Raw genomic sequence first — 110851 nt, 5'->3', positions numbered from 1 at the left:
GGCCGCACCAGAAAGGATATGGCAAAGGTCGCCAGCGCGAACAGCACCGCTTCGTCCGTGTCGCCGGGAAACAGGGCAGCGGAAATATAGGTCACGCCATAGGCATAGATGCCATAATCGAACCATTCGGTCGCATTGCCCATGGCCGATGCGGCGATGGCGCGGCGCAAGGCGGCGTCCTGTGCCGGGGGGGCAGGGGCCGGCGCGGCGGCAGCGGGTGCAATCGCATTCATCTCGTCTGTCCCTGGGTCACGTCGTCATTTGCGCGACCTGGCGCTATGGGCGCCCTTCATGCCGCCGCCGCTTCCATCAGCGGGCCGGATATCGGCCGGATCGCCTTTGGCTCGCCGCGCGCGGCGATGAACTCGGGGCGCGGCTTTTCCACGCCGAAGGGCGCGGCCAGCCGGTTGCTGACGGCATTATAGACCAGGAAGGCGTTGGCGCGGGGGAAGGGCGTGATGTTGCCGTTCGATCCATGCATGACGTTGCAGTCGAAGATCACGACCGATCCCGGCTTGCCGGTCGGCGCGACGATCCCGTGCCTGTGCGCGAGCTCGGCCAGGCTGTCCTCGTCCGGCACGCCATATTCCTGCTTCTTGAGGGAGATGCGATAATGATCCTCGGGCGTTTCGCCCACGCAGGTCAGGAAGGCGCGATGCGATCCGGGGATCAGCATCAGCGGTCCGTTATGCGGCGTATTTTCGGCCAGCAGGACCGACATGGACAATGCCCGCATCCGCGGCATCCCGTCCTCGACATGCCATGTCTCGAAATCGCTGTGCCAATAGAACTCCTTGCCCTGAAAACCGGGTTTGTAGTTGAGCCGCGACTGGTGGATGTACACCTCATCCCCCAGCAGGAAGCGGGCCGCTCCGGCGAGGCGCTCGTCGGCGGCCAGCCGCGCCAGCGCGCGGCTTTGCGCGTGGATCGCGAAGATGGACCGCACCTCCCGGCCGCCCGGCTCGGTGATGACGGTTTCTGCCTCCAGCGCGTCGGGATCGGCCAACAGCTTGCGCGCCTCGCCTTGCAGGAAGGCAACCTCCTCGTCCGGGAACATGTCCTCAAGCACCAGATAGCCGTCGCGGTCGAACTGCGCCGCCTGTCCGGCGCTCAGCGGCGCATCTTCGCTCCAGTTGCCGTGGACGACCGGATCGAGGCGCGGCAGGAACTCCGCCGCCAGGGCGCGGCGGGACGGGTAGACGTCTTTCATGGGACTTCCCCCTGCCTGTGTCTTAACTGGTGAGTTCGCCCTCGCGAACCATGTTCGCCGCGGCGGGATATGCGCCGCTTTCGTCATGCACTTCCCGGCCCGTGACCGGCGGATTGAACACGCAGGCGCATAATATGTCGGTGACGGGCCGCACGACATGCTTGTCATGGGCGTTGAGCGCATACATGACGCCGGGCGCCAGTTGGTGGGTGACGCCCGCGCCCAGATCCTCGATCGTGCCGGTGCCCTTGAGCACCAGCACCGCTTCCAGATGGTTCTGGTAGTGCATGTGCAGTTCCTCGCCCGCGTACATGGTCGTGACGTGGAAGGAAAAACCCATATTGTCGTCCTTCAGCAGCAGGCGGGCGCTGTCCCATTGCTTCGACTGGACATTGCGGTCCGATTTGCGGACCGCCTGGAGTTTGCGGACGATCATTGATGGTGTCTCCTTTTCCTTAAGCGATTACGGCGTTTACAAACCCTTGCGTGGAATGGGGGGGTGGTTTTCGGGCGTTGCAGCCTTCCCTCTTCCATCAGCGAAAGCTGGCATGCCTAAATGAGATTCCGGCTTTCGCTGGGATGACGGATATTGAATGGCGGAAAATGGCCGATAATCCCTTTCCTTATTCCGCGGCCACGCCATAGGCGAGCGGCAGCGCGGCGCGGATGCTCTCCTCAAGGATGTCGAGTCCCGCCGACAGCACGGCGTCGTGGATCACGAGGGGCGCGAGCACCTTGACGATCTCGTCATGGGCGCCGCTGGTTTCGATGATCAGTCCCTGCGCGAAGCAGGCGGCGGTGACGGCTTGGGCGATCTTGCCCGAACCTATGTCGATGCCGCGTATCATGCCCCGGCCGCGTGTTGACAGGCCATGCTCGGACGCCATGGCATCCAGCCGCCGCTCCAGCATCCGGCTCCTGCGGGCGATGTCCTGCTGGAATTGTCCGTCGCTCCAGAAATGGCGCAGCGCCGCGGCTGCCGTGACAAAGGCGTGGTTGTTGCCCCGGAAGGTGCCGTTATGCTCGCCGGGCGACCACTGATCCAGTTCGGGCCGGAACAGCGCCAGCGCGAAGGGCAGGCCCATGCCGGACAGCGACTTCGCCATGGTGACGATGTCGGGGGTAAAGCCCATGCCTTCGAAGCTGAAGAAGCTGCCCGCGCGGCCGCAGCCCGCCTGGATGTCATCGACGATCATCAGCGCGCCGTGGCGTTTGGCGATGGCCGCGATCTCGCGCAGCCATTCCGGCGATGCGGCGTTGAGTCCGCCTTCGCCCTGCACCGTCTCCACCAGGATGGCGGCCGGCGCATCCAGGCCGCTCGACGGATCGGCAAGGCGGCGCTCGAGTAATTCGGCCGTATCGATCTGCGGCCCGTGATAACCCTCGAAGGGTTCATGCGCGACGTGCGAGAGCGGAATGCCCGCGCCGCTGCGCTTGGCGGCATTGCCCGTGCAGGCGAGCGCTCCCAGCGTCATGCCATGAAAGCCGTTGGTGAAGGCGATCACAAGTTCCCGGCCCGTCACCTTGCGGGCCAGCTTGATCGCCGCTTCCACCGCATTGGTTCCGGTGGGTCCGGTGAACATCGCGCGATAGTCCAGGCCCCGGGGTTTGAGGATCACCTGTTCCAGCGCCGCCAGGAAATCGGCCTTGGCGTCCGTGTGCAGGTCGAGGCCATGGGTGATGCCGTTCCCGGCGATATAGTCCATCAGCGCGCTTTTCAGGACCGGATGGTTATGACCGTAATTCAGCGTGGAGCAGCCCGACAGGAAATCCAGATAACGGCCGCCCTGATTGTCGTGCATCCAGACGCCTTCCGCCCTGGCGAACTGCCGTGGCATCGATCGGGCATAGCTGCGCACGGCGGATTCCAGGCGCTCATAGATGGCGGTGTCCGGTTTGCGTTTCGTGGGTTGCGGAAGGGTGGTGATCATGTCGCCAATTCTCCTTGAGGATGGGGTGCGGTCAGCGCGGCAGCGGACCGATGCGCGCTTGCCATTCGGTGGCATGGGCGCCGGCAAAATGGGTTTCGCGCTCGAACAGCGCGCTTTTGGCCAGCGGGGCGTTCCACCGCCGCGCCAGCCCCTCGAACAGGGTCCAGGACGCGCGGTTGTCTTCCGTCACCGTGGTGATGAGGTGGGTGACGCCCGCCGCCGCCGGACGATCCAGCAGCGCCTCGACCATGCGTCCGGCCAGCCCGTGTCCCCGCGCGGCCGGTGAAACGGCGACCTGCCAGACGAAGAAGCTCTCCGGGTCGGACGGCGGGCGATAGCCCGAAACCCATCCGGCGATCCCGCCCTCGCCGCCATGCTCGGCAACGATGCAGCTCTCGGCGAAATGCGTGCATTGCAGCAGGTTGCAATAGGCCGAATTGGCATCCAGCGGCGGGCAATGCGCGATCAGCCTGGTGATCGAAGGCCCGTCGGTCGCCACGGGCGGGCGCAACTGAAACTCTTCTGGCCGCGCGCGCCGCGACGGGCACGCGGACTTCCGTGGCGGCGCCAGCGCCGCGTCGGACTTAGAATTGATGATTATTCATCTCCCGAAGTATATTCTATGGAGCCTGCCCGACCCCGTCATGTCTGTGGCGCCGTATATAACGGTTTAGACTCGATTTTCAACCTTAACGGCTTTCAAAGAGTCTTTCACTGAATGAATGAAGCGCAAACTCCTTCGATTCCCAAAGGATTTTCCATGGCGAAAAAACCCCGAACCTTCTATACTTCATTCATGGATTCAGAGATCGCCTCCCTGACGCTCCGCGCCCTGCGCCGCGTGCTGCGCGCCACCGAAATCGGCAGCCGCCGCCTTGCCAGCACGACCGGTCTCACCCCGTCGCAATGGCTCGTCCTGCGCGAAATCGACTCCCGCGATTCGGCAACCCCCGGAACGATCGCCAACGCCCTCCAGTTCAGCCAGGCGACGATCACCGCGATCGTCGACCGATTGCAGGAACTCGGCTTCGTGCAACGCCAGCGCAGCGAAAGGGACAAGCGCCAGTTCATTCTCTCCGCTCAGCCCGCGGGCAAAACCGCTCTCGCCGATGCTCCGGACCTGTTGCAGACGACCTTCACGCATCGTTTCGCGGATCTACCGCAATGGGAACAGGCGATGATCCTGGCCGCCGTCGAACGTTTGGCGATGCTCATGAATGCACAGCATATCGATGCCGCGCCTCTGCTCGATAGCGGACTCATCGATCGACCGGAACCCGCCTGAGGCTGCATTGCCGATTATGAGCGGGGCCATGGACCGGCATCACGATCAGGCGCTGAGCGGTCGCCCGAGCGTATGCTTCCGCTCCTTCATGCGTCTTGGCGGGCCGGCGCTGCTCGGCTTTTCAGTGATTCCCTGCGTCGCGCTGATGGCTGATCGATTGGGGCCAACACGCCTGTAGTTCTCTTTCCTGTTTATCCCTTTGACGCATGTGGGTGGTTTGAGCGCATTCGCACAACTGTCACCTTAAACAAGGGCGTCATCACTTTCCCCGCCAGCCATGGTTTGAAAAAAGCTCTCGGCACCGCGGATGATCTGTCGGCCGCAAACGGCGATACGATCCTTAACCGGAAGCAGGCGCTCGGCAAAGCGAACGAGTGGTTCGAGCAGCAAGAGTCCGGCGGCGCTGGGATTGACCCCAATATCGCCGTGAGGGATGCTATCGAGCTGACGTGCGAGGCTGGCAACGCCGCCTTGGCACGATGAAGGGATCGAGCAAGCAGCGTGTCCTCATCGAGTTGAAGGCCGCGCTCAACACTCCATTCGAGGGACACCAAAAGGCTTTGCCCAAGGATTTCGGAATCACGATCAAGTTCGGCCTGAAGCCTATGGCTAAAATGACCGGGACATTGCGACAACCGCGTCCCTGTACTTCCTGCCGGCACCCTCTTTGGCGCGGCGGCGATGGCTTCGTGCCGCCTCTTAAATTTGAAAATAATCTCTTGAACCCATCACGGTATTTCCTAATTCTGTTCCGCCGGGTGCCAATTCCGGGTCCGGCTGGACATAGAGGGCGCCGGCTCTCCATTCCCGGCGCTTCTCATGCCCAAATTGCTTCAGTTGGAGGATTTGGAGATGAGAACCAATTTTGATTTTGGGCCGTACAGGCGCTCGACGGTCGGTTTCGACCGGCTGTTCAACCTGCTCGAGGCAGGCGCGCGTGAAGATGACGGCTATCCGCCCTTCGACATCGTGAAGGATGGCGAGGACAGCTATCGCATCACGCTGGCGGTTGCCGGCTTCCGTCCCGAGGACATCGAGGTGGTCGCCCAGCAGAACCTGCTCACCGTCACCGGCAAGCGCGCGGAGGACGATGGCAAGGGCGAATATCTGCACCGGGGCATCGCCGCGCGCCCGTTCGAGCGGCGCTTCCAGCTCGCCGACTTCGTCGAAGCAGGCAATGCCAGCTTCGAGAACGGCCTGCTCAGCATCGCGCTCAAGCGGGTGGTGCCCGAGGCGATGAAGCCGCGCCGGATCGAGATCAGCGGCAGCGCGGCTGCCAATGATCGGATCGAGGCGCCGAAGGACAAGGCCCGCGAAGCGGCCTGATCCGACAACCGGTCTGCCGGCGCCGCTCCCTTGACGGGCCGGCAGGCCATGGCCCTTCCAGCCAGAAAAGGAGATGACCATCATGGCTTTTCGTGATCTCATTCCCTGGAGCCGGCAGGAAAACCGGCTTCCCGTTCCGGTCAGCGCGGCGCGTGACCGCGACACTGATTCCCATCCGTTGCTCTCGCTCCATCGCGAGGTGAATCGCCTGTTCGACGATGCCTTTCGTGGCTTCGGCGCGCCCACGCTCGCAGGCTTCGATCGCGCCGCCGGTTGGCCGCATGTTGAGCTTGGCGAAACCGATAAGGAACTGCGCGTCACAGCCGAACTGCCGGGCCTCGACGAGAAGGATGTCGAGATCAGCGTCGAGGAAGGCGCGCTCACGCTGCGCGGCGAGAAGCGCTCGGAGGTCGAGGACAAGGACCGCGGCTATTCCGAACGCAGCTATGGCCGTTTCGAGCGGCGCATCGGCCTGCCCAAAGGCGTCGATCGCGACCAGGCGAGCGCGAGCTTTAGGAACGGTGTGCTCACCGTTACCCTGCCGAAGACCGAGGCGGCGAACGAGGATGTCCGCCGTATCCCGATCAATGGCAAGGCGGCGTGACGACGTGGCCCGGAACTTCGGTTCCGGGTCGATCGCCAACGACAATCAGGCTCGCCCCCGCGCCGGAAACGCGCTTCCATCCGACGCCCATGCCGTGATCGAGCCATTGCCGCTCGCCGTCCATCAGGCCGGTCGAGCCCGGCGCGGGCAATGGCGGGTGCGTTTCGCGCCGCGCTGGCGCCCGATCGCCGATCCCCTGACAGGCTGGACCGGCGGCAGCGATCCGCTCGAGACGATCGAGTTGCGTTTCCCCGATCGCGATGTGGCGGTGGCTTATTGCCGGCGCGAGGGGCTGGGGTTCTCAGTCCGTGGACAGCCATCCGATCAACGATCGCTGGCCGTTCGCGCGCCGACGGAGCAATCCCCGGCCCGGCACTGGTGGCCGCCAGCACCGCAAGCGCGCCGTTGCGCGGCCTGTCAGGCTGGCGCAGCAGAGCAGGCCATCCAGGGTTCAGCATGACGGGATAGATTTCACCTTCTTATCAACCAGCAATGAAAGGACGATTGATGCGAAAGTCACCTCGGACAGCCGCCCTTGCCGGCGTAGCGGCGCTCGCCGTTGCCGGAACGGCTCTGGCGGCTGGGAATGACAGTCGGGTCATGACCGTCGACCTGCCCGACGGCTCGCTGGCCCGGATCGAATATAAGGGCGATGTCGCGCCAAGGGTTGTCGTAGAGCCCGGGACGCGGTTCATGCCGGTGGCATTCGCCGATCCGTCGATGATCGCCCCCTTCGCCCTGTTCGACCGGATCGCCGCCGACATGGACCGGCAGTCTGCCGCGATGTTGCGCCAGGTCCAGGCGCTTCAAGCGGGACTGCGCGACCACGGTGGGCAGCTTGACTTCGCGAAGTTCGGCAACCTGCCCGCCGGAACAGTCAGTTATCGCTTCGTCTCGATCGGTGACGGCAGCCGCGTCTGCTCTCATAGCTGGCGGCTGACATCGCAGGGCTCCGACCAGCAGCCGAAGCTGATCTCGGCCAGTTCGGGCGATTGCGCTGCCGATGGTAAGATGTCGACGCCTGTGGCGGGCGGCAGCGGGTCGGCCAGGACGATGTTGATCAACCATGCCGTCGTGACACCGCCCCCGGCTGCGCCCTCTACCATTTGAACCCGGAGAGCGGCCCTTGGTGCCGCTCTCCCATTCGCTTTTTCGTGGATTTGATTGGCGCGCGTAGCGCGCGCCGATCGTCTGCGATCCCGCTTGATATCATGCACGCTGCCCCATCGATTCTGTCGAGCTTCGTGACCCTCTTCGTCATGATCGGTCCGGTCGAGACGGCGGTGGTCTTCGCCAGCCTCACCGCGGGCGTGCATCGCGGCGATCGCCGCAGCCTCGCGCTGTGTTCGGTGATGATCGCCGGACTCGTCCTGCTCCTGTTCGCGATCGGCGGGGCGTTCGTGCTCTCATTGCTGGACATTTCGCTGCCGGCGTTTCGGGTAGCTGGAGGTCTGCTGCTGTTCCTCCAGGCGCTGACGCTTACCTTCTCCAGCCCGGGTCTTTCGTCGCTCAACGAAGGAGAGAAGCAGGATGCCGAGCGGCCGGGGGATATAGCGGTATTTCCGCTGGCCTTTCCGCTGATCGCGGGACCGGGCAGCCTCGCCGCGGCGGTGCTCGTCATGGGGCGAACGGCAGGCTGGATCGAAGCGGCGGGCTTCATCGCGATGATCCTTGTGTGCCTGCTCCTGACATTTGGCGCGATGCGGGCGGCCGAGCGCCTGATTGCGCTCCTGGGCTGAACAGGCGCGGACGTGGTGGGCAGGATATCGGGCTTTTGCTTGCCGGCCTCGCCGTGCAATTCATGTTCGACGGCTTGGCCGAGGCGCCGTTCCTACGATAACGCGCTCGCTTCCTGGGATCAGTCGGCGCGGTGGCGATGCGACGCGGCATCCAGCGCGGCGAGGACCCGATCGAGCATTGCCGCGTTGCTCGCGCCCTTGGGAAGCTCGCGGCGCGAGAAATGTTGCAGACGATCGACGTCGCGCTGCGGCAGGTTGAGTTCGATCGGCGTGGTGCCGAGCCGCTCGGGGCCGATCCCCTGCGCGGCCTTGCCCGAACGCAAGAAATGATCGAGCAGCCGTTTCCGATCGGCGAAGGTCCAGCCCAAAGCGTCGAGCGCGGCCGGCGACAATGCGAGCAAGACGAGCGCGAACTCCATGATGTCGTCGAAAGGAAGGACGAGGCGGACGTTACGTCCGCCTCGCTCGCGCCAGCGCCGAACCGGCCCGCGCTTCACTGGATCGAGATGACGCCATCGACGGCGCGCCACTCCGCCGGACGGATCAGCTGGTCATGCGCGATCCGCACGGAATGGAGCGCCGCTTCGATCTCGCGCCGCCAATGATCGAGAAAGTCGAACAGCACCGGAAAATCCGGCGCGAGATCATAGTCCTGCCAGACGAACAGTTGCAGGAGCGAGGGCGCATCGGGGCGATAGTAATGGACTTCCGCCGTCGTCAGCCCATAGCCTTGCAGTTGCGCGATGAAGGCGCGGTCGCTCATTGCAGCGGCGTCCCGCGACCCACGCCGTCGTCAAGCGTTCGCATCGCGGCGAAGATGTCGTCGACCGGAACGGCGCGCCCCGCGCCGGGCGGTTTGCGAAGCGAGGGATTGTCCCTGACCGCCGCGCGGTCGGAGGCCCAGGATGCGAGTATGGCGCGCTTGACCTCCGGCTCCAGGCTCGGATGGCGCGCGATGTCGAAGGGATGCAGAAAATGCGAATAGGGCTGCGACATGCCATATCTCCTTTCCTTGTGTCGCTGCTTCTCGTCTCGGCGGGCAAAGCCGCAGGATGACATTTTGGTGCGGATTTGAGGCGCGTCAAGCCTTTGAGATTGGCCGAATTGGCACTCCCGCGACATAACTGCCATTTTTTTCATGAACCCTCTTGAACAGAAAAATCGGCTTTCCTAGCTCGGCGGAACCTGTCGTTCCGGTGAACGACAGGACCAACACATCTTGTTTTGCAACTGGAGGTTCTGCCTATGCAATTCCGCCCCTTGCACGACCGTGTGGTCGTCCGCCGCATCGAAGCCGAGGAGAAGACCTCGGGCGGCATCATCATTCCCGACAACGCTAGGGAAAAGCCGCAGGAAGGCGAGATCGTCGCTGTCGGTCCGGGTGCTCGCGACGACAATGGCTCGCTCGTCGAACTGTCGGTCAAGGCTGGTGACCGGATCCTGTTCGGCAAATGGTCCGGCACCGAGGTCAAGATCGACGGCGAGGATCTGCTCATCATGAAGGAGAGCGACATCCTTGGCGTGATCGACAACGTCGTGCCGCTCAAGCAGGCGGCCTGACCGCATCATCCTCAAACATTTCAGGAAGGACATAGAAAGGAGACAGGCCACGATGGCTGCCAAGGAAGTCAAGTTCGCCTCGGACGCGCGCGATCGCATGCTGCGCGGCGTCGATACGCTGGCGAACGCCGTGAAGGTGACGCTCGGTCCCAAGGGCCGTAACGTCGTGATCGAGAAGAGCTTCGGCGCGCCGCGCATCACCAAGGACGGCGTCACCGTCGCCAAGGAAATCGAACTCGCCGACAAGTTCGAGAATATGGGCGCGCAGCTGCTGCGCGAGGTCGCCAACAAGCAGAACGACAAGGCCGGCGATGGCACGACGACCGCCACTGTGCTCGCGCAGGCGATCGTGCGCGAGGGCTCGAAGGCGGTTGCCGCCGGCATGAACCCGATGGACATCAAGCGCGGTATCGACCTTGCCGTGAACGCCGTGGTCAAGGATCTTGAAAGCCATGCCCGCAAGGTCAGTGCCAACAGCGAGATCGCGCAGGTCGCAACCATCTCCGCCAATGGCGATGAGGAGGTCGGCAAGATCCTCGCCGAGGCGATGGACAAGGTCGGCAATGAGGGCGTGATCACCGTTGAGGAGGCCAAGAGCCTCGCGACCGAGCTGGAAACGGTCGAAGGCATGCAGTTCGACCGCGGCTATCTCTCGCCTTATTTCATCACCAATGCCGAAAAGCTCAAGGTTGAGCTGGATGACCCCTATATCCTCATCCACGAGAAGAAGCTCTCGAACCTGCAGGCGCTGGTGCCGCTGCTCGAAAAGGTCGTCCAGTCGGGCCGACCACTGCTGATCATCGCCGAGGATGTGGAAGGCGAGGCGCTGGCCACGCTCGTCGTCAACAAGCTGCGCGGCGGGCTCAAGATCGCGGCGGTCAAGGCGCCGGGCTTCGGCGACCGCCGCAAGGCGATGCTCGAGGATATCGCCATTCTCACCGGTGGCAATGTCGTCTCCGAGGAGCTCGGCACCAAGCTTGAGAATGTGACGGTGTCGATGCTGGGCCGCGCGAAGAAGGTCACGATCGACAGGGACAACACAACGATCATCGATGGCGTCGGCACCAGGGCGGACATCGACGGACGCGTGGCGCAAATCCGCCAGCAGATCGAGACCACGACCAGCGACTATGACCGCGAGAAGCTGCAGGAGCGGCTCGCCAAGCTCGCGGGTGGCATCGCGGTGATCCGGGTCGGCGGCGCTACCGAGGTCGAGGTGAAGGAGAAGAAGGATCGCGTCGACGACGCGCTCCATGCCACCCGCGCCGCGGTCGAGGAAGGCATCCTGCCGGGCGGCGGCGTCCCGCTCCTGCGCGCGCTCAAGGCGCTCGATAGCCTCAAGGCGGCCAATGACGACCAGCAGTCCGGTATCGACATCGTGCGGCGCGCGCTGCGCGCGCCTGCGTGCCAGATCGCCGAGAATGCCGGCGAGGACGGCGCCTGGATCGTCGGCAAGTTGCTCGAAGCCGAGGACTATAATTGGGGCTTCAACGCCGCCACCGGCGAATATCAGGACCTGGTCAAGGCGGGCGTGATAGATCCAGCCAAGGTCGTGCGCACGGCGCTTCAGGACGCCGCCTCGGTCGCCTCATTGCTCATCACCACCGAGGCGCTCGTCGCAGAAGCGCCGAAGGAAGAGAAGACCACCGCAGCGGCCATGCCGGCGATGGATTATTGAGCGTGAAAGGGGCTGGCCGATGCGTCGGCCCCTTTTCATCCGGCTTCTGTCCGTGCCGCGCGAAGAGATATGTCGTATCTTTTCAAGTGCGGTATGTGCCGTGGATGATCACTTATACCGTAGCACCTCATCAAACACCCGAAATCGTCGATGGCATCGCGGATCTGCGAGGAACCCGTTGCCTGTGCTTCGGTGCGGCGGTGCCGTTTCTCGGCTTTGCATTCTGGCTGCCGGTGGCGGCGGCCGGGGCGCCCAACCGAAATCCAGGCAGCGATGGCCTCATCATGCTGCTGATCGCGATGGCGGTGGCGCTTGCCGCCGGGCTCGCAGTTAACCTCATCCGGCGGGGTCTGCACCCCGGCGCATGGTTCCAGGTGAGCGCCAGCGGGATTGGCTATGGTGATGGGCCGACCCGGCGCGAGCAACCGAGGTCGGGAATGCAAGGATGATCGCCTGGGAGCATGTCGTTCGCAATCCCGAGCGGGCCTATGACATCGGAACATCGTCCATGCGCTATCGCGCGCTCAATCCGCGCATGACGTTCTGGTACAGGATGCCAGAGGGCAGTCTGGTGGAACGCAGCCTGCCGTTGCAGTTGCGGGAAGACGTCCTGCGTTGCCTGCGCTTTCGCAATGCCCACGCCGTCAGGGTCGCCATGCTCCAGCACCTGGCCCGCCGTGAGGGCCTGCGCTTTCACCCGGATGTGTTTGTCGAGGCCGGGATTGACCCGGAGACCTGGCAAGCGATGAAGACGCCGCGTCGGATTCTCTGGCTCGCCGCAGCGGCCACCCTGGCGTGTTTGCTTGGCTTCGCCGCGCTTGTTTCGCAGAGTGTCTCCCCGGGCTTTCTGGCCCTCGGCGCGGTCGCCCTTCTGGTCCTGGCCTTCGGGATCACGTCGAAAGGCTGGCAGGCCGCCTATCCCCGTCTATCCGAGATCATCACCTTTCGACCCGGGTCATGACAGCCGGCTGGCCTCCGCTTCAGCCCGATGGCGGATGACGTTCAGCACGGTCCCGTGGAAGTCGTTCAGGAAGATCTGCCCCCACCAGGTGCAATAGGCGTTGATCGGGGTGGCGATGACGTAGCGCGTCGTCAGCGTGAGCCGTGTCCGGCCGCCCGGCAGCGGATCAAGGCGGTAGTCTCCGCCGGCCAGTTTCAGATAGTCGCTGTCGACGCTGATATGTCCTTCGACGGCTTCCGGAATGGATTTCGGCCCGAACCGGAAATCCCACGCCAGATAGCGGTCCTGCCGCCATCCGGTGACCACCTCCTCGAACGTGACGCCTCGCGTCCAGCGGAGGTGACGGACGGATCCCACGCCATGACCTGCCAAACGGGCGTCCACTGGCCTTGGAATACCGACGATATTGTGGCTGAAGGTCCACTTGAGCTCGCTTGGGCGAACCTCTGGAATTTCAACCGTACTCCGCCAGACCGTCTCGGGCGGTGCGTTGATGTCGATGATGGTCTGCACCTGGCGCTCGATCGCAGGCGCAGGGATGCCCGGCTCTAGGGGTAAGCCGACCAGCGGAAGGATGGCGACGCATGATACGACCGAGCGTGAACGCGAACGCAACTTGCGCAGCGCAAGGCTGGAGATCCACGACCCCAGCGCCGATCCCGCATAAAAGAAAGGCGCGGCCATCACGGCGCAAATGCCGGCCTCGCGCAGCAGGATGATCGCGAGCACGATGAACAGCGTTATGCAAATCCAGCCGATCTTGATGTGGCGCCATGTGCTCCCTTCTCCACGCGGGTCCGCCAGAATGGTGGCGACACTGGTGATCGCCATCGGGAAGAATAGGAGACCGGCGATGAAGGGCAGGGCGGGGGTCCGCGGGTTCCAGACCACGAAATATAATAATGTGCCGTAGATCAGGGCGGCAGGTAGCGCGAAGATCAGACGTTCGGAAATCGAGGGGCGCTTGGTGGCAGATGGGGCATCGGGCGACGTCAACCTGGATCCTCGCATTATGAACGATCGTGGAGTGCTTGAACGGCCTTGCCAGGCGCGCTGCGATCACGCGCCTGAAGGTCGTGCATTGCAGCGAGGAGGAAATCCGCGACCTTCGGCCCTGCGCGCGTCTCGGTCACAGGGCAGCCTCTATGTCCGTCATGGGAAAATCATTGCCCTTGAACAACAGGGGCTCGCCGTTCGCCTTCGCCAGCGCATAGGAAAAGCAGTCCCCGAAGTTCAGGCCGGCCTTGTGGCGGCCCTTGCCGAAGTCGAGAAACGCTTGCCGCGCCAGCTCGCCATGTTCGACCGTCACCGGCTCGATGGTGATGCCCGCACGCCGGAAGAAGGCTTCGGCCTGGCGCATCCCTTCCGGACCGAGTTGGGTTTCAACGACCATCGACAACTCGACATAGCTTGCGACGCTGATACGGCAAGCGTCGGCGTCGTGGATCGCCTGGACGAAAGATTCCGATTCGGGTTCGCGATAGAGGATGGCGACCAAGGCCGATGTGTCGAGGATCATTTGGGCAGGCCGTTTTCGTCGTAAAGCAGATCGGCATGGTTGGCATAGGGCCGCTTGACGTGCGCGGCGGCGCGGCCGGCGATCGCCAGCAGTTCCGCGACACTGGCCTTGCCCTTGCGGCGCTCGATCCGCGCATGACGCTCGCGCAGCGCCTCCGTCACCACGCGGGTCATGCTCTGGCCGGTTGCCTGGGCGATGGCTTGTGCGAGCCGGTGGGCCTCGGGGTCTTTGATGTTGAGGCTCATCATGCACCTTTCTAGAAAACTGTCATCCTTTCTACCATATCGTAGTTCGTGACGAAAGAGTATGATGAAAGGAGATCGAAATTCGGTGGTTTTTCGGTCAAAATTGGGCCTCGACTGTTAAGAGGCCGATCCGAAAAACATCGATCTCAAGGCCTTGTCGACAGCCTGCCTTGCAGTACCGTGTCAACGCCTCATTGCCTTCCCATAGCCCGCACAATAGACCTGCCGGATGACCCGTGCGTCGATACGAAACCGGTTTCATTGCATTGCGGCGTTTGCTGTCGCCTCCGCGATACCGGCGCCGGCATGGGCGAACCACTGGTTCATGGGAGAGCCTGTCAGGACAGGGGACTCCGTTCAACTGGCCGGCATCGATCGCGACTCGATCGGACGGGATGCCGATAACGTCCTGCACGTCACGCTCGTTTCCTTCGCAGGGTCGAAGAAGCGCAGCATCAAGACAATAGCGCAGCTTAACGTGGACTGCGCCAAGCGCGCGTTCCAGCAGACCCGATTGTCACTCGAGCGATCGGATGGCGAGCGGCGGACCATGCTCTCGAATGGGCCGGACTGGGAGGAGCCCAACGAGGCGCTTGGCGCTATGTTGATCGACGCGGCTTGCAAGCTGGACTTTTCGAGCCTGAACGATCTCCGCGACGAGAGCCCGGAGCGCTATGCATCCCGTTTTGCGCGCTTTAAGGTCTGGGGCCGCGGCTCGGGTCATCGCGAACCGTAATTCCCTGAGACTCCCCGCTCACAGATCAGCCTCGAGCTTCTCCGCTGCCGGAGAGCATTTGCAGGTCGCCTGCCTAGTGGCAGACAAATAGGCCCATGGGCAACGGACTTGGCATTGCTTGGCAATGGTCCGCAGTCCTGGGTTGCACGGCTCATTCGGACGCGAGCAGCCGAAGTGTCAAAGGATCGCGTGCGCCCTCGAACCAGCGGTCGATCGCGGCGGAGAACAGCGGATGGGGGTTTGCCGACTCGAAGAGGGTCAGCGAAGATCTCAGCTTCATCGCGTCGATCTCGCCCAATACAGTCACCGGGTCGCTGTCCGGCAGGCCCTGCAGCGTCTCGACACATTCCAGATAACGGGGACCGAGCACGGGATGTTCGAGATAGGCCCGCGCTTCTTCAGCCGTGCGGATCGCGAAGCTACAAGCTGGGCGACGAAGTGCTCAAGCTGCTGTCCTAGATCCGCACTGATCATCGCGATCTCCTTTCGCGTCGTGGCGGGATCGGCCGAACCGATTATCAGACCGCCATCTTGCACGAGTTCGGCCACGCGATTGGTTTCAACCATCGCACCGACGGCAACACCTGCCCATGCATCATGGCAGCATCTGTGCCTCGCGGAACGATCAAGCGCACGATATGCGCTGACGAGCGACAACGGATGGTGAGTGTATATGGCGCGCGCTAGAGAAATCATAGCGTTGGCTGTCGCCGCCGCCCTCGCGGCATGTGGGGGAGGGGGGCCGCGAAAGCGGTTCCCCTGCTCTGAAAGGCGGCGCCGTAAAGAAATATGGGACCATCGACCGCGAGGGCTTTGCTCATCCAAAAGTCCGGCGGCCGGAAGCGATCACGATAGACGGGTGCTGCACGATCGAGGCTACCTCGGCAAAGGTGATGGCGCTTCAGGGCGACGCGCAGCTTCGTGTTGTCGAAGGACCAGGCTATCGGGCCGAGATCAGCTTCGGTTTCGCGGAAGGCGACGGTGATTTCGCCGGGCGCTCGATAGCGCGAAAATCGATCGATGGAGTTGTGCTCCGCCGCCTCAGCGACACCGGAGAAAAACTCGGACCTGGGTGCCGAAGTTCCTGTGACCTCGCAGGCGGCTGCCCGCGGCCTTGTTAACCCCAAGCTGCGTATCAAGGGAGAATATGATTCTGAAGCTTCCTGCGGCAAGCTCGAAGAATTGATGGCCTCAATCCGCTTCTAGGCATCGATCCTTTCTATCAGGGTTTGCAGCCCCGTCAGAACCATTGCCCCCGAAGGATCGGGCCGAACTCAATCGCGACTGTGACGACGTCGGCGATCAGCGCGGCTAGCGCGAACAGCACGAGCCGCGCCGGGACGGGGTTCGGATTGGTATCCGGCATGTCGCGCCGACCGACGGAAACCGACAGTTGACCTGAGGGGGTGTTCGCATGGGTGGCAATATGGAGACGGCTTATGCGCAGAGGCGACAAGAGCAGCTATACCGATAAACAGAAACGCAAGACCGAGCATATCGAAAAAGGGTATGAAAAGCGCGGCACTCCCCGGAAGGAAGCGGAGAGTCGGGCCTGGGCGACGGTCAACAAGGAGTCCGGGGGCGGCAACAAGTCAGGATCTGGTCGCGGGAAGGAGGATACGTACGCCTCCTCCTCGCGTGGTGGTCGGGCTCACCGATCGGGTTCGGCCGAACAACGATCCGCCGCAGCGCGCAAGGGCTGGGAGACACGCCGGAAGAACGCGAACAGCAAGTGACAGCCGGCATAGGGAGATTGGAAAGCGCTTATCTTGCCGGCGCACCGTGGCGGCCCCATGACCGCTACGAAATCGCGACTTATCTTCGCGTTTGCGCGCGCACAATCGAAGCCAGGCCTTCGCGATACCTCGTGGCGCGGAAGTCCGGAAATCGTGCCTTGAACTTGTCCGAGACAAAAATGTTGTCCACCGCATATCTCGGCAGCAACTCCGCAGCATCTCGGATGGTGCTGTTGAAGAGACCAGCCACCAACTGCCAGCGCTTGAGTACCTGGTATCGAGGTTGGGCGCCCAATTGTTCCGCGGCCAGATGAATGAACCCGCGATAGGTCAGCCGGTCATCATCGCAGGGCAGATGCCAGGTCTGATCGTAAGCATCGGATGTGTTGCCTAGCATGGCCATCGCGCGGCTCGCGTCAGGCGTATAGATCAAGGTGCGCAAGGTGTCGTCGCGCAGGAATACCCTCGCGGTCTTACCTTGAACCAAGGGTTCGATGATCGCACTATTGGTGATGCTTTGTGTCTTCCCCGGGCCATAGAATTCGGGAGTCCGGCAATTCATCGCGCTCAGCCGGTTTCGATCGATCGCCGTAAGGAGTTCCTCGGCGATCGTCGCTCGCACGCGCCCTTTTGCGCCATAGGGCAGGAAGGGCGTGCTTTCCGTCTGAGCGTCGGCGGTCTGTGGATACATGTAAGTGTTGTCGAAGAATACCAGCTTTGCACCATGCACAGCGCAGGCGTCGATCACGTTTTCATGATCACCGGCCATTGCTCGACCCATAGCCTTGAATCCATCGGCAGGCCGGCGGTCAGATAGACAATCTCCGAACCTTCGACCGCCTGCTGTGTCTCCCCGGCATCCAGGAGGTCGGCACGATGTAGCTGGTCGCTCTCATTCACTTGTCGCGGGTTTCGGCTGACAAGTCGTCTTCGGTGAAATCGCGCCTGAGAGAGACGGCCAGTTCATGCCCGATTTGCCCGGAGGCGCCAAGAATCGTCTGCATATAGTGTTCTCACGTCGAGCGTTGCAGCGGGCCGGAGTTGTTCAGATCGGGCGAGCGCCGTCAGCCTTGCGTGAACGACAAGAGATCGGCGTTCAACTGTTCGGCGTGCGTCGTGGGAATGCCATGCGGCGCACCCTCATAGGTCTTGAGCGTGCCGTTCTGGACCAGTTCGGCCGATCGCGGCCCAGACGCCTTGTAGGGAACAACCTGATCGTCGTCGCCGTGGATGACAAGGACCGGGATCGAGATACCCTGAAGATCGGTGGTGAAGTCAGTCTGCGAGAAAGCCACTATGCCATCGTAGTGCGCCTTGGCGCTTCCCATCATGCCCTGTCGCCACCAGTTGAGGATGACCGGCTCCGATGCCTTCACCAAAAGGCGGTTGTAACCGTAGAACGGTCCCGAAGGGACGTCGTGATAGAATTTCGCCCGATTCGACGCGAGTTGCGCCTGGAAGTCGTCGAACACTTGCCTGGGCGTGCCATCGGGATTGGCTTCGGTCTTCACCATCAACGGCGGGACGGCGCTGACCAGCACTGCCTTGGCAACCCGGTTCTCTCCGTGCCGTGCGATGTAGCGGACGACCTCGCCGCCGCCCGTCGAATGACCAACGTGAACAGCGCCCTGGACGCCGAGTTGATCGACAACCGCAGCGACATCATCGGCATAATGATCCATGTCATGGCCGTCCCACACCTGTTCCGAGCGGCCGTGTCCGCGACGGTCGTGCGCCACAACGCGAAATCCCTGATTGACGAAGAACAGCATCTGCGCGTCCCAATCGTCGGAGCTGAGCGGCCAACCGTGATGGAAGAAGATCACAGGCGCGCCCTGCGGTCCCCAGTCCTTATAGAAAATTTCGACGCCGTCTTTCGTGCTGACGTAGGGCATAGATCTCTCCTTGGTGTTCGCGCTGAAACTGGATGACCCGGAGCAAGACCGCCGACTTGGCACCCTCTTGCTTGACCGAAACCCGACCATAACCTTAAAGTCCCATTGAAGGTCAACCGGGTTATGAAGACACGCATGAAGATTGGAGAACTGGCGAAACGCACCGGCCTCAACGCCTCCCGAATCCGCTTCTATGAAACAGAAGGGCTACTCGGCACCGTTGAGCGCGGAGCCAATGGCTACCGCCGCTATCCGCCGGAGGCCGTCGCGTTGCTGGGGATCGTCACCAGCGCGCAACGGGCCGGCTTCACGCTCGATCAAATTCGATATCTGATGCCCGCTGGCTCGCAAGGCTGGAAGCATGACGAACTGGCGGCGCGGCTGAGGGAGAAAGTCACGGAGATCGACGTCCTGCAGGAGCAATTGGCGCAGAATAAGGCCCAACTCCTCGCCGTCATCGACGGCATCGAGAACCGGCCAGATGGAATCGCCTGTTCGGACAACAAGCAGCGGATGTTCGATCTGCTGCGCCCTGAGGAAGGCAAGGCAGGCCAAGCCGATTGACATTAAAGTCAGGTTTAGGGTTACAAGGCTTGTCCGCCTCGATGGGCTGGCGTGCGAGGCCCCATCCGAAGACCGGAAAGGGCCGAAAGCATGAGTGAGCGTTGCGTCGAAGTCGAGTTCGGTCCGGAGCGCGTTCGGGTGCCTGAAGGCGGCTATTACGACCGCTTCCGAATGAACCCCGATCTCGATGAGGTGGCGCGCGACCCAGCGGCCGGTAATATCGATTTCTTCCGCAGGATTCCCAAGCAGCAGGTGGATTCGCGGGTGGGGCGGGTTTGGGCGCCCAACTTCTTCTATCGCATGTGCAGCGTCCAGCTCCTGTATCTGGCCCCGGCCGCCAGGCTGCGCGCGATGCTGCCGCAGCCGCTCGAGCCTTTGCGGGCGCTGCCCGGCCGAGGGTTGGTCGCGTTGACCTTCTTCTCCTATCTGGTCGCCGATAACGATCCCTATAACGAGGTTTCGATCGCCGTCGTCGTGCGCCGACCCGGCGCGCGCGGACCGAACATGCTGGAACTGATCAAGTCGATGCGCCGGCGCAACGTCTATGGGCATGTGCTGGCCCTGCCGGTCACGACCGAGATCGCGCGCGTGCGCGGTGTTCAGGGCTATCAGCTGCCCAAATGGCTGGCCAGGATCGATGTCAGCATGGAGGAAGGCGTCAGAGCGGACATCGCCGCCGCCGACGGAACGCCTGACCTGACACTGGAAGCCCTGCTACCGGCGTTGCGTGCGGTACCTTCACAGTCGCGGATCAATACGACGAACATGCTCAATCTGATCGACGGGAGGTGGCATCAGACCAAGGTCCAGACCAACATCTTGAACCATGCGGAGCAGATGCTTCCCAAGGGCGTCGAACTGACCAGGCATGGCGGGCCGATGAGCCAGCTTTTCGATGGTTTGGGCGTGGGCAAGATTGTCCGCATGGATGTGGTCAAGGACGGGCAGGCCGTCCTCAACATGCCGACGCCGCTCAGCGCGCTCGATCCCAAGGGACGGTAATATCCACGATGACCAAGCGCATCCTCCACGTCGTCACCAACGTTTCCCATTATGCCGATCCGCACGAGTCGACCGGGCTGTGGCTTTCGGAACTGACGCACGCCTACGATATCTTCGAAGCGAAAGGATATGAGCAGCGCATCGTCAGCCCTCAGGGAGGGCCGTCTCCGCTGGAGCCTCGCGCCTTGAAATGGCCTCTGATTGACGCCTCCGCCAAGGCGTGGCTGAACGATCCCGCGCGCATGGCGCTTCTGTCTCAGACGGCGCGGCCCGACGAGATCGATCCGGCGCAGTTCGACGCCATCTATTTCACCGGCGGCCATGCGGTGATGTGGGACTTTCCCGACGACACCGGCTTGCAGGAGCTAGCCCGCGCCATATGGGAACGGGGCGGTATCGTTTCTTCGGTTTGCCATGGCTATTGCGGCCTTCTCAACATCAAGCTCCGCAACGGAACCGCGCTGGTGGCAGGCAAGCGCGTCACTGGCTTTGCCTGGTCAGAAGAGGTGGTCGCAGATGTTGCCCGCAAGGTGCCATATAATGCCGAAAAAGAGATGAAGCGGAGAGATGCCCGCTACCAAAAAGGCGATTCTGCCGTTTATGCCCTATTCTGTGGCAGATGGACGCTTGATTACTGGACAAAATCCCTTCTCGGCCAAAGCCACTGCGAGGAAAATCGCCGCTATGTTGCAGGATCGATAGATAAAGGATCGATTGGTGATGAAAATGAAACTGATTTCCGCTGCTACACTTGCGCTCGTTGCTACGACCATGGCTGCTTGTCAAACAGACAAGAGCCGGCTCGCAGGCGATGCCGCTCCGGGGCTATGCCGGGCGGACGCGGCTGAGGCATTGGCGGGCATGGATCATTTGACCGATGAGCAGGCGATGCAAAAGACCGGCGCAACCATCGTTCGGCAGATCGCACCCGGCCAGGGCGTGACGATGGATTATCGTCAGGAACGGGTAACCATCGAAACCGACCCAGGAACCGGCAAGATCGTTCGCGCGGCCTGCGGTTAAGCGAGAATTGGTCGCTGGTTAGCTGGGTCCGGCGCGCTCGATTGTTCCGCGCAAACCGTTGGGCGCATCACAGCGGTCGTCCGCGGGCAAATTGCCGGTGAGCTCGGCGCTGGGAGAGATGTCGAACTGGTCCGCGTTCGTGGCCGGCGTGGCCGCGCACGGGGGGCGTTCCGGACATGTAGCCCAATGAGCTGTCCGCGTTGAAATTACCCCTTATTTTAGTTGCGGGCCTTTGGTCTGCGCGTCGATTGGCTGCATTTCGATCCGCGCGTAATAGTCCTGCCACTCTGATCCATCTGCTTCGGATGAGATCGACGCTGCGATGCCCTTCCTATATCCCAGCCAAATGGCGCAGCGGCTCCAGATTGGCGAGAGCGTCGGAAACCGCGTCGGGTTCGGTGAAGATGTCCTCTGATATGTCCATGTAGATCCTTTTTCTGCCCGTGACCTGGGCGCATTCGCTTCCAAGGCGCTCAGCGTCCGTCTCGACGAGTCTTCGAGAATCCGACCACAGCCAGCGCAACCGGAAATGTCCTCGCCGGGCACTAATTTCCTAACTCTCGGACCGGGCCTTAGCCACAGGGAGGCGCCGCCGCGCGATCTGGCAGATCATTGCGCCGGCCTCCGCTTGTCGCCGAGTTCGATCCATACCGGCGCGTGATCGCTGGTCTTTTCCCAGGCGCGCGGGCGCGTATTCATGACACGCCGAAGGTATGCAGCCCGGCAAAATGCGCCAAACGCGGCCGTTGGGCGCCGATTTTCGCGCATCTCATAGCGGACATCCGAAGAGGGCGTTACATGCCCGCGCGCAATTAACTCAGGAATTCGAGAAATGCTGGCGATGATTCAACCAAGCGCGAGGCTCAAGGATAATCTTCAGCAATTGTCGCCCGTCGATGGCGTGGAACGCATCGACCTCGTAGACGGGAAAGGGGCTGTGGTCGCCAGCATGGAAAATCGGCCGGCAAGCAAGGCTCGCTAGCCGTCTACCAATACCTGAAGCAATTCTTTGACACCTTGGATGCAAAAGCGGCCGAACATGGCTTGGCCATATTCGCCGAGCATACGGCGGATGCGCGCAACTGCCCGGGCGCGCATCCGAATGTCGACCGCCTACTTGCTATCGCCGCTGGCGGTACTCCGCTGAGTATCGAAGTCATCGCCGTCAGCCGCTGACCTAGCTGCTATGCGCTCAATCTCCCTCGTTTAAATTGGAAAATGCTGATTCCGTAACCGGCCATTCATTTGGTCGCTTCCCCGTTCTCTTGAATGCCAGAAATTGGTCAAGCCGGAAACAGGCGAGACTGCTCTGTGGCAAGCTGCCCCGCCAGCGAGGGTCAACTTGCAGCCTTGTCTAATGCCTGAGTCAAATCAGCCAGAATGTCCTCAATATGCTCAAGGCCGATAGAAAGTCTGACATAGCCTGGGGAAACGCCGGTTGCAGCTTGCTCGGCCTCGGATAGCTGGGAATGTGTGGTCGATGCAGGATGTATGGCAAGGCTGCGCGCGTCTCCAATGTTGGCAACATGATAGAAAAGCTGCAGAGCATCGATGAACCGTCGCCCCGCATCACGGCCCCCGGCCAGTTCGAAACCCAGCAGACCACCAAAACCACCGGGGAGATATTTCGACGCGCGTTCCGCCTGAATACCGGTCTGCACTGAAGGGTGGATCACGCGCATCACATCCGCCCGGCCCTGGAGAAAGGTCGCAACCTTCATCGCATTATCGCAGTGTCGCGGCATGCGCAGCGGCAAGGTTTCAAGGCCCTGTAGAAGCTGGAAGGCGTTGAATGGTGAAAGCGCAGCGCCAAGGTCGCGCAGAAGCACGGTGCGTGCGCGAAGGATGTAGGCGATCGGGCCGAGCGGCTTAGCTGCTACGCTCCATATCGCGCCATGATAGCTGGCATCTGGCGTATTGAGAGCGGGGTGACGTTGGGGGAACGCTTCCCAATCGAAATTGCCGCCATCCACGATCATGCCACCGATCGATGTGCCGTGGCCGCCGATATATTTGGTAGTCGAATAGACGATGATTGCTGCTCCGTGTTCAAACGGACGAGCGAGCAAAGGTGCTGCGGTATTGTCAACGATAAGCGGGATCCCAATCGGACGACCAAGGGCCGCGATCTCGGCAATCGGGCAGACCACCAGCTTGGGATTCGGTAGCGTCTCGACATACCAGGCGCGCGTGCGCTCATCGCTTGCACGCGCGAAGGCTGAGGGGTCTGAGGGATCGACGAATCGCGTCTCAATACCCTGATCCTTCAGTGTATTGGCGAACAGATTATAGGTGCCGCCGTAAAGGTCCGTGCCGCTTACGATATTGTCGCCGACACGCGCGAGATTCTGGACCGCATAAGCAGAGGCTGCCTGGCCCGATGCGACTGCCAATGCTGCAGCACCACCTTCCAGCGCTGCAATGCGCTGCTCAAGGATGTCTGTCGTCGGATTGCCGAGCCGGGTATAGATATTGCCAAGCTCTTCCAGAGCAAAAAGGCGTGCGGCATGGTCGGCATCGTGAAACTGATAGGATGTCGTTTGATATATAGGCGGCGCGACCGAGCCTGTTTGTGGATCCGCACGGTCGTGTCCCAGGAGGTGGTGTAGGAAGGTTTCCCTGAGAGGGTGGCCACCGTCGATCTTCTGGTAGGGTTCGGATGCGAACTCGAACCTGGAGAAGAAGACGATGACCGATGACAGAATGGCCCTTGTTGAGCTGATCGAGCAAGGGGCTGACAGCGATTTGGTGCGCGAGATGCTGGCTTTTGCCGCTGAGCGCATGATGGATCTGGAGATTGAGGCCAGAACCGGTGCGCCCGCCGGCAGTCGCAGCCAGTCGCGACTGAACCACCGCAACGGCTACCGCGAACGGGGATGGGACACCCGTGCCGGTCGGATCGATCTGGCGATCCCGAAGCTGCGCAAAGGCAGCTACTTTCCGAGCTTCCTGGAGCCGCGCCGCACCGCCGAGAAGGCCTTGGCAGCGGTGATCCAGGAGGCCTATGTGCACGGCGTCTCGACCCGTTCGGTCGACGATCTGGTTAAGGCGATGGGCGCCAGCGGCGTATCGAAGAGCCAGGTCAGCCGCCTGGTTGCCGAGATTGACGAGCGGGTGAACGCCTTCCTCACCCGCCCGATCGAGGGCGAGTGGCCCTATTTGTGGATCGACGCCACCTACCTCAAGGTGCGTGAGGGCGGACGGATCGTCTCGACGGCGACGATAATCGCCGTTGGCGTCAACACCGATGGCCGCCGTGAAGTTCTGGGCGTCGCCACCGGCCCTTCGGAGGCGGAGCCCTTCTGGAAAGCCTTCCTGCGTTCGCTGGCGGATCGCGGACTGCGCGGGGTGAAGCTGGTCATCGCCGATGATCACAAGGGACTGCGCGCTGCCGCCAGCAAGGTGTTTGCCGCGAGCCAGCAACGCTGCCGGGTGCACTGGATGCGCAACGCGCTGGCCCATGCCGCGCCCAAACAGCGGCCCGCCGTGATTGCCATGATCAAGACGATCTTCGCGCAGGAGACGACCGAAGCGGCGCACCAGCAGTGGGAGCAGGTCGCCGATGCCCTGCGCGAGAAGTTCCCGAAGCTGGCCGACATGATGGACGCATCGCGCGAGGATGTGCTTGCCTACATGGCGTTCCCGAAGGATCACTGGGCGCAGATCGCGTCCACCAACCCGCTGGAAAGGGTGAACAAGGAGATTAAGCGAAGGGCCGATGTCATCGGCATCTTTCCCAATGATGCCTCGGTCATACGCCTCGTCGGCGCGCTGATGCTGGAGCAGAATGATGAATGGGCGGTGTCACGCCGCTACATGACGCTGGAAACAATCGGCGCGGTGAGCCATAACCCCATTGTCAGCCTGCCAGCTCTGGCTGCCTGACCCGAACCCGATCCCGATCCTGCCGTGGATTGACGGTTCCTACACCACCTCCTGGGACACGACCATCCGCACGCCATCCGGCATGGAGGGCCAGGGTCTCGGGGTGTAATTTACGCTCGCTCATGGGATTCCTCAGACTTTGTTCGATCAAATCATATCGGGCTGCCCATTTTATGCACTGACATCAACAGCCACGCTGCCGGCGCTACACATTTTTCTGGTAGAACGCAGTATCACTGAGCTGCCGAGCCGAAATCGGTGGAGTCTCACGATCGGCCGCAAAATGAACGAATGTCTGGTTTCGAGAAGCAGGAAACCAGCCCTGAGTGGCTGATAATGGTGAAGGATTTCGGGCGCCGACAAACGACAGCTATCGCACGGCCGCCTTCTAGAACCCACCGGACCGGAGTCGGCCACTTTCCGGGTCATGCTGGGATGGGATGAGATTGGCGAGGCATGGGAGAAGCAATCCCGAAGCGATCCACCGCGCGATTATCTGCGCGTGCAGATCGACGATCCGCTTTGCCCGATCAACGCCCATTGTTCCCCGACCCCGAAGGACTCACCGCTGCCATGCTTTTGAAACAAGCTACGCGGGCGCCCGGTGCCGAGCAGGGGCGGGCGAATCGAGGTTTCATCCAACCCTCGGATACATACTTCCATGAGCGCGGAGGGAAGCCATGAAGCGGCGGCAGATACAGAATGACGTAGCGCGACCGCTCGAAAATCGCCCGTTTCAAACGATGCCGATCACCGTCCGCATCCCGCAAGCGGTCGCAATGCTTGGGATGAGCAGATCAGAGCTTTATCAGTTCATACAATCCGGAGAGATCGAGATTGTGAAGATCGGGCGCGCGACGCTAATTCCTGTCGAATGCCTCACTCGCTTTATCGCAGCGAGGCGTTCGCCGGAACGCCCGAGCGAATGACAACGATCGCACCGCGTTACTTATCGAAGAATTTGATTACCGGCATACACGGCTGTTCACCCGAGTCCATGGACGACGTATGGACGAAATGGGCCTTTAGGCACCATCGAAGTATCTCTAAGCGCTTGATTTTATTGGTGACCCCTACGGGAATCGAACCCGTGTTTCAGCCGTGAGAGGGCCGCGTCCTGACCGCTAGACGAAGGGGCCGCGATCACATCTGATGATCGGCAGGCGGTGGCAATTAAGCGCGCGCATGGTCCGCGTCAAGCAAAACTGCGGCAATCCCGTTCAGCATAAAAAAACCACCCCATGCGATTCGCACGGGGTGGCCAGGTTCAGGGAGGAGACGCCTCCAAAGGGGGAGGCGCCCATACGACGCACCCGAAAGGGGGGCAGGTGGCCGTATGTTCGAAAGATAGGGGACGTTGGCTTTCCTTTCAAGAGGAATGCAACATCCCCGCATTCAATAATTTACGATGCCGCCTTTAGACACGCTTCAGGCTTGCGCGGGCTGCGGCGCGTCGGCGCCGGCGATCGGCCCCTTGCCCTGCTGAACCTGCGCCTCGAAAATCTCGCGCATCAGTTGCAGCGAGAAAAGATGGGCGTGGATCAGGGGGAGCATCCCGCTCTGGTTGATCTTGCGAAGCTGATCGCCGCGCAGGTCGCGCAGCTTTTCCTCGTTCACCATGCGGAAGCCGCGATAGATGAAGGGCTGCTCGCTGCCGGGCACCTGAATGGCGACCTCGCCGTCCATGAGAAGGTCCAGTTCCTGCAATTCGCGGACGAACTGGCCGGTGCGGGCCGCTGCCTGTTCGAAGTCCTCGCAGAATTTCAGCACGCCCTGCGTCAGCTCCGTCGGCTTGCCGTCCTCGAACAGGGGCTGGCCTTCCTCGAACGTGCCGAGCGCTTCACTGGTGGGATCGAAGCAGAGCGAAAGTTCGTCGCTGTCCGGACGCAGCTTGGCGAGCATCCAGGGATAGCGGCGGACATAGGCAGGAACATAGGTGGGGCCGCGCAGCTTGCCTTCCTCGTCGAGGAAGATGTTGACCCCTTCGTTGAGGCCCATCAGCGCCAGCGGAACCGAATCCTCACCCGCCGAAAAGATGATGGGCAGGAAGCGCTGGGCGGCGACGAATTCGTCGACGGTCAGCGGAACCGCGTGCTGGTCCTTCAGGAACGGCGCCGCATCGAGCGCGCGATTGCGGTAATCGGCATGGTCCGCGCTGCTGAGCGGCAGGAGATCATTGTAGAAAATGGGAAGGCCGGTCGGTGCGCTTGCCATGATATGCGTTCCATTCCTTCAAAGGCGGCTATGTCTGGACAGGCCGCTGGCTGCAAGATTGGCCGAGGGCAGTAGAGCCGTTGGCCTTTTGAGGCAATTGCTTTGTCGATGCGGGGTATTCAGCCTTCGTCGCGGCGCGGGATGAGCTTGCCGGGGTTCATGATGCCCTTGGGATCGAATGCGGTCTTTATGGCCCGAAGCGCCGCGATCCGGGCAGGGGAGGCGAGACGGCCGAATTCGGCGCGCTTCATCTGGCCGATGCCATGTTCGGCCGAGATCGATCCACCCACGGCCGCCACGGCGTCATGGATGAAGGTGTTGATGGCCTGACCCTGCGCCGCGATCCAGGCCGGGCCGTCCATGGTCCCCTTGGGGGCACGCACATGGAAATGCACGTTACCATCGCCCAGATGGCCGAAGGAGGAGGCTGTCGTGCCGGGGAAAGCGCGTTCGGCGGCGTCCGCCGCATCCACCATGAAGGCAGGCATCCGCGCAACGGGCACGCTGATGTCATATTGCAGGGCCGGCCCTTGCGCCCGTTCAGCTTCCGAAAGGGACTCCCGGATGCGCCAGAATGCCTCCGCCTGCGCGTCATTGGCCGCGATCGCCGCATCCACCGCGATATTGCGTTCCAGCGCCTGCGCCAATGCGCTTTCCAGCCGTTGCGCGGGACCGGGTTCGCTCATGTCGGCATGATCGACTTCGATCAGCACATGCCAGGGCGTGCGGGTGCCGATGGGGCAGCGCGTGCCGGGAATATGGGAAAGGACATGGCCCAGGCCGTCATCGGCGATGATCTCGAACCCCTCCACGCTGTCGCCCAGGTGCGTTTCGGCAAGGCGCAACAGCGCCAGCGCATCGTCTGGCGACCGGACGCCGATCCAGCCTACCGCGCGCGCGGCGATCGCGGGGACCAGCCGCAGGGACGCGGCGGTCACGATCCCCAGCGTGCCTTCGGCGCCGATCAGCAACTGCTTGATGTCATAGCCGCGATTGTCCTTCTTCAGGGCGTCGAGACCCTCGAAAATGCTGCCGTCGGGCAATACCGCCTCGATGCCTTCCACCAGCGCGCGCATCGTTCCGTGACGCAGGACCTGCGTGCCGCCCGCATTGGTGGAAATGAGGCCGCCGATGGTCGCGGACCCCTTGGCGCCGAGGCTGAGCGGAAAGCGGCGGGCCACCGCCGCGGCCGCGTCATGCAGGCTCGAAAGGATGACGCCCGCCTCGCATATCGCCAGATTATCGTCGGGCGACAGTGCCCGGATATGGTTCATGCGGCGAAGCGAAAGGATCAGCGCGCTGCCGTCGGCGGGAGGAGTCGCGCCGCCCACCATCGACGTATTGCCGCCCTGCGGAACAAGCGGAATGCCCGTTTCCGACGCCAGGGCGACGGCCGCGGCGACCTCCTGCGTGTTGGCCGGAGCGAGGATGGCATCCGCCGCGCCATGATAGCGGCCGCGCCAGTCGGTCAGCCACGGGGCGATATCGTCCCTGTCCGTGATGACGCCTTTGGACCCCAGCAAGGATGAGAAACGATCGATGATGCTTTGTCCGGTCATGGAACTGTCCTATGCCCCGGAGTTCATCGATTGTTCAACCAGTGACCGATAGCTTGGCTTTCCCAAAAAGGGGTTCGGCTTGTTTCATTCCATTCTGCTGCTGCTGGTCGCGCCGGCCGATGCACCGACGCAATGGGCGCAGTTGACCATTGAGCGCCGCGTCATCATCCGCGTGCCGATGGCCGGCAAGGGAAGGGCGCCTGCGCCTCTCGCGCCTCAGGCGAAAGACGCTTCGCGGGAAAAGAAGGGGCCGCGCTGCATTGCGCTTCGTTCGATTCGATCCGCGAGCATCGTGGTAGCCAATGGCGTCGACCTGACACTGGCGGACAGCCATCGGTATCGGGCCCGGCTGGAGCGGGGGTGCAATGCGACGAGCTTTTATTCCGGTTTCTATGTCGAGCCGGATGAGGACGGATCGCTCTGCTCGGGCCGGGACGAGTTGCAGGCGCGTAGCGGCCTCAGCTGCGGGATTGACAGCTTCAAACGGCTGGTGGCGCAGGACCCGGATGAGTGAACATACACAAGGCGAGCGGCTGATTCCAGCGGCCGGCCATGCGCGATTTTCTTGACAAGACGACGATATTTACGCAAGGCGCGCCCGATTTGCGCTGCATTGTCGCGGCGCGGACTCTTCCTGCATCGGACCTTTGAATGACTTTTGCCGATCTCGGCCTTTCCGACGAATTGCTCAAGGCTGTTGCCGAGGCGGGCTACGATACGCCTACGCCCATTCAGGCGCAGGCGATTCCGTCCGTCCTGATGATGAGGGACATTATCGGCATCGCGCAGACCGGCACCGGGAAGACGGCGGGCTTCGTGCTGCCGATGATAGACATTCTGGCGCATGGGCGCGCCCGCGCCCTGATGCCGCGCAGCCTGATCCTGGAGCCGACGCGGGAACTGGCGGCGCAGGTGGCGGAAAATTTCGAGAAATACGGCAAATATCACAAGCTCTCGATGGCGCTGCTGATCGGCGGCGTGCAGATGGGCGATCAGGTCAAGGCGCTGGAAAAGGGCGTCGACGTGCTGATCGCGACGCCGGGCCGTTTGATGGACCTGTTCCAGCGGGGCAAGATCCTGCTCAACGGTTGTTCGATGCTGGTCATCGACGAGGCCGACCGGATGCTCGACATGGGTTTCATCCCGGACATCGAGGAAATCTGCACGAAGCTGCCGGCCCAGCGGCAGACGCTGCTTTTTTCGGCGACCATGCCAGCGCCGATCAAAAAGCTGTCCGACCGCTTCCTGTCCAATCCCAAATCGATCGAAGTGGCGCGGCCCGCGACCGCCTCCATCAACATCACGCAGCGCCTGGTGAAGGTCGATTCGCGCAAGAAGCGCGACGTGCTGCGCGCCATGCTGGCCGCCGACGATGTCGTGAGCGCGGTCATCTTCTGCAATCGCAAGACGACCGTGCGGGAACTCAACAAGAGCCTGCAACGGCATGGTTTCCGGTCCGGTGAAATCCATGGCGACATAGACCAGTCGGCGCGCATCGCCGAACTGGAACGCTTTCGCACCGGCGGGGTCAACATATTGGTCGCATCCGACGTCGCCGCCCGCGGTCTGGACATCAAGGGGGTAAGCCACGTCTTCAATTTCGACGCGCCCTGGCATCCCGATGACTATGTGCACCGTATCGGGCGCACCGGCCGCGCGGGAGCGAAGGGCGTCGCCTATACCTTCGTGACCTCCGAGGATGCGGAGGCGATCGACAATATCCAGAAGCTGATCGGCCAGAAGATAGAGGCGATCGGCGCGCCAGCGGTGGAAGCCGAGAAGGAAGATCGGCGCGAGGAAAAACCCCGTAAAAGGGATCAGCCGGTCAGTGAGGGGAAAGCTGCCCAGCGGGCCGAACCCCAGCCGGTTCCCACGCCTGCGCGCGGACGGCGGCGCGACATGGCGGACGAAGGTCCGGACGAGGGCTGGAACGGACCCGTCCCGGAATTTCTGTCGGTCGGCTTCGACTTCTGAGTTTTTGGCGGGCAGGATTTGCGCTTTTTCGGCAATCCTATAACAGCCCCTTGGCCCGCATGCTGCTATGCCCATGCGACCCGATGATGATGTGATCATGGACCGATATGTTGAGCCGCTTGCCGGCTTCGATGATCTGTCGCGTGACTTCTATATCCTGCCGGCTGGGTTCGGGCGATCCGCTGGGGTGATTATGGACCAGTATCAGCGCGGCTGATCCCAGGTCGATGGCCCGGCGGATCACTTCCCGCGTGTAGATGGCGGCCTGGTCGATGGAGCCGTCGCCCATATGTTCGTCGCGGATCAGCATGTTGCGGCTGTTGAGGTGCAGCACCCGCACGCGCTCCACGCCCAGATACGCCATATCCGCCCGCAGATAATCGAGCAGGGCCTGCCAACTTGCCAGAACGGGTTTTTCCGCCACCTCGTTACGCAATAGGCGCAGGAGCGTGGCATGGACGATCTTGATGGCGGCGATGCTGGTATCGCCCATGCCGGGCACGCGTGCGATGGCTTGCCAGTCCGCCGCCATCAACCCGCCGATCCCGTTGAATTCCCGCAGCAGCGCTTTCGCCAGAGGCTTTGTATCGCGGCGGGGAATCGCAAGGGCGAGCAGATATTCGATCAGTTCATGGTCATGCAGCGCATCCCCGCCGCTATCCGCCAGCTTCCGACGCAGCCGGGCGCGATGCCCCGCGCCGTCATGGCTGGCCTTGCCATCGCTATCCGCCAATCTTGCCCCCTGTATATGCGGGAAGACGCTATGCGTTGCGGATTTTGGGAGCAAGGATATTTACTCTAGGTGGGACGTTGTGCAGGCGTTACGGATAGAAATGCGGTTCGAGAGCCGGGGTTGACCAGACGGATGGAAGAAGATGACGGCGAAAAGAAGGTTCGCCGAAGCTGGTTGCGCTGGCTGGGCTTGGGCGTGGGATTGCTGGCGCTGGTGCTGGCCGCGCTATGGACGCAACGTGCCCCGATCGCCGAGAATTTCATCAGCCGCGAACTGAACCGGCGCGGCGTCCAGGCAAGCTATGACCTGACGCATATCGGCCTGCGCACCCAGCGGATCGAAAATATCGTGCTGGGTGACCCGGCCGATCCGGATTTCACTGCCCGGTGGCTGGAAGTCGACATCGCCTTTGCCGGCGTGACGCCGCAACTGGCGGCCGTCCGCGCGGACGGCGTGAGAATGCGCGCGTCGTTGCATGGCGGCGTCCTCGATCTGGGGGAACTGGATAAGTTCCGCGACCCGACCTCTGCCGAACCGTTCAGCCTGCCGGACCTCCTTCTGTCGCTGACCGATGCGCGGGTTCGGCTTGATACCGATGCCGGGGCCGTGGGTATGCGGATCGACGGGAAGGGTAATCTCCAGTCCGGATTTCGCGGCAAGCTCGCCGCCGTCATGCCCCGTGCGCGACTGTCCGGCTGCGGCCTTGCGGGCGGATCGGCCTGGCTCGATATCGCCATGAGCGCGGGACGGCCGCGCCTGTCGGGGCCGCTGCGGGGAGAGGCGCTGGCCTGCCGGGACGCGGCCACGGCCATGGCCCGCCCGGTCGCGAATATCGATCTGTCGCTCGGCAAGGCTTTGGATCGCTGGACCGGGACGGTCCAGATCGATGGCGAAGCGCTCAAATCCAATGGAATCGTGCTGGCTGCCCCGTCGGCGCGGATCGCTTTCGACGGCACGGCCAAAAGCACCGGCGGACGTGCGCGCATCGCCGCGCGCGCCTTTTCAGGAGCGGGGGCGCTCGCCGAACAGGTGGCGCTCAACGGGGTGTGGAACGTGGGAAGCCGCGGCGCGGATTTCCAGGGAGAAGCGTCGGCGCGGCATATTCATGCGTCGGCGGCGCGCGATCCTCTAGCCGCCATGCGCGAATCGGCCGCAGGATCGCCCGTCGGTCCCGTGGCCAGGCGGTTGGCCGATGCGTTGCAGCGCGCGGGCGAGGACAATCTTCTCCATACGCGCGTGGCGTTCGTCCAGCGCGAGAGGGCCGGCAGCCTTGTCCTGAACGACACGCATTTCACCGCGCGAAGCGGCGCGCGGGCCGATCTGTCGCGGGACGGTCGTTTCACGCTTGCCTGGCCGGGCCGGCAAGGGGCGGGCATGGACTGGGCGCTGGATGGAGCGCTGACGACCGAAGGCGGCGGCTTGCCGCGAGCGGCGTTGCGGCTTGCAAAGCGGCCGAGTGGCGGATTTGGCGGGCAGTTGTTTGTCGATCCCTATGCCGCCGAAGGCGCGACCTTGTCCCTGGAGCCGGTGCGATTTTCGGCCGGATCGGAAGGGCAGACCCGCTTTTCGACGGTCCTGCGACTCGACGGGCCTTTGCCCGACGGCAGGATAAGAGGGCTTTCGGTGCCGGTCGAAGGCGCGATGACGTCCCGTGGAGCGCTCGCCATCAACAGCCGATGCGTCCCTGTCTCCTTGACCGAAGCACGCTATGGGGGATTTGCGCTGGGCCGGATGCGGCAAACCGTCTGCCCGCTGCCCGGAGAGGCTATGCTGTCCACTGGCGCGGGCGGCTTGCGCGGCGGCATCTCGGTTCGGAAAGTTGCGCTTGACGGGCGCAGCGGGGCCAGCCCCATGCGTCTGTCGGCGGATGAGGCAAGAGTGAAGCTGGGCAAGACCGGTTTCCAGCTCGCCAATGTCGTCTTTGCGGTGGGGCCGCGGGACGCGCCCGTCCGATTGGCTGCGGTTAAGCTGGATGGCCGCATGGCCGATGGGGGCTTTGTCGGCCGGGTCGAGGATGCGGGGGGACGGATAGGCGCTGTCCCCCTCCTTGTGGAAAAAGTTCGGGGCGACTGGCGTTTCGCGGACGGCGTGCTGACGCTCAAAGCGGCCTTGTCGGTGCGGGACGCGGAGCAGAAAGCGCGGTTCAATCCGCTGGACGTGCCGGATTTCGCCCTGACGTTGAAAGGAGGACGCATCGCCGCGACGGGTAATCTGCGCGCGCCGCGAAACGATGCGTTGGTAGCCCGCGCGGACATTGTCCATGATCTCGACAGCGCGCGGGGCAGGGCGGACCTCGCCGTTCCCGGCATCCTGTTCGATTCACGCCTTCAGCCCGACGATCTGACCAGCCTGGCCCTGGGCGTGGTCGCCAACGTATCGGCCACCGTCAGCGGTGAAGGGCATATCCGGTGGAACGGTTCGGCCGTGACCAGCGACGGTCTTTTCCGCACGGACAATGCCGATCTGGCGGCCGCCTTCGGTCCCGTGCAGGGCCTTTCGGGCGAATTGCGGTTCACAGACCTGCTGGGACTGGTGAGCGCGCCGGGTCAGGAAGTACGGATCAAGTCGGTCAATCCCGGCGTCGAGGTGTATGACGGCGTCGTGCATTATCGCCTGGAACCCGATCAGCACGTGCATATCGAAGGGGGCGGGTGGCCCTTTGCCGGCGGGCAGTTGGTTCTGCTGCCCACCACCATGGATTTCAGCGCGGACGTCGACCGCTATATGACGTTCCGCGTTCTGGGGCTGGATGCGGGCGCATTCATTCAGGCGATGGAACTGGAAAATGTGTCGGCCACCGGAACGTTCGATGGAATCATGCCGCTCATCTTCAACGCGAATGGCGGGCGCATCGTCGGCGGCGTGCTGGTCGCCAGGCAGCAGGGGATGCCGCAATTGATGATGCCGGAAGGCGTGCTGCCCACCATCCCCTGCGATCCCACGCGCCAATCCGGCGTACTATCTTATGTGGGGCCGGTTTCGAACGAACAGCTTGGCGTCATGGGCAAGATGGCCTTCGACGCCCTCAAGAACCTGCAATATAAGTGCCTGACCATATTGATGGATGGCGCGCTGGATGGCGAAATGGTGACCAATGTGGTCTTCAACGGCGTCAATCGCGGGAAATTGAGCGATGCGCCCAGCGGCATCGCGCGGAATTTCATCGGCCTGCCGTTTATCTTCAACGTGCGGATTGCCGCGCCTTTCCGGGGATTGATGGGCACGGCCCAGTCGCTCGTCAATCCCAACAGCCTGATCCAGAACAGCATCGGCGATGAAGTGCAGCAGAAGATGCGCGAAGGGGTTGCGGTTCAGCCTGCGTCAAGCGACACTGCGCCAGACAGGGAGCGTAAATGAGAAAAGCGACTATCATGACGGCGAGCATCGCCAGCCTGGCCTTGGGGGGCTGTATTCAGGTGAAGGCACCCGACAAGCCTATCGAGATCAACCTCAATGTGAAGATCCAGCAGGAAGTTGTGGTGAAACTGCAACGCGACGCGCAGGATCTGATCCAGAACAATCCGGAGTTGTTCCCGCAATGACACGCATGATTGCAACGATCGCCGTCGGGGCCGTGATCGCATTGGCGACGGGCCTTGCCATGAATATGCCGGCGCAGGCGCAGTCCGGGGCCGTCGCCTCGGCCATCGCGGCGGGGACGGTCGGCGAACAGGCCGACGGTTATCTCGGCATCGCCGGATCGGTCGGCGCGGATGTGAAAGCCGAAGTCGAATCGATCAATATCAAGCGCCGGGCCGCCTATACCGGCTTGGCCAGCAAGCGGGGGGTGACGGTGCAGGACGTCGCGGCGGCCACCGGTTGCCAAACGCTCAGCAGCCGGGTGAAGCCGGGCCAGGCCTACCGGATCGGCGGCGGGGCCTGGCAAACCAAGGGCGCGGGCGCGATCGCGCTGCCTTCCTATTGCGCGACGGCGAATTGATCCGACCCATGCCGCGCGGCATTCCGTTGCGCGGCATGGGGAAAACCATCTCCATCCCATGCACGGTTGACTATCCCGAAACGCCTTTCTAAACGGGCCGCGCCTTGACGGGTGCAGCCGCACGCTTCATTGCCGCTCCAGCAAGTTCATCCGAACGGAGGGAGAGGCCATGGCTGCGGATACACCTGGGCAGGACCCGGCGGGGGAGGACGCGCGGATCACTTCGTTGGAGGAGCGGATCGCGCAGGCCGAACAAGCCGAAAAGGTCAGACAGGGGACGGTCGAGCAGCAGCCTGACGATGGCTCGCGGCTGGGCAACAGGGTCCTTGCGGAGCTGATTGGGGGTCTTGCCGGCGGCGCGTTGATCGGCTGGGTTCTCGACCGGCTGCTTGGCACGTCCCCATGGCTCCTGCTGGTTTTCCTCGGTCTTGGGATCGTGGTGGCTTTCAGGAATATCATCAGATTGACGACGAAGCGTCCCGATCAATAGAGGGACGCTTTTGTCTTAGTTCGAAGACAAGGCACGCAGGGGTCAAAGTGGCAGAATCCGGTAAAATCGATCCGATGCATCAGTTTGCGATCGAACCGCTGTTCGGGACCGATCACCTGTCCATCGGCGGTTTCAACATCGCCTTCACCAACAGCGCGCTCTATATGGTGGCCGCCGCTGTGGTGCTGTGGATTTTCGTCGTCGGCGGCATGAAGCGTGAACTGGTCCCCGGCCGCTGGCAGATGGCGGTCGAATATATGACCGGCTTCATCAAGAGCCTGTTGGTCGCCAATGTGGGCGAGGGCGGCAAGAAATATATTCCATACGTCTTCTCGCTGTTCATGTTCATCCTGTTGGCGAACCTGCTGGGCCTGCTGCCGCTGGGCCTGCTCGGCCTGCACCCCTTTACCTTCACCAGCCATTTCACCGCGACCGGCGTGCTGGCGATCCTGAGCTTCTCGATCGTGCTGATCGTCGGCTTCTGGAAGCATGGCCTGCACTTCTTCTCGCTGTTCGTGCCGCACGGTACGCCGCTGCCGATGATCCCGGTCATCTTTCCGATCGAGCTGGTCTCCTTTCTGGTCCGTCCGTTCAGCCTTGGCCTGCGATTGTTCGTGGCCATGACCGCCGGGCACGTCCTGCTCAAGGTGCTGGCGGGCTTCGTCATCAACAGTTCCAACGCGGGCCTCGGCTATGGCCTCACTGTCGGTTCGGCCAGCTTCCTCCTCATGATCGGCATCAGCGCGCTGGAAGTGCTGGTCGCTGTCATCCAGGCCTATGTGTTTGCGCTGTTGACCTCGGTCTACATCAACGACGCCGAGAACCTGCACTAAATTTTCCAAATTTGTTCAACGCTTAAAAGAGTTTAGAAAAGGAGTTTACAACATGGACGCAGAAGCCGCGAAGCTGCTCGGTGCTGGTCTGGCCGCCATCGGTGCGGGTCTGGCCTCGCTTGGGGTGGGCAATGTTTTCGCTTCGTTCCTCGAAGGTGCGCTGCGCAACCCTGGCGCCGCCGATGGCCAGCAGGGCCGCCTGTTCATCGGTTTCGCCGCTGCGGAACTGCTGGGTCTGCTGGCGTTCGTTATCGCCATGATCCTGGTGTTCGTGGCCTGACAACCGCTTGGGAAGCGGGCGGACGGCCAATGGCGCCGTTCGCCCGCTCCTTGAATTGACCGCGCCTGATCGGACGGATTCGAAATGCCTCAAATCGCGCAAATCGCCGAAACCTATTCATCCCAGATCTTCTGGTTGCTGTTGACGTTCGGCTTCGTGTTCTTCGTCATCGGCCTGGGCATGGTGCCAAAGGTGCAGGGGACGGCGGACGCGCGCGACGCGAAGATTTCCGGAGACCTCGACGCGGCGAAGGCCGCCTTTGCCCGCGCTGACGAGGTGGAGGCGGATTATCGTGCCCGCGAAGCCGAAAGCCGTGCCGCCGCTCAGGCGGTGCTGGCAAAGGCAAAGGCCGACGCCGCCAAGGATTCCGAACGGAAGCTTGCCGCCGCCGATGCGGAGGTCGCGAGCCTCATCAGCGCTGCGGAATCCCGCATCCAGGCCGCATCCAACGCGGCCATGGCACAGATTGAAACCGTCGCCGTCGACGCGGCGCGCGACATGGTGGCCCGTATTTCCGGCGTTGAAGCGACGGAAGCAGCGGCCCGTAACGCAGTAAAGGCAGCACTGGCCCATGGCTGAGGCAGCAGGACAAAGCCAAGCAGCGCCCAGTCTGGGCGAGGCGATCCACGCCGAAGGGATGGAGCCGGTCGGCACCGTCGCGCATGAAGGCATCTCACCTCATACCGATCCCAAGGCAGTGGGCATGGACGCTACAGGCTGGGTCAGCCTGGCGATGGCGGTGTTCATCGTGCTGCTGCTGGTTAAGAAAGTGCCCGGTCTCATCGGCGGCGCTCTCGACAACCGGATCGCCCAGATCAAGGCGCAGCTTGAGGAAGCCTCCAAGCTGCGCGCCGAAGCCGAGGCGTTGAAGGCGGAATATGAAGCGAAGCTGGCCGCCGCCGCTGGCGAGGCTGAAGCCATGCGCAAATCGGCGGAGCATGAAGCGGAGACGCTTCTGGAAGACGCCAAGGCCAATGCCGTCGCGCTCGTGGCGCGCCGACAGAAAATGGCCGAAGACAAGATCGGCGCCGCCGAGCGCTCTGCCGTCGCCGCCATTCGCGCCCGCGCGGTCAATGCCGCGACAAGCGCCGCGGCCACGCTGATCGCCGATGGCCATGATGCGAAAGCTGACAAGGCCCTGGTGGATGGCGCAATCAGGGATCTTGGCCCGGTAGCCTGACGGGCAAGAGATCGGTCAACGAAATCAGGGGCTGGCGCGGTTTCGTGCTGGCCCTTTTTCGATTAGGGAGCTTCAAAGTCGTGTGGCGAACGGATGTTTATGTTTCGGCAACGTCAGCTCCTGGCCGAAAATCGCCATCACTTGATCCTTGCCTGCCAACCGCATAACCTCCTTGTCTTGCCGGCTACGTAAATCCGCCGGCGGTGCCACGTCGCCATTGCGATCCGCGCGCCTCCCGCTATCTCAGCATCATGTCGCGTCCCCAATCTCCCGACCGCTTTCATGAAGACAAGGCCACCTTCACGGTAAGGGGCAGCCAACCCGACATCGATGCCGGCGTGGAGGCGATCCGCACGACGCTGAAGACATTGCCTTCGCGTCCCGGCGTCTATCGGATGCAGGATGCGCGTGGAGAGGTGCTGTATGTCGGCAAGGCGCGGGTCCTGAAAAACCGCGTTGCGAACTATACCCAGGTCGACCGGCTGCCCCGGCGGTTGCAGCGCATGGTCGCCCAGACCCGGTCGATGACGATCGTCACGACCAACAGCGAAGCGGAAGCACTGCTGCTCGAAGCGCAGCTCATCAAGCGCTTCCGTCCGCCTTATAATGTGCTGTTGCGGGACGACAAGAGCTTCCCCTTCATTCTGCTGCGCGAAGATCATGCGTTCCCCCGGGTGCAAAAGCATCGCGGGGCGAGGAAATATAAGGGGCGCTATTATGGGCCCTTTGCCAGCGCCGGGTCGGTGACGCGGACGATCAACGCCTTGCAGAAGCTGTTCCTGCTGCGGTCCTGCACCGACAGCTTCTTTGCCAACCGCTCGCGGCCTTGCCTGCTGTATCAGATCCGCCGCTGTTCGGCCCCCTGCGTCGGGAGGATCGACGAAGCGGGCTATTCCGAACTGGTGAAGGACGCCCAGGACTTTCTGGGCGGCAAGTCGACGGCGGTGCAGCGCAAGCTGGGGGAAGCGATGCAGACCGCGTCCGACGCCCTCGACTTCGAGCAGGCGGCCATGCTGAGGGACCGGCTCAAGGCGCTGACCTTCATTCAGGGCAGTCAGGCGATCAATGCCGAGGGGTTGGGGGATGCAGACATCTTCGCGCTGGCGGCAAAGGGTGGTGCGATGTGCATCCAGGCCTTCTTCATTCGCGGCGGACAGAATTGGGGGCATCGCAGCTTCTTCCCGGTCCACACCGCCGAAGTGGCGGAGGACGATGTGCTGGCGAGCTTCATGGCGCAATTTTATGAGGAAGTGCCGCCGCCCCGGCTGATCCTAGCCGACCGTGCGCCGGCGGACTGCGAGTTGATGACGCAGGCACTGGCGGAACGGGCCGGGGCAAAGGTGCGGATCGAAGTGCCGCAGCGGGGCACGCGGACCCGCCTGATCCGACAGGCGCAGCGCAATGCGGTGGAGGCGCTGGATCGGCGCCTGGCGGAAACGACGACGCAGGCGAAAATCCTTGGCGAGATGGTCGAGGCATTCGGCCTGGACGGCGTGCCCGACCGGATCGAGATATACGACAATAGCCATATCCAGGGCAGTCATGCGCTGGGCGCGATGGTGGTCGCCGGACCGGAGGGATTCCGCAAGAATGCCTATCGCAAGTTCAACATCAGGAATCCGGAAACCATGCCGGGCGACGATTTCGCGATGATGCGGGAGGTGTTCGAACGGCGCTTCGGCAAAGCCCAGCGGGAAGATCCTGATCGCGACGGCGGGGAATGGCCCGACCTGGTGCTCATCGACGGCGGCAAGGGGCAATTGTCGGCCGCCCGGACGATGCTGGAGGAAATGGGCATCGAGGATGTGTGTATGATCGGCATCGCCAAGGGGCCGCATCATGGCCGCGAAGGGCGGGAGGTGTTCCATTTGCCAGACGGGCGGGAGGTGACTTTCCCGCTCAATCATCCGGTGCTGTTCTACCTTCAGCGGCTGCGGGACGAGGCGCATCGCTTCGCCATCGGAGCACACCGGCAGAAACGCAGCAAGGCGATCACGACCAGTTCGCTCGATGACGTGCCGGGGATCGGTCCGGCGCGGAAGAAGGCGCTGTTGATGCATTTCGGCACGGCGCGCGCGGTGAAGGATGCGGCGCTGGAGGATTTGCAGCGCGCGCCAGGGGTTTCCAGGGCGGTGGCGCGGCAGGTGTATGATTATTTTCATCAATGATGCCGCGTTGCCGACATGGCGGACGTTAACGCGACCTCGCCGCAAATCCTTGCGCGCGGGCGCTGCGCCTTATAGCTATCGCCTATGTCCGATCTGTTCGCGAACCAGCCCGCATCTTCCTCCGGTTACGACGCCTCCACCATCGAAGTCCTCGAAGGGCTGGAGCCGGTCCGCCGTCGGCCCGGCATGTATATCGGCGGCACGGATGAGCGCGCCCTTCACCACCTCGCCTCCGAAGTGCTGGACAACAGCATGGACGAAGCCGTCGCAGGCCACGCCACCCGGATCGAGGTGACGCTGGAGCCGGGCAACCGCCTCACCATCACCGACAACGGGCGCGGCATCCCGGTCGACCTGCATCCCAAATTCCCCGGCAAATCCGCGCTGGAGGTGATCCTCACCACCCTTCATTCCGGCGGCAAGTTCACCGACAAGGCCTATGCCACGTCCGGCGGCCTGCACGGCGTGGGCATCAGCGTGGTGAACGCGCTTTCCATCGTCACCGTGGTCGAAGTCGCCCTCAACAAGCAGCTCTATCGCCAGAGCTTCTCGCAGGGCCTGCCCACCAGCGGCCTCGAAAAGGTCGGCGCGGCCCCCAACCGGCGCGGCACCTCCGTCACCTTCATCCCCGACAGCGAAATCTTCGGCGAACAGAAATTCAAGCCCGCCCGCCTCTACCGCCTCGCCCGGTCCAAGGCCTACCTGTTCGCGGGCGTCGAAATCCGCTGGAAATGCGCGCCGGACCTCATCACCGACGACACCCCTCCCGAAGCCGTGTTCCAGTTCCCCGGCGGCCTTGCCGATCATCTGAAGGAACAGGTCGGCGACCGCGAATGCGCCACCAGCCAGTTCTTTTCCGGCAATCAGGATTTCCCCGAAACCGCGGGCCGCGTCGAATGGGCCGTCGCCTGGCCGCTCTGGTCGGACGGCAGCTATAGCTGGTATTGCAACACCATCCCGACCCCCGATGGCGGCACCCATGAAGCGGGCCTGCGCGCCGCGCTGGTGAAGGGCATCCGCGCCTTCGCCGACCTTGTGGGGCAGAAGAAGGGCAAGGACATCACCGCCGACGACATCATGACGTCATCGGAAATCATGCTGTCCGTCTTCGTCCGCGATCCCCAGTTCCAGAGCCAGACCAAGGACCGCCTGACCTCTCCCGAAGCCGCGCGCCTTGTCGAAAACGCCGTGCGCGACCATTTCGACCATTTCCTGACGGACAATATGGAGCGCGGCAAGGCGCTGCTCGGCTACGTCCTCGACCGCATGGACGAGCGCCTCAAGCGCAAGCAGGAGAAGGAGGTCAAGCGAAAGACCGCGACCTCCGCCCGCAAACTCCGCCTCCCCGGCAAGCTCACCGATTGTTCCACCGACGATCCCGAAGGCACCGAAATCTTCCTGGTGGAAGGCGACAGCGCGGGCGGCTCCGCCAAGCAGGCCCGCGACCGCAAGACGCAGGCCATCCTCCCCCTGCGCGGCAAGATCCTGAACGTCGCATCGGCCAACACCGCCAAGATCCTCGCCAATCAGGAAATCGCCGACATGATCCTCGCGCTGGGCTGCGGCACGCGCAAGGATTGCAACCCCGACAATCTCCGCTACGATCGCATCGTCATCATGACCGACGCGGACGTGGACGGCGCGCATATCGCGACCCTGCTCATGACCTTCTTCTTTCAGGAGATGACGGAACTGGTGCGGCGCGGCCATCTCTACCTTGCCCAGCCGCCGCTCTACCGCATCGTCGCGGGCGGCAAGAGCCTCTACGCGAAGGACGACGCCCATCGCGAGGAACTGCTGGCGAAGGAATTCAAGGGCAAGAAGGTGGAAGTCAGCCGCTTCAAGGGCCTGGGTGAAATGAATCCCGGCCAGCTCCGCGAAACCACCATGGACCCCAAAACCCGCAGCCTCATCCGCATCACCCTGCCCGACGATTATGAGGACCGTCAGCAGGTTCGCGATCTGGTCGACCGCCTGATGGGCAACAACCCGGCGCACCGCTTCGCCTTCATTCAGGAAAACGCGGCGGCGGTGGATGAAGAGGCGATCGACGCATGAGGGCGCTGGGGGCGCTGGTCCTGTTCGCGCTGGCGCTGCTTCCGCTCGCCGCCCGCGCGCAGGTCGCGCCGACCTATCAGGCGCGCGCGCAGCAACTGGTGATGCTGCTCGCCACGGACGGAGCGGAACGGGACTTCTTTTCCACCCTCTTCCTCGATGCCGTCCCCGTGGACCAGTGGCGCAAGCTCACCGCCGATCTGCGCCGTCAATATGGCAAGCCGCTGTCCCTCGGCTCCGTCCGTCAGAACGGCCCGACCGCCGGCCAGGTGGAGGTGCGCTATGAACGCGCCACGGTCGGCTTCACCCTCGTCGTCGCGTCGCAACCGCCGGGCCGCGTGGTCGGCCTTCAGGTCGTCGGCGCGAAACAGGCTGATGACAGCCTTATCAAGGTCATCAACGACATTGATGCCCTTCCGGGGCGCAGCGCCTTCGCCATCGCCCGCCTGACCGATAGCGGCCCGCAATGGATCGCCTCCCGCGAACCGGACCGCCAGATGGCGATCGGCTCCTCCTTCAAGCTGTATGTGCTGGCTGAACTCGCCCGGGCCGTGGAGGCGGGCGAACGCCGCTGGAGCGACGTGATCCCGCTCGCGCGCAAGAGCTTCTCCGGCCGCCTTGCCGCCTATCCCGTCAATGCTCCCATGACGCACCACAGCCTTGCCGCCGCGATGATCGCGGAAAGCGACAACAGCGCCGCCGACACGCTGCTGCTCGCCCTGGGCCGCGGGAAGGTCGACGCCCTCCTTCTCCGCACCGGACACGCCAGCACCGACGCGGCTCTCCCGCTTCTCACCACCGCCGAAGCCTTTGCCCTGAAAATGCCTGCCAATGGCGATCTGCGACGCCGCTATGAAGCGGCCTCGCCCGATCAGCGCCGTGCGCTCCTTCGCGAAAACGCCGCGCGTCTTGACGCAAAGGCCGTGGATGTCGGCTCGGTCGCCGAAACGCCCGTCTATATCGACAGCCTCGAATGGTTTGCGTCGCCCAAGGATGAAGTCGCCCTGCTGGACTGGCTCCGCCGCCATGGCGGAGACGCTCTACCCATCATGGCCGTTAACCCCGGCATAGCTCCCGCCGACGCCGCCCGCTGGCGCTATCTGGGCTATAAGGGCGGCTCGGAGCCGGGCGTCATGGCCATGAACTTCCTCGCGCAGGCGAGCGACGGAAACTGGTATGCCGTCAGCGGATCATGGAACAATCCTACCACCCGCCTGGACGAACCGCGCTTCGTTGCGCTGATGACGCGAGCGCTCAATCTGCTGGCCCGTTGAATAGGCCGATTGAGCGCCCTGCCTCAACGCACGCGCGGGCCGCCGAAAGGCAGAGGCGGGGGCGGGCGGCGGGTGCCGCGCGGGAGTTGCGCCTGATAGGCGCGGCCGCAATGTTCCACGCAATAGGGAAAGCCGGGATTCACCGGCTCACCGCAGAAATGGAAGTCCGGCTCACCCGGATGGCCCAGCGGCCACTTGCAGATGCGCTCCGTCAGGTCGAGCAGAGACGTCTTGTCCGCGATTTCCGGGCTGGGCTTGGCGGGAACCAGACGGCGCGGGGGCGCGGGAGGAATCGGCGCCTGCTGATCGCCCGGACCCTGACGCAGGAAGCCGCCGGGACCGACGGAGATGATGCGCGGCTGCGGGGCGGCCGGCTGTTGCGGCGCGGCTGCTGCCGGGGCGGCAGGGGCAGGGGCAGGCGCCGGCGCTGCGGGAGCCGCTGCGCGCACGGGCGCGGGTTGCGGCACGGGCGCGGCGGCGCGGGGCGCCGGATCGAGCGCGGGCGCCGCAGCGGGTGCGGGCTTGCGCGAGACGGCGGGCTTCTTCGGCGCTTCGTTCGCCTTCACGGGGGAAGGCCGGGATTGCAGGCCCAGACGATGCGCCTTGCCGATCACCGCGTTGCGGCTGACGCCGCCCAACTCATCCGCGATCTGGCTGGCGGTCAGGCCCTTTTCCCACATAGCCTTGAGCTGGTCGATGCGCTCGTCGGTCCAGGACAATGAAAAACTCCTCACATTCCAAGAATTGCACCCTATATGGGGCGCGCCGGCGCGGGTTCAAATCCGCGCACAACATCCTTGCGGGTTATCCGCCCAGCCGATAGTCGATCCAGCCATGAACGACCAGTCCAAAATTGCAGCCTCCGTGTCCGAGATCCCGCCATTCCACGAGCCGGGTGAGATGGTCATTCGCAACGTCAACTGGGCTGGTGCGCGCGCGCTCTACGTCAAGGAAGTGCGCCGCTTCATGAAAGTGCAGCTCCAGACGATCTGGGCGCCCGCCGTCACCACGCTGATGTTCCTGGTGATCTTCACGGTCGCGCTGGGCGGGGCGGGGCGGCAGGTGCTGGGTGTGCCCTTCGCCGATTTCATCGCGCCGGGTCTCATGATCATGGGCATGATGAACAATGCCTTTGCGAACAGCAGCTTTTCCCTGCTGGCGGGCAAGATGCAGGGGACGTTGATCGATTATCTGATGCCGCCGCTGTCGAGCAGCGAACTGCTGCTGGCATTGGTGGGCGCGGCGGTGACGCGCGCCTTTGCCGTGGGCCTCGCATTGTGGGGCGCGATGGCGCTGTGGCCGGGCGTGCATGTGACTCCCGCGCATCCCTGGGCGATTCTTTGGTTTGGGCTGATGGGCGCGGGGCTGACGGCCTTCATCGGCGTGCTGACGTCGATCTGGGCGGAAAAGTTCGATCATGCCGCCGCGATCACCAATTTCGTGATCGGGCCGATGACGCTGCTGTCCGGCACTTTCTATTCGATCGACCGGCTGGCGCCGGCGTTTCGGACGATCAGTCACGCCAATCCGTTTTTCTATGCCATTTCGGGCTTCCGCTATGGCTTCGTTGCCGCGACCGACGGCGATGTGGTGGTGGGCAGCATCGTGCTGCTGGCGCTCAACATCGGTCTTGGGCTGCTGTGCTACGCGCTGCTCAAAAAGGGATGGAAGCTCAAGGCGTAAACGCCATCGTTACCTTTGTCTGCAAAGGGAGATGAAGCAGACAAAGGGATGATGATGAAGGTTGCGCTGGTTTTCGGGACTCGGCCCGAAGCGATCAAGCTGTTTCCGGTGATCCATGCGCTGAAAGCGCGGACTCATGTGGACACGCGCGTCATCGTGACGGCGCAGCACCGCGGACTGCTGGATCAGGTGCTGGAGATTGCCGGGATTGCGCCGGACGTCGATCTGGATGTGATGACTCCCAATCAGACATTGGATGCACTGACGGCGAAGCTGATCGTCGAGCTTGGCGCGGCTTTCGATGCGGAAAGGCCGGATCGGGTGGTCGTGCACGGCGACACGCTGACCACCATGGTGGCGAGCCTCGCAGCCTATTATCGCAAGATTCCGGTGGCCCATGTGGAAGCGGGGCTGCGGAGCGGGGACATTCATCATCCCTGGCCGGAAGAAGTGAACCGGCGCGTGGTCGCCTGCATCGCAGACATGAATTTCGCGCCGACCGACGCGGCCGCCGAAGCGTTGCGCAAGGAGAATCGCGATGCGAAGGGCATCCATGTCACCGGCAACACGGTGATCGACGCGCTGCTCGCCACGCGGGAGCGGGTGATGGCGGAGCCGTCTCTGGCGGCCGGGCTGGACGATCTGGCGGCGCGCTTTGCGGGCAAGCGGATTATCGCCGTCACCAGCCACAGGCGGGAAAATTTCGGTGGCGGGATGGAGGCGATCGCGCGTTCCATCGCCGATATCGCCGCGCGGCCCGATGTGGCGGTGATCTTCCCTGTGCATCCCAATCCCAATGTGCGCCCGGTTATGGACGCGATGCTGGGGGACAAGGCCAATGTCGCGATGATCGAGCCGCTGGATTATCCGCATTTCGTGCGGTTGCTGGATATGTGCCATCTGGTGCTGACGGACAGCGGTGGGGTGCAGGAGGAAGCGCCTTCGCTGGGCAAGCCGGTGCTGGTGATGCGCGAGACGACCGAACGGCCCGAAGGCGTGGCGGCTGGCACGGCGAAGCTGGTGGGGACGGACCGCGCGCGGATCGTGCGCGCAGTGCTGTCGCTGCTGGACGATGAAGCGGCCTATGGCGCTATGGCGCGGGCGCATAACCCTTTTGGCGACGGTAAGGCGGCGGCGCGGATCGCCAGCATCATCGCGACGGCAGCATGAAACTGCCCCCCGCCCGCAAGGGATGGGGCGAGGGGCATATCCCATCTTGCTGTCGGGCAGAAAGGACGCGCCGTCAGTGACATATGTGCAGCCGCAACGCATCCCCCAAAGGCTATTCGCCGGTTAATTATTTTTAATCAAAATCAATATCAGGTCCGCAGGCAAGCGGTCGTTACCGAAATCTTCAGCATTTCCCGGCAGAAACGAAAGCGAAATCACAGGCTTTTCAGGATCGTTTCATGCCCGTCGACACCAAGCAGAAGGTTTCCGTCATTGGTCTTGGCTATATCGGCCTGCCTACCGCCGCGTTGATCGCGCGTGGAGGCGCACAGGTCGTGGGCGTGGATGTGAGCGCGCATGTCGTGGAAACCGTCAATTCGGGCCGTGTGCATATTGAGGAGGTCGATCTCGACGGGCTGGTGCAGGGCGTAGTGTCGCGGGGTCATCTGCGCGCCAGTCTTGCAGTCGAGGCGAGCGACGTATTCATCATCGCGGTGCCCACGCCCGTGGCCGAAGACCGCGCGCCCGACATTTCCCATGTGCTCCAAGCGGCGCGGACGGTCGCGCCGGTATTGAAGGCGGGGGACGTGGTAATCCTCGAATCCACCTCTCCGGTAGGAACGACAGAGGCGATGCGCGACCTGTTCGCGCAGCTTCGGCCGGACCTCAAAATGCCCGGCCCCGGCGTTGCGGGCGACATCGCCATCGCCTATTGCCCCGAGCGGGTGTTGCCGGGCCGCATATTGGTGGAACTGATCGATAATGACCGCTGCATCGGCGGCATCACGCCCCGCTGCGCGCGCAAGGCGCTGGCCTTTTACCGCCAGTTTGTGCGCGGCCAGTGCATCACCACCACGGCGCGCGCGGCGGAAATGGTGAAGCTGGTCGAGAACAGCTTTCGCGACGTGAATATCGCCTTCGCCAATGAATTGTCGGTGATCGCCGAGCGGATGGACATCGACGTGTGGGAGGTGATCCGCCTCGCCAACCGGCATCCGCGCGTCAATATCCTGCAACCCGGACCCGGCGTCGGCGGCCATTGCATTGCGGTCGATCCGTGGTTCATCGTGCATGGCGACCCGGAAAATGCCCGGCTGATCCGAACCGCGCGCGAAGTGAACGACGGCAAGACGGACTATGTCGTCGCCAGGGCATCGGACCTGATCGACGAATTTCCGGGCGAAACGGTCGCCTGCCTGGGCCTCGCCTTCAAGCCGAATATCGACGACTTCCGCGAAAGCCCGGCGGTCAAGGTCGCGGCGCGGCTGGCCCGGCGTTATGGGCGCCGGATCAGGCTGGTCGAACCCTATGCCCAGGCATTGCCGATGGAGTTCGCAGGCACGGGCGCTGAGTTGATGGACCTCGATACGGCTCTGGAACAATGTGGCGTTTTCGTCATTCTTGTCGATCATGACATGTTCAAATCCGTCCCCGTGGACGAGCGCGCCGGCAAGGCGGTCTACGATACGCGCGGCATCTGGCCGGACCAGCCGCGCCGGATTCCCGACGCTCCGACCGGGAGGATCGCGGTCTGACGGACGCGCCGCCGGCCATCGCCAAGAGCGCGCGGCCCATCCAAGCGGCGGTTGCCATAGGGTCGACGCGCCGCTAACCCCCAAGCCCAGCCGCTTGCCTGACGGTGCGGCATTGGATCGAAAGGGGTGTCCGGACGGATGAAGCGGTCTTTCCACGGCAGGATAGGCGTATCGGCCTGTGCCGCGCTTTGCGCGGCTGTGGCGGGCTGCTCCACGGTGGAGGATGCGCCGCGCGGCAAGGAAGCCTACGCCGCCATTCCCGCGCCGCAGGCCGTCGGCATGGACTATCGCATCGCGCCGGACGACGTGCTGCGCGTCAGCATCTATCATGAGCCGGACCTGTCGCTGGAGGATGCGCGGGTGACGGCGGCGGGCATGGTGCGGATGCCGTTGATCGGGGATGTGTCGGTGGCTGGACTGTCCGCAAGCGAGGCGTCGGACGTGATCGCCGGCCGGCTGGGGCAGCGCTATCTGGTGTCGCCGCAGGTCACGGTCTTCGTGAAGCAGGCGGTGGGGCGGCGCATCACCATCGACGGCGAAGTGCGCGAGCCGGGGCTGTTTCCCTTTGACGGGCGGCTGACGCTCAGCCAGGCGGTGGCGATGGCGAAGGGGCCGACGCGGCTCGCCAGCCTCGGCCAGATCGTCGTCGTGCGGGAGGAAGAGGGGCAGCGCAAGGCGGCCATGTTCAACCTGTCGGAAATCCGCAAGGGCGATGCCGCCGATCCCGAAATCCTGCCGGGCGACATGGTGATCGTGGGCCTGTCTCGTGCCAAGGCGATAGTGGGCGGCGTTCTGCTGGCCGCGCCCGCTTTGACGACCGCCTTCATCGTGCTGGACGGCAAATGAGGGAGATACGCCGCATGATCCCCGAAGAGGACGCGATGCTCGCGCAGGAAGGGCGTCCGGCGCGCATGGTCGCGGCGGCGTGGCGGGGGTGGGCCATCGTCCGGCGGCATCGCGTGATCCTGTTCCTGACCATGGCGCTGTGCGTGCTGGCCGGTCTGCTCTTCATCCTGATGGCGACGCCGGATTATCGCGCGACCGCTTCGGTGGAGGTGGAGGACGTTCCCGCCGGCGCGGCGGGCGCTGGCGCGACGCAGCGGCCCAGCACGCCGGGCGACACCGAATCCCTGATGCAGACGCAGCTCGAAGTGCTCCGCAGCCGCGCCCTGGCCGAGGATGTGGCACGGGAACTGGCGCTGGTGGGCAGCCGGACCTTCTTCGACGGCATGGGCCACAAGCGGCCGGAGCAGGGCGCGGGTTCGCTCAGCCAGCGGCAGGTGGAGCAGGAAACCGCCCTCAAACTATTACAGGACAATCTGGATATCGACTTGCCGGGCAAATCGCGGGTTATCCTTATCAGCTTCACCAGCGCCAATCCGGTGCTGTCGGCGCGGGTCGCCAACAGCTATGCCGACAGCCTGATCAGGGCGGACCTGAAGCGCGGGTTCGAATCGGGCGTGCAGGCGCGGCGTTTCCTGCTGGGTGAGCTGGATGGGGCGCGGCAGGACCTGGAGCGGGCGGAGCGCGATATGGCGGTCTATGCCGCGCGGGTCGGCGGCGTTCCGGCGGATGCGAAGGACGATGGCGATGCCGCCGCGCCCACGCCGCAGGGATCGGTGGCGACGCGGCTGGCGCAACTCAACGCTTTTCGCGCGCAGGCGGCGGCGGAGCGGATCGCGGCGCAGAAGAAGTGGGAAAGCGCCCGCCTTTCCAGCGTCGATACCCTGCCCGAAGTGCTGAACAACGGCGCGATGCAGCAATTGATGACGCAAAGGGCCGAAGCGCGGGCCGAACTGGTCCGCCAACGCCAGTTCCGCAAGGACGATCATCCTGAAATGCGCGAGGCCCGTGCGCGGCTGGCGGCGCTGGAGGATCAGGCGAATGCGATGGCGAACACCATCCGCGCCTCGCTGAAAGAGCAATATGACGTAGCGATCCATGGCGAAAAGCAGATCGCGTCGGAAATCAAGGATCTGGAACGGCAGGCACAGGTGGAGCGCGGGCGCGACGTGCAGATCGGCATCATGGAACGGCAGGTCGATACGTTCCGGCTGCTGCACGACAGCCTGTTGCAGCGTTACCGCGACATGGCTTCGCAAGCCGGGTTCCAGGCAGGGCGCATCCAGCCGCTGGACCGGGCGGCGGTGCCTGCGCGGCCCTCTTCGCCCCATGTCGGCAGCACGATGCTGCTTGCCTCGCTGGGGGGGCTGTTCCTGGGGCTGTTGCTGGTGGGGCTGCGCCATATCTTCGACGATGCGGTGACGTCGGCCGAGACGCTGGGCGAGCGCGTAGGCCTGCCCATGCTGGGCGCGGTGCCGGTGACGGGCGACCGGGCGCAGCCGCAGGAGATATTCAGCCCCATCGCATCCTCGCTGCTGCTGGCATCGGTGGAGGGATTGCCGCGATCCATCCTCGTCACCAGCGCGCAGGAGGGCGAGGGCAAGTCGCTGACGCTCAATGCGTTGGCGCGGGCGCTGGCGGCGCTGGGAAAGAAGGTGCTGCTGGTCGATGCGGACATGCGCCGGCCGGTGCAGCATCGGCTTTTCGGACTGGTTCCCGCTATCGGCATCAGCGAGGTCATGACCGGGCAGGCGCGCGTGGAGGACGCCGTCATCGAAACGGGCGTGACGGGGCTGTCCGTCCTGCCCTGCGCCGCCGTTCCGCCCAATCCGGGCGAGTTGCTGGCGACGCCCGCGCTCGACGGGCTGATAGATCATGCGCGGGAGAGATTCGATACAGTGCTGATCGATGCGCCGCCGATCCTGGGGCTGGCCGATGCGCCGCTGCTGGCGGCCAAGGCGCAGGCGACGGTGCTGGTGGTGGAATGGGGGCGCAACCATCATGGCGGGCTGCGGGTCGCGGTCGAGCGGTTGCGGCGCGCGGGGGGAACCATCATCGGCGGCATCCTGACCAAGCAGCAGGGACGCGCCCATGATTATGACTATCATAGGGACGGATAGCGCCCCCGGCTGTCGGAAGAGGAATGTCGCCACGACGGAGAAATCGCCGGCCCGGTTGATTGACGACGATCGAGGAACCGGCCGATTGGCGGGGTGCGCTGTTGGCGCGGCCGCGCGCGCTGTTGAAGCAGGCCGATCCCGATATCGACGAGGATGGAATGGCGCTTCGCCTTTCGCCGGCATGGGGGAAATCGGCCAGTTTCCGCCGTCCAACCCTCCGTCGTCCCAGCGACGGAGGAAAGAGGACTCCGCACGTCCGCAATCCACCCAGAACCGCCAATAGCGGCAAGCCCAATCTTACGGAAGACGCGCCCTCAAGCGCGGGTCATCAGTCCTTCGACCAGCCCTTCGAACAGGCGGCGGCCATCGGTCTTGCCGTGGGCGGCTTCGATCACGCGTTCGGGATGGGGCATCATGCCCAGCACATTGCCCGTTTCGTTGAGGATGCCCGCGATATTGCGGGCCGAGCCGTTGACGCCCTCCGCATAGCGCAGCGCCACGCGGCCTTCACCTTCCAGCCGGTCGAGCGTTGCCGCGTCCGCGAAATAATTGCCGTCATGATGGGCGACGGGATAGGTCACCGTTTCGCCCGCATCATAGCGGCTGGTGAAGGCGCTCTGGGCGTTCTCGACGGTCAGCGCCACGTCGCGGCAGACGAAATGGCCGCCCGCATTGCGGAGCAGCGCGCCGGGGAGCAGGCCGCTTTCGGTGAGCACCTGAAAGCCGTTGCAGATGCCCAGCACATAGGCGCCGCGGTCCGCCGCCTTCGCCACCGCCTGCATGACCGGGGAGCGCGCGGCCATCGCGCCGGAGCGCAGATAGTCCCCATAGGAAAAGCCGCCGGGCACGCCGATCAGGTCGATGTCGGCGGGCAGGTCCGTGTCGCGGTGCCATATCATTGCGGGCTTCGCGCCCGTAACCGTCTCGAACGCCACGGCGAGGTCGCGGTCGCAGTTGCTGCCGGGGAAGACGATGACGGCGCTTCTCATGGCTCAGGCCACCTTTTCGATGCGGTAGTTTTCGATCACCGTGTTGGCGAGCAGCTTGCGGCACATGGCGTCGATATCTTCGTCGCTGGTGCCGTCGGCCAGGTCCAGCTCGATCAGCTTGCCGGCGCGCACGTCGTTGACGCCGCCAAAGCCTAAACCTTCGAGCGCATGATGGATCGCCTTGCCCTGCGGGTCGAGGACACCGCCCTTGAGGGTGACGAAGATGCGGGCTTTCATGAGGTGCGGAACTCCGTGGATGGCTTTTGCGATCCCCTAGGCGCGGCAGCCCGCGCAAGCAAGAGGATATGCCGTTTCGGTCCTGTGAGACTGGCCGCAAAAGGGGGTTTCAACCCGCTTGCCGACCTGCTTTAGCCGGTGCCATGGATTCCGCCCTGCTCTATTATGCCTGCGCCATCGTCGCCGTCGTCATTTCGGGACTCGCCAAGGGCGGATTCGCAGGCGTCGGGTCATTGGCGATGCCTGTCATGGCGCTGGCGATCGACCCGGTCCGGGCCGCCGCGATCCTGCTGCCGATCCTGATCTTGCAGGATGCGGTGAGCGTCTGGGCGTTCCGCCATAGCTGGGACCGGCATGTGCTGTGCGTGATGCTGCCGGGCATGGCGATGGGCGTGCTGCTGGGCTATCTGTTCGCGGCGGAGGTGCCCGAAACCGCCGTTCTGGGCGTGTTGGGCGCGATTTCCGTTCTGTTCGGGCTGCAAAGGCTGTGGGTCGAGCGGGGCAGGGCCATCGTGCTGCCGTCCAACTCTCCCGCCTGGGTGGGGGTGCTGTTCGGCGTGGCGACGGGCTTCACCAGCCAGATCGCGCATGCGGGCGCGCCGCCCTTTCAGATGTGGGTGCTGCCCAAGCGCCTGCCGCGCGATGTGCTGGTGGGGACGACCGCCATCGCCTTTGCCGTGATGAACTGGATGAAGGTGCCCGCCTATGCCGCGCTGGGCGAGTTCACGCGGGAGAATCTGACCGCGACGGCGATGCTGGCGCCGGTGGCGATCGCCGCGACGTTCGCCGGGGTGGTGCTGGTGCGGCGGGTCGATCCGGCGCGGTTCTACACGCTGATTTACGTGCTGATGGTGCTGTTGGGGATCAAGCTGATGGCGGACGCGATCACGGGGTGAAAGCGTCCGCCGGAAAGGTCAGTCCTTGCTGCGTTTCTTGCGGTGGGTGTCGAGGTCGAGCACGGTCGTGTCCGCGCCCTCGGGCAGCAGGCCCAGACGGCGGGCGACTTCCTGATAGGCTTCGACTTCGCCGCCCAGATCGCGGCGGAAACGGTCCTTGTCCAGCTTTTCGCCTGTCGCCATGTCCCACAGGCGGCAACCGTCCGGGCTGATCTCGTCGGCCAGGATGACGCGGCTGTAGTCGCCGTCCCACAGGCGGCCGAATTCCAGCTTGAAGTCGACCAGGCGGATGCCGATGGCGGCGAACAGGCCGCACATGAAGTCGTTGATGCGGATCGCCATGTCGGCGATGTCGTGCATCTCTTCCTGCGTGGCCCAGCCGAAGCAGGCGATATGCTCTTCGGAGATCATCGGATCGCCGAGCGCATCGTCCTTGTAGCAATATTCGATCAGGGTGCGGGGAAGCTGAGTCCCTTCCTCGATCCCCAGCTTCTTGCTGAGCGATCCGGCGGCGACGTTGCGGACGATCACCTCGATGGGCACGATTTCCACCTGCCGCACGAGCTGTTCGCGCATGTTGAGGCGGCGGATGAAGTGCGTGGGCACGCCGATCTGGCCGAGCAGGGTGAAGATATGCTCGGAAATGCGGTTGTTGAGCACGCCCTTGCCGGTGATCGTGCCCTTCTTCTGCGCGTTGAAGGCGGTCGCGTCATCCTTGAAATACTGGATGATCGTGCCCGGCTCCGGCCCTTCGTAAAGGATCTTGGCCTTGCCTTCGTAGATCTGGCGGCGACGAGCCATGCGCGCTCCTGTCTTCCTGAAAAAGAATGCGCCCCGGCAAACGCGAATCGAAGGGGATCAGCGGGTGCCGGGGCTGCTTGGCGCCGCCCATAGACCAAAGCGGGCAGGGGCGCAATCGGTGCGCTTTAGAGCACGTCGCCGAACATGAACCACAACAGCGCCATCCATGCGGCCAGGCCGACGATGCCCAGCAGGACAGAGGATCGGGCGCGCAGGCCGGCGATGAGGCCGGTGGGTTCGTCTTCCATTCAGCTCGCCGTTTCCGCTTCGGAAAGCTGGGTCTTGTCCTGCGCCGCCATCAGCCGGCTGGTGAAGGCTTCGCGCCACCAGCTTATGTCCTGCGTTTCCACGCTGTCCATCATCGCCCGCCAGCGTGCCTTTCGCTTTTCGAGCGGCATGTCGAGCGCGCGGCTGATCGCGTCGGACATCTCCTCCGGGCTGTAGGGATTGATGAGCAGCGCGTCCTTGAGCTGGATCGCGGCGCCGGCGAAGCGGGAGAGGATGAGCACGCCGGGATCGTCCGGGTCCTGCGCCGCCACATATTCCTTTGCGACAAGGTTCATGCCGTCGCGCAGCGGCGTCACCAGCCCGATCCGCGCCGCGCGGTAGATGCCGGCGAGCTGGTCGCGGGGATAGCCCTGATTCACATAGCGGATCGGGGTCCAGTCGACATCGCTATATTGCCCGTTGATGCGGCCTGCCAGCGCGTCCAGCGTGGCGCGGATCTGCTGGTAGCTTTCCACTTCGCCGCGGGAGGGCGGGGCGATCTGGGCCAGCACGACCTTGCGGTGATATTCGGGGTGATCCTTGAGGAAACGGGCATAGCCGTTGAAGCGCTCCTCCAGCCCCTTGCTGTAATCCAGCCGGTCGACGCCGACGATCAGGGCGCGGTCCTGGAGCGAGGCGCGGACCTGCCGGTGCATCTTCTGCGCGGTTTCGCTGGTGGCGGCCTGCGCGAAAGCCTGCGCGTTGATGCCGATGGGGCAGGCGATCGCCTGTATGGTGCGGTCGCCGAGCGTCACATAGTCGCCCTTCACCGTGCCGCCCATTTCCTTTTCGATATAGTGGCGGAAGGATTCGAGCCATTCCTCGGTATGAAATCCGACCACGTCATAGGCGAACAGGCTGCTCACCAGCTTGGTGTGGTGGGGAAGGGAGACGAGCAGGCGCGTGGGCGGCCAGGGGATGTGGAGGAAGAAGCCCATGCGGTTCTTGAGACCCCGGTCGCGGAACATCTGGCCCAGCGGGATCAGGTGATAATCCTGCACCCAGATGATGTCCTCCGGCTCGATCAGGGGGCTGGCGCAGTCGGCGAAGCGCTGGTTGACGCGGTTGTAGCCGCCTTCGAAGTCGCGCTCATATTCGGCCAGGTCGATGCGGAAATGGAAGAGCGGCCACAGCGTCTTGTTGGCGTAGCCGTTGTAATATTCGTCGACATCCTGCTCTTCCAGGTCGATGGTCGCGGTCTTGACGCCGTCGGCTTCCGCAAAGCCGATATGGCCGGTGAAATGATCCGTCACCTCGCCCGACCAGCCGACCCAGATGCCCCGGCTTTCCCGCAACGCCTGCGAGAGGGCGACGGCCAGGCCGCCCTGGTTGCTGGACTTGCCGGGGCGACTGACCCGGTTGGATATGACTATCAGGCGGCTCATCGCATCACGCTCCATGGTTTGCTCAGCAGCACGGCGCAGTTGATGATGCCGACCAATGAGTATGTTTGCGGATAATTGCCCCACAATTCTCCCGTCACCGGATCGATGTCTTCCGAAAGCAGCCCGGCGGCGGTGCGGCGGGACAGCATTTCCTCGAACAGGTCGCGGGCCTCTTCGCTGCGGCCGGTGCGGTGCAGCGCCTCGATCAGCCAGAAGGTGCAGACGTTGAAGGCCGTGACAGGCTCGCCGAAATCGTCGGGCGCGCTGTAGCGCAGCATGTTGTTGCCCCGGCGCAGGTCCGTTTCGAGCGCGGCCAGCGTGCCTATGAATTGCGGATCTTCCGCCTTGAGGAAGCGCAGGTCGAGCAGCTGGAGCAGCGACGCGTCGCGCGCATCATCCTCGAAATTGGCGGAGATGGCCTTGCTGTCGGGGCGCCATGCGCATTCGAGTATGCGCTGTTTCATGGCTTCCGCCCGGCTGTTCCAATGCGCGGCGCGCAGCGGCAGGTCGAGCGCGGAAGCGGCATGGGCCAGCCGGTCGCAGGCGGCCCAGCACATGACCGCGCTGTAGCTGTGGACATGGGCGCGGGTGCGCAGTTCCCACAGGCCCGCGTCCGGCTGGTCATAGACCTGCCAGGCGCGCTCGCCCACCGCCTCCAGCGACTCGAAATCCGCGTGGCCCGCCATGCGGAGCAGGCGCTGGTCGATGAATCCCTGCACCGAGGACAGCACGATCTGACCATAGGCGTCATGCTGGATCTGCGAATAGGCCGCGTTGCCCACGCGCACCGGTCCCATGCCGCGATAGCCGGGCAGGTTGGCGGCTTCCCATTCCTCCAGCGTGGCGTTGCCGCGCACGTCGTAGAGCGGCTGGATATGCCCGCCGCGCGCATTGTCCACGATGTTGCGAAGGTAGACGAGATAGCTTTCCAACACGTCGAGCGCGCCCAGCCGGTTGAGCGCCTCCACCGTATAATAGGCATCCCTGATCCAGCAGTAACGATAATCCCAGTTGCGGCCGCTGTCGGCATGTTCGGGGATGCTCGTGGTCAGCGCCGCGACGATGGCGCCCGTCTCCTCATGCTGGCAGAGTTTCAGCGTGATGGCGGAGCGGATGACCGCTTCCTGCCATTCGGGCGGAATGGCGAGGCTGCGCACCCAGGTCTGCCATTCATGCACCGTGTCGTCGAGCATCCGTTCGATGGCGGGGCGCAGGGCGTCGGAAAAGCTTTCGTCCGGCCCCATGAAGAAATGGATGTCATGTTCGAGGCGGAACCAGCTTTCCTGGCTGATGAGGCCGATGGGCGCGTTGGTCGATATCCGCATCGCCATGTAGGACAGCACGATGCGGATATGGTTGGAGCCGTAGCTGATCGGCACATGTTCCGAATGCCAGCTCGTCGTCGGGCGAAAGCGGACGCGGATACGGGGCGATCCCGCCACGGGCCGCACCACGCGGGCGAAGGCCACGGGGCGGTACATGCGCCCCTTGTGCCGGTAGCGCGGGCAGAAATCATAGGTTTCGACGGCATTGCCCTGCGCGTCGCTCTGCCGTGTGACCAGGACCGGCGTGTTGCGGACATAGCGCTGTTCGATCTGGACGCAGCCTTCCAGCTCTATCGCCCAGAAACCGCGCGCGTCCGGGCTGCGCCAGTCCTTGTTGTCCAGCAGCGCGGAAAAGACCGGGTCGCCGTCCACGCGCGGGACGCAGGCCCAGATCATGCGCCCGGCCCGGTCGATCAAGGCCGACGCCTGGCAGTTCCCGATGGGCCAGAGGTCGAGCGTCCGTCCGTTTCCGCCCATGAGAGTGTCGCTATGATCGACTATTGGTCTGCCCCCTTTTTTGTCCGGTTCCACACGAAAGGGGGCCGCCGGGTCAGGCCGACACCCCTTGTTGCAGATAATGCCTGACGGCCGCCACCTGTTCCAGGGAAAAGCCTGCCCGCGTTTCGCGGGGCGTTCCCACCAATATGCCGTTTCCGCCCAGTTCGGCGGCGGCGGCGAAACCTTCCTCATCGGTCACGTCGTCGCCGATGAAGAGGGGCGTGCCCGCCTTCATCGGCGCGCGGGACATGAGGGCATGGACCGCACTGCCCTTGTCCGCGCCGCCGGGGCGCAGTTCGAACAGCATCTTGCCCGGTTGCAGTTGAAGACCGTGCCGCGCGGCGAGATCGGCCGCAAGGCCGCCCGCTTCCTCGCCCCATTGCGGCGCACCCCGGAAATGCAGGCCGACGCTGATCGACTTGCGCTCGACCAGCAGGCCGGACTTGTCGTCGGCAAAGGCGTGGAAGGCGGCTTCCGCCGCATCCACGGCGGCGGGGCGGTCGGGCGCTTCGACCGGGCCGTCGGGGCGCGCGAACTCCAGCCCGTGCGTGCCGGCCAGCAGAAAGGGAGAAAAGCCAAGCTCCCTTAAGGTGGCGACCGAACGTCCGCTGACGATGGCGAGGCGGCCGTCCAGCCGCTCGCGCAACCGTTCGAGCAGGCGGAGGAGGTCCTGATCCACCGCCACGCCGTCGGGCGTGGCGGCGATCGGCGTCAGCGTCCCGTCGAAATCGAGGAAAAGCGACGCGCCGTCCAGCAACGCCTGTGGGGGCGGCGGAAGAGGGGGGAGGGAAAGGGGGGAATGGGTCACGCCCTAAAAGTGGAGCACTCGCCGGATTTCGCAACCCCTCATTTGCTGCAACTGCACAATTTCTTTGGGAGGCAGGGTTCATGCGGAAAAGCGTTCCCCATCGTCTTCCGGCTTGCTATTCGGCTGGCAATGACTGATTTCCGCGACCCGTTCGACGCCATCAAGGACCATCCTTTCGACGATGCGCTGTCGCAGCGCTATCTGGTCTATGCCCTTTCCACGATCACCGCGCGGTCGCTGCCGGATCTGCGCGACGGGTTGAAGCCGGTGCATCGGCGGCTGCTCTGGGCGATGCGGCTGCTCAAGATGGAGCCGGGGGGCGCCTCGCCCGAGGTGCTGATGGCCAATCCGGCGCGCAACACGACCGGATACAAGAAATGCGCCCGCGTCGTGGGCGACGTCATCGGCAAATATCACCCGCATGGCGACGCGTCGGTCTATGATGCGATGGTGCGTCTGGCGCAGGACTTTTCGCTCCGCACGCCGCTGGTCGACGGGCAGGGGAATTTCGGCAATATCGACGGCGATAATGCGGCGGCGATGCGCTATACCGAGGCGCGGCTGACACAGGCGGCCGCCGACCTGATGGCGGGCCTGGACGAAGGCACGGTCGAGTTCCGCCCAACCTATAATGGCGAGGATGAGGAGCCCGAGGTATTTCCCGGCCTGTTCCCCAACCTGCTCGCCAATGGAGCGAGCGGCATCGCGGTCGGCATGGCGACCAGCATCCCGCCGCATAATGTCGCGGAACTGATCGACGCCGCCACGCTCCTGATCGACAATCCGGAGGCCGATCACAACGCGCTGATGGAGATCGTGAAGGGACCGGACTTCCCGACCGGCGGCGTGCTGGTGGACAGCCCCTCCATCATCTCGGAAGCCTATGCGACCGGGCGCGGCGCATTCCGCACAAGGGCGCGCTGGCACAAGGAAGAGGGCGGACGCGGCACATGGGTCGCCATCGTCACGCAAATCCCTTTCCAGGTGCAGAAATCCAAGCTGATCGAGCAGATCGCGGCGCTCATCAACGACCGGAAACTGCCGATCCTGGCCGATGTGCGGGACGAGAGCGACACGGAAATCCGCATCGTCATCGAACCGCGCGCCCGCACGGTCGATCCCGATGTGCTGATGGACAGCCTGTTCCGGCTGACCGACCTGGAGAACCGTTTCAGCCTGAACCTCAACGTGCTGGATGCCAGCCGGACCCCGCGCGTCATGGGCCTGCGCGAGGTGATGGTCGAATGGCTGCGGCACCAGATCGACGTGCTGGTGAAGCGCGCGCAGCACCGGCTGGACAAGATCGCGGCGCGGCTGGAACTGCTGGACGGCTATATCATCGCCTATCTCAACCTCGACCGGGTGATCGAGATCATCCGCACCGAGGATGAACCGAAGGCGGTGATGATGGAGGAGTTCCAGCTTAACGACCGGCAGGCCGAGGCGATCCTCAACATGCGGCTGCGCTCCCTGCGGAAGCTGGAGGAGATGGAGCTTCGCCGCGAACATTCGGGCCTGTTGAAAGAGCGCGAGGAACTGACCAAGCTCGTCGAAAGTCCGGCCCGGCAACGGACACGGCTGAAAAAGGATCTGGCGGACCTGCGCAAACGCTATTCGCCCGACAGCGAAATCGGCCGGCGGCGCAGCCTGGTCGAGGAAGCCGCCCCGGCCCGCGAAATCCCGCTGGAGGCGATGATCGAGCGGGAGCCGATCACGGTGATCCTGTCCGAACGCGGATGGATCAGGGCGATGAGCGGGCATCGCGACCTGGCGTCGGCCGATACGCTCAAGTTCAAGGAAGGCGACGGTCCCCTGATCGCCTTCCACGCGCACACGACCGACAAGCTGCTGCTGGCAACGGAAACGGGCCGCATCTACACGCTGGGCGCGGACAAGCTGCCGGGCGGACGCGGTTTCGGCGATCCGGTGCGGATGATGGTGGACATGGACAATGAAGGCGGCATCGTCGCCCTGCTGCCCGCGCGGACCGGCGGCGAGTTGCTGCTGGCGGCATCGGACGGGCGCGGCTTCGTCGCGGCGATGGGGGATGTGATCGCGGAAACGCGCAAGGGCAAGCAGGTGGTGAATGTCCGCGCCGGCGCGAAGCTGACGGTCGTGCGTCCCATCGCGCAGGACGCGGACAGCGTTGCGGTCGTTGGCGAGAACCGCAAGCTGCTGGTCTATTCGTTGACCGAAATGCCGCGCATGGCGCGCGGGCAGGGCGTGCAGATGCAACGCTATCGCGACGGAGGATTGTCCGATGCCATCGCGTTCCGCTTCGCCGATGGGCTGAGCTGGACGATGGGCGGAGAAACCGGGCGGACCCGCACCGAAGCCGACATGACCCCCTGGCGCGTGGCCAGGGGAGCCGCCGGACGGATGCCGCCAACGGGGTTCCCTCGCGACAATCGCTTTTGATGTGAAAAGCCAATCACGTTTCCGGAAAATTTACCGTTTCGTTTTACCCCGGAAACCATGTCGGTTCGAAGCGGCCTTTCAGACAAGACCGGGGACGCGCCTGTGCGTGCGCACGATGCGTCGCGTGCCGAACCGATCATCGATACGGCCCAATGGCTGGCGGCTCTGGGCCAATATGCGGCCATTCTGACATATGCGGATGACCTGTTGATGGTCGTCGGCGCGAACGAAGCCTTTGCAAAAACCTTCCCCACCGCGACGCCCCGGGACGACGAAGGCCAGAAGGCGTTTGGCGAGTGGGCGAAGAAGATCCAGCATTTCATCGCATCGAAACGCGATCGGGACAGTTTCGAACTGAGGCGGGAAGGCCCGCTGGGTCCGGAACATTTCCTGTGCATGATCGGGCGCTTGCCGAACGGGAGCGACGGCGGGCAGCAATATCTTTTCACGGCGGTCGATTGCACACGCGAGCGCAGCGTCGAAAAAAGCCTGCGCCGCGAATTGCTGTCCGATGGATTGACGGCCCTGCCGAACCGGGCCGGTTTCGGCGAGGAAATCGACGATCGCATCTGTCATTCCACATGGCCTGAAACCGCACAGTTCGGCATCATCGCGATCGATCTCAGCCGGTTCAGCCGAGTCAATGAATCGCTGGGACCGATGGCGGGCGACGAATTGCTCATCACGGTGGCGAAGCGGTTCAAGTCCTGCCTGCGCCAGGGCGACGTGCTCGCGCGGATCGGCGGCAATGACTTCGCCGTTTTCGCACGCCTTAACAACGGATTATCGGACGCACTTCAGATTGCCCAGAGAATCAATGACGCACTGAGCGCACCCATCCGCCTTAGCGGACTGCATATCCGCGTGGATTGCGCGATCGGCTGCGCTCTTTCCGCGAATATCGGGGAAGATCCCGACGATGTGATCCGCAAGGCGCAGGCCGCGGTCAAGATCGCCAAGCGGAGCGGCAAGGTCGAAATCTACCGCAACGGCGTGCTCAAGGAAGCGCAGCGGCGCTTCACGCTGGAAAGCAAGCTGCGCGATGCTCTGGCGCAAGGCGGGCTGACGCTTGCGTTCCAGCCGCTCATCCATTTGCAAACGGGTGAAATAACGGGTTTCGAAGCGCTTGCGCGCTGGCACGATCCGGAACTGGGCCATGTTTCCCCCGCCGAATTCATCGCCGTGGCGGAAGAAAGCGGCCTGATCGCGCCGCTGGGGCGCTGGGCGACCTATGAGGCGACCCAGACGCTGAGCCGATGGGATGCCAAATTCGGCGAGCCTTTGCCGGTGGGCATGAACGTGAACCTTTCGCCGATCCAGATGGCGCGCGACGACGTGGCGTCCATGTTCGAGGAGGCGCTGCACTATTCCGGCATCGCGGGCAACCGGCTGACCGCCGAAATCACCGAGAGCGCGATCGTGGCGGACCCCGGCAAGGCGCGCAAGCTGCTGGTCGCGCTCAAGGATCTGCGGATGCATATCGCGATGGACGATTTCGGCACCGGCTATTCCAACCTCGCCAGTCTGCACAGCCTGCCGATCGACATATTGAAGATCGACCGCAGCTTCGTCTTTTCCATGCTGGAAGACCGGGACAAGGCGGTGATCGTCCGGACGATCCTGTCGCTCGCCGAATCGCTCAACCTGCGCGTGACGGCGGAGGGCATCGAAACGCAGGAACTGGCCTTGGAACTGCAACGCATGGGCTGCTGGCAGGGGCAGGGCTATTATTTCGCCAGGCCGATGAGCGAAGCGGACGCGTTCGATTATTGGCGCGCGCGCTGGAACTTCGAAACCGTCTGATCCGCTATCTCAGCGACGCGGGCGGCGTCGGGAAAGCCCTCCGCCACCCAGATTTCCTGCACTTCGCCAAGCGCTCTGGCCACGTCCGGTCCGGGCGCGAGGCCGCGTGCGATCAACGCGCCGCCGCCGATGGGCAGGCTGGGGGGCGTCCATCCTTCAAGCGTGGACAGACCGGACAACGGCGCGGAAAAATCGAGAAGGATGCGATCCGTCGCGCTTTCCACCCCGACGCGCCAGGCAAGCGCGCGCACGGGCAGATCGTGCGGCGTGGCGTCCAATGCGGCGGCAAGCCGCTTGCGGGCCTTGTTGGAGAGTTTGAGCCGCGCGCCCACGGCATCGGCCGCGCGGGCATCGGCGGGGAGCAGCGCGGCCAGCCGGCGCAGCGGCGCGGGATCGGTGGCCGAGGCTCGCTCTCGTTCGATAAGGGTCGCGAGCCGTTCCACCCCCGCTGCGTCGATTTCCGGCAGGACAGGGCGCAATATGCCGCCGTCCACCATCAGGCGCAGGGCATTTACGGGCGCCGCCACCGACAGCAGCTTCAGGATTTCATCGGCTATGCGTTCGCGCGACAGGGCCATCAGGCTGTTGGCCGCCGCCTTGCAGGCGCCATAGGCTTGCATGTCGGGAGCGTCCCGGCCGAAACGCGCGAGAAAACGGAAATAGCGCAGGATGCGAAGGTGATCCTCCGCGATGCGCGCGGCGGCATCGCCGATGAAACGCACGCGCCGGGCCTCCAGATCGGCGACGCCGCCGAAGAAATCGCTGATCTCGCCCGTCAGCGGATCGGCATAAAGGGCGTTGATGGTGAAATCCCGCCGGGCCGCATCCTCCCGCCAATCGTCGGTATAGGCGATGGTGGCGCGCCGGCCGTCCGTGCTGACGTCATGGCGCAGCGTCGTGATCTCGACCGGGCCGCCCGCTATGACGGCGGTGACGGTCCCATGATCGATGCCGGTCGGCACGGCCTTGATCCCCGCCGCTTTCAGCCGCTCCATGACCTGTTGCGGCGAGAGCGTGGTCGCGATGTCCAGATCGTTGACCGGCAGGCCCAGCAGGCTGTCGCGCACCGCGCCGCCGACGAAGCGCGCATGGCCGCGCTCCGCCTCCAGCGCGATGAGCAGACCATCGAAGCCCGGCCGGTGACGCCACGGGGCGTCAGGCAGCGATGCGGTCATATCCCAGCCTGCGCGAGAGGTTGGCGAGGATCGCGGCGGTCACGCCCCAGATGCGGCGCTCTTTCCAGAGTATCTCGTAATAATGCCGCTCAGCACCCTGAAATTCCATCACTCTCTTGATGCGGTTCGCGGGATCGAGCGCGAAGGCGAGCGGGAGTTCGAACCAGTCGTCAACCTCGCTTTGCTGGGGGACGAGCGGCAGGTCCGGTGGAACGACGCCCAATACCGGCACGATGTCGAAACCGGTGAAGGTATGATAGCGGTCTGACGTCCCGATGATCTGCACCTGGTCCGACGGCAGGCCGATCTCCTCCCGCGCTTCCCGCAGCGCGCCCGCGATTTCATCCGGATCGCTTTCATCCACCCGGCCGCCGGGGAAGGCGACCTGCCCCGCATGGGTGCGGAGCGAGGATGACCTTTGCGTAAGGATAAGGCCGGGGTCGGCGCGGTCGGTGATCGCTACCAGCACGGCGGCGGGCGCCAGCACCATCTCGCCATCGATCCGCGGATCGCGCGTGGCGGAGGGAAGGAGGATCGTCTCTTCCCTATGCCCCTCGATCAAGGCGGCGCGCAATCGTTCGGCCAGCGTCATGCCGCGCCGTCCAGCGGGAAGAATGCGCCGTTGCTCCACAGGCCGACCCGCTCGCCGCCTTCGTCAAGGGCAAGGTTCACCAGTTCATAATAGACGCTGCGCGCGACCAGCGCTTCCATGCCGCCCCGGACATACAGATAGGGATGGGGACCGTTCTCCCCCTCGCGCACGGTGAGCGCGTTGTCCGGTCCTGCCGCCACCAGATCGCCGGTGTTGAGGCGGAAGGCGAGGGCGCGATCCTTGCCCACGCCTTCGCTTTTCAACTCGACCGCGACAAAAGGGGCGTCCTCCACTTCGATGGAGAGCTTTTCGACCGGGGTGACGAGGACGTAGGAGCCGTCCGGCTCACGCCGCAGGATGGTGGAGAAAAGGCGCACCATGGCTTCGCGACCTATGGGCGATCCCTGGTGAAACCATGTGCCGTCGCGAGCGATCCGCATTTCGCTGTCGCCGCAATGCTCCGGGTTCCACTTGTCGACCGGCGGCAGGCGCTTTTCGGCAAGCAGGCGCGCGATATCGGTCAGGGACAGGCTGGCAAGATCGGGCGGCGGTTCCATCGGCATGGAGCCGAGATAGGGTGAGCCGCGCCCGAAGGCAAAAGGGAAATCAGGCCGCGACCGCAATTCGGGGGCCAAGCATCCCGCTGCCGCCGATCGGGCGTCCGTCGACCGACAGGGCCAGCAGCCGTCGCGGTTCGAACGGGCCGGGGGCATCCCATCCCTGGGTGCCTTCCGCGGAAAAGCCCCAGAATCGGCCATAATATTCCGGATCTCCGATCATCATCAGCGGCTCGGTCGCATGGGCGCGGGCAGCGGCGACCACCGCATCCATCATCATCCTTCCATGCCCGGTGCGCTGGAGCGAAGGTGCGACCGCCACCGGGCCTACCATGATGAGGGGCGTCTGCGCGCCATCCTCGCGGGTGAGGGCGACCGGCCAGCTTTGCAGGGAGCCGACCAGTGCGCCGTCTTCGGCCACCATGCCGAAGGACAAGGCGTTCAGCCACGGCATGTCGTTGCGAATCAGATAGGCGGTGCGCCCATGCCGGTCCATGCCGAATGCGTTGTCCAGCAAGCGCTCTATCGCGTCTTCCGGCACAAGATTCAGGGGCACTATCGATGACACGTCTTGCCGATCCGCCGTCAATGGCGCATGGACCGCGCCGGGAAGCGGCGGGCTTTAGCGCCTGCCGCATAAATTGAAAGTGTAAACTGGTCCGCGCGGGATGGCCCGGCGGCCCGATTATGGCGAGCTATGGACACTCCATTTGACGATTTTCTGACGCTGGAGGTCAACAACCTGCACGTCGACGTGCTGACCGGCATCTATTCGGAGGAAACGCATCTGCCTCAGCCGCTGCGGATATCCATCCGTGCGCAGCTCCGCATCGCGGATCATTATGAGCCGGATACGCCGCTGAATCAGTCCAAAAACTATATGGACCTGAAACATGCGGCGACGTCCGCTTTGCCCGAAGGCGGGCATTTCACGCTGATCGAGGCGGTGGCCGACCATATCATCGACACCATCTTCCTTCAGGACAGCAAGGTCAGCCACGTCCAGGTGAAGATCGTGAAACTGGCGCTCAGCGAGCGGGGCGAGGAGATCGGCATCACGCTTGGGCGCGGCCGGAAATAACTGATTCCGGCCAATAACGGACGTCGCACCGGCCCATTCCCAAATCCTTATTCCTTCGCGACCAGCCCGATCTCGACCAGCCGTTCGGTCAGATAGTCATGCGCGCTGATCGGCGGATCGCGGCGCGGATTCGCCGCGCTCACGCATTGCGGCAGGGCGTCGATGACGAAATCGGGCCGCAAATGCAGGAAGAAGGGCATGGAATAGCGCGAATATCCGCGCCGTTGCGGCGGCGGATTGACGACGCGATGGCTGGTCGAAGGCAGGACGTGGTTGGTCAGCCTTTGCAGCATGTCGCCTACATTGATGACCAGCGCGCCCGGCGGCGGGGTCACAGGCAGCCAATTGCCGCTCCGGTCCTTCAGCTCCAGCCCGCCTTCCTCCGCGCCGAGCAGCAGGGTGATGAGGTTGATGTCCTCATGCGCGCCCGCGCGGATGCCGGGCGCTTGTGGAGAGACGGGAGGATAGTGGAGCAGGCGCAGGATCGAATTGCCGTTGCGGATGGGATCGTCGAACCAGTCGGCCTCCAGCCCCAGGCACAGCGCGACGGCCGACAACAGCTCTGCGCCAACCTGATCGAACTGCCCGAAGAGGCGGGTGAAGACCGGGCGGAAATCCGGCAGCTCCTCCGGCCAGACATTTGGCGGCATGGTCTGCCCAAGCGAATCGCCGGCGGGCAGATCGCGCCCGATATGCCAGAATTCCTTGAGGTCGTTTTCGCGCGCGCCCTTTGCGATTTCCCGCCCGAACGCGGTGTAGCCGCGCTGCCCGCCATTGCCCAGCGCGTCGTGGCGGGATTTTACCTCATCGGGCAGCGCGAAGAAGGAGCGGGCCAGCGCCCAGCCCCTGTCGATCAGCGCCTGATCGATGCCGTGATCGCATATCATCGCGAAGCCGAACCGTCGGAAGGACGTACCCAAAGCCGCGGCAAAGGCCGCTTTGTCCATGTTTGCGAGGGACAGCAGCGGCATTTGATCCGGTCCGGATTGAGTCATGCCGTCACCTTCCTTTTCCCAATGCCCGCCTGGTCCTTGATCGCCCTTTGCCGCTCATGCAAGGAGGGGGCATGAACTATTGGCTGATGAAATCCGAGCCCGACGTCTTTTCCTATGACGACCTCGTCGAAAAGGGGAAGGCGGAATGGGATGGCGTGCGCAATCATACGGCGAAACTGCACATGATGGCGATGAAGAAGGGGGATCTCGCTCTTTTCTATCACAGCAATATCGGCGTCGAGGCGGTAGGCGTGATGGAAATCGTCGAGGAAGCCGCCCCCGACAGCACGGATGAAACGGGGAAATGGGTCGCCGTCCACGTCGCGCCGAAGGAAAAACTGGCAAATCCGGTGACGCTGAAAGCCATGAAGGCCGATTCGGCGCTGTCCGGCATGGTCATGCTGCGTCAGTCGCGCCTGTCCGTCTCGCCGCTCAGCGAGCAGGAGTTCCGGCATATCCTGGCCCTGTCGAAGAGGTGAGCCGCCATTGGCTATGGTTGCGCGGCGCGCAATCGCCGCGGCGAAGTTTGCGATTGCTGAGCGGTTGCACGCCGACGACATTGGTCCGGTAAGAACAAGAACGCAAAGAGGTGTTTGATCGGCATTCACAAGGAGAAACCCCATGCGAATGCTGTCCAAATTTGTTGTTTCCGGCGCGCTTGGCGCCCTTGCCGTCATCGCTCCCGCCCATGCTGAAGAAGCTGGCAAGCAGCGCTTCACACATGAAGGCTACACCTATGTGTATGAAGTGAAGGAAACCAAGACCGGCCGGATCATCAAGGGCCGTCGTTTCCCCGATGCCGTCGCCTTCAATCTGGCGGTAAAGAATGGCCGCGTTTCCGGTGTGACCGGCGGTCAGGCCGTAAGGTTCGACGTCGCCGACGCCAAGGGTGCGACCGCCCAATGAGCTGCCGCTGGCGGGCGTAAAGACAGGGGCGGCTCCCATCAGGAAGCCGCCCCTTTTATTGCGATAGGCCGGCCGTCAGCGGCAACGACGCTTGCTGTCGATCTCCTTGCCGAGCAGCGCGCCGCCCGCGGCCCCCAGGATCGTGCCGGTCGCGCGATCGCCTTCCGTATCGATGGTCCGGCCGAGCAGCGCCCCGCCCACGCCGCCGACGATCAGGCCGGTGGTGCCGTTGGACTTGCGGCAATAGGTGCGGCCGTCGCGACCGCGCCATTCCTTGTAACGGTAATGTTTGCGAGCCTGCGCGCCGTCCGTCGGGAAAGCCATGGAAACAGGCACGGCCAGCGACACCGCGGCCAGGGTTAGAATGGCTTTACGCATGATTATCTCCTCCGAAACTTTTGCCGGTTCAACCCGCCCAGTCCTAGCATGGCTGCATGAACGTGCGGCAACGGTGCAAATCATTGTTCCGGTGGGATTAAATTTTCCGATGAAAGGAAGAACGGATGCGATGAACGGAAGAGGGGGCGGCAGGCCGGGACTGATCGCAATTTTCGATCAGGCAGGATGGGAAGCAGTTTCATGGGGTCAGACGTAACGAATTGATATTACAAATATAATTGAAGTTATCCACATTCATCCACAGCTTTTGAATCGCGGGAGGCAAATATCGGTAAAATTCGCTTTGTTCGACTCGCCTCCCATGAGACGATTTCCTTGCCGAGATGGGAAGGTGCGGAGAAATCCTGACCGGCAAGGCCTGAGAAATCAGAGGCTTGCAAGTCATTTCGGAAGTTCGTCCTGAAGCGAGATCTGCAAGGATCGAGAAGAAGGCCGGGCGGCTTCCTTGAAGGAAATGCCGAGTGCGCGCGAAAGTGAACGCCGGGCATAGCCAACGGGAAGTTTAGCGAAGGAACAGGACGGCAGTCTGAAGCCAGCGCTATGCGGTGTGGATGTCTTTCAAAGGCGAACGCATCGGTCACGCCGAAGCCGACGATTGCATTTTTCGCCAGGAAAATGCGTATCATGCGCTCCGACGGAAGTGGGGACCGGCAGCGATGCCGGCCCCCATTTTGTTTGGGGATTGGGTAGTGGCAAATCCGCGTTCAATGGCGGATTGGGGTGGTTTTCGGAAGTTATGCACGTCCTCTTTCTTCCATCATCCCAACGAAAGCTGGGATGACGAAGTTGAATGCCCGCTTCTTGCCATAGACAGCCGTCTGAAAAATGCTTTAGCGGCGGGGATATGGCGGGACGCATATGACAGGGTTTGCCGAACGGGACGCGGCGCGGGACGTGGGGATGGACGCGGACCGGATCGATGCCCTGGTGGATCGTCTTGACCGGACCTATGTGGCGAGCGGGAAATTGCCGCACCTGCAACTACTCCTCTCGCGGGATGAGCGCACCGTCCTGTCGGTGAGCCTGGGGCAGGCGAGAGAGACTGGCGAAATGCTGCGGGATGATGCGCTGTTCCGCATCGCTTCCATGACGAAGCCGGTGACGGCGGTCGCCTTCATGATGCTGGTGGAGCAGGGGCTTGTCCGGCTGGACGATCCGGTGACGGACGTGATCCCCGAATTCGCCCGGTTGCGGGTGGGGCTGGAAGGGTGCGCCCTTAAAAGGCCGATGCGGATGATCGACCTGCTGCGCCATACATCCGGCCTTACCTACGGATTGCAGCGGCGGACGCCCATCGACGCGCGCTATCGGGCGCTGGGCCTGGATGAGTTCCAGCAGAAGCGAACGCCCGACGACTTCATCGCCGCGGTGGCGGATATCCCGCTGGAATTCTCGCCGGGGGAAAGCTGGAATTATTCGATTTCGACCGATGTGCTGGGCGTGGCGGTCGAGCGGCTGACGGGCATGGACCTGGAAAGCCTGTTTCATGCCCGGATATTCGATCCGCTGGGAATGCCGGACAGCTTTTTCACCGTGCCCGCCGATCGCGTGGATCGTCTGACCGATGCATGGCGATTTACGGAAGACGGTCTTGCGCTCAGCGATCGAGGGGCGCGGAGCAGTTGGAGCCGTCCGCTGCGCTTCCGGTCGGGCGGCGGCGGGCTGGTGTCCTCCACGGCGGATTATCATCGCTTTGCGCGGATGCTGCTGCGCGGCGGGGAACTGGACGGGGTCAGGCTGCTGCGAGCGGAGACGGTGAAGGCGATGCGGGCCAATCATTTGCCGGACGGCCGCGACCTTGCAAGCATGTCGACGGGCATGTTCAGCGAGGTGGACTATGCCGGAGTCGGCTTCGGCCTCGGTCTCGCCATGGGGTTGGAGACGCAGGACTATAGCTGGGGCGGAATTTTCTCGACCTGGTTCTTCGTCGATCCGGTCCTGCGGATGATCGGCATCCTCATGACCCAGCATCTGCCGTCCAGCACCTATCCGATCCGCGCCGAACTGCGCGCGGCGGCAAGAACGGCGGTGAAATGAAACAAGCCCCGCACGATGGCGGGGCTTGCAACATTGTCTTGCGATAGCCGGTCGATCAGAAGCGATAGCCGAGGATCAGCGCCGCCTGATGGCGTTCCGGCTTTACGCCCACGATATGCTCATAGCTCGAATAGCGATACTCGGCGCGCGCGGTGAAGCCGTTGTAGGTGGTTTCCACACCGGCACCCAGGCGATAGCCGTCCAGATTCTTGCTGAAGCGTGCAATGTCGACGCCATCGTCATAGGTCGCCTTGACGCGGGCGTTGGTGTAGCCGCCCTTCGCATAGAGCATGATGTTGTTGGCGACTTCGCCGCCGATGCGGACGCCTGCATAGAGATCGCGGCCGGTCTTCAGCGAAGCGCTGTCGCCGGGGATCAGGACGTTGGTCGCGCGATCCTTGGTGTTGGAATCGGCATATTCGCCCTCGATGCCGAACACGGCGCCGTTCAGGTTGATGTCATAGCCGACCACGCCGCCATAGAGCAGGCCGCTGTCATGGGTGCGGGCATCGAAATCGGTGTGGTCGAGGCCGACGACGGCGCCGATATAGGGTCCGGAGAAGGGCGTGGCGTCCTGCGCGAAGGCGGGAGCCGCAACACCGGCGGAAAGCAGTGCGACCGCTGCGATAAGTTTCTTCATTGTCTTCACCTCATTCATCGTTCCATGAAAGCGAGGTGCCCCTTAAGGGTAATAATGATGGCTCGTAAAGCGTCGGTGGCGCCATCACATGGATATTGATATTGACGATGTTGTAATTTTGCATCACGCCTTGAATTCAATGAATAGCTTTCCATGTTGCAGGAATGTTGCTCCATTAATCTGGCATTCATTTTCACTGAACTTAACAAGATGATCCGTTGCGGACGGATGGTATCGTAAGCGAAAGGCGACTGCGGCCGGCGGTGGGACGAGATGAAGCAACCGCTGGCGGGTGCATGGCATCGGAACAGGGGCTGTTGTAAACCTACCCGTCCGGGTCTCGCCGAATGCCGGGGAAATGGTAGCGGAGGAGGGACTTGAACCCCCGACACGCGGATTATGATTCCGCTGCTCTAACCAGCTGAGCTACTCCGCCCCATGGGCTTCGCGCGGCGTGTCGCCTCGCGGTGAGGGCGCGCTATACGCAGCGGGACCGGACGGGTCAACGGGGTTTGGAAGCGGCCCATGAAATTATCCGTCCTCCGGGAAAGCGGGGCGCTCTGTGAATTTCCGGGCGGAAGCAGCCCCTCACCGTCAGGGAGGCGCGAAACCGACGGGAAGGCGGCGTTCCTACGCATTTTTGTCTTGCAATCGCAGGCAAGCGTTGCATTAATGTTGCAATGCACAATTGGCCTTTGGCCGAGGGAGGATCGACGCTTTGCCCTTCCATGAAATGTTTGAGCCTGATGGTTCCGTTCGCGCCTGTTATGACGAAGTGCAGAAATGGGTGGAGCGAACCGGGATATCCGGGCTCAATCGTCGCATGGAGGAAGCCGAGGCGATCTTCCGCCGCATCGGCATCACCTTTGCCGTCTATGGCGAGGGCGGCGACCCGGAACGGCTGATCCCCTTCGACCTGCTCCCCCGCATCTTCACCGCGCAGGAATGGCGGGTGCTGGACCGGGGCATCAAGCAGCGGGCGCGGGCGCTCAACGCCTTCCTGCTCGACGTCTACCATCGGGGGGAGATCGTGAAGGCGGGGATCATTCCGCCCGACATCATCTATCGCAACAGCGCCTATCTAGCGGAAATGGTGGGCTTCACGCCGCCGGGCAAGGTTTATAGTCATATCGTCGGTATCGATATCGTGCGGACCGGCCCGGCGCGCTTCGAAGTGCTGGAGGATAATTGCCGCACGCCGTCGGGCGTCTCCTACATGCTGGAAAACCGGGAGATCATGACGCGCATGTTCCCCGAACTGTTCGGGCAAGGGCTGGTCGCGCCGGTCGACGATTATCCGGCCGAGCTTCTGAAAAGCCTCAAGGAGGTCGCGCCGCCCGCGTGCAAGGGCGACCCCGTGGTCGTCGTGCTGACGCCCGGCTCGCTCAACAGCGCCTATTATGAGCATAGTTTCCTGGCCGACCTGATGGGCGTGGAGCTGGTGGAGCCGGCGGACCTGTTCGTGGATGAAGGCCGGGTCTGGATGAAGACCACGCTGGGACCCAAGGCCGTGGACGTCATCTATCGCCGGATCGACGATGAATATATCGACCCGCTGACCTTCCGCCCCGACAGCCTGCTGGGCATCCCCGGCCTCTTCCACGTCTATCGTAGCGGCGGGGTGACGCTGGCTTCCGCGCCCGGAGCGGGGATTGCGGACGACAAGGCGGTCTATATCTACGTGCCGGAGATGATCCGCTTCTACCTTGGCGAGCAGCCGATCCTCGACAATATCCAGACATGGCAATGTTCGAAGCCCGACGAATGCGCCTATGTGCTGGAGCATCTGCACGAATTGGTGGCGAAGGAAGTCCATGGGTCGGGCGGCTATGGCATGTTGATCGGGCCGAAGGCGTCCACGGTGGAGATCGAAACCTATGCCGAACGGATCAGGGCCAATCCGGGCGAATTCATTGCCCAGCCGACGCTGGACCTGTCGACCGTGCCGACGCTCGGACCCGCCAGCGTGGTGGGGCGTCATGCCGATTTCCGTCCTTACTGTCTCGTCGGCAAGCAGATCCGGCTGGTGCCCGGCGGCCTGACCCGCGTGGCGCTGACCGAAGGGTCGCTGGTCGTGAACTCCAGCCAGGGCGGCGGGGTCAAGGATACATGGGTGCTACAGGATTGATGCGATGCTGAGCCGGACCGCTGAAAATCTCTTCTGGATGGCCCGCTACATGGAGCGGGCGGAAGCCACCGCGCGCCTGCTGACCATGGGGCAGCGCATGACCATCCTGCCGGGCGCGCATCACCGCGACGAATGGCGTTCGGTCGTCCGCGCGGCGGGATGCGAGGGGCAGTTCCCCGCAGGAACGCCCGTCACCGAAAGCGATGTCGTATCCTATCTGATGCTGGACCCGGACAATCCGTCCTCGATCCGGTCCTGCCTGCTCAAGGCCCGCGCCAATGCGAAGTCGGCGCGCACCATGCTGACGCAGGACATGTGGGAATCGCTCAACGAAGGCTGGCGCAAGCTCGACAGTTATGAACTGGCCGATGCGCGGCAGCAGCTTCCCGCGCTGATCGACTGGGTGAAGACGCGGGTGATGACTTTCCGGGGCGCGGCCGACGCCGGACAGCTCCGCAATGCCGGGCATGATTTCCTGCGCGCGGGCGGAGCGCTGGAACGGGCGCAGATGACGCTGCGGCTGCTGGACGTCAAATATTATGTGCTGCTCCCCGAAACCGAGGTGATCGGCGGCAATCGCGACCATTATCAATGGACGTCGGTGCTCTACGCGTTGTCTGGGGTGCGGGCTTATCACCATGTCTATGGCGGCACCTATACGCCGTGGCAGATCACCGATTTCCTGATGCTCAACCGACTGTTCCCGCGCAGCGTCGCCTTTTGCGCCGACCAACTGGCCTATCGACTCAACCGGCTGGCGGGATGGCATGATTCGCGGGGAGCCTGCCATGACACGATTCAGGAAATGATCGGCGTCGTGGAGGGACTGGACAGTGGGGAAATCTTTCGCCAGGGCCTGCATGAAACGGTGCAGATGGGCCTCAAGATGACCAACAGGCTGGGCTTCGAAATCGCCCAGACCTATTATTTCGGGTAGGAAAGGGGGGAGGAGCCGGCCATGAAACTGCTCATCCGTCACCAGACCGTCTATCGCTATGCCCAATCCGCGGGCCGGGTTGCCATGCGATTGAAGCTGATGCCCGTGGATACGCCGCAGCAGAAGGTGCTGGAATGGCGCGTCAGCGTGAATGACGAGCCGGTCGCGGCCTTCCACCCTAACGCCTATGGGGAAAAGGAAGCCGTCTGGATTCGCCATGGCCAGATCGACCATGCGACCGTCGTGGCGGAAGGGCTGGTGGAGACGGAGGAGACGCACGGCGTCCTGGGCTGGCCGACGGGACAGGTCGACTCCCGCTATTTCCTGCGCGACACGCCGCTGACCCGCGCTTCGGACGGGATAAGGGGGCTGGCGCTTTCGGTGGCGGAGCAGGGGTCGCCGCTGGACCAGCTTCACGCCCTGTCCGCCGCCATCAGGGAAGCGGTCAGCTATCGTTCCGGCGTGACATCGACGGACACCAGCGCCGCCGAAGCCTTCACGCTGGGGGCGGGCGTCTGCCAGGACCATGCCCAGATATTCATCGCCGGGGCGCGGGTGCTGGGGATGCCGGCGCGCTATGTGTCGGGCTATCTGCTGGCGGACGAGGGTGATGTGCTGCACGAAACCCATGGCTGGGCGGAGGCGCTCGTGCCCGATCTCGGCTGGGTGGGGTTCGATCCGTCCAATCAGGTCTGCGTCACCGAACGCTATCTGCGCCTGGCGTCCGGGCTGGATGCCGATGCCGCCGCGCCAATCCGGGGTTCCGTCACGCTGGCGGGCGATATGTGGATTGACGCGGACGTCCGGATCGCGCAGGCGGAGGAAGGGCTGGAGGAACGGCAGTTGCAGCAACAGCAGCAGCAATGCGCCCGGTTGATCTCCATCCCGGTGGGATAGGCAGGCATTCGGGAGCCGCGAGGCATGACATATTGTGTGGCGGTGCGCGTCGACCAGGGACTGGTCATGCTGTCCGACACCCGCACCAATGCGGGCATGGACAATATCGCCCGCTTCCGGAAGACCTTCACCTACTCCGTGCCGGGCGAACGCGCCATTGCCCTCCTGTGTTCGGGCAATCTATCGATCACGCAGGGGGTGAAGGCGATGCTGGGCCGCGCGATCAAGGATTCCGCGCTCGACCCGGACGTCGAAACCATCCTCAACTGTCCGACCATGCATCGCGTGGCGCAGATCGTGGGCGAAGCCATGTGCTCGATGCAGGGGCAGTATCGCAGCACGATCGAGATGCAGGGATCGGCCGCCGACGCCTCCATCCTGATCGCGGGGCAGCGCAAGGGCGGCAAGCCGCGCCTCTATCTGGTCTATTCCGCCGGAAACTTCATCGAAGCGACCGAGGACACGCCCTTCTTCCAGATTGGCGAGCATAAATATGGCAAGCCCATCCTCGATCGCATCATCCAGCGCGAAACCAGCCTGGAGGACGCCGTGAAGGCGGTGCTGGTGTCGATGGATTCGACCTTGCGCTCCAACCTGTCGGTGGGGATGCCGCTCGACCTCAACGTGATCGAGCGGGATGCCTTCGACTTCCGCGTCCGCACCCGGATAGAGGCGGATGACGAGCAGTTCGCCACGATCTCCCAAAGCTGGTCCGCCGCCCTGCGGAAGGGGTTCGAGGACTTGCCCAACGTGCTGAGCTGATTGCCCGCCTATCAGGGGCAGAGGGAAATCCATGCCCAACCGGTGCTTGCGCGAAGGCGGGCACGGCTTATTTCCTAGCCGATAACGAATCGCAGCCGAAAGAGTATCATGACCGCAACTCATTCCACCCGCATGCTCATCCTCGGTTCCGGCCCGGCCGGCCTCTCCGCCGCCATTTACGGCGCGCGCGCGGGGCTGGCGCCGATCGTGGTGCAGGGAATGCAGCCGGGCGGACAGCTTACCATCACGACGGATGTGGAGAATTATCCCGGCTTCAAGGATGTCATCCAAGGGCCGTGGCTGATGGAGCAGATGCAGGCGCAGGCCGAGCATGTCGGCGCGCAGATGGTCTATGACATGATCGTCGACGTCGACCTTTCGCAGCGGCCCTTCCGCCTGAAAGGCGATAGCGGCACGCTCTATGTTGCCGACAGTCTGGTGATCTGTACCGGCGCGCAGGCCAAATGGCTGGGCGCGGAGGGCGAGCAGCTTCTGCAAGGCAAGGGTGTGTCGGCCTGCGCCACCTGCGACGGCTTCTTCTATCGCGGCAAGAAGGTAGTGGTGATCGGCGGCGGCAACACGGCGGTTGAGGAAGCGCTTTACCTCACCAACCACAGCCATGACGTGACGCTGATCCATCGCCGCGATTCGTTCCGTGCGGAGAAAATCCTTCAGGAGCGTTTGTTCGCGCATCCCAACATCAAGGTCGTCTGGAACCAGACGGTCGAACGCTTCGTGGGCGGCGGCAATCCCGAAGGGCTGGTGGGCGTGGACCTGATCGACACGGTGACGGGCAAGACCAGCCATATCGAGGCGGACGGCGCCTTCGTCGCCATCGGGCACCAGCCCGCGACCGAATTGTTCGCGGGCAAGCTGCCGATGGACGAGGGTTATCTGCTGGTGGAAAAGGGCACGACCCGCACGGCAATCCCCGGCGTGTTCGCGGCGGGCGACGTCACCGACAAGATCTATCGGCAGGCGGTGACGGCGGCGGGCATGGGCTGCATGGCCGCGCTGGACGTGGAGAAATTCCTTGCCGAAGCCGATTTCGAGGCGCTGGCGGCGGAGTAGGGCCGCTTTTCGCGCCTCGCGGCAGCTCTAAGGGTGGCGTGGGGAAATGTCCGCTTCTGGCTGAAAGCAGGCAGCGCTAACCGCCGATCTTGCCCCGCGCGAAGGCGACCAGCGTGCCGAACGTCTCGAACGTGTCGCCGTCGATATCCTCGTCCTCGATCAGGATGTGGAAGCGGTCCTCCATTTCGGTGAGCAGGCCCGCGACGGCCATGGAATCCAGTTCCGGCAGCGCACCGAAAAGCGGCGTGTCCGCCTCGAAGGCGTCGACCCGCTCCTGAGACAGGCCCAACACGTCGCGCAGCAGCGCGCGCGTCAGGCCATCCACATCGTCCATCCGGTCGACCGGCTGAGAATCTTCTGCCCGCATGATGGGCGCGCCTTAGTCGTTCCCGGCCTATCCGACAAGCGCGGAAATCGCGATGCGCGCCGCCGGAATCCAGGTGGAGGCGAAACGGGGATTGAAACAGTCGACGCGATACAATGTCGCCCGCTCGTCCATCCAGTCCTTCTTATAGGCGTTGTCGCCCGTGCCATAATCGATCGTCCCGACTCGATCCGCGTCGATCGCATACGCGAACATGGCATGGCTGAGCAGCGTGCCGGGCGAGGCATGATCGAACGCCTGATCGTGGGACAGCTTGTGGATCAGCGCGACGCCATTCTCCACGGTCCAGAGCTGCGTGGCCACCGGCAGCCCTTCGCGCCGCGCAAAGCCGATTCGCAAATGGCCCGCCGCGCTTTCCCTTTCGGCCAGGTCGCGCAGGAAGGGCAGGGCCGGCTCCGCGTCCTTCCAGCTACGGGCTTGGACATGCCGATAATCATTCCATAGAGCGTCTGTCAGGCGGTCGGCTATCTCCATGGCGAAGGGATCGCCGCGCCCCTTGCGCCGGACCTGATTGCGCAGGCGGCCGGGGCGTTGCGCCCAATAGCGGGCGAAATCGCGCCCCTTGAGGTGCAGCAGATGCCGTCCGCCCATGGGGCGGCGCACCGCAAACCATCCCGCACGGCGAAATGCGGCAAGCATATGATCGGATCGGTCCTGCATCGGATAGAAATCGATCTGGGCATGGCCGTTCAGCAGATGGCGGGCGGCGGCTTCCAGCAATTCCGCCTGCAATGGGGGACGCGGCGCGCCGAGGAAGACGGGCCGCCAGGAAAAGCTATACCAGTTCGCAAGGGCCGAAAGACGACGCGAATCCGATGGAAGCAGGAACAGCCAGAGTTCCGCTTCATCTTCCTTCACCTGAAGGACAAAAGCGGGTTGTTCAGCAAAGCAATGGCCATGAAGCGATTCGAACCAGTCGATGCGGTCGAACAGGCAGGGCGTCGCGGCGCGGTCCAGCCGTCCGGCCAGCGCCGCGCGAACTTCCGCGAAGCTGCGATATTCCCTTGTGACCGCCAAACCACTATCTCCCCCGGCACGCTCCTCCCGGTCTAAAGGAAAAGTCTGGAGATGAAGTTAAGCGATCCCCTCCACGGGGAAGTGGAGTTGCTTCCCATCGACCATGTGCTGCTGCGTGGCGTTCCCGCGCGTCCGGCGCTGGACGGCCGGTCGGGCAGCTATGATTTCTCCGAACTGGAGAGGGCGCTGGCGCGTCTGGCGGGCTGGCTCGCCGGGTTCGGGCTGGAGCGCGGGGCGCGGGTCGCAAGCTGGATCGCCAAAGGGCCGGTCGCGGCGTTGATGCCGCTCGCCGCGCCGCGCGCCGGGCTGGTGCATGTGCCGGTCAATCCGCAGCTCAAGCACGCGCAGGTCGCGCACATCCTGGCCGACAGCGGCGCGGCGCTTTTGATCGGCACGCCTGCCCGGCTCGACACGCTGGGCGAGGGCGATGCGCCGCCCGGCTGCCGCCTCCTGCGCGAGGATGACGCCGCAGCCGGGATGAGCGGGGGGGAAGGGATCGGCCCGTCCGAGGCCGCGCCGGACGACCTGGCCGCAATCCTCTATACCAGCGGTTCGACAGGACGGCCCAAGGGCGTGATGCTGAGCCACGCGAACCTGTGGCTGGGCGCGGTGGCGGTGGCGGACTATCTGCGCCTGTCGCCGCACGACCGAACGCTTTGCGTCCTGCCATTCAGTTTCGATTATGGGCAGAACCAGCTCCTTTCCACATGGTATGCGGGCGGCTGCGTCTATCCGCTTGACTATCTGACGCCGCGCGATGTCATGAAATCGGTGGATCGGCGCGACATCACGACGCTGGCGGGGGTGCCGCCGCTCTGGGTGCAGCTCACCGAACTGGACTGGCCCGCTGAGACGGCCGCGAAGCTACGGCGGCTCACCAACAGCGGCGGGGCTTTGACCCGTCCGCTGGTCGCGAAGCTGCGGGCGCTGTTTCCGCAGGCGGACCTCTATCCCATGTATGGGCTGACGGAAGCCTTCCGCTCCACCTATCTCCCGCCCGCTCTGGTGGAGAGCCGTCCCGACAGCATGGGTTCGGCCATCCCCTTCGCGGAGATACTGGTCGTCCGCCCCGACGGTAGCCTTACAGGTGACGAAGAGCCGGGCGAACTGGTCCATTGCGGTTCGCTGGTCGCGCAGGGCTATTGGCGCGACGACCGGCGCACGGCGGAGCGGTTCAAGCCCGCGCCGCCCATGTCCCGTTATGGCGGCATGGCCGTGTGGTCGGGAGATACCGTACGGCGGGACAAGGACGGGTTGCTCTTTTTCGTGGGGCGGGACGATGCGATGATAAAGTCGGCGGGCAACCGCATCAGCCCGACCGAGATCGAGGAAGCCGCCGTCGCGGTCGAGGGCGTGGCCGAAGCCGTCGCGCTGGGGGTGAAGGATGAAAGGCTGGGGCAGGCGGTGCTGCTGTTGTTGCGCGTGGGGAATGAGGGTGTAAAGGCGCAGGTGGAAGCGCAGCTCAAGGCCGAGCTTCCCAATTTCATGCAGCCGCGGGAGATTGTCGTGCTGGCCGAATTTCCGCGCAATCCCAATGGGAAGATCGACCGGGTGGCCCTGGCAAAGGATTATGCCGCATGAAACCCATGGGTCCGATACCGCCGCATTTTTCCGGCGAGGACGACATGCTGCTGATCGGCGGCTGCGGCGCGGCGAGTCTTGCCGACGAAGCGGGCGACACGCCGCTCTTCGTCTATGACATGGGCATTGTCGAGGCACAGGTCCGCTCCCTGCGCCAAGCGATGCCCGATGCGTTGGCGATTCATTATGCGATGAAGGCCAATCCGCATCCGCCGTTGCTGGCGCGCATGGCGGGCCTGGTGGATGGCTTCGATGTCGCGTCGGGGGGGGAGCTTGCGCTGGCGCTGGAGGCGGGGATGGACCCGGCGCACATCAGCTTCGCCGGCCCGGGCAAGCGCGACGATGAACTCACCGCCACCATTCATGCGGGCGCGACGCTCAATCTGGAGTCGGAGGGCGAGGCCCGCCGCGCGCTTGTCATAGGCAGGCGGCTTGGGATTGCCCCGAAACTCGCCATCCGGGTGAATCCGGACTTCGATCTCAAGGGTTCGGGGATGCGGATGGGCGGCGGGGCAAAGCCCTTCGGCGTGGACGCGGACCGCGCTGCCGCTCTTGCCCGGATGGTGATAGAGGCGGGCGCGGAATGGCGCGGCTGGCACATCTTCGCAGGCAGTCAGGCACTCGACCCGCACGCGATCATCGAGATGCAGGCGGCGACCATTGCCCTCGCCGCGCGCCTTTCGGAGGAAGTCGGAGCGGCCCCGCCGCTCGTCAATCTGGGCGGCGGCTTCGGCCTTGCCTATTTCCCCGGCGACCGGCGGCTCGATATCCGCCCCATCGGCACCGCGCTGGCAAGCGTGCTCGAAAGCCGAGCCGACATTCTGCGCGGCAGCAGCTTCGCCATTGAACTCGGCCGCTGGCTGGTGGGGGAGGCGGGTGTTTACCTGACCCGCGTGATCGACGTGAAGCAAAGCATGGGCGAAACTTTCGTCGTCGTGGATGGGGGGCTGCATCATCAACTCGCCGCCAGCGGTAATTTCGGCACCGTGGTCCGGCGCAACTATCCGATCGCCGTCGCGAATCGTTTCGGTATCGAACCGGCGCAGGAAGCCGTAACGGTCGTTGGATGCCTCTGCACCCCTATCGATCGTCTGGGGGACAAGGTCGCCCTGCCGCCCGTGGCGGAAGGCGACCTGATCGCGATCTTCCTCGCCGGAGCCTATGGCGCATCGGCCAGTCCCAACGCTTTTCTGGGCCATCCCCTCCCGCGCCAGCTTCTGATCGGCTGAATCCGGGATGATGTAAATCCTAACGGTATCTTTACCCTTTGCGGGCATGAGGGAGGCTGAAGCCATGTGCTGATCCGGCCTGCCTCACCTCTTAGGCGGCCACCGGCGCGTGACGCACAAAGAGGGTGAGATTATGGGTTTTCAGCGGATTTCCAGGCTCGTTATCGGCACATCCCTTTCGGCCATGGTGCTGTCTGGATGCGCGTCGGGCGCCAACGGCCCGCAACTGCCGCCCGCATCCTTCGTCGCCACGGAGGAAAAGCCGGGCGAGGAATATGTCATCGGGCCGCTCGATGAACTCACCATCTTCGTGTGGCGCAATCCTGAACTGGGCGCGAAGGTGCAGGTGCGGCCCGACGGGCGCATCACCACGCCGCTCATCACCGACCTGCCCGCCGTCGGCAAGACGCCCAAGATGCTGTCGGAAGACATCAAGCAGGCGCTGTCCAAATATATCGAAAATCCGCTGGTGTCGGTGATCGTCAACAATTTCTCCGGCACGTTCAGCCAGCAGGTGCGGATCGTCGGCGCGACCGAAAAGCCCGCCTCCATTCCCTATCGCGCCAATATGACGCTGCTGGACGCGATGATCGCGGTGGGCGGCCTTTCGGAATATGCGGCGGGCAACAAGGCCCGCCTGGTCCGCTTCAACAAGGATAGCGGCAAGCAGACCGAATATCAGGTCCGCATAAGCGACCTGCTGAAGCGCGGCGACAGCAAGGCGAATGTCATGCTGGCGCCCGGCGACGTCATCATCATTCCGGAAAGCATGTTCTGATATGGCGGGTCTATTCGACGAGCTTCTGGTCATCTTCCATGGCATATGGAACCGCCGCTGGATCGCGCTGGCGGTGGCGTGGGGCGTGTGCATGCTGGGCTGGCTGGGCGTGGCGCTTATCCCCAACAGCTATCAGTCCAAGGCGCGCGTCTATGTGAACACGCAATCGCTGCTGGAAGACAAGATCGGCATCACGCAGGTCCAGTCGCAGCAGGATCTCGACCGCTTGCGCCAGACTCTCGCCAGCGCGGAAAATCTGGAGAAAGTCGTGCGCGGCACCGACCTGTCGCAGGGCATTTCCGGCCCGCGCGACATGGCCGCGAAGATCAGCGCCCTGCGCGAGAACATCTCCATCATGGCCCAGGCCGATCCCAGCATGATCGACATCATCGCCGTGTCCGCCGATAGCAGCCTGTCGGATGGCGCCAATGCCCGCATCGCGCAGCAGGTGGCGCAGAAGATGATCGACATCTTCCAGGAAGCCAATCTGACGAGCGACCGCGCGGAAACCAAGCAGAGCCTCAGCTTCCTCGACCAGCAGATCGCCGAACGCGGCAAGCAGCTCGCCGCCGCCGAACAGCGCCGCGCGGAGTTCGAGCAGCGCTTCGTCGGCCTGCTCCCCGGCGCGGGGTCCATCGGTCAGCGCATGGATGCGGCCCGGCAGGAAATCAGCAATATCGACTCGCAACTCGTGCAGGCGCAAAGCGCGCTGAGCGCCATGAATGGCCAGCTCGCGGGCACGCCGCAGAGCTTGCCCGGCGTCGGCGCGTCGGGCGGTCCATCGGCCCTCGCGCAGGCGCAGGCGGAGCTTTCCTCCATGCGTTCGCGCGGCTGGACCAGCGACCATCCCGACGTGATCGCCATGCAGCGGCAGGTCGACGCACTCCGCCGGCAGGGCGGCGGCGGAAGCGGCACGGGCGCGGGCGGCACGCCCAATCCGGCCTATCTCTCGCTCAAATCCATGCAGGCCGATCGCGCGGCGACCGTGCAGGCGCTCAATGCCCGCAAGGCGCAGTTGCAATCGGACCTGAATGTCATGACCTCCAGGCAGACCGATGAGCCGGGCGTGGCGGCGGAGCAGGAAAAGCTCGCCCGCGACTATGACGTGCTCAAGACACAATATGACAAGCTGCTGTCCGACCGCGAGGAAATCCGCCTGCGCGGCGAGGTGAAGACCGAAACCGGATCCGTCCAGTTCCGCGTCATCCAGCCGCCCAGCGCGCCTACGGCGCCCGTCGCGCCCAATCGCCCGCTGCTGCTGATCGGCGTGCTGGTGCTGGGCATCGGCGCGGGCGTCGGCGTCGCCTTCGCCATCGATCAGCTCAAGGGCACCTTTCCGACAGCGGCCCGTCTGGAACGCGCGGCTGGCTTGCCGGTCATCGGCTCCATCAGCCAGGCGCTGAACGCGGGGCAGGTAGCCATCGAGCGGCAGAGGCTCAAATGGTTCGCCGGCGCCAGCGGCGGACTGGCGGCGGTGTGCCTGTTGCTGATCGCCGTCGAATTCATCCAGCGCGGCATGGCGTGAGGAGGCTTCATCCATGAACAAGCATAGCTCCCTATCGGCCACCGGTTCGCTGTTCGAGCGCGCGACGAAGATCTACGATTTCGACGCCGCCCTGAAAGGACGTGCCGCGCCCGCGGTGGAAACGCCCGTCGAAGCGCCGGTCCCCGCTGCCGAAATCGCGCCGGAATTTGCCGCTCCCGCTTTCGACGAACCGCAGTTCCGCGCTCCCGCCTGGACCGGCCCGACGCAGCATGTGGACCGCGAAAGATTAGCGGAGGCGGGCTATCTGCTCCCCGGCGGTCCCGTGACGACGATGAGCGAGGAGTTTCGCCTTTTGAAGCGCGACCTGCTCGCCCAGCTTCAGGACGATCCGCGCGGCAACCGCATCCTCGTCTGTTCGCCCCATAGCGGGGAGGGCAAGAGCTTCTGCGCGATCAACCTCGCGCTCAGCCTGGCGGCGGAAAAGGATCGCGAGATCCTGCTGGTCGATGCCGATTTCGGCAAGCCGGGCATTCCCGATGCGCTGGGGCTTGTCCCCGGACCGGGCCTGATGGACGCGCTCAGCGATCCCGCCATCGCCATCGAGGATTGCGTGCTGCGGACGGACATCCCCTCGCTATCGGTGCTTCCCGCCGGCCAGCCCAGCAACAACGACACCGAATATCTATCCTCCGCCCGCACCGACGCGCTGCTGAAGCGTCTGAGCGAAGGGCGGCCCGATCGTATCATCCTGTTCGATTCGCCGCCCCTGCTGGCGGCGTCGGCGGCGGCCGTCCTGGCCGGGCATGCCGCGATCTCCCTGCTCGTCGTGCGGGCGGACAAGACCACGGAAAGCGCCCTGCGCGAAGCCGCCGCCATGCTCAAGGGCGGCACGCAGGTGCGGCTTCTGCTCAATGGCGTCCGCTTCGCGGCGGGTGCGCGCCGCTTTGGCGGCTATTATTCCAAGGAAGGCAGTAGTTCATGACCATCCGGCTTCTTGCAGGACACGGGCGATGGATCGCTTTCGGCGCGGCGGCCGCGCTTATCGGCGCGACGCCTGCTCTGGCCCAGTCGGGCGGCGGGCAGCGCACCGACGTGACGCCCTATCTGGGGATAGATCAGATCGTCTTCGCCCCGATCAAGGGAGATGGCGACGCCCTGACCTATACCACCGTCACGGCGGGCGTCACCGCGCAATTCCAGAACCGTCGGGTGGAGGCGGTCGCCGACGTCCAGTATAGCCATCTCTTCGGCTGGGGCGGCGATTTCGCCGATCAGGACATCATCAGCGGTATCGTGAGCGGCCGGATCAATATCGCGCGCGGCCTGGCCATCGATGCGGGCGCGCTGGGCACGCGCGCGCGGACGGACGGCTATTCCGGCGCGTCGACCTTCGGCAGCGGTTTCACCAGCCAGGTCTATGCGGGCTATGTCGGCCCGACCTACGCCGACAAGCTGGGCATTTTCGACGTTACCGCCGCCTATCGCCTCGGCTATGCGCGGGTGGAGGACGATATCGACAGGGATTTCCCCGGCGCGCCGCGCGGCGGATCGTTCGACGATAGCTGGTCGCACATGCTCAGCGGATCGGTCGGCGTCGGGCCGGGCGTCCTGCTGCCGGTCGGCCTGGTCGCGAGCGGCAGTTACACCCGCGAGGACGCGCGCCAGCTCGATCAGCGGTTCGAGGACAAATGGGGCAGGCTGGACGCCACGCTGCCGGTGTCGCCGACGCTCGCGATCGTGGGGGGCATCGGCTATGAAAATATCACCATCGGCCAGCGTTCGCCGCTGCTGGACACGAATGGCATTCCGGTCGTTTCCAACGGCCGCTTCGTGACGGACAAGGGTTCGCCCCGCGCGCTGCTCTATGATTTCGATGGCATCATGTGGGATATCGGCGTTCTGTGGCGGCCAAGCCAACGCACTTCGCTGGAGGCGCGGGTGGGCCGCCGCTACGGTTCCATGACCTATCAGGGCAGCTTCACATGGCAGGGGCGCGACAGTTCCTTCGCCGTTGTCGTCTTTGACGGGATCGACAGCTTCGGCCGGATGATAACGTCCGACGTGGCGGGCCTGTCCCGCACCAACCTGAACGTGATGCGCAATCCCTTCACCGGCGACCTGACGGGCTGCGCCTTTTCGCCGACCGGCGGCGGGCAGTGCTTCAACGATGCGCTTTCGGGCATCACGGACGCCAATTTCCGCTATCGCGGCGTCGCCATGCAATATGCGCGGCAGCATGGCCCCTGGGGCCTTGGTGTCGGCGGCGGCTATTCGCAGCGCAAATTCATCACGCCGTCGGGCGAAACGATCTATATCCGGGGCACCAAGGATGAGAACTGGTTTGCCCAGGCCGCGCTCAATTATGCGCTGAGCGAGCGGGACAGCATCGGGGGCAGCGTCTACGTCAATTATTTCGATTCCAGCGGCGGGCGGCCCGACGTGCTGAACATGGGCGCGTTCACCAGCTACGACCGCATCATTTCCCGTCGTCTGCGGGCGTCGGCGGCGCTTGGCATCGACGGTTCGAAGGCCGACGATCTCGACACGGTCATCGCAGCCATGGGGCAGATCGGCCTTCGTTACAGCTTTTAAACGGTTTCCGGCCAGAATGCGGCTGGCCGGATGGAGACGACAAGATGTACGACCAGTTCTATGGATTGCAGGGCCGACCGTTCCAGCTGACGCCGGACCCGCATTTCTATTTCGAAAGCGCGACCCATCGCAAGGCGCTGTCCTATCTGGGCTATGGTCTGGCGCAAGGTGAAGGCTTCATCGTCATCACAGGCGACATCGGCGCGGGCAAGACGACGCTGGTCGGCCATCTGATGAACACCATCGATCCGGCGCGGCTGACGGCGGTGAAGATCGTGTCGACGCAGGTGGAAGGCGACGACATGCTCCGCCTCGCCGCGCAGAGCTTTGGTCTGGCGGTCAACGGAATGCCCAAGGCGCAGATATTGCGCCAGATCGAAGGCTTCCTCCACGCGCAGGCGCGGGCGGGCCGCCGCTCGCTGCTGATTGTGGACGAAGCGCAGAACCTGCCTATTTCCGCGGTCGAGGAACTGCGGATGCTCTCCAACTTCCAGCTTGGCGGGCAGTCGTTGCTCCAGATATTCCTGCTGGGCCAGCCGGAGTTCCGCGACCTGCTCAAGTCGCCAGAACTGGAACAGCTTCGCCAGCGCGTCATCGCTACCCATCATCTGGAACCGATGATGGCGAATGAGGTCGAACCCTATATCTTTCATCGCCTGTCGCTGGTCGGCTGGACGGGTAATCCGCATTTCACCGCCGATGCCTTCGCCGCGATCTATGCCGCGACGGACGGCGTGCCGCGCCGCGTCAACGCGCTGGTCAGCCGCCTGCTGCTGCTGGGCGCGATCGAGCAGCTTGGCGAGATCGACGGCGATGCCGTGCACGCGGTGCTGGCCGACATGGGCATCGACGAGGCCGAACCGGAAACACGCGCGCCCTCCGCGCTCGACAGGGTTGCGGAGCCGGTCGAGCTTGCCCGGGAAAGCAGCCACGCGGAAGCCCTTCCCGTGCCCGATGCGCCCGCCGACGACTCTCTGCCTTCGGCCCTGCTGGAGGAAATCGCCGAACTGCGCGCTGAAATATCGTCGCTCCGCGCGGTTCAGGCGCATATCTCCATGGTGCCTTCGGTCGATCCCGAAGCGCTCAAGGGTTGCTTCACGTTGATCGAGGAGCGGCTGGGCGGCCTTGAATCCCGTGCACAGGAACAGGACGCCGCGCTCCGCCGTGTCCTCACCTTGCTGATCGACTGGGTCGAGCGGGAACAGCGCATGGCTCCGATGCAACAGGACGCCGCCGCCTGATCGAGGAAAGGGAATGATGCTGAACGCCCTGTCCGTCGATGTGGAGGACTGGTTCCAGGTCGGCGCGTTCGAGCGGACGATCCGCCGCGACGATTGGGACGGCCTGACCCACCGGGTCGAGCGCAACACCGACGCCGTGCTGGACCTGTTCGACGCGGCGGGCGTCACCGCGACCTTCTTCACGCTTGGCTGGGTGGCGGAGCGTTATCCCGCGCTGATGCGCCGCATCGCCGGGGCGGGGCATGAGGTGGCGAGCCATGGCTATGATCATGCCCGCGTCTTCACCTTCACGCCGGAACAGTTCCGCGCCGATCTCCGCAAGTCGCGCGCCATTCTGGAGGACGTCAGCGGGCAGGCCGTCACCGGCTATCGCGCGCCCAGCTTCTCCATCGACCCGCGCACGCCATGGGCGCATCCGATCCTCGCCGAGGAAGGCTATCGCTATTCCAGCAGCGTCGCGCCGATCCGGCACGATCATTATGGCTGGCCCGATTCCCCGCGCTTTGCATGGAAGCCGGTGAAGGACGCGCCGCTGGTGGAGCTTCCCGTCACCACCGCGCGTCTTGGCGGACAGACGCTGGCGGCGGGGGGAGGGGGCTTTTTCCGCCTGCTGCCCTATGGCTTTTCGCGCTGGGCGATCCGGCAGGTGAATGGGCAGGACCAACGTCCCGCCATCCTCTATTTCCACCCATGGGAGATCGACCCCGGCCAACCGCGCGTGGCTGGCGCACCGCTGCGTTCCCGGTTGCGGCATTACAGCAATCTGTCGGCCATGGCGGGCAAGCTGCGCCGCCTGACACGCGATTTCGCCTGGACGCGCGTGGATGCGCTGGCCGACAGGGAAGCGGAGCGCGCGCCATGAGGGCGGGCAATCATGCCGATCTGGCGCTGACGACGCTCGACCTTCGCGATCCGGCGCAGGGGCAGGCGGTGGATGATTATGTGCTGGCTCATGCGGGCGGCACACCCTTCCATCGCCCGGCCTGGCTGCTGGGCGTGGAGCAGGCGGCGGGACATCGCTGTCATCTGCTGGCGGCGGCCGCGCCTTCGGGCCGGATCGCGGGCCTGCTGCCGCTGCATCATGTAAAGAGCCGCCTGTTCGGACAGGCGCTGGTTTCGTCGGCCTTCGCCGTTGACGGCGGCATATTGGCGGACGATCCGTCCAGCCTCGCCGTTTTGGTCCGTGCGGCGGAAGACCTCGCGCGGGCAAAGGGCGGCCTGTCGCTCGAACTGCGGGGCGGCCCTGCGCCCGCCGCACATTGGGAGCGCCGGGAAAACGAGCATCTGGGCTTCGTCCGTCCGCTCGCCGCCGATGACGAGACGGAATTGCTCGCCGTCCCGCGCAAGCATCGCGCCGAACTCCGCAAGGCGCTCGCCAATCCCGCGCTGCGCGTCGAGCATGGCCGCGAGCCGCGCCACATTCGCGACCATTACCGCGTCTATGCGCAAAGCGTCCGCAATCTCGGCACGCCCGTCTTCCCCGCGCGTCTGTTCCGCGAAATACTGGCCCGCTTCGGCGAGGACGCCGATTTCACCATCGTCTATGAAGGCGACCGTCCTGTTTCCGCGGTGCTGACGCTCTATCATGGCGACAGGGTGATGCCCTATTGGGGCGGCGGCGTGCACGATGCGCGGCGGCTGCGTTCCAACGAACTCATGTATTACCGCCTGATGAGGCATGGCCATGCGCGGGGATTGCGCCTGTTCGACTTCGGCCGGTCCAAGGCGGGCAGCGGCCAGGCGGCATGGAAGAAAAGCTTCGGCTTCGAACCCGGGCCGCTCGTTTATTTCGGCTGGTCCCCCACCGGCGACAAGCGCGACATCAGCCCGCAAAGCGAGAAATATCAGTGCCGCATCGACCTGTGGAAGAAGCTCCCGCTCCCCGTCGCCAACCTGATCGGTCCCTTTATTTCGCGAGGACTGGGATGAGGGGCGAAATCCTTTTCCTCTGCCACCGCATCCCCTTTCCGCCGGACAGGGGCGACAAGATCCGCTCCTACCACCTGCTCAAAAGGCTGGCGGAAGTCGCGCCGGTCCATGTCGGCTGCTTCGCCGATGACGCCCGCGACATGGGTTACGCGGAGGATATGGCCGCGCTCACCGCCAGCCAATGCGTGCTGATGCGCGACCGCTCCCGCATGATGGCGGGCTTGTCGGGGCTGGTCCGGGGGCAGCCGTTGCTCGTCTCCCTGTTCGACCATCCCGATCTGCATCGCTGGACGGCGCGGGCCCTTGCGGAGCGTCCCATCGCCGCCGTCGTCGCCTATTCCGCACAGATGGCCCATTTCGTCCCCGCCTTGCCCGACGGCGTGCGCTTCCTCATGGATTTCGTCGATTTCGATTCCGCCAAATATGCCGCCTATGGCGCGGAAGGCTCCGGCCCGATGGCGTGGATCAACCGGCGCGAAGGGCGCGTCCTCCTCGACTTCGAGAAATCCGTCGCCGCCCGCGCGGACATCTGCGCCTTCGTCAGCGAAACCGAAGCCGCCCTGTTTCGCCAAGCCAGCGGGCAGGGACTGGGCAAGGTCATCGCCATAGAAAATGGCGTGGCGCTCGACATGTTCGATCCCTCCGCCGACTTTCCACCCGTGGAGCATGGAGAGGGACCGCTGCTCGTCTTCACCGGCCAGATGGATTACCGCCCCAATGTCGAGGCGGTGGAAAGCTTTGCGCGGGAAACCTTCCCCGCCATCCGCGCCGTCCATCCGCAAGCCCGCTTCGCCATAGTCGGCCGCAAGCCCGCCAAAACGGTGCAGGCACTCGCCGACCTCCCCGGCATCGTCGTGACCGGAGCCGTCCCCGATGTGCGCGGCTGGCTGGCGGCGGCGGATGTGGTCGTCGCTCCGCTCCGCATCGCGCGGGGCATTCAGAACAAGGTGCTTGAAGCCATGGCCATGGCCCGCCCCGTCGTCGCCTCGCCACAAGCCGCCGAAGGCATCGACGCGCAGGATGAAACCCATTTCCTGATCGCGGCCAATCCGGACGAAGAGGCCGCGAAGATCATCGCGCTCCTCGCCGATGCTGCAAAGGCGGCGGGCTTGGCGCAAGCCGCCCGCGCCCGGATGGAGGAACGCTATCGCTGGTCCGCGACACTGAGCGCCGTGCCCGAACTCCTCTTCGGCGTCAGGGACAGGGACGCGCGCGCGGCATGACCGAACAGGCCCTTTCCTTCATGCGGGCGCGCCGAATGGAGCTTTCCGGTTGGCGGGGGCATCTGACCGCGCTGGGCGTGGTCGCCCTCGCCATATTGGCGCTGTTCTTCGACGATGTGCATTCCATGGTGTCGATCTGGTGGAACGCCTCCACCTTCGGCCATTGCCTGTTCGTGCCGCTGCTTGTCGGCTGGCTGGTGCAGCAGCGCATCCCCGGCCTCAAACAGCTTGATCCGGTCGCATGGACGCCGGGGCTGCTCTGGCTGGGCGCGGGCGTGACGGCATGGCTGGTGGGCGCGGCTTCGGGCGTGGCGCTGATCCGTCATGGCGCGCTGATCGTCATGCTTCAAGGCGCAACCATATCCCTGCTTGGCCCCGCCATATCGCGTGCGCTGGCCTTCCCGCTTTTCTACGCCTTTTTCATGGTGCCCTTCGGCGAAGAACTGGTCCCCCATCTCCAACTCGTGACGGCGCGCCTTTCCATGCTGTTCCTGACCGGCGCGGGCGTTCCCGCGCATCTGGACGGCATCTTCATCACCACGCCGACAGGCTATTTCGAGGTGGCCGAAGCCTGTTCCGGCGCGAAGTTCCTGATCGCGATGACCGCCTATGGCGTGCTGGTCTGCAATGTCTGCTTCCGGTCCTGGCCGCGCCGCCTGATCTTCATGGCCGGTGCGCTGTCGCTATCGGTGCTGGCCAATGGCGTCCGGGCTTTCGCGACGATCCTTGTCGCCCATATGACGACGGTGGATGCGGCGGTGGGCTTCGACCATGTCGTCTATGGCTGGGTGTTCTTCGCCATCATCCTTGTCATCGTCATGGCGACCGCCTGGCCTTTTTTCGACCGCAAACCGGGCGATCCCTGGTTCGATCCCAGGCAATTTCAGGGAAAAGCGCGCGCCGCCGCCACGGGAACCATAGCAGGAGCGGCTCTCGCCCTCATCGCCGCGGCGCCGCTCTGGCTCGCCGCCACCGCAGCGGCGGGCGAACCTCTGCCGCCGACGCTCAACCTCCCGCAAGTCCCCGGATGGACCCATAGCGATACCTCCCAGCGCTATCCATGGAAGCCCCGTTTCGACGGTGCGGACCATTTCGTCATGGCCCGCTATCGCAACGCGGCGGGGCAGGTGGTGGACCTCGCCATCGCGACCTATGACCGGCAGGAGGAGCGGCGCGAACTGGTCGGCTTCGGTCAGGGCGCGGTCGATCCTGACGGGAAATGGGTCTGGTCCTCTCCCGCCCCCGCGCCCCGCAACGGCCTGGGCGAGCAGATCACCGCCCCCGGCCCGGTCGTGCGCGACGTGGTCAGTTTCTTCACGGTCGGCGCGGCCGATCCCACGGGCAGCAAAGCCCATGTCAAGCTTGCCACCATGCAGGCCCGCCTGCTCGGCACCGATCAGCGCGCCTCCGCCATTCTCGTGTCGGCTGAGGAAGCCGAGGGCCAGCCGGCGGGCAAGGCGATTGCCGCATTCCTGGCCGATCTCGGCGATGTGAAGGATTTGGCCGACCGCAGCGTCGGTATCCATCAGGGGCTATCCGGTTCGGACTCAGCCGATAGTCCCTGAAATTCTTTTGTCTGTCGCGATTTATCTTCGATGAACTGCGTTTCGGAGCCGCCAGATGTTCCATCTGGCCCGAAATCGCTCTAAGGCCCTTTCGCATGTGCGGGATAGCGGGCATTTTCCACCTCGAAACGGCAAAGCCGGTCGATCCGTCGCGTGTGCGGACGATGCTGGATAGGATGCCGCATCGCGGACCGGACGGCAGCGGCGTGTGGACCGCGCCCGGCGTCGGTCTGGGTCATCTGCGCCTTTCCATCATCGACCTCGCCGCCGGGGCGCAGCCGATGCTGACGGAGGACGAAAGCCTCGCCGTCGTATTCAATGGCGAAATCTACAATTTCGCGGACCTCCGTGCGGAACTGGAGGAAAAGGGCCATGTCTTCCGCACCCACAGCGACACCGAAGTCATCCTCCACGGCTATCGCCAATGGGGCGAGGCTTGTGTCGAGCGCTTCCACGGCATGTTCGCCTTTGCCCTGTTCGACGCGCGGGCGCAGTCGCTCTGGATGGCGCGCGACCGGCTGGGGGTGAAGCCGCTGCATTATGCGCTGCTGTCGGATGGCAGCCTGATCTTCGGATCGGAATTGAAAAGCCTGCTCGCTCATCCGCTGCTCCGCCGCGCGCCGGACATGTCGGCGGTCGAGGATTATATGGCCTATGGCTATGTCCCTGACGACGCCTGCCTCGTCGCGGGCGTGAAGAAGCTGGGCGCGGGCGAAACGCTGCGTCTCGTGCGCGGCCGTCCCTTGCCCGGCCCGCAACGCTATTGGGACGTGAGCTTCGCCGACCGGACGAAGTCGAAACCGGCCGAACTGGAAGAGGAGCTGGTCGCCCTGATGCGGCAGGCGGTGCGGTCCCGCATGGTGGCGGACGTGCCGCTGGGCGCGTTCCTCTCCGGCGGCGTGGACAGCTCCAGCGTCGTGGCCCTGATGGCCGAAGCGTCGAAACAGGCGGTCAAGACCTGCACCATCGGTTTCGACGTCGCATCGCTGGACGAAACGGCCTATGCCGACCGCATCGCCCGGCGTTTCGCGACCGACCACCGGACCCGCATCGTCTCGCCCGACGATTATAGCCTGATCGACACGCTGGCCTTTCATTTCGACGAGCCTTTCGCCGATGCCTCCGCGCTCCCCACCTATCGCGTGTGCGAACTGGCGCGCGAGCAGGTGACGGTCGCCCTGTCCGGCGACGGCGCGGACGAAGCCTTCGCGGGCTATCGCCGCCACCGTTTCCAGATGCAGGGGGAGCGGGTGCGTGCGCTGCTGCCCGCTGGATTGCGCCAGTCCGTCTTCGGTACGCTGGGCCGCTATTATCCCAAGGCCGATTGGGCGCCGCGCCCGCTGCGCGCCAGATCGACCCTGCTGGAACTGGCGGGGGAGGGCGGGGAAGCCTATGCCGCGTCGGTCGGCGTCACCCCCTATGACCTGCGCCGCCGCCTCTTCACCCAGGATGTGAAGACGGCGCTGGGCGCTTACCGGGCCGAAGACCGCTATGTCGCGGCGATGGCGAACGCCCCCGCGCGCGATCCGCTGGACCGGGCGCAATATGCCGACATCCGCATCTGGCTCCCCGGAGACATTCTCACCAAGACAGACCGGATGAGCATGGCCGTCAGCCTGGAGGCGCGCGAGCCTTTGCTCGACCACCGTCTCGTCGAATTCGCCGCCCGCCTGCCGGTGTCGCAGCGCATCCGGGGCAATAGCGGCAAATATCTGATGAAGAAGGCGATGGAGCCTTATCTGCCGCAGGACATTCTCTATCGCCCGAAAATGGGTTTCGTGACGCCGATCAGCGACTGGTTCCGCGGCCCGCTCGCCGGGGAGGCGATGGCGGTGGCGGGCGGATCGACGCTGGCGAAGACGGGCTGGTTCGACACCAAACAACTGGGTAAGCTCGCCGCCGATCACAGGTCCGGCCTCGCCGACCATGGCCGCCTGCTGTGGCAGCTCGTGATGCTGGACAAGGCGCTGGGGCGGCTGTTCGGGCTTTAGCGCGCGGCGGTTCGCGACGCTATGGCGATATGGCCGAGCATCCGCCCTGGCCGTAAACGTTCATCGCATGGGTGTCGGCCAGCAAGTCCGATCATCCTCATTCCTTAACCTCTTGCAACCGCCGCCCCACGATGTCACGGAGCGCGCAGCGAAAGCAGTAATTGGGCGCACCAGTGACCATCTCCAAGGAAATCGTGCGGCTTCGGCTTTACCTGCTGTGTCTGCTTGGGGACATGGCGGCGCTTTTCCTGTCTTTCCTCATCGCCAATTTCCTTGTGCTGGGCGCCTGGGCCGGCGAGCCGGGCAAGCCCCATGGTCTCGTCATGTTCGCCATGGTCGCGCCGCTCTACGCCCTGCTCGCCATTCAGGGCGGGGCCTATGGCATCCACATGCTGGAGAATGTGCGGCGCGGCGTCTTCCGTGCCCTGTTGGCGCTGGCGCAGGCCGCGCTGCTGATGCTCCTTATCGTCTATCTGGGCAAGATCGCGGAGCAGCTTTCGCGCCTGACCTTCCTCACCGGCCTGCTGCTTTCGGCCTGCGGGGTGGCCGTCGTGCGCCTTGCCATAGCGCGCCTTGGCGACAGGCTGCTGGGCCAAGTGCCGCATCTGACCGCTGTGATCATGGACGGCGTGGCGATCGACACCGGCCCGCATATGCTGGTCATTCCCGCCGACGCCGCCAATCTCCACCCCGAAAACCATGATGCCGACATGGCGGCCCGCCTCGCTGCGGCGGTGGGTATGGCAGAACGGGTCATCGTCGCCTGTCCGCTCGAACGCATGGACGACTGGTCGGCTGCGCTCAAGTCCCTGTCGGCGCGCGGCGAGATCGTGGTGCCTGAAATGCTCCGCTTCGCGCCGGCGCGGGTGGACGAGTTTGATGGCCAGCCCACCATCATTGTCGCAGGCGGCCCGTTCCAGTTTCGCGACCGCATCATCAAGCGGCTGTTCGACCTGGCGGTGGCGAGCGCCGCGACCGTCGCCCTGTCGCCCGTCCTGCTCGCCGCCGCGCTTGCGGTGAAGCTCACCAGCCCCGGCCCCGTACTGTTCCGCCAGCCGCGCATCGGCCGCGACGCCCGCCCTTTCAACATCTACAAGTTCCGCTCCATGCGGATCGAGGCCAGCGACCGCGATGCCGGCAGGCTCACGGCCCGCGACGACGATCGCCTGACGCGGGTTGGCCGCGTTCTGCGCCGCACCAGCATCGACGAATTGCCCCAGCTCTTCAACGTCCTGCGCGGCGACATGAGCATCGTCGGTCCACGCCCCCACGCCGCGGCCGCCAAGGCCGGCGACAGCCTCTATTGGGAAGTCGACGCCCGCTATTGGGAACGCCACTGCATAAAACCGGGCATGACCGGCCTGGCGCAGGTGCGGGGCCATCGCGGGTCGACCGATCATCATCAGGACCTGATCGACCGCCTCCAGTCGGACCTAGAATATGTGACCGAATGGTCGATCCTGCGCGACATTCGCATCATCGTCATGACGCTGGGCGTGGTCGTCCATCACAAGGCCTATTGAGCCGGTGGCGACGTCGAACCTGTTCCTCGCGCTCGTCCTGCTGCTGTCGCTGGCGGCGGTGGCCTGGCCGTTCCTGTTTTATCCGCTGATCCTGCGCGCGCTGCCGACCAGGGCGGAGCACCCGATCACCGGCCCGCGCCCGTCCGCCTCGCTCCTCTTCTGCGCCTATAATGAAGCCGCCGCGATGCCGGAAAAGCTCGCGAATCTGGCGATGCTTAAAGCCCGTCATCCAGACCTTGAGATATTGGCCTTTGACGATGGATCGTCGGACGCCACCGCCGCGCTGATCGAAGGGCAGGGCGATCTCGTCACGCTGCTCCGGGGGCCGGGCCGCAGCGGCAAGGCGCACGGCATGAAGCGACTCGCGGCCCATGCGCGGGGCGAGGTGCTGATCTTCACCGACGCCAATGTGCTGCTGGATGCGGACGCCGTCGACAATCTGCTCGCCCGCTATGCCGACCCCGACATCGGCGGCGTGCTGGGGTCGCTGCATTATGTGGGGGAGGACGAAAGCGCCACCGCCTCGGTAGGCTCGCTCTATTGGCGGATCGAGGAACGGCTGAAGGATGAGGAATCCCGCACCGGCAATGTGCTGGGCGCGGACGGTTCGATCTTCTCCATCCGCCGGGCGTTTTATCCGGACTTCCCCGATAGCGTGCTCGACGATCTCACCGTCTCCATGGCCGTGGTGTTCGCCGGGCGGCGGCTGGTCAAGGCGAAGGACGTGATCGCCCGCGAACGCCTCGTCGCCGTGCGGGGCGACGAATATCGGCGCAAGGTCCGCATCGCCGCCCGCGCATGGCACACCCATAGCCTCCTGCGCCCGCAACTCCGCCGCATGGGCGCGCTCGACCGCTTCAAATATGCCTCGCGCAAGATCGTGCGCTGGTTCGGCGGCGTCTTTATCCTGACCGGCGCAATCGCGGCGGCGGCGCTGGCGTGGCGCATTTTTCCGCCTCTTTTCGGCACCGGCCTGCTCGGCGCGGCGCTGCTGGCGTGGATCGCCTTCCGCGCGAAGGGCGGTCCGCTGGCGGCGCTGGCCGATATCCTCATCGCCTATGCCGCCACCTTGCAGGGGGTGGTCAAGGCCATGCGCGGCCGCACCGTCACCGTGTGGAATCCGGCCAAATCGCGCTGATCCCCCTCGCCAAAGCCGGTGCATATTGTATAGGCCGGTCCCTGTCCTCATGCGGAGAATGGCGTGATTACTGTTCAGCGGGTCGCGAAAGCCGCCGGCAAGCATTTGACGAGAGCGGGATTGAAACTCCGCAAGGCGCTGGGCGCGCGGCCCAGCCGGGCGTGCCCGGCCTGCGGGGGCATGGTGGTCGGCTTCTTCCGCTATGGCGGCAATGCCGAATGGGGCTGTCCCGACTGCGGCGCTTCCCCGCGCGAGCGGCTGATGAACCACCTGATCGCGCAGGGTGTGTTGAGCGTGCCCGCGAACGGCGCGATCCTGCACATGGCGCCCAATGAAGGCAGCCTCGTGAAGCGTTTTTCCGCCGCGAAGGATTATGTCCCCGCCGACCTCGATCCGGCCCGCTACGACGTGCCCGGGATGCGGCGCGTCGACCTCATGGCCCTCGCCGACGCGGATCGCTACGACCTGTTCTACGCCAGTCACGTGATGGAGCACGTGCCCGACGACCGCGCCGTGCTCGGCAATATCCTGCGCGCTCTGAAACCGGGGGGCGAGGCATGGCTGATCGTGCCCCTGTGGGACAAGCCGACGGAGGACGGCAGTTTCGACATTCCCCCGCGCGAGCGGGAGCGGCGTTTCGGCCAATGGGACCATGTGCGGCAATATGGTCCCGATTTCGCCGACCGCATCCGGCAGGCGGGCTTCGATCTGGAGGAGATCGACGCAGCCTCCATCGACGCTGATACGCGTCATCTCCATGGCCTCGACGACCGGCTGTTCCGCGCCCGCAAGTCCGAAGGAGCCACGCCCCGGTGAGCGGGCAGGCGGCCGGGGGGCTGCTCGCCCGGATGGAGGGATCGGCGCGGATATTGGCGCTGGTGAAGCTCGCCAATGTCGGTCTGATCCTGATCTGGGGTTTTGCCGTCACCTATGTTTTCGTCCGCGTGCTGCCCCTGACGGAGTTTCAGGCGTTCCTGCTGCTGGTCGCGTTCGGCAATTTTACCATTTCGGCGGAGTTCGGCCTCACCAGCATCATCTATGCCCGGCTCAGGCGATACTGGCTGGGCAGCGGCGCGGAGAAGGATGACGGCGGCTTCCGGCTGGAGGAGATGGGCGTCCTCTTCCTCTTCCTCGGCCTGCTGATCGCGGGAGGCGTGCTGATCCTGCTGATCGCGCTGGCGGCGGGCGGATTGAAAACGGCGATGCCGCTGCTCTTCATCCTCTTCTTCCTGTCGGCCTGCCTCAACCTGCCGGGGCTGCTCGCCAAGCGCGCGCTGGCGGCGGTGGACGGCAATTTTCTCTGGGAAGCGCTCGACTGCCTGCGCCGGGTCATGACCATCGCCCTGTTGCTGGCGATCCTTGACGGGCTGGACCCGCGCCTGTCGGTCGCGCTGCAACTGGCGGTGAGCATCGCGGTGATTGGCTATGCCATCGCGCTGGTCCACCGGCGGCTGGGAATGCGGGGCGCGCACTGGTTCGCCTTCCGCACCGGCGGAGGGCATATGCGGCAGCATTATCTGCGCGATATCGGGGCGTCGGCGGCGTTCACCATGTCGGATATCCTGGCCTATAACGCGCCCTATTTCACCGTCGCCCTGGCCACGAACGACGCTCGGCCGATGCTGCTGTTCGACTTCTTCTTCAAGATGTCGCGGGCGCTGTCCATGCTGGTGCGGGCAGCGGTGGAGGCGGCGCTGCCCCGCATCACCCGCGCTTTCCATGCCGCCGACCATGCGCGGCTGCGGCAGTTGATGGGCAGGGCGCTGGGCGCGGCCCTGTTCTTCGCGGTGGGGGCGTCGGGCGCGTTGCTTCTGGCCGGGCGCTGGCTGTTCGACCGGCTGTTCGACGGGCGAGCGAGCATCGGCTTTACGGAACTGCTGCTGATCGACCTTGCCCTGCTGTCGCTCGCCGTCATCTGCGTGTCGGTCTATGTGCAGGCGGCACTGGGACGGTTCCCGTTGCTGCTGCGGCGGTCGCTGCCTTTCCTGGCGGGATCGTCGCTCAGCGTGCCGGTGGCCCGGCTGCTTTGGCCGCAGCATTTCGACACGGCCTTCCTGTCCCTCTATGCCGCGACGCTTGCGGGAGCGGCGGCGCTGCACGCTTTATCGCTTCGCCGCCTCATCGGGGGGCCATCATGAAGGTCGCGATGCTCGACCCATCGCTTTTCACCGGACGCTATGACGATAGCCTGTGCGCGGCGATGGCGGAGGCGGGGGAGGAGGTGACGCTGCTGGGCCGTCCGATGCGGCCGACCGACGCCATCACGCCGCAAGGCTACCGCTACGCCTCGCGCTTCTTCCGCCATAGCGAAGCGCTACGCGAACGGCTGGGCGAAGGCCGCGCCTTCCGTCTGCTGAAAGCGGCCGAATATGGCCTTGCCTGCGCGGTGGGCGGCATCGGCGATCTGCTGCGGGCCGATATCCTCCATTTCCAGTGGCTTCCCCTCGCGCCTGCCGACCGCATGCTGCTCCGTCGGTTGAAGGGCAGGGCGACGCTGGTGCACACCGTCCACAATGCCAATGCCTATCATGCCGATGCGGGCGTGCAGGCGCGGGGCTATGCGGCGCTGCTCGATATGTTCGATGCGCTGATCGTCCATGGCGCCACCACGAGGCAGGCGCTCGTCCGGCGGGGCGTGCCCGCGGAGCGCATCCACGTCACCCCGCATCCGCCGATGCGCCTCGCCCTCGCGACGTCCAAAGACCTCGCCGCCGTGCCGGATCCGAAGCTGCCGCGCCTGCTCTTCTTCGGCACGATCCGGCCCTATAAAGGCGTCGATCTGCTGGTGGAGGCGTGCTTGTCGCTCTGGCGGGCGGGGCATGGGTTCGAACTGGCGCTGGCGGGAAAGCCCTTCATGGACATTGCTCCGCTGATGGACTCCATCCGTCGGGCGGGCTTTGGCGAGCGGCTCGTCACCGATTTGGGTTTCCTGCGCGAACAGAAGCTCGACGCGCATATGGCCAAGGCCGATATCCTCGTCTTTCCCTACCGCCATATCGATTCGAGCGGTGCATTCCTTTCAGCGCTCCATCATGGCAAGGCGATGGTGACGTCCGACGCGGGCATGTTCGCCAGCCTGCCGGAGGAGGTCGCCGTCCGTTTCGCGGCGGGAAATGCGTCCGCCCTTGCACAAGCCCTCTTGCCGCTCATAGAAAGCCCCGCCATCAGGCGGGCAAGGGGCGGGCAGGCGCGCGCCCATGGCGAGCAAATGGGCGACTGGAAGGACATGGCCTTGGCGACGATCGACATCTACCGCAAAGCCATGGTTTCCCGCGTATGAACCGTTACGTCCGCGAATTGTCCGACCGCTGGCGCGCAATGCGTCTGGCCTTGAGCGGGCGCGTCCACCAATATCCCGAAATCCAGGCGTTGCGCCGCTTTCTGAGCGCTTTCAAAGTCGATTGCGTGTTCGACGTAGGCGCCAATCGGGGCCAATATGCGACGATGCTGCGCAAGGACGCGGGGTTCACCGGCACGATCCTGTCCTTCGAACCGAACCCGGATATCTTCTCGGCGCTCTCCCGCCATGCCGGCTCGGACAAGCGCTGGCATATATTCAATATGGCCCTGTCCGATTTCGATGGGACGGCGCGCTTCAACATCATGGCTGCCGACCAGTTCAGCTCGCTCGAAAAGCCGGCCGCCGGGCAGGACGCGGTCTTCGCGGGCCGCAACAAGGTGACGCGCACGGTCGAGATGCCATGCCGCCGCCTTGAAAGCCTGATGCCCGAATTGCAGGCCGCGCACGGCTTCACCCTGCCTTTCCTCAAGATGGACACGCAAGGCCACGACCTGTCGGTATGCGAAGGCGCGGGATCGGCCCTGGGCGTGATGGCCGGCGTCCAGACAGAACTGGGCGTGCGGCCCATCTATGAAGGCGGCGCGGGCTATCGCGCCATGATCGACTGGCTGGCGGAGCATGGCTTCGCCCCATCCGCCTTCTTTGCGAACAACAAGGGACATTTCCCCCTGCTTGTCGAAATGGACGGCATCTTCGTCAATCAGGCGCTGCTGGCGGCGGCGGATTGATGCGGCCCGCCGGCTCTTCCCGGATAGATGCGTCCAATCTGTTCCGGGCAGGGGCGCTCGGCCTGGCGTGCTGGCTGACGGCGACGTTTCTGTGGCACATCACTTTCGGGCAGGGCGCCAGCCTGCCGGTGATCCTGTTCCTGGATCAGGATTTCCCCGCACTGCTGATCGCCATAGCGCTGTTCGCGCTGGCGGTGCCCTTTGCCGAAGGGAAGGGATTTGCCCTGCCGACACCCCGGGCGCGCATCATCATTCCGTTGGTCGTGCTGTTCGGCATTGTGGCCTGGGCCGGGCATTACGGACTGTTCCAGAACTACGCCATTTCCCGCGATGAGGAAGTGGCCCGCTTTGCCGCGGCCTATATCCGCGAAGGATTGTTCGCGCGGCCCATACCGCCGGAATGGGAAGCCTATCGCCGCGCCATCATGCCGGAATTCTTCTCTCCTTTCGGCGCGGCGGATTATTGGACGGCGGCCTATCTGCCGATGAACAGCGCGATACAGGCGCTCTTCTGGAAAATGGGCGATCCCAACCTCGCCGGGCCGGTGCTGCTGGTCGCGGGACTGATCGCATTATGGCGGGTGGCGCTCCATCTGTTTCCCGACCGGCCCGACGCGATTTGGGTGACGATGCTGCTCGCGCTGTCTTCGGCGCAGCTGTGGATCACGGCGATGACGCCCTATGCCATGACCGGGCACTTCGCGCTCAACATGATCTGGCTGGCGCTGGTGCTCAGGGGCGGCTGGCTGGCCCATCTGGTCGCGGGTCTGGTCGCGCTCGTCGCGGCGGGGCTGCACCAATGGCATTTCCCGCCGATCTTCATTTTACCCTTCATCCTTTGGATGCTGCTCGGCCGACGATGGGCGGTCGCGGCTTTCCACATCCTGATCCTGGTCCTGATCGTCATCGTCTGGGCGAAGCTGTGGCCCGGTTTCCTGACCCATGTGCTGGGACCGCCGATGGACGTGCGTCCGACGGCAGGCGTGGCCGACAAGGTCGGCAGCCTTTTCGAGCGATTGGGGGATCGCTGGCAACCGCTCGTCAACCTGACCCGTTTCATTGCGTGGAACAATATCCTGATGGTGCCGCTTGCGGTGCTGGGCGTTGCTGCGATGCACTGGCGCGGGGCGCTCAAGGGGCAGGAAATCGCCTTGCCGCTGGCGCTGGGTTGCCTGGCGGGATGCGGCCTCGCGCTGGCGCAGGGTTATGGCTGGGGTTATCGCTATGCCCACGGGTTCATCGGCCCCTTCTGCCTGCTGGCGGGTTTAGGCTGGGCGCGTTTCCGTCCGGCGGGGATGATGCGGCCGATCTTCATCGCTGTGGCCATCACCCTGCTGACCGGGGGATTTCTTGCGTGGCGAACGCATCTCTTCGTCGCTCCCTATGCCGCGAGCCATCGCATGATCGACGCCTCGCGCGCCGATGTGGTGCTGGTCGATCCGCGTGGTGGCTTGTTCGTCACGGATCTGGTGCGCGGGCGCAACGGCGTGCCGGGGCGGCCGATGGTCATGAACCTCGGCATGTTGACGCTGGATCAGGTGGACAGCCTCTGCGCCGATTATGTGGTGGAGCTGTTCGACCGCGCGGAGTTCCGTCCGCTCGGCGTTCCGCTGGCGCGCTGGAATCTGGGCCGCATGGATGCGCTGCGGGCGCACATGAAGGCTGTGGGCTGTGACAAGCCTGTGCAGCCCCCGCTTCCCCAGACGCTGGAAGACGCCTTCAATGTGGCGGGGAATGTTCTCTGAGGAAGGGAGAGGGCGGGCTGTTTTCGGCCATTTGCGGTCATCCAACCTCCGTCATCCCAGCGAAAGCCGGGATATCTCTTTTCTAGGGCGCGGCGAAGGTTAAGAGAGAGACCACCTTTCGCTGGCATGACGGATGAGTGGCGGGAATCCATTCATAACCGCCATCCGCCGCACTTGGCGGTAAAGGCGGCATCGCCTCACCGCCCCTTCACATAGACCCGCTTGCCGCCGATCCATGTCTCCAGAACCTGCGTTCCGCGAATGTCGGCAGGGCGAGCGACGGAGATATCCCGGTCGATCAGCAGGAAGTCCGCCCGCTGTCCGGGGATCAGGCTGCCGAACCGCTTTTCCGCGAAGCCCGCATAGGCCGCCTGCCGCGTGAATCCGTCCAGCGCCGCCTCGAAGCCGATCCGCTGTTCCGGCATCCAGCCGCCCGACGGCTCGCCCTTCGCATCCTCACGGCTCATGGCGACGGCGATGCCGGGGAAGGGATTGGGGCTTTCGACCGGCACGTCCGATCCGAAAGCCAGCGGCACGCGATTGTCCAGCATCGACTTCCACGCATAGGCGCCTTTCAACCGCGCCTCACCCAGACGCGCTGTCGTCATGCGCCAATCGGACGCCTCATGCGCCGGCTGCATCGACGCGACGATGCCGTTCTGCCCGAAGCGCGGGAGGTCGGCGGACGAGACGATCTGCGCATGTTCGATGCGCCAGCGCCGGTCGCCCTTATAGGTTTCGGCCAGTTCCGTGACGGCGTCCAGCATTTCGCTGTTCGCTGCGTCGCCGATGGCATGGACTGCGACCTGGAAATTGTCCATCGACGCCCGGCTCATAATGTTGCGAAGCTGGGTCGAGGGGATCATCGGCAATCCCTTCTGTCCTGGCGCATCGGCATAGTCCGCCTTCAGCCACGCCCCCCGTGACCCCAGCGCGCCGTCCAGCAGCAGCTTAACCCCGCCCATCCGCAGACGATCGTCATAGAGCCACGGCGTCGGCTCCGGCCCCGCGATCAGCACCATATTTTCCAGGCCCATCGCATAGGACATGATTCGAACCCGCAGCGCTCCCCGGTCGGCGGAGCGGCGGAACGCCTGCCAGTCCTCTATGCGCGTGCCCATGTCGGCGACGGCGGTGATCCCGGTGGCGAGCAGCGTCTGCTGCGCCTTTTCAAGCGCGATGTCGCGATCCTTGGGTGCGGGCGGCGGCACGACGCGGGCCATCAGGTCCATCGCCTTGTCCACCAGCACGCCCGAAGGCTTGCCGCTGTCCATTTCGATCCGCCCGCCCGCAGGCGCCTTGGTCGCGCCGGTGATCCCGGCGGTTTTCAGCGCCAGGCTGTTGGCCCACCCCGCATGACCGTCCACCCGCTCCAGCCAGACCGGGATGTCGGCCACGGCGGCGTCCAGTTCAGCGGCGGTCGGAAAACGTCCCAGCCCCCACAACTCCTGATTCCAGCCGGTGCCGATGATCCATTTGCGTCCTGGATTGGCCGCGGCATAGGCCCTGATCCTCGCCTGCGCCTCCACCAGCGACCGCGCGCCCGAAAGGTCCAGCGTCACGAGCGACAGGCCCAGCGCCATCACATGCCCATGCGCGTCGATCAGGCCGGGGATCAGCGTCTTGCCGCCCGCGTCCAGCTTGAAATCCAACCGCTTGGGCGCGGCTTCCTGCTCGCCCTTGCGCTTCTTGCGCTTGGGCGGCGGCGGCGGTTCCTGATAGCGGCCGGGAAGCAGCTTTTCGACCTTGCCCTCATCATCGATCAGCAGGGCGTTGAAGTGGACGATCCGTCCCTGCGCGTCGAGCGCGATGCCGTTCACATTGTCGATCACGCCCGAAGCAAGCGCCGGCATGGGCAGAGCGATTGCGGCCAGCGCCGCCAGCAGCCCAGCCCTCATGCCCGCGTGATCCGCCGCACCAGTGCGCTGATGTCCTGCCGGTGCCCGCCCATCGCCTGCACGTCGGCATAGAATTGATCGACCAGAGCCGTCATCGGCAGCGTCGCGCCATTGGCTCGCGCTTCGTCGAGCGCAAGTTCCAGGTCTTTCCGCATCCAGTCGACCGATAAGCCGAAATCGAAATTGTCCTGCGCCATCGTCTTCCATTGATTGTCCATCACCCAGCTTTGCGCCGCGCCGCCGGAAATAGCCTCATAGATTTTTTCCACGTCCAGATTCGCAGCCTGCGCGAACCGCAAGGCTTCGGCCACGCCCTGCAAGGTGCCCGCGAGGCATATCTGGTTCACCATCTTCGTCGTCTGTCCCGCACCCGCGCCGCCCACATGGACGATCCGCGCGGCATAGGCCTGCATCACGATCTTCGCCGCCGCGACCGCCGGCTTCGCCCCGCCGCACATGATCGAAAGCGTGCCGTGCTCTGCCCCGATCTGTCCGCCTGTCAGGGGCGCGTCGACGCTATACAGTCCCAGGCTCTGCCCCTCGACATAAAGCTGCCGGGCGATGCGCGCGGACACGGTCGTATGGTCAATGAAGAGGCTGCCCGGCTTCATTGCGCGGAAGACGCCCTCGCGGCCCAGCGTGATTTGCGACAGATCGTCATCGGTGCCCACGCAGCTTATGACGATTTCCGCGTCCTCCGCCGCCTTGGCGGGATTGATCGCGACCTCTCCGCCATAGGCTTCCGCCCAACTCTTCGCCTTGCCGATGGAGCGATTGTAGACGGTGAGCCGATGCCCCGCCTTCGCCAGATGTCCCGCAATCGGGCCGCCCATGACCCCCAGGCCGATAAACGCGATGTTAGCCATAGATCCCGTACTTGATGTGCGTGCCCCCTAGCCATAGGGCCAGTTTCGAGCGGGTGCCAGTTTCTTCCGTCGCAATTTTCGTATAGGGGGCTGGCCATGAACACTCTGACCAAGATCGAAGGCGCCTTGCCGCTGCCCGTTTCCGTGGACGACATCCTTGCGGCGCGCGTGCGCATTTCCGGCGCGATCGTTCAGACGCCCACGCTGGTCAGCCAGACGCTGTCCGACATGCTGGGCTGCAAGGTGTTCCTGAAGTTCGAAAATCTCCAGTTCACCGCTGCCTATAAGGAGCGCGGCGCGCTCAACCGCCTGCTGCAACTGGACGAGGAAGCGAAGCGGAAAGGCGTGATCGCCGCGTCGGCGGGCAATCATGCGCAAGGCCTTGCCTATCATGGCAAGCGGCTGGGCGTGCCCGTCACCATCGTCATGCCCAACACCACGCCCACGGTGAAGGTGACGCAGACGCAAGGATATGGCGCGCGCGTGGTGCAGTTCGGCGAAAAATTCGACGACGCCTATGCCCATGCCCGCAAGCTGGCGGCAGAGGAAGGACTGACCTTCGTCCACCCCTTCGACGAGCCGGACATCATCGCCGGGCAGGGCACCATCGCCATCGAAATGTTGGAGCAGGCGCCGGAGATCGACACGCTAGTCATCCCCATCGGCGGCGGCGGCCTCTTTTCCGGCATGGGTACGGCAGCCAGGGCGATGAAGCCCGATATCCGCCTGTTCGCGGTGCAGGCGGAACTCTATCCGTCGATGTACGACTATATCAAGGGCGCGGATCTGGCGTGCGATGGCGACACGCTGGCCGAAGGGATCGCCGTCAAATATCCGGGCGAACTGACCCGCCGCTTTGTCGAGCGGCTGGCGGACGACGTGCTGCTGGTCAACGAACGCCGTCTGGAGGAAGCGGTCAGCCTGCTGCTCCAGATCGAAAAGACGGTGGTGGAAGGGGCCGGGGCCGCAGGGCTTGCCGCGCTACTTACCCATCGGGAGATGTTCGCGGGCCGTAACGTCGGACTGGTCCTGACTGGCGGCAATATCGACACGCGGCTGCTCGCCAACGTGCTGCTGCGCGATCTTGCACGGTCGGGACGGCTCGCGCGCCTGCGGATACGGTTGCAGGACCGTCCGGGCGCGCTGTTCCATGTCGCCCGCATCTTCGATCAGGAAGCGGTCAACATCCTGGAACTGTCGCACCAGCGCATCTTCACCAACCTGCCCGCCAAGGGTCTCAGCCTCGACGTCGAGTGCGAAACGCGGGACAGCGCCCATCTCCAGGGCCTGCTCGCCGCCTTGCGGGAGGCCGGTTATGAGGTTGCCCCGATCGAGGTGGCGTGATCCGCGGCGGTCTATCGCGTTTTCTTGGTAAATGATCTTTTCACAGGCGGTCATGGGCGGCATAGTCTGCCCATGAATCGGCCCTTGAACAGTGTTTGCGGGGAGTCGGAGGCGTGACCGCGCCTTTCCGTTTTCCACGCTTTTTCGTGACCAATCCGTCGCCCTGTCCCTATCTGCCGGGCAGGAACGAACGCAAGGTGTTCACGGAGCTATCGGGCGAAAACGCGACGGAATTGAACGATGCATTGGGGCGGATCGGCTTTCGCCGCAGCCAGAATGTCGCTTACCGGCCCAGTTGCGCCGACTGCTCGGCCTGCGTGTCCGTCCGGGTGGCGGCGGCGGAATTCCGGCCGAACGCGACCCAGCGCAAATTGCTGCGGAAGAATGAGGATCTGGTCGTCACCGCCTGCAAGCCGTGGTCGACCGAAGAACAGTTTGCGCTGCTCCAACGCTACCTCTCCGCGCGCCATCCCGGAGGCGGGATGACCGAAATGGACGAGATGGACTTTGCCGACATGGTCGAGCAGACGCCGGTCGACAGCCATGTGATCGAATATCGCGAACCGGACGAGGACGGCCGGCCGGGCCGGCTGGTTGGTGCATGTCTCACCGACCGGCAAGGCGACGGCCTTTCCATGATCTACAGCTTCTTCGACACGGAGCTGGAGCACCGCAAGGGCCTCGGCAATTTCATCATCATGGAACATATATTGTGCGCGGCGCGCGCGGGCCTGCCCTATGTCTATCTGGGCTATTGGGTCGAAGGATCGGCGCGGATGCAATATAAGATCCGCTATCGCCCCCTTGAGAAACTGACGCGGGCAGGCTGGACCCGCTTCGATCCCCAGGAGCGGGTGACCGCCATTCACAACGGCGTTTCGCGCGACGAGCCGCCTCTGCGCGGCGAACTGGCGCGGGTCTTTCGCAAATAACGGCCCCTCGGACCTGCCGGAATCGGTTCTGCCGCCCTATTCGTCAGGAATGTGATGGCTTCGATCTTGGTGCCGTCGAACAATCAGCGCATGATCGGGCTGAGTCCGATGCCCTCTACGCGTAAACATCCGCATCCTTTTCAGGCGATTATGCGGCTTGCAAATCCCTGATCCTGCGGGCTGATTTCGGCCATTTTTCGCCATCCAACCTCCTTCATCCCAAATTTCGCTGGGATGACGCAAGAAAGAGGGCCTCTGCAACGTTCGCCGACCGCCCCTGGCCGCCATCCGCACCCGTGGCCTGCAACAGGCTGGGATCAACGCAACGCTGCCGTCAGGTGGTGGCGCATCGCTGCGCGCCAGGGGTCAGTCGCGCCATCCTTCCAGCAGAGGCGCGAGTTCGTCAAAATGATGGATCACCGCATCGGCCTCCAGATTTTCGACCGGGCCGTCGAGAAAGCCGAAGCTGACGGCGATGCTGGGGATGCCCGCATTGCGCGCGCCCGCTATGTCGTTGATCGTGTCGCCCAGGAACACGGTCCGCCCGCCGCCCGCGCGCGCGATCATCTCGCGGATCGGTGCGGGATCGGGCTTGGAGACGCCGACCGTGTCGCCGCCCACGATGCTGGCGAAACGGTCGGACAGGCCAAGCTGATGCATCAGCGGGATGGTGAATCGTTCCGCCTTGTTGGTGCAGATGGCGAGCTTCACGCCCATCTCCGCCAGCCGGTCCATGGCCTCGATCAAGCCGGGATAGGGCACGGAATGGATCGCGAGGTTCTGCGCATAATAATCGAGCAGGATCGGCAGGCTTTCCGCCAGTTCGGTTTCCTCATAGCCGCCCGATGCAGTCAAGGCGCGTTCCAGCATCACCTTCGCGCCCTTCCCCACGAAGGGACGGATCGCTTCGACCGGAAAGGGCGCGCGGCCCAGCGTGCCGATGGCGTAGTTGACGGCGGCCGCCAGGTCGCCGCTCGTGTCGATCAGGGTGCCGTCCAGGTCGAAGCCGACAATGTCGAAAGCTATGCGTGTCATGGCGCGGCCATGCCCTTGCAGCGGTGGCAAAGGCAAGCCAAACATGGCAGAGGGGCGCCAGTAAATCGTCCGATAACAGGAGTCGCGCCGCTGTGACCGCCAGCCGTCCCCTTGCCGTCATCATCCTTGCCGCCGGGCAGGGCACGCGCATGAAATCGTCGCTGCACAAGGTGCTGCATCCCGTGGCGGGCCGCTCGATGCTGCTGCACCTGCTGGCGAGCGTGGCGGAATTGCAGCCGGAGCGGCAGGTCGTGGTCGTCGGTGCGGGCCGCGAGCAGGTGGAAAAGGCGGTCGAGGGCAAGGGCGTCGTCATCGCCGTGCAGCATAGGCAGCTCGGCACCGGCCACGCGGTTGCGCAGGCGCATGATGCGCTGGCGGGCTTCGCGGGCGACGTGCTGATCCTCTATGGCGACGTGCCGCTGGTGCGGGCCGAAACGATGCGGGCGATGCTGGACCGGCTCGCGCGCGGGGATGAGCCGCGCGCGGTGGTGCTGGGCTTCCGCCCCGACGACACCGCCGCTTATGGCCGGATCATCGCCGACGGGCAGGGCATCATCGAGAAAATGGTCGAATATAAGGACGCTACCGCAGCCGAACGCGCGGTGACGCTATGCAATAGCGGGCTGATGGCGGTGCGGTCGACTGACCTGTTCGTGCTGCTCGACAGGATCGGCAACGACAATGCGGCAGGCGAATATTATCTCCCCGACATCGTCATGCTGCCCGGCGCGCAGAGCGCCGTCATCGAGACGGAGGCGTGGGAAGTCGCAGGCGTCAACAGCCGGATCGAACTGGCCGGGGTGGAGGCCATCTGGCAGGCGCGCCGCCGGGTCGAGGCGATGCGCGACGGCGCCACCCTGATCGCACCGGACACGGTGTTCTTCGCACATGACACGGTGCTGGGCCGCGACGTGGTGGTTGAGCCGAATGTCGTCTTCGGTCCCGGCGTTGGCGTGGCGGACGATGTCGTCATCCACGCCTTTTCCCATCTGGAGGGCGCGCGGGTGGAAAGCGGCGCGGAGATCGGTCCCTATGCGCGCCTGCGTCCCGGCGCGAAGATCGGCTGCAGGGCCAAGGTCGGCAATTTCGTGGAGATCAAGAAGGCCGAGCTGGCCGAAGGCGCGAAGGCCAACCACCTGTCCTATATCGGTGACGCCACCGTGGGGGCGGGGGCCAATATCGGCGCGGGCACCATCACCTGCAATTATGACGGATTTTTCAAATACCGGACGGAGATCGGCGCGGGCGCGTTCATCGGCTCCAACAGCGCCCTGGTCGCGCCGGTGACGATCGGCGACGGCGCGATTGTCGGCGCGGGCAGCACGGTGACGCGCGACGTGGATGCCGGCGCGCTCTGCCTCGTCCGGCCGGCGCAGGACGGCAAACCGGGCTGGGCCACCCGCTTCCGCAAGAAGATGCAGGAGCGCAAGGCGGCCAAGGCGAACGGGACGGCATAGTTGCTTGCGGCGGTCGGGGATGGGCGGTTGCGGCCAGGAGCGGGCATTTCCCCAAATTCGTCATCCCAGCGGAAGCTGGGATCTCCCTTCGGTGTGTCGTGCCTATGAAGAAGAGAGATGCCAGCTTTCGCTGGCATGACGGAGGGGGCGATAACAGACATCGCGCCGGCCCTCCCCCCACCCCTCCCGCAAGCGGGGAGGGGGGCGAGACTTGCCGAGCCGCAAGCGAGGTTTAGTCGTAGCAGGGTGGGCCGCCGCAAAATCCGCGAAACACCCAAGCCAGAGACGCGCGCAGATCAGCTATTTGCCGGAACCGCCACTTCGACCGCGCCACCCGCGACTTTCGCCGTGAAGGGGGTCCGGGCGAGCACTTCGCCGTCGATGGAGAGGCGCTGGGGCGGCCGGGCCGTAAGGCGGAAGGACTTTCCGCGAAATTCCTCCGTATGGGCGTTGCGGTCGCGCAGCCTGAAGAATTTCGCATACCAGTCCCAGGCCAGCCGCATATGGCTGCGTCCGACAATGGCCTGCACGACGATTTCGCCGGTGTCGACATCGGCGGCGTCGGACAATTCGACCCCGCCATGGAAGGGGCCGTTCAGGATGCGGACTTCGGTCGACCACATGCGATGTTCCTTCATCCCGTCGTCGACGACCAGCCGGAAGGCCCTGAACCCGAAAGAACATTTGACCGCCCAAAGCAGATAGCCGACCCGCCCCAGATAGCGTTTCAGCTTGTGCGGCACGGTGTCGCCGATCAGGGGGGAAAGGCCCATGGAGGCCGCATTGACGAAATAGTCCCGGTCGATCATGCCCAGGTCGATCCGACGCCGCCGTCCATGGGCGATGGCGTCCACCGCCCCATCCAGTTCCAGCGGCAGGCCCAGAGTGCGGGCGAAGCTGTTGGCGGTGCCCAGCGGCAGGACGGCGAACACGCAATCCTTGCCCACCAGTTCATCGACCGTGCCGGACAGCGAGCCGTCGCCGCCGCCCACGATCACCATGGGTGCGCCGGATCGGACGGCCGCCCGCACCGTTTGGGCCATCTGGTCCGGGTTCTTCACGGCATGGGCGGCGATAAGCCGCACGCCAGCCTTTTCCAGCAAATCCCTGGCTTGGGCGAAGCTTGCCTCGCCCTTGCGGGATTGGGTGTTGACGATCAGCACGGCATCGCGAGGGAGCGGTTTCGTTTCCATGCCATAACAACTCGCCAGATCGGCATCGGCTCCCGACGCAACCCGAGGGCGCGTGGCTCGTTGGATAGGCGTGACTCGTATCGCTCATCTTTCCGACCTGCATTTCGGCGCGCATGACGA

Annotated in this window: 115 protein-coding genes, 2 tRNA genes and 2 pseudogenes (2 of these 119 cut by a window edge); 76 read left to right on the top strand and 43 right to left on the bottom strand. The window is 64.1% G+C overall.

What is annotated here, in order from left to right:
- The 5 genes from IQ35_RS01910 to ectA all read right to left on the bottom strand — a co-directional run.
- A protein-coding gene (locus tag IQ35_RS01910) for an MFS transporter (RefSeq protein ID WP_145071803.1) crosses the window boundary here: on the bottom strand, positions 1–233 show its 5' portion. Its footprint begins 1153 nt before the window's first position; 233 of the gene's 1386 nt are visible here — the first part of the coding sequence; it begins with the start codon at positions 231–233; its stop codon lies off the left edge, out of view.
- A gap of 56 nt (positions 234–289) precedes the next feature.
- Positions 290–1210, bottom strand: a complete 921-nt coding sequence (thpD, locus tag IQ35_RS01905) for an ectoine hydroxylase (RefSeq protein WP_021243884.1) — start codon at positions 1208–1210, stop codon at positions 290–292.
- Positions 1211–1232: 22 nt separating this feature from the next.
- Positions 1233–1646 carry an ectoine synthase gene (locus tag IQ35_RS01900; protein ID WP_021243885.1) on the bottom strand — a complete coding sequence of 138 codons (414 nt, stop codon included), beginning with the start codon at positions 1644–1646 and terminating at the stop codon, positions 1233–1235.
- A gap of 187 nt (positions 1647–1833) precedes the next feature.
- Positions 1834–3141 (bottom strand): diaminobutyrate--2-oxoglutarate transaminase, encoded by a 1308-nt coding sequence (ectB, locus tag IQ35_RS01895; RefSeq protein WP_145071801.1) that lies wholly within the window; start codon positions 3139–3141, stop codon positions 1834–1836.
- 31 nt (positions 3142–3172) lie between these two features.
- Positions 3173–3610: a diaminobutyrate acetyltransferase gene (gene ectA / locus IQ35_RS01890; protein ID WP_242003270.1), complete on the bottom strand. Its 438-nt coding sequence runs from the start codon at positions 3608–3610 to the stop codon at positions 3173–3175.
- A 291-nt stretch (positions 3611–3901) separates the two neighbouring features.
- Between ectA and IQ35_RS01885 the strand changes: the two genes are divergently transcribed.
- The 8 genes from IQ35_RS01885 (at position 3902) to IQ35_RS01845 (ending at position 8095) form a co-directional block, all read left to right on the top strand.
- Positions 3902–4426 (top strand): MarR family winged helix-turn-helix transcriptional regulator, encoded by a 525-nt coding sequence (locus IQ35_RS01885; protein ID WP_021243888.1) that lies wholly within the window; start codon positions 3902–3904, stop codon positions 4424–4426.
- Positions 4359–4604: a DUF3325 family protein gene (locus IQ35_RS21860; protein WP_145071797.1), complete on the top strand. Its 246-nt coding sequence runs from the start codon at positions 4359–4361 to the stop codon at positions 4602–4604. Before IQ35_RS01885 ends, IQ35_RS21860 begins: the two co-directional genes overlap by 68 nt.
- Before the next feature lie 104 nt (positions 4605–4708).
- On the top strand, positions 4709–4909 hold the full coding sequence (locus tag IQ35_RS01875) for an SH3 domain-containing protein (RefSeq protein ID WP_145071795.1): 201 nt from the start codon (positions 4709–4711) through the stop codon (positions 4907–4909).
- Positions 4910–5278: 369 nt separating this feature from the next.
- On the top strand, positions 5279–5752 hold the full coding sequence (locus IQ35_RS01865; protein ID WP_145071791.1) for an Hsp20 family protein: 474 nt from the start codon (positions 5279–5281) through the stop codon (positions 5750–5752).
- 82 nt (positions 5753–5834) lie between these two features.
- Positions 5835–6356: an Hsp20/alpha crystallin family protein gene (locus IQ35_RS01860; protein ID WP_145071789.1), complete on the top strand. Its 522-nt coding sequence runs from the start codon at positions 5835–5837 to the stop codon at positions 6354–6356.
- A gap of 4 nt (positions 6357–6360) precedes the next feature.
- On the top strand, positions 6361–6816 hold the full coding sequence (locus tag IQ35_RS01855; protein WP_242003267.1) for an NADH dehydrogenase ubiquinone Fe-S protein 4: 456 nt from the start codon (positions 6361–6363) through the stop codon (positions 6814–6816).
- Between the two features lie 47 nt (positions 6817–6863).
- Positions 6864–7466 carry a hypothetical protein gene (locus IQ35_RS01850; protein ID WP_145071785.1) on the top strand — a complete coding sequence of 201 codons (603 nt, stop codon included), beginning with the start codon at positions 6864–6866 and terminating at the stop codon, positions 7464–7466.
- 101 nt (positions 7467–7567) lie between these two features.
- Positions 7568–8095, top strand: coding sequence for a MarC family protein (locus tag IQ35_RS01845; RefSeq protein WP_199739898.1), 528 nt, complete (start codon positions 7568–7570; stop codon positions 8093–8095).
- Positions 8096–8214: 119 nt separating this feature from the next.
- On the opposite strand, the gene IQ35_RS01840 is transcribed toward IQ35_RS01845, so the two are convergent.
- From IQ35_RS01840 to IQ35_RS01830, 3 genes are read right to left on the bottom strand one after another with little or no spacing between them, the layout of a single operon-like run.
- Positions 8215–8592, bottom strand: a complete 378-nt coding sequence (locus tag IQ35_RS01840; RefSeq protein ID WP_145071783.1) for a hypothetical protein — start codon at positions 8590–8592, stop codon at positions 8215–8217.
- Positions 8589–8858 (bottom strand): usg protein, encoded by a 270-nt coding sequence (locus IQ35_RS01835; protein ID WP_145071781.1) that lies wholly within the window; start codon positions 8856–8858, stop codon positions 8589–8591. Before IQ35_RS01835 ends, IQ35_RS01840 begins: the two co-directional genes overlap by 4 nt.
- Positions 8855–9091, bottom strand: coding sequence for a hypothetical protein (locus tag IQ35_RS01830; protein WP_145071779.1), 237 nt, complete (start codon positions 9089–9091; stop codon positions 8855–8857). Before IQ35_RS01830 ends, IQ35_RS01835 begins: the two co-directional genes overlap by 4 nt.
- A 249-nt stretch (positions 9092–9340) precedes the next feature.
- Here IQ35_RS01830 and groES point away from each other — a divergent pair, with 249 nt between their 5' ends.
- From groES to IQ35_RS01810, 4 genes are all read left to right on the top strand, one after another.
- Positions 9341–9655: a co-chaperone GroES gene (gene groES / locus IQ35_RS01825; protein WP_021243897.1), complete on the top strand. Its 315-nt coding sequence runs from the start codon at positions 9341–9343 to the stop codon at positions 9653–9655.
- Positions 9656–9707: 52 nt separating this feature from the next.
- Positions 9708–11333: a chaperonin GroEL gene (groL, locus tag IQ35_RS01820; protein ID WP_021243898.1), complete on the top strand. Its 1626-nt coding sequence runs from the start codon at positions 9708–9710 to the stop codon at positions 11331–11333.
- 104 nt (positions 11334–11437) lie between these two features.
- The gene (locus tag IQ35_RS01815; RefSeq protein WP_145071777.1) at positions 11438–11782 is read left to right on the top strand and encodes a hypothetical protein; all 345 of its coding nucleotides are present in this window, start codon (positions 11438–11440) and stop codon (positions 11780–11782) included.
- Positions 11779–12294 (top strand): hypothetical protein, encoded by a 516-nt coding sequence (locus IQ35_RS01810; protein ID WP_145071775.1) that lies wholly within the window; start codon positions 11779–11781, stop codon positions 12292–12294. The genes IQ35_RS01815 and IQ35_RS01810 overlap by 4 nt, the downstream gene beginning before the upstream one ends.
- On the opposite strand, the gene IQ35_RS01805 is transcribed toward IQ35_RS01810, so the two are convergent.
- The 3 genes from IQ35_RS01805 to IQ35_RS01795 form a co-directional block, all read right to left on the bottom strand.
- Positions 12289–13290, bottom strand: coding sequence for an SRPBCC family protein (locus tag IQ35_RS01805; protein WP_199739897.1), 1002 nt, complete (start codon positions 13288–13290; stop codon positions 12289–12291). The genes IQ35_RS01810 and IQ35_RS01805 overlap by 6 nt on opposite strands.
- A 133-nt stretch (positions 13291–13423) precedes the next feature.
- Positions 13424–13813, bottom strand: a complete 390-nt coding sequence (locus IQ35_RS01800) for a type II toxin-antitoxin system VapC family toxin (RefSeq protein WP_145071772.1) — start codon at positions 13811–13813, stop codon at positions 13424–13426.
- Complete coding sequence (locus IQ35_RS01795) at positions 13810–14061, bottom strand: type II toxin-antitoxin system VapB family antitoxin (protein WP_021243902.1); 252 nt, start codon at positions 14059–14061, stop codon at positions 13810–13812. The genes IQ35_RS01800 and IQ35_RS01795 overlap by 4 nt, the downstream gene beginning before the upstream one ends.
- 226 nt (positions 14062–14287) lie before the next feature.
- On the opposite strand from IQ35_RS01795, the gene IQ35_RS01790 reads away from it, so the two are divergent.
- The gene (locus tag IQ35_RS01790) at positions 14288–14794 is read left to right on the top strand and encodes a hypothetical protein (RefSeq protein WP_145071770.1); all 507 of its coding nucleotides are present in this window, start codon (positions 14288–14290) and stop codon (positions 14792–14794) included.
- Positions 14795–14945: 151 nt separating this feature from the next.
- Here IQ35_RS01790 and IQ35_RS01785 read toward each other — a convergent pair.
- Positions 14946–15209: pseudogene (locus IQ35_RS01785) on the bottom strand (DUF1810 family protein); the annotation flags it as partial.
- Between the two features lie 825 nt (positions 15210–16034).
- Entirely contained in the window at positions 16035–16160 is a 126-nt protein-coding gene (locus IQ35_RS21715; RefSeq protein ID WP_260401391.1) for a hypothetical protein, read from the bottom strand.
- A 73-nt stretch (positions 16161–16233) separates the two neighbouring features.
- Here IQ35_RS21715 and IQ35_RS01780 point away from each other — a divergent pair, with 73 nt between their 5' ends.
- Positions 16234–16530 carry a hypothetical protein gene (locus IQ35_RS01780; RefSeq protein WP_059140295.1) on the top strand — a complete coding sequence of 99 codons (297 nt, stop codon included), beginning with the start codon at positions 16234–16236 and terminating at the stop codon, positions 16528–16530.
- A 79-nt stretch (positions 16531–16609) separates the two neighbouring features.
- Here IQ35_RS01780 and IQ35_RS01775 read toward each other — a convergent pair whose 3' ends face one another.
- On the bottom strand, positions 16610–17299 hold the full coding sequence (locus IQ35_RS01775) for an NAD-dependent epimerase/dehydratase family protein (protein WP_199739896.1): 690 nt from the start codon (positions 17297–17299) through the stop codon (positions 16610–16612).
- A gap of 295 nt (positions 17300–17594) precedes the next feature.
- A complete protein-coding gene (locus tag IQ35_RS01770) occupies positions 17595–18425 on the bottom strand; it encodes an alpha/beta fold hydrolase (RefSeq protein WP_021243907.1) in 831 nt (276 codons plus the stop codon).
- Between the two features lie 135 nt (positions 18426–18560).
- On the opposite strand from IQ35_RS01770, the gene IQ35_RS01765 reads away from it, so the two are divergent.
- The 5 genes and pseudogenes from IQ35_RS01765 to IQ35_RS01740 all read left to right on the top strand — a co-directional run bounded on the left by IQ35_RS01765 (position 18561) and on the right by IQ35_RS01740 (position 22190).
- Positions 18561–18989, top strand: coding sequence for a MerR family transcriptional regulator (locus IQ35_RS01765; protein ID WP_021243908.1), 429 nt, complete (start codon positions 18561–18563; stop codon positions 18987–18989).
- Positions 18990–19079: 90 nt separating this feature from the next.
- Entirely contained in the window at positions 19080–19991 is a 912-nt protein-coding gene (locus IQ35_RS01760) for an acetoacetate decarboxylase family protein (RefSeq protein WP_021243909.1), read from the top strand.
- Between the two features lie 8 nt (positions 19992–19999).
- On the top strand, positions 20000–20839 hold the full coding sequence (locus tag IQ35_RS01755; RefSeq protein WP_199739895.1) for a type 1 glutamine amidotransferase domain-containing protein: 840 nt from the start codon (positions 20000–20002) through the stop codon (positions 20837–20839).
- Positions 20840–20861: 22 nt separating this feature from the next.
- Complete coding sequence (locus tag IQ35_RS21170; RefSeq protein WP_236614721.1) at positions 20862–21014, top strand: I78 family peptidase inhibitor; 153 nt, start codon at positions 20862–20864, stop codon at positions 21012–21014.
- Between the two features lie 841 nt (positions 21015–21855).
- Positions 21856–22190 (top strand): annotated as a pseudogene (locus IQ35_RS01740) (DUF2322 family protein).
- Positions 22191–22351: 161 nt separating this feature from the next.
- Here the strand turns inward: IQ35_RS01740 and IQ35_RS01735 are convergent.
- Positions 22352–23797: an O-acetylhomoserine aminocarboxypropyltransferase/cysteine synthase family protein gene (locus IQ35_RS01735; protein WP_242003266.1), complete on the bottom strand. Its 1446-nt coding sequence runs from the start codon at positions 23795–23797 to the stop codon at positions 22352–22354.
- Here IQ35_RS01735 and IQ35_RS01730 point away from each other — a divergent pair.
- The 3 genes from IQ35_RS01730 (at position 23703) to IQ35_RS01720 (ending at position 25828) form a co-directional block, all read left to right on the top strand.
- The gene (locus tag IQ35_RS01730) at positions 23703–24899 is read left to right on the top strand and encodes an IS256 family transposase (protein WP_088185222.1); all 1197 of its coding nucleotides are present in this window, start codon (positions 23703–23705) and stop codon (positions 24897–24899) included. The genes IQ35_RS01735 and IQ35_RS01730 overlap by 95 nt on opposite strands.
- Positions 24900–25326: 427 nt before the next feature.
- Entirely contained in the window at positions 25327–25482 is a 156-nt protein-coding gene (locus IQ35_RS21365) for a DUF736 family protein (protein ID WP_242003265.1), read from the top strand.
- A 97-nt stretch (positions 25483–25579) separates the two neighbouring features.
- Entirely contained in the window at positions 25580–25828 is a 249-nt protein-coding gene (locus tag IQ35_RS01720; protein WP_199739894.1) for a helix-turn-helix domain-containing protein, read from the top strand.
- A gap of 135 nt (positions 25829–25963) precedes the next feature.
- Here the strand turns inward: IQ35_RS01720 and IQ35_RS01715 are convergent.
- From IQ35_RS01715 to IQ35_RS01705, 3 genes are all read right to left on the bottom strand, one after another.
- Positions 25964–26038, bottom strand: a tRNA-Glu gene (locus IQ35_RS01715).
- A 289-nt stretch (positions 26039–26327) separates the two neighbouring features.
- Positions 26328–27113, bottom strand: a complete 786-nt coding sequence (locus IQ35_RS01710; RefSeq protein ID WP_021246313.1) for a SapC family protein — start codon at positions 27111–27113, stop codon at positions 26328–26330.
- A gap of 119 nt (positions 27114–27232) precedes the next feature.
- A complete protein-coding gene (locus IQ35_RS01705) occupies positions 27233–28672 on the bottom strand; it encodes an FAD-binding oxidoreductase (protein ID WP_145071768.1) in 1440 nt (479 codons plus the stop codon).
- 79 nt (positions 28673–28751) lie between these two features.
- On the opposite strand from IQ35_RS01705, the gene IQ35_RS01700 reads away from it, so the two are divergent.
- Entirely contained in the window at positions 28752–29186 is a 435-nt protein-coding gene (locus IQ35_RS01700) for a hypothetical protein (RefSeq protein ID WP_021246315.1), read from the top strand.
- Positions 29187–29323: 137 nt separating this feature from the next.
- A complete protein-coding gene (locus IQ35_RS01695; RefSeq protein ID WP_145071766.1) occupies positions 29324–30646 on the top strand; it encodes a DEAD/DEAH box helicase in 1323 nt (440 codons plus the stop codon).
- A gap of 37 nt (positions 30647–30683) precedes the next feature.
- On the opposite strand, the gene radC is transcribed toward IQ35_RS01695, so the two are convergent.
- Entirely contained in the window at positions 30684–31379 is a 696-nt protein-coding gene (gene radC / locus IQ35_RS01690; RefSeq protein WP_021246318.1) for a RadC family protein, read from the bottom strand.
- 132 nt (positions 31380–31511) lie between these two features.
- Here radC and IQ35_RS01685 point away from each other — a divergent pair, with 132 nt between their 5' ends.
- The 11 genes from IQ35_RS01685 (at position 31512) to IQ35_RS01635 (ending at position 43599) form a co-directional block, all read left to right on the top strand.
- The gene (locus IQ35_RS01685; protein WP_145071764.1) at positions 31512–34736 is read left to right on the top strand and encodes an intermembrane phospholipid transport protein YdbH family protein; all 3225 of its coding nucleotides are present in this window, start codon (positions 31512–31514) and stop codon (positions 34734–34736) included.
- Positions 34733–34921, top strand: coding sequence for a YnbE family lipoprotein (locus IQ35_RS01680; RefSeq protein ID WP_031291890.1), 189 nt, complete (start codon positions 34733–34735; stop codon positions 34919–34921). The genes IQ35_RS01685 and IQ35_RS01680 overlap by 4 nt, the downstream gene beginning before the upstream one ends.
- Complete coding sequence (locus tag IQ35_RS01675) at positions 34918–35319, top strand: YdbL family probable chaperone protein (RefSeq protein ID WP_021246321.1); 402 nt, start codon at positions 34918–34920, stop codon at positions 35317–35319. Before IQ35_RS01680 ends, IQ35_RS01675 begins: the two co-directional genes overlap by 4 nt.
- A gap of 169 nt (positions 35320–35488) precedes the next feature.
- A complete protein-coding gene (locus IQ35_RS01670; protein ID WP_021246322.1) occupies positions 35489–35809 on the top strand; it encodes an AtpZ/AtpI family protein in 321 nt (106 codons plus the stop codon).
- Between the two features lie 47 nt (positions 35810–35856).
- Entirely contained in the window at positions 35857–36642 is a 786-nt protein-coding gene (locus IQ35_RS01665; protein ID WP_031291891.1) for a F0F1 ATP synthase subunit A, read from the top strand.
- A 52-nt stretch (positions 36643–36694) separates the two neighbouring features.
- Positions 36695–36922 carry a F0F1 ATP synthase subunit C gene (locus IQ35_RS01660; RefSeq protein WP_021240110.1) on the top strand — a complete coding sequence of 76 codons (228 nt, stop codon included), beginning with the start codon at positions 36695–36697 and terminating at the stop codon, positions 36920–36922.
- An 84-nt stretch (positions 36923–37006) separates the two neighbouring features.
- The gene (locus tag IQ35_RS01655) at positions 37007–37501 is read left to right on the top strand and encodes a F0F1 ATP synthase subunit B family protein (protein ID WP_021246324.1); all 495 of its coding nucleotides are present in this window, start codon (positions 37007–37009) and stop codon (positions 37499–37501) included.
- On the top strand, positions 37494–38102 hold the full coding sequence (locus IQ35_RS01650) for a F0F1 ATP synthase subunit B family protein (protein WP_021246325.1): 609 nt from the start codon (positions 37494–37496) through the stop codon (positions 38100–38102). Before IQ35_RS01655 ends, IQ35_RS01650 begins: the two co-directional genes overlap by 8 nt.
- 251 nt (positions 38103–38353) lie before the next feature.
- Entirely contained in the window at positions 38354–40270 is a 1917-nt protein-coding gene (gene uvrC, locus IQ35_RS01645) for an excinuclease ABC subunit UvrC (protein ID WP_145071762.1), read from the top strand.
- Positions 40271–40354: 84 nt separating this feature from the next.
- Positions 40355–42328 (top strand): DNA topoisomerase IV subunit B, encoded by a 1974-nt coding sequence (gene parE, locus IQ35_RS01640; RefSeq protein ID WP_062065967.1) that lies wholly within the window; start codon positions 40355–40357, stop codon positions 42326–42328.
- Complete coding sequence (locus tag IQ35_RS01635; RefSeq protein ID WP_145071760.1) at positions 42325–43599, top strand: serine hydrolase; 1275 nt, start codon at positions 42325–42327, stop codon at positions 43597–43599. The genes parE and IQ35_RS01635 overlap by 4 nt, the downstream gene beginning before the upstream one ends.
- Before the next feature lie 23 nt (positions 43600–43622).
- Here the strand turns inward: IQ35_RS01635 and IQ35_RS01630 are convergent, their stop codons facing one another.
- A complete protein-coding gene (locus IQ35_RS01630; protein WP_145071758.1) occupies positions 43623–44318 on the bottom strand; it encodes a GcrA family cell cycle regulator in 696 nt (231 codons plus the stop codon).
- Positions 44319–44433: 115 nt separating this feature from the next.
- Between IQ35_RS01630 and IQ35_RS01625 the strand changes: the two genes are divergently transcribed.
- From IQ35_RS01625 to IQ35_RS01605, 5 genes are all read left to right on the top strand, one after another.
- Entirely contained in the window at positions 44434–45282 is an 849-nt protein-coding gene (locus IQ35_RS01625) for an ABC transporter permease (protein ID WP_145071756.1), read from the top strand.
- A gap of 54 nt (positions 45283–45336) precedes the next feature.
- On the top strand, positions 45337–46452 hold the full coding sequence (gene wecB, locus IQ35_RS01620) for a non-hydrolyzing UDP-N-acetylglucosamine 2-epimerase (RefSeq protein WP_145071871.1): 1116 nt from the start codon (positions 45337–45339) through the stop codon (positions 46450–46452).
- A 239-nt stretch (positions 46453–46691) separates the two neighbouring features.
- Positions 46692–47987 (top strand): UDP-N-acetyl-D-mannosamine dehydrogenase, encoded by a 1296-nt coding sequence (wecC, locus tag IQ35_RS01615; RefSeq protein ID WP_145071754.1) that lies wholly within the window; start codon positions 46692–46694, stop codon positions 47985–47987.
- 138 nt (positions 47988–48125) lie between these two features.
- Positions 48126–48833, top strand: coding sequence for a polysaccharide biosynthesis/export family protein (locus tag IQ35_RS01610; RefSeq protein WP_021246333.1), 708 nt, complete (start codon positions 48126–48128; stop codon positions 48831–48833).
- Between the two features lie 14 nt (positions 48834–48847).
- A complete protein-coding gene (locus IQ35_RS01605; RefSeq protein ID WP_021246334.1) occupies positions 48848–50950 on the top strand; it encodes a GumC family protein in 2103 nt (700 codons plus the stop codon).
- Positions 50951–51264: 314 nt separating this feature from the next.
- Here IQ35_RS01605 and purQ read toward each other — a convergent pair whose 3' ends face one another.
- Together purQ and purS are read right to left on the bottom strand one after the other, a co-directional pair.
- Positions 51265–51939, bottom strand: coding sequence for a phosphoribosylformylglycinamidine synthase subunit PurQ (gene purQ / locus IQ35_RS01600; RefSeq protein ID WP_021246335.1), 675 nt, complete (start codon positions 51937–51939; stop codon positions 51265–51267).
- A 3-nt stretch (positions 51940–51942) separates the two neighbouring features.
- Positions 51943–52176 carry a phosphoribosylformylglycinamidine synthase subunit PurS gene (purS, locus tag IQ35_RS01595; RefSeq protein WP_021224554.1) on the bottom strand — a complete coding sequence of 78 codons (234 nt, stop codon included), beginning with the start codon at positions 52174–52176 and terminating at the stop codon, positions 51943–51945.
- A gap of 143 nt (positions 52177–52319) precedes the next feature.
- On the opposite strand from purS, the gene IQ35_RS01590 reads away from it, so the two are divergent.
- Complete coding sequence (locus IQ35_RS01590; RefSeq protein WP_021246336.1) at positions 52320–53072, top strand: sulfite exporter TauE/SafE family protein; 753 nt, start codon at positions 52320–52322, stop codon at positions 53070–53072.
- Positions 53073–53090: 18 nt separating this feature from the next.
- On the opposite strand, the gene purC is transcribed toward IQ35_RS01590, so the two are convergent.
- The 5 genes from purC to otsB all read right to left on the bottom strand — a co-directional run bounded on the left by purC (position 53091) and on the right by otsB (position 58156).
- A complete protein-coding gene (gene purC / locus IQ35_RS01585; protein WP_021246337.1) occupies positions 53091–53873 on the bottom strand; it encodes a phosphoribosylaminoimidazolesuccinocarboxamide synthase in 783 nt (260 codons plus the stop codon).
- A 125-nt stretch (positions 53874–53998) separates the two neighbouring features.
- Entirely contained in the window at positions 53999–54121 is a 123-nt protein-coding gene (locus tag IQ35_RS21710) for a hypothetical protein (protein WP_021246338.1), read from the bottom strand.
- A complete protein-coding gene (otsA, locus tag IQ35_RS01580; protein WP_145071752.1) occupies positions 54122–55525 on the bottom strand; it encodes an alpha,alpha-trehalose-phosphate synthase (UDP-forming) in 1404 nt (467 codons plus the stop codon).
- Entirely contained in the window at positions 55522–57327 is a 1806-nt protein-coding gene (locus IQ35_RS01575; protein ID WP_021246340.1) for a glycoside hydrolase family 15 protein, read from the bottom strand. The genes otsA and IQ35_RS01575 overlap by 4 nt, the downstream gene beginning before the upstream one ends.
- 73 nt (positions 57328–57400) lie before the next feature.
- Positions 57401–58156 carry a trehalose-phosphatase gene (otsB, locus tag IQ35_RS01570; protein WP_145071750.1) on the bottom strand — a complete coding sequence of 252 codons (756 nt, stop codon included), beginning with the start codon at positions 58154–58156 and terminating at the stop codon, positions 57401–57403.
- Between the two features lie 129 nt (positions 58157–58285).
- Between otsB and parC the strand changes: the two genes are divergently transcribed.
- Together parC and IQ35_RS01560 are read left to right on the top strand one after the other, a co-directional pair.
- Positions 58286–60574, top strand: coding sequence for a DNA topoisomerase IV subunit A (gene parC, locus IQ35_RS01565; protein ID WP_145071748.1), 2289 nt, complete (start codon positions 58286–58288; stop codon positions 60572–60574).
- 57 nt (positions 60575–60631) lie between these two features.
- Positions 60632–62377 (top strand): putative bifunctional diguanylate cyclase/phosphodiesterase, encoded by a 1746-nt coding sequence (locus IQ35_RS01560; RefSeq protein WP_031291911.1) that lies wholly within the window; start codon positions 60632–60634, stop codon positions 62375–62377.
- Here IQ35_RS01560 and IQ35_RS01555 read toward each other — a convergent pair.
- From IQ35_RS01555 to IQ35_RS01540, 4 genes are read right to left on the bottom strand one after another with little or no spacing between them, the layout of a single operon-like run.
- Positions 62341–63552, bottom strand: a complete 1212-nt coding sequence (locus tag IQ35_RS01555) for a CCA tRNA nucleotidyltransferase (protein WP_021246344.1) — start codon at positions 63550–63552, stop codon at positions 62341–62343. The two genes, IQ35_RS01560 and IQ35_RS01555, sit on opposite strands and share 37 nt — an antisense overlap.
- A complete protein-coding gene (locus IQ35_RS01550; protein WP_021246345.1) occupies positions 63533–64144 on the bottom strand; it encodes a CoA pyrophosphatase in 612 nt (203 codons plus the stop codon). Before IQ35_RS01550 ends, IQ35_RS01555 begins: the two co-directional genes overlap by 20 nt.
- The gene (locus tag IQ35_RS01545) at positions 64141–64707 is read right to left on the bottom strand and encodes a DUF1285 domain-containing protein (protein WP_031291912.1); all 567 of its coding nucleotides are present in this window, start codon (positions 64705–64707) and stop codon (positions 64141–64143) included. Before IQ35_RS01545 ends, IQ35_RS01550 begins: the two co-directional genes overlap by 4 nt.
- Before the next feature lie 43 nt (positions 64708–64750).
- Positions 64751–65269 (bottom strand): GNAT family N-acetyltransferase, encoded by a 519-nt coding sequence (locus tag IQ35_RS01540; RefSeq protein ID WP_031291913.1) that lies wholly within the window; start codon positions 65267–65269, stop codon positions 64751–64753.
- Positions 65270–65398: 129 nt separating this feature from the next.
- Between IQ35_RS01540 and IQ35_RS01535 the strand changes: the two genes are divergently transcribed.
- Positions 65399–65782, top strand: coding sequence for a dihydroneopterin aldolase (locus tag IQ35_RS01535; RefSeq protein ID WP_021246348.1), 384 nt, complete (start codon positions 65399–65401; stop codon positions 65780–65782).
- Positions 65783–65829: 47 nt separating this feature from the next.
- Here the strand turns inward: IQ35_RS01535 and IQ35_RS01530 are convergent, their stop codons facing one another.
- Entirely contained in the window at positions 65830–66777 is a 948-nt protein-coding gene (locus IQ35_RS01530) for an isopenicillin N synthase family dioxygenase (RefSeq protein ID WP_145071746.1), read from the bottom strand.
- Positions 66778–66848: 71 nt separating this feature from the next.
- Between IQ35_RS01530 and IQ35_RS01525 the strand changes: the two genes are divergently transcribed.
- Both IQ35_RS01525 and IQ35_RS01520 read left to right on the top strand, forming a co-directional pair.
- On the top strand, positions 66849–67256 hold the full coding sequence (locus IQ35_RS01525) for an EVE domain-containing protein (protein ID WP_021246350.1): 408 nt from the start codon (positions 66849–66851) through the stop codon (positions 67254–67256).
- A gap of 148 nt (positions 67257–67404) precedes the next feature.
- Complete coding sequence (locus tag IQ35_RS01520) at positions 67405–67683, top strand: hypothetical protein (protein ID WP_031291916.1); 279 nt, start codon at positions 67405–67407, stop codon at positions 67681–67683.
- Between the two features lie 75 nt (positions 67684–67758).
- Here the strand turns inward: IQ35_RS01520 and IQ35_RS01515 are convergent, their stop codons facing one another.
- Positions 67759–68061: a glycine zipper 2TM domain-containing protein gene (locus IQ35_RS01515; RefSeq protein ID WP_021246352.1), complete on the bottom strand. Its 303-nt coding sequence runs from the start codon at positions 68059–68061 to the stop codon at positions 67759–67761.
- On the opposite strand from IQ35_RS01515, the gene IQ35_RS01510 reads away from it, so the two are divergent.
- Entirely contained in the window at positions 68060–68278 is a 219-nt protein-coding gene (locus tag IQ35_RS01510) for a hypothetical protein (RefSeq protein ID WP_145071744.1), read from the top strand. The genes IQ35_RS01515 and IQ35_RS01510 overlap by 2 nt on opposite strands.
- Before the next feature lie 28 nt (positions 68279–68306).
- Here the strand turns inward: IQ35_RS01510 and IQ35_RS01505 are convergent, their stop codons facing one another.
- On the bottom strand, positions 68307–68708 hold the full coding sequence (locus IQ35_RS01505; RefSeq protein WP_145071742.1) for a hypothetical protein: 402 nt from the start codon (positions 68706–68708) through the stop codon (positions 68307–68309).
- Positions 68709–68940: 232 nt separating this feature from the next.
- On the opposite strand from IQ35_RS01505, the gene IQ35_RS01500 reads away from it, so the two are divergent.
- Entirely contained in the window at positions 68941–70119 is a 1179-nt protein-coding gene (locus tag IQ35_RS01500; RefSeq protein WP_145071740.1) for a serine hydrolase domain-containing protein, read from the top strand.
- Positions 70120–70174: 55 nt separating this feature from the next.
- Here the strand turns inward: IQ35_RS01500 and IQ35_RS01495 are convergent, their stop codons facing one another.
- Both IQ35_RS01495 and IQ35_RS01490 read right to left on the bottom strand, forming a co-directional pair.
- Complete coding sequence (locus IQ35_RS01495) at positions 70175–70759, bottom strand: outer membrane protein (RefSeq protein WP_021246354.1); 585 nt, start codon at positions 70757–70759, stop codon at positions 70175–70177.
- Between the two features lie 359 nt (positions 70760–71118).
- Positions 71119–71195: transfer RNA gene (locus tag IQ35_RS01490), tRNA-Met, on the bottom strand.
- 282 nt (positions 71196–71477) lie between these two features.
- Here IQ35_RS01490 and IQ35_RS01485 point away from each other — a divergent pair.
- The 5 genes from IQ35_RS01485 to trxB all read left to right on the top strand — a co-directional run bounded on the left by IQ35_RS01485 (position 71478) and on the right by trxB (position 76554).
- Positions 71478–72887, top strand: a complete 1410-nt coding sequence (locus IQ35_RS01485; RefSeq protein ID WP_021246355.1) for a circularly permuted type 2 ATP-grasp protein — start codon at positions 71478–71480, stop codon at positions 72885–72887.
- A gap of 4 nt (positions 72888–72891) precedes the next feature.
- Entirely contained in the window at positions 72892–73824 is a 933-nt protein-coding gene (locus IQ35_RS01480; RefSeq protein ID WP_021246356.1) for an alpha-E domain-containing protein, read from the top strand.
- A gap of 21 nt (positions 73825–73845) precedes the next feature.
- Positions 73846–74721, top strand: a complete 876-nt coding sequence (locus IQ35_RS01475) for a transglutaminase family protein (protein ID WP_021246357.1) — start codon at positions 73846–73848, stop codon at positions 74719–74721.
- A gap of 24 nt (positions 74722–74745) precedes the next feature.
- Positions 74746–75483, top strand: coding sequence for a proteasome-type protease (locus IQ35_RS01470; RefSeq protein WP_031291918.1), 738 nt, complete (start codon positions 74746–74748; stop codon positions 75481–75483).
- Positions 75484–75591: 108 nt separating this feature from the next.
- Positions 75592–76554 (top strand): thioredoxin-disulfide reductase, encoded by a 963-nt coding sequence (gene trxB, locus IQ35_RS01465; protein WP_031291919.1) that lies wholly within the window; start codon positions 75592–75594, stop codon positions 76552–76554.
- Positions 76555–76630: 76 nt separating this feature from the next.
- Here trxB and IQ35_RS01460 read toward each other — a convergent pair whose 3' ends face one another.
- Positions 76631–76921, bottom strand: coding sequence for an acyl carrier protein (locus IQ35_RS01460; protein ID WP_021246360.1), 291 nt, complete (start codon positions 76919–76921; stop codon positions 76631–76633).
- 27 nt (positions 76922–76948) lie between these two features.
- Positions 76949–77956, bottom strand: coding sequence for a GNAT family N-acetyltransferase (locus IQ35_RS01455; protein WP_021246361.1), 1008 nt, complete (start codon positions 77954–77956; stop codon positions 76949–76951).
- A 51-nt stretch (positions 77957–78007) separates the two neighbouring features.
- Here IQ35_RS01455 and IQ35_RS01450 point away from each other — a divergent pair, with 51 nt between their 5' ends.
- The 19 genes from IQ35_RS01450 to IQ35_RS01360 all read left to right on the top strand — a co-directional run bounded on the left by IQ35_RS01450 (position 78008) and on the right by IQ35_RS01360 (position 102006).
- Positions 78008–79537, top strand: a complete 1530-nt coding sequence (locus IQ35_RS01450) for an acyl-CoA ligase (AMP-forming), exosortase A system-associated (RefSeq protein WP_145071738.1) — start codon at positions 78008–78010, stop codon at positions 79535–79537.
- Complete coding sequence (locus IQ35_RS01445) at positions 79534–80766, top strand: pyridoxal-dependent decarboxylase, exosortase A system-associated (protein WP_145071736.1); 1233 nt, start codon at positions 79534–79536, stop codon at positions 80764–80766. The genes IQ35_RS01450 and IQ35_RS01445 overlap by 4 nt, the downstream gene beginning before the upstream one ends.
- 133 nt (positions 80767–80899) lie before the next feature.
- Positions 80900–81544, top strand: a complete 645-nt coding sequence (locus tag IQ35_RS01440) for an XrtA/PEP-CTERM system exopolysaccharide export protein (RefSeq protein WP_145071734.1) — start codon at positions 80900–80902, stop codon at positions 81542–81544.
- A gap of 1 nt (position 81545) precedes the next feature.
- The gene (locus IQ35_RS01435; protein WP_021246365.1) at positions 81546–83069 is read left to right on the top strand and encodes an XrtA system polysaccharide chain length determinant; all 1524 of its coding nucleotides are present in this window, start codon (positions 81546–81548) and stop codon (positions 83067–83069) included.
- A gap of 13 nt (positions 83070–83082) precedes the next feature.
- Complete coding sequence (locus IQ35_RS01430; RefSeq protein WP_145071732.1) at positions 83083–84012, top strand: P-loop NTPase family protein; 930 nt, start codon at positions 83083–83085, stop codon at positions 84010–84012.
- Complete coding sequence (locus tag IQ35_RS01425; RefSeq protein ID WP_145071730.1) at positions 84009–85622, top strand: hypothetical protein; 1614 nt, start codon at positions 84009–84011, stop codon at positions 85620–85622. The genes IQ35_RS01430 and IQ35_RS01425 overlap by 4 nt, the downstream gene beginning before the upstream one ends.
- Positions 85623–85666: 44 nt before the next feature.
- A complete protein-coding gene (locus tag IQ35_RS01420) occupies positions 85667–86863 on the top strand; it encodes an XrtA/PEP-CTERM system-associated ATPase (RefSeq protein ID WP_145071728.1) in 1197 nt (398 codons plus the stop codon).
- A 13-nt stretch (positions 86864–86876) separates the two neighbouring features.
- On the top strand, positions 86877–87725 hold the full coding sequence (locus IQ35_RS01415; protein ID WP_184204844.1) for an XrtA system polysaccharide deacetylase: 849 nt from the start codon (positions 86877–86879) through the stop codon (positions 87723–87725).
- A complete protein-coding gene (locus IQ35_RS01410; RefSeq protein ID WP_145071725.1) occupies positions 87722–88792 on the top strand; it encodes a FemAB family XrtA/PEP-CTERM system-associated protein in 1071 nt (356 codons plus the stop codon). The genes IQ35_RS01415 and IQ35_RS01410 overlap by 4 nt, the downstream gene beginning before the upstream one ends.
- Positions 88789–90015, top strand: a complete 1227-nt coding sequence (locus IQ35_RS01405) for a TIGR03087 family PEP-CTERM/XrtA system glycosyltransferase (RefSeq protein WP_145071723.1) — start codon at positions 88789–88791, stop codon at positions 90013–90015. Before IQ35_RS01410 ends, IQ35_RS01405 begins: the two co-directional genes overlap by 4 nt.
- Positions 90012–91580, top strand: coding sequence for an exosortase A (gene xrtA / locus IQ35_RS01400; RefSeq protein ID WP_021246372.1), 1569 nt, complete (start codon positions 90012–90014; stop codon positions 91578–91580). Before IQ35_RS01405 ends, xrtA begins: the two co-directional genes overlap by 4 nt.
- Before the next feature lie 95 nt (positions 91581–91675).
- A complete protein-coding gene (locus IQ35_RS01395) occupies positions 91676–93571 on the top strand; it encodes an XrtA/PEP-CTERM system amidotransferase (protein WP_145071721.1) in 1896 nt (631 codons plus the stop codon).
- Between the two features lie 173 nt (positions 93572–93744).
- The gene (locus IQ35_RS01390) at positions 93745–95094 is read left to right on the top strand and encodes an exopolysaccharide biosynthesis polyprenyl glycosylphosphotransferase (protein WP_021246374.1); all 1350 of its coding nucleotides are present in this window, start codon (positions 93745–93747) and stop codon (positions 95092–95094) included.
- 4 nt (positions 95095–95098) lie between these two features.
- Complete coding sequence (locus IQ35_RS01385) at positions 95099–96232, top strand: glycosyltransferase family 2 protein (RefSeq protein ID WP_145071719.1); 1134 nt, start codon at positions 95099–95101, stop codon at positions 96230–96232.
- 63 nt (positions 96233–96295) lie between these two features.
- Positions 96296–97048, top strand: a complete 753-nt coding sequence (locus IQ35_RS01380; RefSeq protein WP_031291925.1) for a class I SAM-dependent methyltransferase — start codon at positions 96296–96298, stop codon at positions 97046–97048.
- A 32-nt stretch (positions 97049–97080) separates the two neighbouring features.
- Positions 97081–98370 carry a hypothetical protein gene (locus IQ35_RS01375; RefSeq protein WP_145071869.1) on the top strand — a complete coding sequence of 430 codons (1290 nt, stop codon included), beginning with the start codon at positions 97081–97083 and terminating at the stop codon, positions 98368–98370.
- Positions 98367–99512: a glycosyltransferase family 4 protein gene (locus IQ35_RS01370; RefSeq protein WP_145071717.1), complete on the top strand. Its 1146-nt coding sequence runs from the start codon at positions 98367–98369 to the stop codon at positions 99510–99512. The genes IQ35_RS01375 and IQ35_RS01370 overlap by 4 nt, the downstream gene beginning before the upstream one ends.
- Complete coding sequence (locus IQ35_RS01365; protein ID WP_145071715.1) at positions 99509–100261, top strand: FkbM family methyltransferase; 753 nt, start codon at positions 99509–99511, stop codon at positions 100259–100261. Before IQ35_RS01370 ends, IQ35_RS01365 begins: the two co-directional genes overlap by 4 nt.
- Entirely contained in the window at positions 100261–102006 is a 1746-nt protein-coding gene (locus tag IQ35_RS01360; protein WP_021246380.1) for a hypothetical protein, read from the top strand. The genes IQ35_RS01365 and IQ35_RS01360 overlap by 1 nt, the downstream gene beginning before the upstream one ends.
- Positions 102007–102203: 197 nt before the next feature.
- Here the strand turns inward: IQ35_RS01360 and IQ35_RS01355 are convergent, their stop codons facing one another.
- Positions 102204–103904, bottom strand: coding sequence for an amidohydrolase (locus IQ35_RS01355; protein WP_021246381.1), 1701 nt, complete (start codon positions 103902–103904; stop codon positions 102204–102206).
- On the bottom strand, positions 103901–104770 hold the full coding sequence (locus IQ35_RS01350; protein WP_021246382.1) for an NAD(P)-dependent oxidoreductase: 870 nt from the start codon (positions 104768–104770) through the stop codon (positions 103901–103903). Before IQ35_RS01350 ends, IQ35_RS01355 begins: the two co-directional genes overlap by 4 nt.
- Before the next feature lie 96 nt (positions 104771–104866).
- Between IQ35_RS01350 and IQ35_RS01345 the strand changes: the two genes are divergently transcribed.
- On the top strand, positions 104867–106114 hold the full coding sequence (locus IQ35_RS01345) for a threonine ammonia-lyase (protein WP_145071713.1): 1248 nt from the start codon (positions 104867–104869) through the stop codon (positions 106112–106114).
- A 113-nt stretch (positions 106115–106227) separates the two neighbouring features.
- The gene (locus IQ35_RS01340) at positions 106228–107046 is read left to right on the top strand and encodes an arginyltransferase (RefSeq protein ID WP_145071711.1); all 819 of its coding nucleotides are present in this window, start codon (positions 106228–106230) and stop codon (positions 107044–107046) included.
- 366 nt (positions 107047–107412) lie between these two features.
- Here IQ35_RS01340 and IQ35_RS01335 read toward each other — a convergent pair whose 3' ends face one another.
- Positions 107413–108081, bottom strand: coding sequence for an HAD family hydrolase (locus tag IQ35_RS01335; protein WP_021246385.1), 669 nt, complete (start codon positions 108079–108081; stop codon positions 107413–107415).
- A 149-nt stretch (positions 108082–108230) separates the two neighbouring features.
- Between IQ35_RS01335 and glmU the strand changes: the two genes are divergently transcribed.
- Positions 108231–109538, top strand: coding sequence for a bifunctional UDP-N-acetylglucosamine diphosphorylase/glucosamine-1-phosphate N-acetyltransferase GlmU (gene glmU / locus IQ35_RS01330; protein ID WP_242003269.1), 1308 nt, complete (start codon positions 108231–108233; stop codon positions 109536–109538).
- Between the two features lie 296 nt (positions 109539–109834).
- Here glmU and IQ35_RS01325 read toward each other — a convergent pair whose 3' ends face one another.
- A complete protein-coding gene (locus IQ35_RS01325) occupies positions 109835–110731 on the bottom strand; it encodes a diacylglycerol/lipid kinase family protein (protein ID WP_145071707.1) in 897 nt (298 codons plus the stop codon).
- 70 nt (positions 110732–110801) lie between these two features.
- On the opposite strand from IQ35_RS01325, the gene IQ35_RS01320 reads away from it, so the two are divergent.
- On the top strand, positions 110802–110851 hold the 5' portion of the coding sequence (locus IQ35_RS01320) for a metallophosphoesterase family protein (protein ID WP_145071705.1). 838 nt of this gene lie beyond the right edge of the window; only the first 50 of its 888 coding nucleotides appear in the window; the start codon lies at positions 110802–110804; the stop codon falls past the right edge of the window.

Origin of the sequence: Sphingobium wenxiniae, assembly GCF_007830065.1 — a bacterium.
GTDB classification, from domain to species: domain Bacteria; phylum Pseudomonadota; class Alphaproteobacteria; order Sphingomonadales; family Sphingomonadaceae; genus Sphingobium; species Sphingobium wenxiniae.
This window is presented reverse-complemented; position numbering and strand designations above follow the sequence as displayed.

Bases quoted from the DNA above. Each gene is read 5' to 3' on its own strand.
- IQ35_RS01375 (WP_145071869.1), top strand. From the start codon at position 97,081: ATGGAGGGATCGGCGCGGATATTGGCGCTGGTGAAGCTCGCCAATGTC.
- IQ35_RS01790 (WP_145071770.1), top strand. From the start codon at position 14,288: ATGACCCGTGCGTCGATACGAAACCGGTTTCATTGCATTGCGGCGTTT.
- IQ35_RS01730 (WP_088185222.1), top strand. From the start codon at position 23,703: ATGACCGATGACAGAATGGCCCTTGTTGAGCTGATCGAGCAAGGGGCT.
- IQ35_RS01430 (WP_145071732.1), top strand. From the start codon at position 83,083: ATGAACAAGCATAGCTCCCTATCGGCCACCGGTTCGCTGTTCGAGCGC.
- IQ35_RS01815 (WP_145071777.1), top strand. From the start codon at position 11,438: ATGATCACTTATACCGTAGCACCTCATCAAACACCCGAAATCGTCGAT.
- IQ35_RS01500 (WP_145071740.1), top strand. From the start codon at position 68,941: ATGACAGGGTTTGCCGAACGGGACGCGGCGCGGGACGTGGGGATGGAC.
- IQ35_RS01425 (WP_145071730.1), top strand. From the start codon at position 84,009: ATGACCATCCGGCTTCTTGCAGGACACGGGCGATGGATCGCTTTCGGC.
- IQ35_RS01605 (WP_021246334.1), top strand. From the start codon at position 48,848: ATGATCCCCGAAGAGGACGCGATGCTCGCGCAGGAAGGGCGTCCGGCG.
- IQ35_RS01865 (WP_145071791.1), top strand. From the start codon at position 5,279: ATGAGAACCAATTTTGATTTTGGGCCGTACAGGCGCTCGACGGTCGGT.
- IQ35_RS01435 (WP_021246365.1), top strand. From the start codon at position 81,546: ATGGCGGGTCTATTCGACGAGCTTCTGGTCATCTTCCATGGCATATGG.
- IQ35_RS01345 (WP_145071713.1), top strand. From the start codon at position 104,867: ATGAACACTCTGACCAAGATCGAAGGCGCCTTGCCGCTGCCCGTTTCC.
- IQ35_RS01360 (WP_021246380.1), top strand. From the start codon at position 100,261: ATGCGGCCCGCCGGCTCTTCCCGGATAGATGCGTCCAATCTGTTCCGG.
- IQ35_RS01520 (WP_031291916.1), top strand. From the start codon at position 67,405: ATGCTGTCCAAATTTGTTGTTTCCGGCGCGCTTGGCGCCCTTGCCGTC.
- IQ35_RS21365 (WP_242003265.1), top strand. From the start codon at position 25,327: ATGCTGGGATGGGATGAGATTGGCGAGGCATGGGAGAAGCAATCCCGA.
- trxB (WP_031291919.1), top strand. From the start codon at position 75,592: ATGACCGCAACTCATTCCACCCGCATGCTCATCCTCGGTTCCGGCCCG.
- IQ35_RS01635 (WP_145071760.1), top strand. From the start codon at position 42,325: ATGAGGGCGCTGGGGGCGCTGGTCCTGTTCGCGCTGGCGCTGCTTCCG.
- IQ35_RS01845 (WP_199739898.1), top strand. From the start codon at position 7,568: ATGCACGCTGCCCCATCGATTCTGTCGAGCTTCGTGACCCTCTTCGTC.
- wecC (WP_145071754.1), top strand. From the start codon at position 46,692: ATGCCCGTCGACACCAAGCAGAAGGTTTCCGTCATTGGTCTTGGCTAT.
- IQ35_RS01530 (WP_145071746.1), bottom strand. From the start codon at position 66,777: ATGACTCAATCCGGACCGGATCAAATGCCGCTGCTGTCCCTCGCAAAC.
- IQ35_RS01480 (WP_021246356.1), top strand. From the start codon at position 72,892: ATGCTGAGCCGGACCGCTGAAAATCTCTTCTGGATGGCCCGCTACATG.
- IQ35_RS01850 (WP_145071785.1), top strand. From the start codon at position 6,864: ATGCGAAAGTCACCTCGGACAGCCGCCCTTGCCGGCGTAGCGGCGCTC.
- IQ35_RS01515 (WP_021246352.1), bottom strand. From the start codon at position 68,061: ATGCGTAAAGCCATTCTAACCCTGGCCGCGGTGTCGCTGGCCGTGCCT.
- IQ35_RS01460 (WP_021246360.1), bottom strand. From the start codon at position 76,921: ATGCGGGCAGAAGATTCTCAGCCGGTCGACCGGATGGACGATGTGGAT.
- IQ35_RS01550 (WP_021246345.1), bottom strand. From the start codon at position 64,144: ATGACGCTGGCCGAACGATTGCGCGCCGCCTTGATCGAGGGGCATAGG.
- parC (WP_145071748.1), top strand. From the start codon at position 58,286: ATGACTGATTTCCGCGACCCGTTCGACGCCATCAAGGACCATCCTTTC.
- IQ35_RS01830 (WP_145071779.1), bottom strand. From the start codon at position 9,091: ATGTCGCAGCCCTATTCGCATTTTCTGCATCCCTTCGACATCGCGCGC.
- IQ35_RS01420 (WP_145071728.1), top strand. From the start codon at position 85,667: ATGTACGACCAGTTCTATGGATTGCAGGGCCGACCGTTCCAGCTGACG.
- IQ35_RS01365 (WP_145071715.1), top strand. From the start codon at position 99,509: ATGAACCGTTACGTCCGCGAATTGTCCGACCGCTGGCGCGCAATGCGT.
- purC (WP_021246337.1), bottom strand. From the start codon at position 53,873: ATGGCTCGTCGCCGCCAGATCTACGAAGGCAAGGCCAAGATCCTTTAC.
- wecB (WP_145071871.1), top strand. From the start codon at position 45,337: ATGAAGGTTGCGCTGGTTTTCGGGACTCGGCCCGAAGCGATCAAGCTG.
- IQ35_RS01810 (WP_145071775.1), top strand. From the start codon at position 11,779: ATGATCGCCTGGGAGCATGTCGTTCGCAATCCCGAGCGGGCCTATGAC.
- xrtA (WP_021246372.1), top strand. From the start codon at position 90,012: ATGACCGAACAGGCCCTTTCCTTCATGCGGGCGCGCCGAATGGAGCTT.
- IQ35_RS01535 (WP_021246348.1), top strand. From the start codon at position 65,399: ATGGACACTCCATTTGACGATTTTCTGACGCTGGAGGTCAACAACCTG.
- IQ35_RS01525 (WP_021246350.1), top strand. From the start codon at position 66,849: ATGAACTATTGGCTGATGAAATCCGAGCCCGACGTCTTTTCCTATGAC.
- IQ35_RS01555 (WP_021246344.1), bottom strand. From the start codon at position 63,552: ATGACCGCATCGCTGCCTGACGCCCCGTGGCGTCACCGGCCGGGCTTC.
- IQ35_RS01625 (WP_145071756.1), top strand. From the start codon at position 44,434: ATGAACGACCAGTCCAAAATTGCAGCCTCCGTGTCCGAGATCCCGCCA.
- IQ35_RS01575 (WP_021246340.1), bottom strand. From the start codon at position 57,327: ATGGGCGGAAACGGACGGACGCTCGACCTCTGGCCCATCGGGAACTGC.
- IQ35_RS01685 (WP_145071764.1), top strand. From the start codon at position 31,512: ATGGAAGAAGATGACGGCGAAAAGAAGGTTCGCCGAAGCTGGTTGCGC.
- IQ35_RS01800 (WP_145071772.1), bottom strand. From the start codon at position 13,813: ATGATCCTCGACACATCGGCCTTGGTCGCCATCCTCTATCGCGAACCC.
- glmU (WP_242003269.1), top strand. From the start codon at position 108,231: ATGAAATCGTCGCTGCACAAGGTGCTGCATCCCGTGGCGGGCCGCTCG.
- IQ35_RS01900 (WP_021243885.1), bottom strand. From the start codon at position 1,646: ATGATCGTCCGCAAACTCCAGGCGGTCCGCAAATCGGACCGCAATGTC.
- IQ35_RS01835 (WP_145071781.1), bottom strand. From the start codon at position 8,858: ATGAGCGACCGCGCCTTCATCGCGCAACTGCAAGGCTATGGGCTGACG.
- IQ35_RS01545 (WP_031291912.1), bottom strand. From the start codon at position 64,707: ATGCCGATGGAACCGCCGCCCGATCTTGCCAGCCTGTCCCTGACCGAT.
- uvrC (WP_145071762.1), top strand. From the start codon at position 38,354: ATGTCGCGTCCCCAATCTCCCGACCGCTTTCATGAAGACAAGGCCACC.
- IQ35_RS01445 (WP_145071736.1), top strand. From the start codon at position 79,534: ATGAAACCCATGGGTCCGATACCGCCGCATTTTTCCGGCGAGGACGAC.
- otsA (WP_145071752.1), bottom strand. From the start codon at position 55,525: ATGAGCCGCCTGATAGTCATATCCAACCGGGTCAGTCGCCCCGGCAAG.
- IQ35_RS01505 (WP_145071742.1), bottom strand. From the start codon at position 68,708: ATGATACGCATTTTCCTGGCGAAAAATGCAATCGTCGGCTTCGGCGTG.
- IQ35_RS01780 (WP_059140295.1), top strand. From the start codon at position 16,234: ATGCGCAGAGGCGACAAGAGCAGCTATACCGATAAACAGAAACGCAAG.
- IQ35_RS01670 (WP_021246322.1), top strand. From the start codon at position 35,489: ATGGCTGCGGATACACCTGGGCAGGACCCGGCGGGGGAGGACGCGCGG.
- groL (WP_021243898.1), top strand. From the start codon at position 9,708: ATGGCTGCCAAGGAAGTCAAGTTCGCCTCGGACGCGCGCGATCGCATG.
- IQ35_RS01885 (WP_021243888.1), top strand. From the start codon at position 3,902: ATGGCGAAAAAACCCCGAACCTTCTATACTTCATTCATGGATTCAGAG.
- IQ35_RS01405 (WP_145071723.1), top strand. From the start codon at position 88,789: ATGAGGGGCGAAATCCTTTTCCTCTGCCACCGCATCCCCTTTCCGCCG.
- IQ35_RS01440 (WP_145071734.1), top strand. From the start codon at position 80,900: ATGGGTTTTCAGCGGATTTCCAGGCTCGTTATCGGCACATCCCTTTCG.
- IQ35_RS01495 (WP_021246354.1), bottom strand. From the start codon at position 70,759: ATGAAGAAACTTATCGCAGCGGTCGCACTGCTTTCCGCCGGTGTTGCG.
- IQ35_RS01410 (WP_145071725.1), top strand. From the start codon at position 87,722: ATGAGGGCGGGCAATCATGCCGATCTGGCGCTGACGACGCTCGACCTT.
- IQ35_RS01335 (WP_021246385.1), bottom strand. From the start codon at position 108,081: ATGACACGCATAGCTTTCGACATTGTCGGCTTCGACCTGGACGGCACC.
- IQ35_RS01370 (WP_145071717.1), top strand. From the start codon at position 98,367: ATGAAGGTCGCGATGCTCGACCCATCGCTTTTCACCGGACGCTATGAC.
- IQ35_RS01775 (WP_199739896.1), bottom strand. From the start codon at position 17,299: ATGGCCGGTGATCATGAAAACGTGATCGACGCCTGCGCTGTGCATGGT.
- IQ35_RS01660 (WP_021240110.1), top strand. From the start codon at position 36,695: ATGGACGCAGAAGCCGCGAAGCTGCTCGGTGCTGGTCTGGCCGCCATC.
- IQ35_RS01560 (WP_031291911.1), top strand. From the start codon at position 60,632: ATGTCGGTTCGAAGCGGCCTTTCAGACAAGACCGGGGACGCGCCTGTG.
- parE (WP_062065967.1), top strand. From the start codon at position 40,355: ATGTCCGATCTGTTCGCGAACCAGCCCGCATCTTCCTCCGGTTACGAC.
- IQ35_RS01755 (WP_199739895.1), top strand. From the start codon at position 20,000: ATGACCAAGCGCATCCTCCACGTCGTCACCAACGTTTCCCATTATGCC.
- IQ35_RS01770 (WP_021243907.1), bottom strand. From the start codon at position 18,425: ATGCCCTACGTCAGCACGAAAGACGGCGTCGAAATTTTCTATAAGGAC.
- IQ35_RS01765 (WP_021243908.1), top strand. From the start codon at position 18,561: ATGAAGATTGGAGAACTGGCGAAACGCACCGGCCTCAACGCCTCCCGA.
- IQ35_RS01710 (WP_021246313.1), bottom strand. From the start codon at position 27,113: ATGGCAAGCGCACCGACCGGCCTTCCCATTTTCTACAATGATCTCCTG.
- IQ35_RS01795 (WP_021243902.1), bottom strand. From the start codon at position 14,061: ATGATGAGCCTCAACATCAAAGACCCCGAGGCCCACCGGCTCGCACAA.
- IQ35_RS01675 (WP_021246321.1), top strand. From the start codon at position 34,918: ATGACACGCATGATTGCAACGATCGCCGTCGGGGCCGTGATCGCATTG.
- IQ35_RS01760 (WP_021243909.1), top strand. From the start codon at position 19,080: ATGAGTGAGCGTTGCGTCGAAGTCGAGTTCGGTCCGGAGCGCGTTCGG.
- thpD (WP_021243884.1), bottom strand. From the start codon at position 1,210: ATGAAAGACGTCTACCCGTCCCGCCGCGCCCTGGCGGCGGAGTTCCTG.
- IQ35_RS01415 (WP_184204844.1), top strand. From the start codon at position 86,877: ATGATGCTGAACGCCCTGTCCGTCGATGTGGAGGACTGGTTCCAGGTC.
- ectB (WP_145071801.1), bottom strand. From the start codon at position 3,141: ATGATCACCACCCTTCCGCAACCCACGAAACGCAAACCGGACACCGCC.
- IQ35_RS01450 (WP_145071738.1), top strand. From the start codon at position 78,008: ATGAAGTTAAGCGATCCCCTCCACGGGGAAGTGGAGTTGCTTCCCATC.
- IQ35_RS01720 (WP_199739894.1), top strand. From the start codon at position 25,580: ATGAAGCGGCGGCAGATACAGAATGACGTAGCGCGACCGCTCGAAAAT.
- purQ (WP_021246335.1), bottom strand. From the start codon at position 51,939: ATGAGAAGCGCCGTCATCGTCTTCCCCGGCAGCAACTGCGACCGCGAC.
- IQ35_RS01475 (WP_021246357.1), top strand. From the start codon at position 73,846: ATGAAACTGCTCATCCGTCACCAGACCGTCTATCGCTATGCCCAATCC.
- IQ35_RS01695 (WP_145071766.1), top strand. From the start codon at position 29,324: ATGACTTTTGCCGATCTCGGCCTTTCCGACGAATTGCTCAAGGCTGTT.
- IQ35_RS01735 (WP_242003266.1), bottom strand. From the start codon at position 23,797: ATGCGCTCAGCGGCAAAAGCCAGCATCTCGCGCACCAAATCGCTGTCA.
- IQ35_RS01650 (WP_021246325.1), top strand. From the start codon at position 37,494: ATGGCTGAGGCAGCAGGACAAAGCCAAGCAGCGCCCAGTCTGGGCGAG.
- IQ35_RS01470 (WP_031291918.1), top strand. From the start codon at position 74,746: ATGACATATTGTGTGGCGGTGCGCGTCGACCAGGGACTGGTCATGCTG.
- IQ35_RS01680 (WP_031291890.1), top strand. From the start codon at position 34,733: ATGAGAAAAGCGACTATCATGACGGCGAGCATCGCCAGCCTGGCCTTG.
- IQ35_RS01610 (WP_021246333.1), top strand. From the start codon at position 48,126: ATGAAGCGGTCTTTCCACGGCAGGATAGGCGTATCGGCCTGTGCCGCG.
- IQ35_RS01350 (WP_021246382.1), bottom strand. From the start codon at position 104,770: ATGGCTAACATCGCGTTTATCGGCCTGGGGGTCATGGGCGGCCCGATT.
- IQ35_RS01325 (WP_145071707.1), bottom strand. From the start codon at position 110,731: ATGGAAACGAAACCGCTCCCTCGCGATGCCGTGCTGATCGTCAACACC.
- purS (WP_021224554.1), bottom strand. From the start codon at position 52,176: ATGAAAGCCCGCATCTTCGTCACCCTCAAGGGCGGTGTCCTCGACCCG.
- IQ35_RS01705 (WP_145071768.1), bottom strand. From the start codon at position 28,672: ATGACCGGACAAAGCATCATCGATCGTTTCTCATCCTTGCTGGGGTCC.
- IQ35_RS01395 (WP_145071721.1), top strand. From the start codon at position 91,676: ATGTGCGGGATAGCGGGCATTTTCCACCTCGAAACGGCAAAGCCGGTC.
- IQ35_RS01510 (WP_145071744.1), top strand. From the start codon at position 68,060: ATGATTATCTCCTCCGAAACTTTTGCCGGTTCAACCCGCCCAGTCCTA.
- IQ35_RS21710 (WP_021246338.1), bottom strand. From the start codon at position 54,121: ATGGAAGACGAACCCACCGGCCTCATCGCCGGCCTGCGCGCCCGATCC.
- IQ35_RS01655 (WP_021246324.1), top strand. From the start codon at position 37,007: ATGCCTCAAATCGCGCAAATCGCCGAAACCTATTCATCCCAGATCTTC.
- IQ35_RS01590 (WP_021246336.1), top strand. From the start codon at position 52,320: ATGGATTCCGCCCTGCTCTATTATGCCTGCGCCATCGTCGCCGTCGTC.
- groES (WP_021243897.1), top strand. From the start codon at position 9,341: ATGCAATTCCGCCCCTTGCACGACCGTGTGGTCGTCCGCCGCATCGAA.
- IQ35_RS01860 (WP_145071789.1), top strand. From the start codon at position 5,835: ATGGCTTTTCGTGATCTCATTCCCTGGAGCCGGCAGGAAAACCGGCTT.
- IQ35_RS21860 (WP_145071797.1), top strand. From the start codon at position 4,359: ATGCACAGCATATCGATGCCGCGCCTCTGCTCGATAGCGGACTCATCG.
- IQ35_RS01355 (WP_021246381.1), bottom strand. From the start codon at position 103,904: ATGAGGGCTGGGCTGCTGGCGGCGCTGGCCGCAATCGCTCTGCCCATG.
- IQ35_RS21715 (WP_260401391.1), bottom strand. From the start codon at position 16,160: ATGCCGGATACCAATCCGAACCCCGTCCCGGCGCGGCTCGTGCTGTTC.